Source organism: Loktanella agnita, assembly GCF_046640325.1.
In the GTDB taxonomy this organism is placed as follows: Bacteria; Pseudomonadota; Alphaproteobacteria; order Rhodobacterales; family Rhodobacteraceae; genus Yoonia; species Yoonia agnita.
On record NZ_JBJMBF010000006.1, the window covers coordinates 1 to 110,223 of the forward strand.

General features: G+C 58.2%; 121 protein-coding genes, 1 tRNA gene, 1 pseudogene and 1 riboswitch (1 of these 124 only partly in view). Of the genes and pseudogenes, 90 read left to right on the plus strand and 33 right to left on the minus strand.

Going from position 1 to position 110,223, the window contains the following annotated elements; translation table 11 throughout:
* The 5 genes from ACJ5NV_RS07960 to ACJ5NV_RS07980 all read left to right on the plus strand — a co-directional run.
* Positions 1-186, plus strand: a 186-nt coding sequence (locus tag ACJ5NV_RS07960; RefSeq protein ID WP_411643138.1) for a transposase, incomplete at its 5' end; no start/stop codon positions are given.
* 28 nt (positions 187-214) lie between these two features.
* Positions 215-448 (plus strand): hypothetical protein, encoded by a 234-nt coding sequence (locus tag ACJ5NV_RS07965; RefSeq protein ID WP_411643397.1) that lies wholly within the window; start codon positions 215-217, stop codon positions 446-448.
* A gap of 29 nt (positions 449-477) precedes the next feature.
* Positions 478-666 (plus strand): TRAP transporter large permease subunit, encoded by a 189-nt coding sequence (locus ACJ5NV_RS07970; RefSeq protein WP_411643386.1) that lies wholly within the window; start codon positions 478-480, stop codon positions 664-666.
* 25 nt (positions 667-691) lie between these two features.
* Positions 692-1,276, plus strand: a complete 585-nt coding sequence (locus ACJ5NV_RS07975) for a histidine phosphatase family protein (protein ID WP_411643139.1) — start codon at positions 692-694, stop codon at positions 1,274-1,276.
* Positions 1,277-1,318: 42 nt separating this feature from the next.
* Positions 1,319-1,394: transfer RNA gene (locus ACJ5NV_RS07980), tRNA-Val, on the plus strand.
* 71 nt (positions 1,395-1,465) lie between these two features.
* Here the strand turns inward: ACJ5NV_RS07980 and ACJ5NV_RS07985 are convergent.
* On the minus strand, positions 1,466-1,687 hold the full coding sequence (locus ACJ5NV_RS07985; protein ID WP_411643387.1) for a tyrosine-type recombinase/integrase: 222 nt from the start codon (positions 1,685-1,687) through the stop codon (positions 1,466-1,468).
* A 110-nt stretch (positions 1,688-1,797) separates the two neighbouring features.
* Here ACJ5NV_RS07985 and ACJ5NV_RS07990 point away from each other — a divergent pair.
* From ACJ5NV_RS07990 to ACJ5NV_RS08200, 43 genes and pseudogenes are all read left to right on the plus strand, one after another.
* Positions 1,798-1,941, plus strand: a pseudogene (locus ACJ5NV_RS07990) (integrase core domain-containing protein); the annotation flags it as partial.
* A gap of 193 nt (positions 1,942-2,134) precedes the next feature.
* Complete coding sequence (locus ACJ5NV_RS07995) at positions 2,135-3,298, plus strand: isovaleryl-CoA dehydrogenase (RefSeq protein WP_411643140.1); 1,164 nt, start codon at positions 2,135-2,137, stop codon at positions 3,296-3,298.
* A gap of 14 nt (positions 3,299-3,312) precedes the next feature.
* Positions 3,313-3,795, plus strand: a complete 483-nt coding sequence (locus tag ACJ5NV_RS08000; RefSeq protein ID WP_411643141.1) for a lysozyme inhibitor LprI family protein — start codon at positions 3,313-3,315, stop codon at positions 3,793-3,795.
* Positions 3,792-4,085 carry a hypothetical protein gene (locus ACJ5NV_RS08005; protein ID WP_411643142.1) on the plus strand — a complete coding sequence of 98 codons (294 nt, stop codon included), beginning with the start codon at positions 3,792-3,794 and terminating at the stop codon, positions 4,083-4,085. Before ACJ5NV_RS08000 ends, ACJ5NV_RS08005 begins: the two co-directional genes overlap by 4 nt.
* Before the next feature lie 2 nt (positions 4,086-4,087).
* Entirely contained in the window at positions 4,088-5,047 is a 960-nt protein-coding gene (locus tag ACJ5NV_RS08010) for a hypothetical protein (protein WP_411643143.1), read from the plus strand.
* Positions 5,044-6,606 carry a carboxyl transferase domain-containing protein gene (locus tag ACJ5NV_RS08015; RefSeq protein WP_411643145.1) on the plus strand — a complete coding sequence of 521 codons (1,563 nt, stop codon included), beginning with the start codon at positions 5,044-5,046 and terminating at the stop codon, positions 6,604-6,606. The genes ACJ5NV_RS08010 and ACJ5NV_RS08015 overlap by 4 nt, the downstream gene beginning before the upstream one ends.
* A 94-nt stretch (positions 6,607-6,700) precedes the next feature.
* Positions 6,701-7,549, plus strand: a complete 849-nt coding sequence (locus ACJ5NV_RS08020; protein ID WP_411643147.1) for an HNH endonuclease — start codon at positions 6,701-6,703, stop codon at positions 7,547-7,549.
* A complete protein-coding gene (locus tag ACJ5NV_RS08025) occupies positions 7,539-9,449 on the plus strand; it encodes an acetyl/propionyl/methylcrotonyl-CoA carboxylase subunit alpha (protein ID WP_411643148.1) in 1,911 nt (636 codons plus the stop codon). Before ACJ5NV_RS08020 ends, ACJ5NV_RS08025 begins: the two co-directional genes overlap by 11 nt.
* Complete coding sequence (locus ACJ5NV_RS08030; RefSeq protein WP_411643149.1) at positions 9,446-10,096, plus strand: glutathione S-transferase family protein; 651 nt, start codon at positions 9,446-9,448, stop codon at positions 10,094-10,096. The genes ACJ5NV_RS08025 and ACJ5NV_RS08030 overlap by 4 nt, the downstream gene beginning before the upstream one ends.
* On the plus strand, positions 10,093-10,962 hold the full coding sequence (locus tag ACJ5NV_RS08035; RefSeq protein ID WP_411643150.1) for a hydroxymethylglutaryl-CoA lyase: 870 nt from the start codon (positions 10,093-10,095) through the stop codon (positions 10,960-10,962). Before ACJ5NV_RS08030 ends, ACJ5NV_RS08035 begins: the two co-directional genes overlap by 4 nt.
* Positions 10,962-11,741 carry a crotonase/enoyl-CoA hydratase family protein gene (locus ACJ5NV_RS08040; protein WP_411643151.1) on the plus strand — a complete coding sequence of 260 codons (780 nt, stop codon included), beginning with the start codon at positions 10,962-10,964 and terminating at the stop codon, positions 11,739-11,741. The genes ACJ5NV_RS08035 and ACJ5NV_RS08040 overlap by 1 nt, the downstream gene beginning before the upstream one ends.
* A 128-nt stretch (positions 11,742-11,869) precedes the next feature.
* The gene (locus tag ACJ5NV_RS08045) at positions 11,870-12,811 is read left to right on the plus strand and encodes a hypothetical protein (protein WP_411643152.1); all 942 of its coding nucleotides are present in this window, start codon (positions 11,870-11,872) and stop codon (positions 12,809-12,811) included.
* 98 nt (positions 12,812-12,909) lie between these two features.
* The gene (locus ACJ5NV_RS08050) at positions 12,910-13,275 is read left to right on the plus strand and encodes an NADH-quinone oxidoreductase subunit A (protein WP_411643153.1); all 366 of its coding nucleotides are present in this window, start codon (positions 12,910-12,912) and stop codon (positions 13,273-13,275) included.
* 406 nt (positions 13,276-13,681) lie between these two features.
* Positions 13,682-13,960, plus strand: a complete 279-nt coding sequence (locus tag ACJ5NV_RS08055) for an HTH-like domain-containing protein (RefSeq protein ID WP_411643154.1) — start codon at positions 13,682-13,684, stop codon at positions 13,958-13,960.
* A gap of 317 nt (positions 13,961-14,277) precedes the next feature.
* Positions 14,278-14,811 (plus strand): NuoB/complex I 20 kDa subunit family protein, encoded by a 534-nt coding sequence (locus ACJ5NV_RS08060; RefSeq protein WP_411643155.1) that lies wholly within the window; start codon positions 14,278-14,280, stop codon positions 14,809-14,811.
* Complete coding sequence (locus ACJ5NV_RS08065) at positions 14,808-15,419, plus strand: NADH-quinone oxidoreductase subunit C (RefSeq protein WP_411643156.1); 612 nt, start codon at positions 14,808-14,810, stop codon at positions 15,417-15,419. Before ACJ5NV_RS08060 ends, ACJ5NV_RS08065 begins: the two co-directional genes overlap by 4 nt.
* Positions 15,419-15,844, plus strand: a complete 426-nt coding sequence (locus ACJ5NV_RS08070; protein WP_411643157.1) for a GFA family protein — start codon at positions 15,419-15,421, stop codon at positions 15,842-15,844. The genes ACJ5NV_RS08065 and ACJ5NV_RS08070 overlap by 1 nt, the downstream gene beginning before the upstream one ends.
* Positions 15,845-15,876: 32 nt before the next feature.
* Positions 15,877-16,779 (plus strand): sulfotransferase, encoded by a 903-nt coding sequence (locus tag ACJ5NV_RS08075; protein ID WP_411643158.1) that lies wholly within the window; start codon positions 15,877-15,879, stop codon positions 16,777-16,779.
* Positions 16,776-18,014 (plus strand): NADH-quinone oxidoreductase subunit D, encoded by a 1,239-nt coding sequence (locus ACJ5NV_RS08080; protein WP_411643159.1) that lies wholly within the window; start codon positions 16,776-16,778, stop codon positions 18,012-18,014. The genes ACJ5NV_RS08075 and ACJ5NV_RS08080 overlap by 4 nt, the downstream gene beginning before the upstream one ends.
* Positions 18,015-18,122: 108 nt before the next feature.
* Positions 18,123-18,320 carry a hypothetical protein gene (locus tag ACJ5NV_RS08085; protein WP_411643160.1) on the plus strand — a complete coding sequence of 66 codons (198 nt, stop codon included), beginning with the start codon at positions 18,123-18,125 and terminating at the stop codon, positions 18,318-18,320.
* An 18-nt stretch (positions 18,321-18,338) separates the two neighbouring features.
* A complete protein-coding gene (locus ACJ5NV_RS08090) occupies positions 18,339-18,494 on the plus strand; it encodes a hypothetical protein (protein ID WP_411643161.1) in 156 nt (51 codons plus the stop codon).
* A gap of 99 nt (positions 18,495-18,593) precedes the next feature.
* Positions 18,594-18,920 (plus strand): hypothetical protein, encoded by a 327-nt coding sequence (locus ACJ5NV_RS08095; RefSeq protein WP_411643162.1) that lies wholly within the window; start codon positions 18,594-18,596, stop codon positions 18,918-18,920.
* A 204-nt stretch (positions 18,921-19,124) separates the two neighbouring features.
* Positions 19,125-20,282 (plus strand): NADH-quinone oxidoreductase subunit E, encoded by a 1,158-nt coding sequence (locus tag ACJ5NV_RS08100; RefSeq protein WP_411643163.1) that lies wholly within the window; start codon positions 19,125-19,127, stop codon positions 20,280-20,282.
* A gap of 185 nt (positions 20,283-20,467) precedes the next feature.
* Positions 20,468-21,142 (plus strand): NADH:ubiquinone oxidoreductase, encoded by a 675-nt coding sequence (locus tag ACJ5NV_RS08105; RefSeq protein ID WP_411643164.1) that lies wholly within the window; start codon positions 20,468-20,470, stop codon positions 21,140-21,142.
* A 24-nt stretch (positions 21,143-21,166) separates the two neighbouring features.
* On the plus strand, positions 21,167-21,397 hold the full coding sequence (locus tag ACJ5NV_RS08110) for a DUF5337 domain-containing protein (protein WP_411643165.1): 231 nt from the start codon (positions 21,167-21,169) through the stop codon (positions 21,395-21,397).
* The gene (gene nuoF, locus ACJ5NV_RS08115) at positions 21,397-22,683 is read left to right on the plus strand and encodes an NADH-quinone oxidoreductase subunit NuoF (protein ID WP_411643166.1); all 1,287 of its coding nucleotides are present in this window, start codon (positions 21,397-21,399) and stop codon (positions 22,681-22,683) included. The genes ACJ5NV_RS08110 and nuoF overlap by 1 nt, the downstream gene beginning before the upstream one ends.
* Positions 22,680-23,093, plus strand: coding sequence for a hypothetical protein (locus ACJ5NV_RS08120; RefSeq protein WP_411643167.1), 414 nt, complete (start codon positions 22,680-22,682; stop codon positions 23,091-23,093). The genes nuoF and ACJ5NV_RS08120 overlap by 4 nt, the downstream gene beginning before the upstream one ends.
* A gap of 284 nt (positions 23,094-23,377) precedes the next feature.
* Complete coding sequence (locus tag ACJ5NV_RS08125) at positions 23,378-23,785, plus strand: DUF5333 domain-containing protein (protein WP_411643168.1); 408 nt, start codon at positions 23,378-23,380, stop codon at positions 23,783-23,785.
* Positions 23,786-23,924: 139 nt separating this feature from the next.
* Positions 23,925-25,940: an NADH-quinone oxidoreductase subunit NuoG gene (nuoG, locus tag ACJ5NV_RS08130; protein ID WP_411643169.1), complete on the plus strand. Its 2,016-nt coding sequence runs from the start codon at positions 23,925-23,927 to the stop codon at positions 25,938-25,940.
* 11 nt (positions 25,941-25,951) lie between these two features.
* Positions 25,952-26,989 (plus strand): NADH-quinone oxidoreductase subunit NuoH, encoded by a 1,038-nt coding sequence (gene nuoH, locus ACJ5NV_RS08135; protein ID WP_411643170.1) that lies wholly within the window; start codon positions 25,952-25,954, stop codon positions 26,987-26,989.
* Positions 26,989-27,663, plus strand: coding sequence for a hypothetical protein (locus tag ACJ5NV_RS08140; protein WP_411643171.1), 675 nt, complete (start codon positions 26,989-26,991; stop codon positions 27,661-27,663). Before nuoH ends, ACJ5NV_RS08140 begins: the two co-directional genes overlap by 1 nt.
* Positions 27,664-28,158, plus strand: coding sequence for an NADH-quinone oxidoreductase subunit NuoI (gene nuoI / locus ACJ5NV_RS08145; protein ID WP_411643172.1), 495 nt, complete (start codon positions 27,664-27,666; stop codon positions 28,156-28,158).
* A gap of 11 nt (positions 28,159-28,169) precedes the next feature.
* Positions 28,170-28,589: a DUF4259 domain-containing protein gene (locus tag ACJ5NV_RS08150; RefSeq protein WP_411643173.1), complete on the plus strand. Its 420-nt coding sequence runs from the start codon at positions 28,170-28,172 to the stop codon at positions 28,587-28,589.
* Positions 28,586-28,981, plus strand: a complete 396-nt coding sequence (locus ACJ5NV_RS08155; protein ID WP_411643174.1) for a carboxymuconolactone decarboxylase family protein — start codon at positions 28,586-28,588, stop codon at positions 28,979-28,981. The genes ACJ5NV_RS08150 and ACJ5NV_RS08155 overlap by 4 nt, the downstream gene beginning before the upstream one ends.
* Entirely contained in the window at positions 28,982-29,587 is a 606-nt protein-coding gene (locus tag ACJ5NV_RS08160; RefSeq protein WP_411643175.1) for an NADH-quinone oxidoreductase subunit J, read from the plus strand.
* A gap of 90 nt (positions 29,588-29,677) precedes the next feature.
* The gene (nuoK, locus tag ACJ5NV_RS08165) at positions 29,678-29,983 is read left to right on the plus strand and encodes an NADH-quinone oxidoreductase subunit NuoK (protein ID WP_008235370.1); all 306 of its coding nucleotides are present in this window, start codon (positions 29,678-29,680) and stop codon (positions 29,981-29,983) included.
* A 5-nt stretch (positions 29,984-29,988) separates the two neighbouring features.
* Positions 29,989-32,109, plus strand: a complete 2,121-nt coding sequence (gene nuoL, locus ACJ5NV_RS08170; RefSeq protein ID WP_411643177.1) for an NADH-quinone oxidoreductase subunit L — start codon at positions 29,989-29,991, stop codon at positions 32,107-32,109.
* Positions 32,109-33,656 carry an NADH-quinone oxidoreductase subunit M gene (locus ACJ5NV_RS08175; protein ID WP_411643178.1) on the plus strand — a complete coding sequence of 516 codons (1,548 nt, stop codon included), beginning with the start codon at positions 32,109-32,111 and terminating at the stop codon, positions 33,654-33,656. Before nuoL ends, ACJ5NV_RS08175 begins: the two co-directional genes overlap by 1 nt.
* Before the next feature lie 11 nt (positions 33,657-33,667).
* Positions 33,668-35,104, plus strand: coding sequence for an NADH-quinone oxidoreductase subunit NuoN (nuoN, locus tag ACJ5NV_RS08180; RefSeq protein WP_411643179.1), 1,437 nt, complete (start codon positions 33,668-33,670; stop codon positions 35,102-35,104).
* Positions 35,094-35,855, plus strand: coding sequence for a biotin--[acetyl-CoA-carboxylase] ligase (locus ACJ5NV_RS08185; protein ID WP_411643180.1), 762 nt, complete (start codon positions 35,094-35,096; stop codon positions 35,853-35,855). Before nuoN ends, ACJ5NV_RS08185 begins: the two co-directional genes overlap by 11 nt.
* 11 nt (positions 35,856-35,866) lie before the next feature.
* Positions 35,867-36,640: a type III pantothenate kinase gene (locus ACJ5NV_RS08190; protein WP_411643181.1), complete on the plus strand. Its 774-nt coding sequence runs from the start codon at positions 35,867-35,869 to the stop codon at positions 36,638-36,640.
* Complete coding sequence (locus ACJ5NV_RS08195; protein ID WP_411643182.1) at positions 36,637-38,301, plus strand: ribonuclease J; 1,665 nt, start codon at positions 36,637-36,639, stop codon at positions 38,299-38,301. The genes ACJ5NV_RS08190 and ACJ5NV_RS08195 overlap by 4 nt, the downstream gene beginning before the upstream one ends.
* A 138-nt stretch (positions 38,302-38,439) precedes the next feature.
* The gene (locus ACJ5NV_RS08200) at positions 38,440-38,712 is read left to right on the plus strand and encodes a hypothetical protein (RefSeq protein WP_411643183.1); all 273 of its coding nucleotides are present in this window, start codon (positions 38,440-38,442) and stop codon (positions 38,710-38,712) included.
* Between the two features lie 96 nt (positions 38,713-38,808).
* On the opposite strand, the gene ACJ5NV_RS08205 is transcribed toward ACJ5NV_RS08200, so the two are convergent.
* From ACJ5NV_RS08205 to ACJ5NV_RS08225, 5 genes are all read right to left on the minus strand, one after another.
* On the minus strand, positions 38,809-40,227 hold the full coding sequence (locus tag ACJ5NV_RS08205; RefSeq protein WP_411643184.1) for a DEAD/DEAH box helicase: 1,419 nt from the start codon (positions 40,225-40,227) through the stop codon (positions 38,809-38,811).
* A 146-nt stretch (positions 40,228-40,373) separates the two neighbouring features.
* Complete coding sequence (locus ACJ5NV_RS08210; protein WP_411643185.1) at positions 40,374-41,117, minus strand: hypothetical protein; 744 nt, start codon at positions 41,115-41,117, stop codon at positions 40,374-40,376.
* Positions 41,118-41,166: 49 nt separating this feature from the next.
* On the minus strand, positions 41,167-41,781 hold the full coding sequence (locus ACJ5NV_RS08215) for a hypothetical protein (protein ID WP_411643186.1): 615 nt from the start codon (positions 41,779-41,781) through the stop codon (positions 41,167-41,169).
* Positions 41,782-41,860: 79 nt separating this feature from the next.
* Positions 41,861-42,331 carry a hypothetical protein gene (locus ACJ5NV_RS08220; RefSeq protein ID WP_411643187.1) on the minus strand — a complete coding sequence of 157 codons (471 nt, stop codon included), beginning with the start codon at positions 42,329-42,331 and terminating at the stop codon, positions 41,861-41,863.
* Positions 42,332-42,391: 60 nt separating this feature from the next.
* The gene (locus ACJ5NV_RS08225; protein ID WP_411643388.1) at positions 42,392-43,987 is read right to left on the minus strand and encodes a peptide chain release factor 3; all 1,596 of its coding nucleotides are present in this window, start codon (positions 43,985-43,987) and stop codon (positions 42,392-42,394) included.
* 142 nt (positions 43,988-44,129) lie between these two features.
* Between ACJ5NV_RS08225 and ACJ5NV_RS08230 the strand changes: the two genes are divergently transcribed.
* From ACJ5NV_RS08230 to ACJ5NV_RS08240, 3 genes are all read left to right on the plus strand, one after another.
* Complete coding sequence (locus tag ACJ5NV_RS08230; protein ID WP_411643188.1) at positions 44,130-44,756, plus strand: HupA family protein; 627 nt, start codon at positions 44,130-44,132, stop codon at positions 44,754-44,756.
* A gap of 107 nt (positions 44,757-44,863) precedes the next feature.
* Entirely contained in the window at positions 44,864-45,181 is a 318-nt protein-coding gene (locus tag ACJ5NV_RS08235; RefSeq protein ID WP_411643189.1) for a hypothetical protein, read from the plus strand.
* A 36-nt stretch (positions 45,182-45,217) separates the two neighbouring features.
* Positions 45,218-45,355 (plus strand): hypothetical protein, encoded by a 138-nt coding sequence (locus tag ACJ5NV_RS08240; RefSeq protein WP_411643190.1) that lies wholly within the window; start codon positions 45,218-45,220, stop codon positions 45,353-45,355.
* Here ACJ5NV_RS08240 and ACJ5NV_RS08245 read toward each other — a convergent pair.
* On the minus strand, positions 45,352-46,314 hold the full coding sequence (locus ACJ5NV_RS08245; protein WP_411643191.1) for a Hint domain-containing protein: 963 nt from the start codon (positions 46,312-46,314) through the stop codon (positions 45,352-45,354). The two genes, ACJ5NV_RS08240 and ACJ5NV_RS08245, sit on opposite strands and share 4 nt — an antisense overlap.
* A 108-nt stretch (positions 46,315-46,422) precedes the next feature.
* Here ACJ5NV_RS08245 and ACJ5NV_RS08250 point away from each other — a divergent pair, with 108 nt between their 5' ends.
* From ACJ5NV_RS08250 to ACJ5NV_RS08260, 3 genes are all read left to right on the plus strand, one after another.
* A complete protein-coding gene (locus ACJ5NV_RS08250) occupies positions 46,423-47,202 on the plus strand; it encodes an SDR family oxidoreductase (RefSeq protein WP_411643192.1) in 780 nt (259 codons plus the stop codon).
* Positions 47,202-48,320, plus strand: coding sequence for a DNA alkylation repair protein (locus tag ACJ5NV_RS08255; protein WP_411643193.1), 1,119 nt, complete (start codon positions 47,202-47,204; stop codon positions 48,318-48,320). Before ACJ5NV_RS08250 ends, ACJ5NV_RS08255 begins: the two co-directional genes overlap by 1 nt.
* A 61-nt stretch (positions 48,321-48,381) precedes the next feature.
* Positions 48,382-49,452 (plus strand): ABC transporter ATP-binding protein, encoded by a 1,071-nt coding sequence (locus ACJ5NV_RS08260; RefSeq protein WP_411643194.1) that lies wholly within the window; start codon positions 48,382-48,384, stop codon positions 49,450-49,452.
* A 23-nt stretch (positions 49,453-49,475) separates the two neighbouring features.
* Here ACJ5NV_RS08260 and thiC read toward each other — a convergent pair whose 3' ends face one another.
* The 4 genes from thiC to ccmI all read right to left on the minus strand — a co-directional run bounded on the left by thiC (position 49,476) and on the right by ccmI (position 53,534).
* Complete coding sequence (gene thiC, locus ACJ5NV_RS08265) at positions 49,476-51,275, minus strand: phosphomethylpyrimidine synthase ThiC (RefSeq protein WP_411643195.1); 1,800 nt, start codon at positions 51,273-51,275, stop codon at positions 49,476-49,478.
* 118 nt (positions 51,276-51,393) lie between these two features.
* Positions 51,394-51,514: riboswitch (TPP riboswitch) on the minus strand.
* 114 nt (positions 51,515-51,628) lie between these two features.
* Entirely contained in the window at positions 51,629-51,871 is a 243-nt protein-coding gene (locus ACJ5NV_RS08270; protein WP_411643196.1) for a DUF1289 domain-containing protein, read from the minus strand.
* A complete protein-coding gene (ruvX, locus tag ACJ5NV_RS08275) occupies positions 51,868-52,344 on the minus strand; it encodes a Holliday junction resolvase RuvX (RefSeq protein WP_411643197.1) in 477 nt (158 codons plus the stop codon). The genes ACJ5NV_RS08270 and ruvX overlap by 4 nt, the downstream gene beginning before the upstream one ends.
* Complete coding sequence (gene ccmI, locus ACJ5NV_RS08280; RefSeq protein ID WP_411643198.1) at positions 52,341-53,534, minus strand: c-type cytochrome biogenesis protein CcmI; 1,194 nt, start codon at positions 53,532-53,534, stop codon at positions 52,341-52,343. Before ccmI ends, ruvX begins: the two co-directional genes overlap by 4 nt.
* A 193-nt stretch (positions 53,535-53,727) precedes the next feature.
* Between ccmI and ACJ5NV_RS08285 the strand changes: the two genes are divergently transcribed.
* The gene (locus tag ACJ5NV_RS08285) at positions 53,728-54,972 is read left to right on the plus strand and encodes a sarcosine oxidase subunit beta family protein (RefSeq protein ID WP_411643199.1); all 1,245 of its coding nucleotides are present in this window, start codon (positions 53,728-53,730) and stop codon (positions 54,970-54,972) included.
* 23 nt (positions 54,973-54,995) lie between these two features.
* On the opposite strand, the gene ACJ5NV_RS08290 is transcribed toward ACJ5NV_RS08285, so the two are convergent.
* Positions 54,996-55,178: a hypothetical protein gene (locus tag ACJ5NV_RS08290; protein WP_411643200.1), complete on the minus strand. Its 183-nt coding sequence runs from the start codon at positions 55,176-55,178 to the stop codon at positions 54,996-54,998.
* Between the two features lie 203 nt (positions 55,179-55,381).
* Between ACJ5NV_RS08290 and ACJ5NV_RS08295 the strand changes: the two genes are divergently transcribed.
* From ACJ5NV_RS08295 to ACJ5NV_RS08310, 4 genes are read left to right on the plus strand one after another with little or no spacing between them, the layout of a single operon-like run.
* On the plus strand, positions 55,382-55,711 hold the full coding sequence (locus tag ACJ5NV_RS08295) for a sarcosine oxidase subunit delta (RefSeq protein WP_411643201.1): 330 nt from the start codon (positions 55,382-55,384) through the stop codon (positions 55,709-55,711).
* On the plus strand, positions 55,708-58,719 hold the full coding sequence (locus tag ACJ5NV_RS08300) for a sarcosine oxidase subunit alpha family protein (protein ID WP_411643202.1): 3,012 nt from the start codon (positions 55,708-55,710) through the stop codon (positions 58,717-58,719). Before ACJ5NV_RS08295 ends, ACJ5NV_RS08300 begins: the two co-directional genes overlap by 4 nt.
* On the plus strand, positions 58,712-59,284 hold the full coding sequence (locus ACJ5NV_RS08305; RefSeq protein WP_411643203.1) for a sarcosine oxidase subunit gamma: 573 nt from the start codon (positions 58,712-58,714) through the stop codon (positions 59,282-59,284). Before ACJ5NV_RS08300 ends, ACJ5NV_RS08305 begins: the two co-directional genes overlap by 8 nt.
* 57 nt (positions 59,285-59,341) lie before the next feature.
* A complete protein-coding gene (locus ACJ5NV_RS08310) occupies positions 59,342-60,211 on the plus strand; it encodes an alpha/beta fold hydrolase (RefSeq protein ID WP_411643204.1) in 870 nt (289 codons plus the stop codon).
* On the opposite strand, the gene ACJ5NV_RS08315 is transcribed toward ACJ5NV_RS08310, so the two are convergent.
* Positions 60,133-60,513 carry a winged helix-turn-helix transcriptional regulator gene (locus ACJ5NV_RS08315; RefSeq protein ID WP_411643205.1) on the minus strand — a complete coding sequence of 127 codons (381 nt, stop codon included), beginning with the start codon at positions 60,511-60,513 and terminating at the stop codon, positions 60,133-60,135. The genes ACJ5NV_RS08310 and ACJ5NV_RS08315 overlap by 79 nt on opposite strands.
* A gap of 99 nt (positions 60,514-60,612) precedes the next feature.
* On the opposite strand from ACJ5NV_RS08315, the gene ACJ5NV_RS08320 reads away from it, so the two are divergent.
* The 6 genes from ACJ5NV_RS08320 (at position 60,613) to rarD (ending at position 65,202) form a co-directional block, all read left to right on the plus strand.
* The gene (locus tag ACJ5NV_RS08320) at positions 60,613-61,749 is read left to right on the plus strand and encodes an NADH:flavin oxidoreductase (RefSeq protein WP_411643206.1); all 1,137 of its coding nucleotides are present in this window, start codon (positions 60,613-60,615) and stop codon (positions 61,747-61,749) included.
* Positions 61,750-61,878: 129 nt separating this feature from the next.
* Complete coding sequence (locus tag ACJ5NV_RS08325; RefSeq protein ID WP_411643207.1) at positions 61,879-62,478, plus strand: superoxide dismutase; 600 nt, start codon at positions 61,879-61,881, stop codon at positions 62,476-62,478.
* Between the two features lie 114 nt (positions 62,479-62,592).
* Entirely contained in the window at positions 62,593-62,784 is a 192-nt protein-coding gene (locus tag ACJ5NV_RS08330) for a hypothetical protein (RefSeq protein WP_411643208.1), read from the plus strand.
* The gene (locus ACJ5NV_RS08335) at positions 62,777-63,229 is read left to right on the plus strand and encodes a host attachment family protein (protein WP_411643209.1); all 453 of its coding nucleotides are present in this window, start codon (positions 62,777-62,779) and stop codon (positions 63,227-63,229) included. Before ACJ5NV_RS08330 ends, ACJ5NV_RS08335 begins: the two co-directional genes overlap by 8 nt.
* Before the next feature lie 70 nt (positions 63,230-63,299).
* A complete protein-coding gene (locus tag ACJ5NV_RS08340) occupies positions 63,300-64,271 on the plus strand; it encodes a threonine ammonia-lyase (protein WP_411643210.1) in 972 nt (323 codons plus the stop codon).
* Positions 64,264-65,202: an EamA family transporter RarD gene (gene rarD / locus ACJ5NV_RS08345; RefSeq protein WP_411643211.1), complete on the plus strand. Its 939-nt coding sequence runs from the start codon at positions 64,264-64,266 to the stop codon at positions 65,200-65,202. The genes ACJ5NV_RS08340 and rarD overlap by 8 nt, the downstream gene beginning before the upstream one ends.
* Here rarD and ACJ5NV_RS08350 read toward each other — a convergent pair.
* Entirely contained in the window at positions 65,109-65,666 is a 558-nt protein-coding gene (locus ACJ5NV_RS08350; protein ID WP_411643212.1) for an LOG family protein, read from the minus strand. The genes rarD and ACJ5NV_RS08350 overlap by 94 nt on opposite strands.
* A 107-nt stretch (positions 65,667-65,773) precedes the next feature.
* On the opposite strand from ACJ5NV_RS08350, the gene ACJ5NV_RS08355 reads away from it, so the two are divergent.
* The 4 genes from ACJ5NV_RS08355 to ACJ5NV_RS08370 all read left to right on the plus strand — a co-directional run bounded on the left by ACJ5NV_RS08355 (position 65,774) and on the right by ACJ5NV_RS08370 (position 70,788).
* The gene (locus tag ACJ5NV_RS08355; RefSeq protein ID WP_411643213.1) at positions 65,774-66,976 is read left to right on the plus strand and encodes a LysM peptidoglycan-binding domain-containing protein; all 1,203 of its coding nucleotides are present in this window, start codon (positions 65,774-65,776) and stop codon (positions 66,974-66,976) included.
* Between the two features lie 64 nt (positions 66,977-67,040).
* On the plus strand, positions 67,041-68,861 hold the full coding sequence (locus ACJ5NV_RS08360; protein WP_411643214.1) for an ABCB family ABC transporter ATP-binding protein/permease: 1,821 nt from the start codon (positions 67,041-67,043) through the stop codon (positions 68,859-68,861).
* Between the two features lie 36 nt (positions 68,862-68,897).
* On the plus strand, positions 68,898-69,497 hold the full coding sequence (locus ACJ5NV_RS08365; protein WP_411643215.1) for an exopolysaccharide biosynthesis protein: 600 nt from the start codon (positions 68,898-68,900) through the stop codon (positions 69,495-69,497).
* A gap of 94 nt (positions 69,498-69,591) precedes the next feature.
* Positions 69,592-70,788 (plus strand): multidrug effflux MFS transporter, encoded by a 1,197-nt coding sequence (locus tag ACJ5NV_RS08370; RefSeq protein ID WP_411643389.1) that lies wholly within the window; start codon positions 69,592-69,594, stop codon positions 70,786-70,788.
* A gap of 48 nt (positions 70,789-70,836) precedes the next feature.
* Here ACJ5NV_RS08370 and ACJ5NV_RS08375 read toward each other — a convergent pair whose 3' ends face one another.
* Both ACJ5NV_RS08375 and ACJ5NV_RS08380 read right to left on the minus strand, forming a co-directional pair.
* Entirely contained in the window at positions 70,837-74,577 is a 3,741-nt protein-coding gene (locus ACJ5NV_RS08375) for an efflux RND transporter permease subunit (RefSeq protein ID WP_411643216.1), read from the minus strand.
* Positions 74,574-75,803 carry an efflux RND transporter periplasmic adaptor subunit gene (locus ACJ5NV_RS08380; protein WP_411643217.1) on the minus strand — a complete coding sequence of 410 codons (1,230 nt, stop codon included), beginning with the start codon at positions 75,801-75,803 and terminating at the stop codon, positions 74,574-74,576. Before ACJ5NV_RS08380 ends, ACJ5NV_RS08375 begins: the two co-directional genes overlap by 4 nt.
* A gap of 271 nt (positions 75,804-76,074) precedes the next feature.
* On the opposite strand from ACJ5NV_RS08380, the gene ACJ5NV_RS08385 reads away from it, so the two are divergent.
* The 3 genes from ACJ5NV_RS08385 to der are packed head-to-tail and all read left to right on the plus strand — an operon-like array spanning position 76,075 to position 79,553.
* Positions 76,075-76,731 (plus strand): hypothetical protein, encoded by a 657-nt coding sequence (locus ACJ5NV_RS08385; protein ID WP_411643218.1) that lies wholly within the window; start codon positions 76,075-76,077, stop codon positions 76,729-76,731.
* Positions 76,732-76,751: 20 nt separating this feature from the next.
* Positions 76,752-78,047, plus strand: coding sequence for a PQQ-like beta-propeller repeat protein (locus ACJ5NV_RS08390; RefSeq protein WP_411643219.1), 1,296 nt, complete (start codon positions 76,752-76,754; stop codon positions 78,045-78,047).
* A 48-nt stretch (positions 78,048-78,095) separates the two neighbouring features.
* Complete coding sequence (gene der / locus ACJ5NV_RS08395; protein WP_411643220.1) at positions 78,096-79,553, plus strand: ribosome biogenesis GTPase Der; 1,458 nt, start codon at positions 78,096-78,098, stop codon at positions 79,551-79,553.
* Here the strand turns inward: der and ACJ5NV_RS08400 are convergent.
* Positions 79,528-80,250, minus strand: a complete 723-nt coding sequence (locus ACJ5NV_RS08400; protein WP_411643221.1) for a hypothetical protein — start codon at positions 80,248-80,250, stop codon at positions 79,528-79,530. The two genes, der and ACJ5NV_RS08400, sit on opposite strands and share 26 nt — an antisense overlap.
* Before the next feature lie 121 nt (positions 80,251-80,371).
* On the opposite strand from ACJ5NV_RS08400, the gene ACJ5NV_RS08405 reads away from it, so the two are divergent.
* Positions 80,372-81,502 carry a DUF2235 domain-containing protein gene (locus ACJ5NV_RS08405; protein WP_411643222.1) on the plus strand — a complete coding sequence of 377 codons (1,131 nt, stop codon included), beginning with the start codon at positions 80,372-80,374 and terminating at the stop codon, positions 81,500-81,502.
* Here the strand turns inward: ACJ5NV_RS08405 and serS are convergent.
* The 3 genes from serS to ACJ5NV_RS08420 form a co-directional block, all read right to left on the minus strand.
* Positions 81,477-82,769: a serine--tRNA ligase gene (gene serS / locus ACJ5NV_RS08410; RefSeq protein ID WP_411643223.1), complete on the minus strand. Its 1,293-nt coding sequence runs from the start codon at positions 82,767-82,769 to the stop codon at positions 81,477-81,479. The two genes, ACJ5NV_RS08405 and serS, sit on opposite strands and share 26 nt — an antisense overlap.
* Positions 82,770-82,907: 138 nt before the next feature.
* Complete coding sequence (locus ACJ5NV_RS08415) at positions 82,908-84,161, minus strand: pentapeptide repeat-containing protein (RefSeq protein ID WP_411643224.1); 1,254 nt, start codon at positions 84,159-84,161, stop codon at positions 82,908-82,910.
* 57 nt (positions 84,162-84,218) lie between these two features.
* On the minus strand, positions 84,219-84,500 hold the full coding sequence (locus ACJ5NV_RS08420) for a hypothetical protein (RefSeq protein ID WP_411643225.1): 282 nt from the start codon (positions 84,498-84,500) through the stop codon (positions 84,219-84,221).
* 169 nt (positions 84,501-84,669) lie between these two features.
* Here ACJ5NV_RS08420 and yajC point away from each other — a divergent pair, with 169 nt between their 5' ends.
* The 9 genes from yajC to ACJ5NV_RS08465 all read left to right on the plus strand — a co-directional run bounded on the left by yajC (position 84,670) and on the right by ACJ5NV_RS08465 (position 90,909).
* Positions 84,670-84,951 carry a preprotein translocase subunit YajC gene (gene yajC / locus ACJ5NV_RS08425; protein ID WP_411643226.1) on the plus strand — a complete coding sequence of 94 codons (282 nt, stop codon included), beginning with the start codon at positions 84,670-84,672 and terminating at the stop codon, positions 84,949-84,951.
* A gap of 19 nt (positions 84,952-84,970) precedes the next feature.
* Positions 84,971-86,644, plus strand: coding sequence for a protein translocase subunit SecD (gene secD / locus ACJ5NV_RS08430; RefSeq protein WP_411643227.1), 1,674 nt, complete (start codon positions 84,971-84,973; stop codon positions 86,642-86,644).
* 85 nt (positions 86,645-86,729) lie between these two features.
* The gene (gene secF / locus ACJ5NV_RS08435; RefSeq protein ID WP_411643390.1) at positions 86,730-87,830 is read left to right on the plus strand and encodes a protein translocase subunit SecF; all 1,101 of its coding nucleotides are present in this window, start codon (positions 86,730-86,732) and stop codon (positions 87,828-87,830) included.
* A 10-nt stretch (positions 87,831-87,840) separates the two neighbouring features.
* Positions 87,841-88,194: an Mth938-like domain-containing protein gene (locus ACJ5NV_RS08440; protein WP_411643228.1), complete on the plus strand. Its 354-nt coding sequence runs from the start codon at positions 87,841-87,843 to the stop codon at positions 88,192-88,194.
* Positions 88,195-88,821 (plus strand): heme ABC exporter ATP-binding protein CcmA, encoded by a 627-nt coding sequence (ccmA, locus tag ACJ5NV_RS08445; protein WP_411643229.1) that lies wholly within the window; start codon positions 88,195-88,197, stop codon positions 88,819-88,821.
* Positions 88,818-89,474 (plus strand): heme exporter protein CcmB, encoded by a 657-nt coding sequence (ccmB, locus tag ACJ5NV_RS08450; protein WP_411643230.1) that lies wholly within the window; start codon positions 88,818-88,820, stop codon positions 89,472-89,474. Before ccmA ends, ccmB begins: the two co-directional genes overlap by 4 nt.
* Before the next feature lie 41 nt (positions 89,475-89,515).
* The gene (locus tag ACJ5NV_RS08455; RefSeq protein WP_411643391.1) at positions 89,516-90,244 is read left to right on the plus strand and encodes a heme ABC transporter permease; all 729 of its coding nucleotides are present in this window, start codon (positions 89,516-89,518) and stop codon (positions 90,242-90,244) included.
* Positions 90,237-90,380: a heme exporter protein CcmD gene (gene ccmD, locus ACJ5NV_RS08460; RefSeq protein ID WP_411643231.1), complete on the plus strand. Its 144-nt coding sequence runs from the start codon at positions 90,237-90,239 to the stop codon at positions 90,378-90,380. Before ACJ5NV_RS08455 ends, ccmD begins: the two co-directional genes overlap by 8 nt.
* Positions 90,373-90,909: a DsbE family thiol:disulfide interchange protein gene (locus ACJ5NV_RS08465; RefSeq protein ID WP_411643232.1), complete on the plus strand. Its 537-nt coding sequence runs from the start codon at positions 90,373-90,375 to the stop codon at positions 90,907-90,909. Before ccmD ends, ACJ5NV_RS08465 begins: the two co-directional genes overlap by 8 nt.
* Positions 90,910-90,927: 18 nt before the next feature.
* Here ACJ5NV_RS08465 and ACJ5NV_RS08470 read toward each other — a convergent pair whose 3' ends face one another.
* On the minus strand, positions 90,928-91,599 hold the full coding sequence (locus ACJ5NV_RS08470; protein ID WP_411643233.1) for a MarC family protein: 672 nt from the start codon (positions 91,597-91,599) through the stop codon (positions 90,928-90,930).
* Between the two features lie 243 nt (positions 91,600-91,842).
* Positions 91,843-94,620: an aconitate hydratase AcnA gene (gene acnA, locus ACJ5NV_RS08475; protein ID WP_411643234.1), complete on the minus strand. Its 2,778-nt coding sequence runs from the start codon at positions 94,618-94,620 to the stop codon at positions 91,843-91,845.
* A gap of 230 nt (positions 94,621-94,850) precedes the next feature.
* Between acnA and ACJ5NV_RS08480 the strand changes: the two genes are divergently transcribed.
* Positions 94,851-95,543 carry a DUF1223 domain-containing protein gene (locus tag ACJ5NV_RS08480; RefSeq protein WP_411643235.1) on the plus strand — a complete coding sequence of 231 codons (693 nt, stop codon included), beginning with the start codon at positions 94,851-94,853 and terminating at the stop codon, positions 95,541-95,543.
* A 4-nt stretch (positions 95,544-95,547) separates the two neighbouring features.
* Here ACJ5NV_RS08480 and ACJ5NV_RS08485 read toward each other — a convergent pair whose 3' ends face one another.
* From ACJ5NV_RS08485 to ACJ5NV_RS08510, 6 genes are all read right to left on the minus strand, one after another.
* The gene (locus ACJ5NV_RS08485) at positions 95,548-96,474 is read right to left on the minus strand and encodes a lysophospholipid acyltransferase family protein (protein ID WP_411643236.1); all 927 of its coding nucleotides are present in this window, start codon (positions 96,472-96,474) and stop codon (positions 95,548-95,550) included.
* Positions 96,475-97,116: a nitrile hydratase subunit alpha gene (gene nthA, locus ACJ5NV_RS08490; protein ID WP_411643237.1), complete on the minus strand. Its 642-nt coding sequence runs from the start codon at positions 97,114-97,116 to the stop codon at positions 96,475-96,477.
* Positions 97,106-97,366, minus strand: coding sequence for an SH3-like domain-containing protein (locus ACJ5NV_RS08495; protein WP_411643392.1), 261 nt, complete (start codon positions 97,364-97,366; stop codon positions 97,106-97,108). Before ACJ5NV_RS08495 ends, nthA begins: the two co-directional genes overlap by 11 nt.
* Before the next feature lie 10 nt (positions 97,367-97,376).
* On the minus strand, positions 97,377-97,682 hold the full coding sequence (locus tag ACJ5NV_RS08500) for a ScnB-like protein (protein WP_411643393.1): 306 nt from the start codon (positions 97,680-97,682) through the stop codon (positions 97,377-97,379).
* A gap of 85 nt (positions 97,683-97,767) precedes the next feature.
* Positions 97,768-98,814, minus strand: coding sequence for a FliG C-terminal domain-containing protein (locus tag ACJ5NV_RS08505; RefSeq protein WP_411643238.1), 1,047 nt, complete (start codon positions 98,812-98,814; stop codon positions 97,768-97,770).
* 36 nt (positions 98,815-98,850) lie between these two features.
* The gene (locus tag ACJ5NV_RS08510) at positions 98,851-99,336 is read right to left on the minus strand and encodes an autoinducer binding domain-containing protein (protein WP_411643239.1); all 486 of its coding nucleotides are present in this window, start codon (positions 99,334-99,336) and stop codon (positions 98,851-98,853) included.
* 138 nt (positions 99,337-99,474) lie between these two features.
* Here ACJ5NV_RS08510 and ACJ5NV_RS08515 point away from each other — a divergent pair, with 138 nt between their 5' ends.
* Together ACJ5NV_RS08515 and ACJ5NV_RS08520 are read left to right on the plus strand one after the other, a co-directional pair.
* Positions 99,475-100,083, plus strand: coding sequence for a helix-turn-helix transcriptional regulator (locus ACJ5NV_RS08515; RefSeq protein WP_411643240.1), 609 nt, complete (start codon positions 99,475-99,477; stop codon positions 100,081-100,083).
* A 126-nt stretch (positions 100,084-100,209) separates the two neighbouring features.
* Complete coding sequence (locus tag ACJ5NV_RS08520) at positions 100,210-100,884, plus strand: acyl-homoserine-lactone synthase (RefSeq protein ID WP_411643241.1); 675 nt, start codon at positions 100,210-100,212, stop codon at positions 100,882-100,884.
* Positions 100,885-100,938: 54 nt separating this feature from the next.
* Here ACJ5NV_RS08520 and purB read toward each other — a convergent pair whose 3' ends face one another.
* Positions 100,939-102,243, minus strand: coding sequence for an adenylosuccinate lyase (gene purB / locus ACJ5NV_RS08525; protein WP_411643242.1), 1,305 nt, complete (start codon positions 102,241-102,243; stop codon positions 100,939-100,941).
* An 83-nt stretch (positions 102,244-102,326) separates the two neighbouring features.
* On the opposite strand from purB, the gene ACJ5NV_RS08530 reads away from it, so the two are divergent.
* Positions 102,327-102,740, plus strand: coding sequence for a DUF6314 family protein (locus ACJ5NV_RS08530; protein WP_411643243.1), 414 nt, complete (start codon positions 102,327-102,329; stop codon positions 102,738-102,740).
* Between the two features lie 29 nt (positions 102,741-102,769).
* On the opposite strand, the gene ACJ5NV_RS08535 is transcribed toward ACJ5NV_RS08530, so the two are convergent.
* Positions 102,770-103,480 (minus strand): helix-turn-helix transcriptional regulator, encoded by a 711-nt coding sequence (locus ACJ5NV_RS08535; protein ID WP_411643244.1) that lies wholly within the window; start codon positions 103,478-103,480, stop codon positions 102,770-102,772.
* Between the two features lie 76 nt (positions 103,481-103,556).
* On the opposite strand from ACJ5NV_RS08535, the gene ACJ5NV_RS08540 reads away from it, so the two are divergent.
* Positions 103,557-104,177: a glutathione S-transferase family protein gene (locus ACJ5NV_RS08540; protein WP_411643245.1), complete on the plus strand. Its 621-nt coding sequence runs from the start codon at positions 103,557-103,559 to the stop codon at positions 104,175-104,177.
* A 53-nt stretch (positions 104,178-104,230) separates the two neighbouring features.
* Here ACJ5NV_RS08540 and ACJ5NV_RS08545 read toward each other — a convergent pair whose 3' ends face one another.
* Complete coding sequence (locus ACJ5NV_RS08545; protein WP_411643246.1) at positions 104,231-104,404, minus strand: DUF1328 domain-containing protein; 174 nt, start codon at positions 104,402-104,404, stop codon at positions 104,231-104,233.
* A 328-nt stretch (positions 104,405-104,732) separates the two neighbouring features.
* Between ACJ5NV_RS08545 and ACJ5NV_RS08550 the strand changes: the two genes are divergently transcribed.
* Both ACJ5NV_RS08550 and ACJ5NV_RS08555 read left to right on the plus strand, forming a co-directional pair.
* Positions 104,733-105,638, plus strand: a complete 906-nt coding sequence (locus ACJ5NV_RS08550; RefSeq protein ID WP_411643247.1) for an endonuclease/exonuclease/phosphatase family protein — start codon at positions 104,733-104,735, stop codon at positions 105,636-105,638.
* A 290-nt stretch (positions 105,639-105,928) separates the two neighbouring features.
* The gene (locus ACJ5NV_RS08555) at positions 105,929-106,774 is read left to right on the plus strand and encodes a hypothetical protein (protein ID WP_411643248.1); all 846 of its coding nucleotides are present in this window, start codon (positions 105,929-105,931) and stop codon (positions 106,772-106,774) included.
* A gap of 94 nt (positions 106,775-106,868) precedes the next feature.
* On the opposite strand, the gene glnA is transcribed toward ACJ5NV_RS08555, so the two are convergent.
* Positions 106,869-108,275: a type I glutamate--ammonia ligase gene (glnA, locus tag ACJ5NV_RS08560; protein ID WP_411643249.1), complete on the minus strand. Its 1,407-nt coding sequence runs from the start codon at positions 108,273-108,275 to the stop codon at positions 106,869-106,871.
* A 103-nt stretch (positions 108,276-108,378) separates the two neighbouring features.
* The gene (locus ACJ5NV_RS08565; RefSeq protein WP_411643250.1) at positions 108,379-108,717 is read right to left on the minus strand and encodes a P-II family nitrogen regulator; all 339 of its coding nucleotides are present in this window, start codon (positions 108,715-108,717) and stop codon (positions 108,379-108,381) included.
* Positions 108,718-108,891: 174 nt separating this feature from the next.
* Here ACJ5NV_RS08565 and ACJ5NV_RS08570 point away from each other — a divergent pair, with 174 nt between their 5' ends.
* Positions 108,892-110,223, plus strand: the 5' portion of a protein-coding gene (locus ACJ5NV_RS08570; RefSeq protein ID WP_411643251.1) for an NAD(P)H-hydrate dehydratase. It continues 318 nt past the right edge of the window; 1,332 of the gene's 1,650 nt are visible here — the first part of the coding sequence; the start codon lies at positions 108,892-108,894; its stop codon lies off the right edge, out of view.

The window sequence follows — 110,223 nt, forward strand, 5'->3', positions numbered from 1 at the left end:
CTTCCACCCTACAGCCCCGATCTCAACCCGATCGAAATGGCATTCTCAAAACTGAAAACCCTGATCAGGAAAGCTGCGGTACGAACGTACGATCAACTTTGGGCTGCCGTAGGGAAGGTCTGCGACCTTTTCTCAGATGAAGAGTGCTACAACTACTTCAAGGCCGCAGGATATGAGGGCCATTGAGTGCAACATGCTCTAGGACCATTTTCAAATGAAACTTATGATTATTCTCGGACTGGTGCTTCTGGCGCTGGGTATCCCGCTTTATCTGGTGCTGATACACGTATCCTCGGCGCTATTGGTGGCCGAAGGGCGCACCATTGCGGGGTTGGGCCATCATGTGCTGGGCCATCATGTGCTGGACCATCTGCAATCGCCGATCCTGATTTCGGTGCCGTTTTTCATTCCTTCGGCTGTGTTGATGCAGGGGGGCTGGGGATTTTAGGCATTGCGGCGACAGCCGTATTCGCAGCGATCACTGGATCATCTGCGGCGAGAACAACGGCGATGGGCCCATTGCTGGTCCCGGTGAATGAGGAAAAAGGATATAAAACATCCTTTGCTATGGGGCTGACGGCTGCTTCGAAAGTGATCAGGCGGAGGAACCGGCATTGCGCCGGAACCGTTGTATCTGACAATACACGTTGCACCACTTGCCTTTAACCCAGCTTTGGTATGTGTGGGCAGCATGAGCACGCGTATCAATGCCCCCGAACTTTACATTCTCCGCCATGGCGAGACAGAGTGGAACGCCCAAAACCGGATGCAGGGGGGACTGAACTCTCCGCTGACTGAAACGGGTCGTGCACAGGCTGCGCGGCAGGCAGAGTTGCTTTCGCATCTTAGTCTGGATGGTTTCGCCGGAATTTGCAGCCCGCAGGGCCGTGCGGTGGAAACGGCGGGGATCGCCGTGGCGCGCCATTTGCTGATGATCCGGACCGATGACCGGCTGCGCGAAATCGGTGTGGGCGAATGGCAGGGGCGGGTTCGGAGCGATCTGCGCGTTGATTTCCCTGCCGATGATGGACCTGACGGCCCAGTCGCATATTACGCGCACGCCCCCGGCGGCGAAGGTTTCGCTGCGCTTGAGGCCCGTTGCCGCGATTTTCTAGCCGATTTGACGGGACCCGCCGTGCTGGTGACCCATGGAATCACGTCGCGGATGTTGCGCATGTGCTTGCTGGGTCTGGGGCACAATGATCTGGGCGGTCTGCCGGGCGGGCAGGGGATTATCTTTCACCTCAAAGATGGTGTGCAGCGTCAGGTCGGATGACGCTTGCATCGGTCTGCCGACTCGCTTAAACGAACGCTGGTCGGGTGATTAGCTCAGTTGGTAGAGCGCTTCGTTTACACCGAAGATGTCGGGAGTTCGAGCCTCTCATCACCCACCATAAAATCGATTACTTAGCGACAGTTTTCGAAGTGTTCATCGGTTCGTTGAACCTACGATGCTTCTCGGGCACTAGAAAAATCCAAGAAATTGACAGCATCGGATATATGTTCGGGTTGAAAGCGGCCATAACCCGCTGCGTGTTTGCGTGTTGTTATGCCCAAGAACCTGAGCAACTTTGTCCATTGAGATACCACCAGCGAGCATCATGACCGCGGCAGAATGTCGGCAATCGTGGATCCGCAGATGGCCAATCTTCGCACGCTCTGTAGCGGCGACGAAGCTGTTCCGAATGCTTTTGACCGGGTCACCGTTGTTTCAATGACGAAGTCGGTGAGCGCAGCTTCTTGTGCTGATGATAGGACGGCTTTGGTGGTCCCGTCCAAGGGAAATGGTGAAGCGGGATCAAGCGTTATCTGACAAAGCCGAACCATCCGTGGACCAATGGCCAAGTCGAGCGGATAAACCGGACGATCAAAGAGGCGACAGTGAAGCGATACCACTACGTAAGCCATGATCAGCTTCGCACCCACCTTGCCGATTTTATGGCCTACACGCGAAGGTGCAGACTGCTATAACGTCCGCGAGATACGTGCGCCTTTCATCAATTATCAGGCGCGGTTTCGTTGATGATCACTTTCTTAAAGCTGGTTTTCCTTCCGTCATGCAGTGCAAAATCATTGACATGGCGCGCTGTTCGTATTTAATGAACGAGCGTTCAATTAATGGGAGGGGAGCGCGATGTTTCATGCGTCGATGACATTTGATCTGGGCGAGGATGTGAACGCCCTGCGCGACATGGTACATGACTGGGCGCAGACACGGGTGAAGCCGATGGCCGCCGAGATCGACCGCACCAACAGCTTTCCATCTGAGCTCTGGCGGGAAATGGGTGCGCTGGGCCTGCTGGGCGTGACCGTGGATGAGGCATATGGCGGCGCGGGCATGTCATATCTGGCCCATACCGTTGCGGTTGAGGAAATCGCGCGGGCCAGCGCCTCTGTCTCGTTGTCCTATGGCGCGCATTCGAACCTGTGTGTGAACCAGATCAAGCTGAACGGGACTGACGCGCAAAAGGCGAAATATCTGCCCCGTTTGATTTCCGGTGAACATGTGGGCGCGCTGGCGATGTCAGAGGCCGGGGCAGGCTCCGACGTGGTGTCGATGAGCCTGCGCGCGGAAAAGCGTAATGATCATTACCGCTTAAACGGCAACAAATATTGGATCACCAATGGCCCTGACGCCGATACACTGGTGGTTTACGCCAAAACGGACCCTGATGCGGGTGCCAAGGGGATCACCGCCTTTTTGGTTGAAAAGGAAATGACGGGTTTCAGTACCTCCCCTCATTTTGACAAGCTGGGGATGCGCGGGTCGAACACGGCAGAGTTGATCTTTGACGATGTGCAGATCCCGTTTGAAAACGTGCTGGGTGAAGAAGATAAGGGCGTGCGCGTGCTGATGTCGGGCCTTGATTACGAACGGGTCGTGCTGGCAGGGATCGGGCTGGGCATCATGGCGGCCTGTCTGGATGAGGTGATGCCCTATCTGGCCTCTCGCCGTCAGTTCGGCCAGCCCATCGGGAATTTCCAGCTGATGCAGGGTAAGATCGCCGACATGTATACCGCGATGAATTCGGCCCGGGCCTATGTCTACGAGGTGGCCCGCGCCTGCGACCGGGGCACGGTCACGCGGCAGGACGCGGCGGCGTGTTGTCTTTATGCCAGCGAGGAGGCGATGAAACAGGCGCATCAGGCGGTACAAGCCATGGGCGGGGCCGGGTTCCTGAACGATGCACCGGTCGCGCGGCTGTTCCGCGATGCCAAGCTGATGGAGATCGGCGCGGGCACGTCGGAAATCCGTCGGATGCTGGTCGGACGCGAGTTGATGGGGGCGATGGGGTGAGGGTCATTGCTGCTATGCTGATCATCGTTGGCAGTGCAGCGGTGGCGGAAGAAAGCTGGCCCTATGCACCCTTGGCCGAATCCTGCTTCAGTCGTACGACCGCTGGTTTTGATACTGAGAGTTGCATCGGCGATGCTGCGCGAGCCTGCAAGCTTGTGGAAGAGAACGATGTCACGATCGCTGGAATGACAATTTGCCTATCTCAAGAGGCGGCCATCTGGGACCGACTCCTTAACAATGAATATGAACTTGCGCAAGAATTTGCGCGTGAACAGGACCAGCAGGATTTGGAGGTTTCTCCTGAATTTGCGGTGCGTTCGGAACAACTGTTACTAGCACAAAGAGCCTGGATTACGTTCCGAGATAAGAATTGCGATATGCTGTCCGGAGTTTGGGGTCGTGGAACACTTGGAAGGACAGAGGGAATCCGCTGTTTCCTTGAAATGACGGCGCAGCGTGCATTAGCCTTGCGCGCCTACAGGGCAATGCACGGGTGACCCGCCGCATCCTTTTCCTGCCCCTCGCGGCCCTTGTCGTTTTTGCGGCCTACCTCGGCTTGCAATACGGTCAGGTGCCGTCTGAGACAGAAATCATCAACCGATATGCTGCAGCCTATCTCGCCTCCGCCCCCGATGGTGCGCAGCCAACCGATTGCGCGGCAACGCCACACCCGCAGGAAAGCATCCGCATGGTCATTACATGCAACCATCCCTCGGGCCTGATCACGACCTATTTCGTGGGGCCACGGGGTGAAGCACTGCCTGAACCGCAGGGGCCAAGCGCTTAGACATGCAGCAGGCTGGGTCCCATATCTTGTCTGAGGAGCAACGCGAGCGCTTGCGCGCTTTGCTTCCCAAGTATTCTACTCAAATGCTTGAAGCCGATTGGCTGTTCTTGAGTAGCTTCGATCCTTACTATTTCCTTCGGCTCGTTGCTCAGTTCAAACTTCCTGCATTCGAATTGCAGGAGGAGCTTTCCGACGGAGAGAAGAACCTGCTGGCAGACAATATTGAAGTCTTCGAGTCGGTGAAGGCCTCGTTCTATCGCTTGATGAGGTATCTATCATCGGAGAGCCTCGTTCTACTGATGTTGTCAGGTTATCCCTTTGGCCCGATGCCTAAGCTTGCAAAGCTTCCACCTCGAAAAATCAAGAAGATCCTAGAGGAACTTTCGAGCGGTGCCGTGCCGAGTGGTTTTGAGCTCAAAAACAAATCTACTGAGTTGGTTGGTGGGGAATGGTTGAATGCGCTCGCATTTGATGGGCTGATAGAGGCTGAATATGCCAATGAGGTATTTGGTTTCTTGAGCCAAGAAGCAAAACTCCTTCAGTCAAGGGATGCTATCAACGCCTTCAAACATGGCCGAATGCAGAAACCCGTTTTGGGGCAGGCCTTTCAGGTAACTTTGAATCTAAAATCCGGACAAGAAAGCCCCCTCATTTCTCCGATGGAAGGAGCACTGCAGTGGGTTGGATGGGATGAAGTCGACACTCCTCAAAAACTTGAACACGCGGCGGTAGTTGGATTTGAAGAGACTACTCCTGATGCCGACTATGAGGCGATCACAGCTGCTTGCGGGCTAAAGAAGCTTGTTTCTGATGTCCGCATCCTGCGCTATCAGCCGAGCGATCATGCTGACGTCTGGCTTCCTGACTTATCTTCTCGGCATAGGCCTCCCCAACGAGCCATTTTTTCAATCAAAGAGTCATGGACCAAGCAGCAAAAACATCCAGAGGAACCGCCTCAATGACTGACCGCGCCGCACATGAGGCCGCCTTGGCCGAGGTCGCCAATGCGGCCGCCCATGCCGCCGCAGGTGGGGGCGATGCCGCCCGTGACCGCCATGTCAAACGTGGCAAGATGCTGCCGCGCGACCGCGTGGCGAACCTGCTGGACCCCGGTTCGCCTTTCCTTGAGATTGGCACAACGGCCGCCCATGGCATGTATGACGGGGCCGCCCCTTGTGCGGGGGTGATCGCCGGTGTGGGCCGGGTGAACGGGGCCGAGGTGATGGTCGTCTGCAACGATGCCACCGTGAAGGGCGGCACCTATTATCCGATGACGGTCAAGAAACACCTGCGCGCGCAGGAAATCGCACAGGCCTGCCGCCTGCCTTGCATCTATCTGGTCGATAGCGGCGGTGCGAACCTGCCCAATCAGGATGAGGTCTTTCCGGATCGCGACCACTTCGGGCGCATCTTTTACAATCAGGCGCAGATGTCCGCCAAAGGCATTCCACAGATCGCTGTGGTGATGGGGTCTTGTACGGCGGGTGGCGCTTATGTCCCAGCGATGGCAGATGTGTCGATCATTGTGAAGGAACAGGGGACGATCTTCCTCGCCGGGCCGCCGCTTGTGAAGGCTGCGACGGGCGAGGTGGTCAGCGCCGAAGACCTCGGCGGCGGGGACGTGCATACCCGCCTGTCTGGTGTGGCCGATTACCTGGCCGAGGATGACGCCCATGCGCTGGCCCTGGCGCGGCAGGCGGTGGCCTCCTGTGCGCTGGACAAGGCGGTATCGGTCAAACGCTTACCGTCTGAGCCCTCGGTGCTTGATCCGGATACGTTGTTCGACGTGGTCCCCGCCGATCTGCGCACGCCTTATGACATCCGCGAGGTGATCCGGCGCGTTGTTGACGGATCGCGCTTTGATGAGTTCAAGGCCCGCTTTGGTGAGACGCTGGTCTGCGGTTTCGCCCATATTGATGGCTGGCCCTGCGGGATCGTGGCGAATAATGGCGTGTTGTTTTCGGAGAGCGCGCAGAAGGGTGCGCATTTCGTAGAGCTGTGCAGTCAGCGTCGTATCCCGTTGGTTTTCCTGCAAAATATCACCGGGTTTATGGTGGGGCAGAAGTATGAAAACGAAGGGATCGCGCGGCATGGGGCCAAGATGGTGACCGCCGTGGCGACGACGAAAGTGCCCAAGATCACGATGGTTGTGGGTGGCTCTTTCGGGGCTGGCAATTACGGCATGGCGGGCCGCGCCTATAGCCCGCATTTCATGTGGTCCTGGCCGACCAGCCGGATTTCGGTGATGGGCGGTGAACAGGCGGCGGGCGTGCTGGCGACGGTGAAACGCGACGCGATTGAACGGGCGGGCGGCGACTGGTCGGCGGATGAGGAAGCCGCGTTCAAGCAGCCGACGATTGATATGTTCGCGGAGCAATCGCACCCGCTTTATGCCTCTGCCCGGCTTTGGGATGACGGGGTGATTGACCCGCGCAAAAGTCGCGAAGTGCTGGCGCTGTCGCTCTCTGCCGCGCTGAATGCGCCTATTGAGGAGACATGTTTCGGCGTGTTTCGGATGTGATGGAAATGAGCCAAAATCCACGAGCGGAATCGCGTCGGATTTCTATCGGACAATCGTCGGACACCAAAGTGCGGTCCGTCAGAGGGTTTATCAGATGACAGTGTTCGACGATTTATGGCCTGCCGAAAACTATCGGATGATGGACCTTGTATCTCAGGCCGGCTTTGACGTTTCTGATTGGGAGAATTTCAAAGGGGGCGCGCGGAAAGCGGCGACTAACCCGAAATACTGCTATGAGTGGGTATTCGTTGAGGACGAAAAAATCATTGTGAACCTATGGTACGAAGAGTTGAGCAAAGACAAGAGCTCTGTTCGTAGTACGTTGGCTCCTTTGAGCCATCCATCGAATAAGAGAGGCATAAGAAAGCTACGTGCGCGACGCATGTATCACGCACTGACGTATTGCTACGAGTTTGGCATCTTACCCAGAGTTATCATCCTCAGGCGGTCGGAAAGAAATGCAGGGTCTGTTGGAGCAAAGCAACTAGATAACTCTGTTTGGACTGTGACCCTTTTTAACCGCGAGAAGGGTGAATTCACCTTGGAGCGTGGACGCCACAACACTCCAATAGGCGTTACCGACCCAGATTTAGCGCAGTTTAGGGAAGGCGAGGTGAGATACGCATTTGTCAAACACCGTAGCCGGGAGCGTGAACTTCGTCGCCGCAAGATTGAGAACTTCATAAGGGAACACGGACACGTTTTTTGTGAAGTCCCTAGCTGTGGTTTTGATTTCCACGCGACATATGGTGAGATTGGCAAAGACTACGCGCATGTTCATCACCTGACGCCGCTCAGTCAAGTGCCTGATGTAGGCGTTTCAAATAACATAAAGGATCTGCAAGTTGTCTGTCCAAACTGCCACGCCATGATTCATATAGGAGGAGAGTGTCGCCCCATAGAAAGCTTGATCTCAAGAAAAGGAAATGGCGATGTTTTCTAAAATCCTGATTGCTAACCGGGGTGAGATTGCTTGTCGTGTGATCCGGACCGCCCGCGCGATGGGTGTGCGCACCGTTGCGGTTTATTCTGATGCGGATGCGCAGGCCTTGCATGTGCGCTTGGCGGACGAGGCGGTGCGGTTGGGGCCTGCCCCTGTCGCCGAAAGCTATTTGCGTGGAGATTTGATTGTGCAGGCGGCGTTGGATACCGGCGCACAGGCGATCCATCCGGGTTATGGCTTTCTGTCTGAAAACCCGGACTTCGTGGAGGCGGTGGAGGCCGCCGGGTTGGTCTTTATCGGTCCCTCTGCCAAGGCGATCCGTGCGATGGGCCTGAAGGATGCCGCGAAAGCCCTGATGCACGATGCGGGTGTGCCTGTGGTGCCGGGCTATCATGGTGCCAATCAGGACCCGGATTTTTTGGCCGCTGAGGCGGGAAAGATCGGCTATCCGGTATTGATCAAGGCGGTGGCTGGTGGCGGTGGAAAGGGGATGCGGCTGGTGGAGCAGGCAAAGGGCTTTGCCGAGGCGCTGGGCTCGGCCCGGGCCGAGGCGCAGACCGCTTTTGGCAATGCCGATGTGCTGATCGAGAAATATGTGACCTCCCCGCGTCATATCGAGGTACAGGTCTTTGGCGATGGTACCGATGCGGTGCATCTGTTTGAGCGGGATTGCTCTTTGCAGCGGCGGCATCAGAAGGTGATCGAAGAAGCACCCGCGCCGGGCATGACGGATGAGGTCCGGCAGGCGATGGGCGATGCTGCCGTTCGTGCGGCCCGCGCCATCGGCTATGCGGGCGCAGGCACGGTGGAGTTCATTGTCGATGGGTCGGACGGGCTGCGCCCTGATGGGTTCTGGTTCATGGAGATGAACACGCGTTTGCAGGTGGAACATCCGGTGACGGAAGCGATTACCGGTGTCGATCTGGTGGAATGGCAACTGCGTGTTGCTGCGGGGGAGGTTTTGCCTGCGCGGCAGAATGATTTGACCATCACTGGCCACGCGTTTGAGGCCCGGCTTTATGCAGAGGATGTGCCCGCTGGTTTCTTGCCTGCGACGGGCGTGATTGATCATCTGCTGTTTCCGGTGGACGCGCGGATCGATAGCGGCGTGGAGGCGGGATCGGAGATCTCGCCCTGGTATGATCCGATGATTGCCAAGGTGACGGTGCATGGTCCGGACCGCCCGACAGCTTTGCGCCGCCTGTCCGCCGCGTTGGAGGCAACGCAGGTGGCGGGCACGGTGACCAATCTGGGGTTCCTGCGGAAACTGGCGCGGGATGCGGGTTTTGCCGCTGGCGCGGTTGATACCGGGTTGATTGCGCGGGGGGAGGCGACGCTCTGCGCGGCGGATCAGCCCGCACCGCGCGATATTGCGGTGGCGGCGGTTGCGGCGGCGGGGATCGGGCAGGGCCCGTTTGTGGGGTTCAGCCTGTGGGCACCGCTGCGCCGTGAGATTACGCTGGGTTTTGACGGGGAAGAGATCATCGCGCGGCTGACCGTACATGATGAAACACGTGTTGATGTCGCGTTGAGAGATGAGAGTGTGACGCTAAACCAGCGGGGACCTGATTGGGGCGTTCCCGCGATCCGCCACGGGGATCGGGTGACGGTGTTTGGTCCTATGACCCTGACCTATGATATCGTAGACCCGCTGGCGCGCGGTGGCGATGTGGCGGGCGGCGATACGGTGCTTGCCCCGATGCCGGGGCTGGTGCGCGCTGTGGCCGTGACCGAAGGGCAGGCGGTGGCGGAGGGCGACCGGATTGCCGTGTTGGAGGCGATGAAGATGGAACATGTTCTGCGTGCGCCGCGAGACGGGATCGTGGCCTCTGTTTCTGTCGCGGCGGGCGATCAGGTTACAGCGGGTGCGCTTGTGGTTTCGCTGGAGGAAGTATCATGATCCGCTTGCATCATTGTCATCAGACCAGATCAATGCGCAGCCTGTGGTTGCTTTATGAGATCGGCGTGGATTTTGATTTGCAGGTCTACCCGTTTGACAAGACCTTGCGGCAAGAGCCTTACCGGTCGCTGAACCCCACGGGCCGTGTGCCGACACTGGAAATCGACGGAGTCGTGATCACCGAAAGCGGGGCGATTGCGGAATACCTGTGTGAGCGATTTCCGCAGGCGGGCCTGGGTCGAGACCCAGGTCACGCAGACCGCGCCCTCTGGCTGAATTGGCTCCATTTTGCCGAGACGGTCAGTCAGCATTGTGCCGCACTGACTCAGCAGCATGTGGCGCTGCGCGAAGATCACATGCGTTCACCCATCATTATGCAGTTGGAGGCAAAGCGACTGGCGAAAACGCTCGCCACGGTAGAGGCGGGGTTGCAGGGTGATTATCTGCTGTCGTCCTTTTCTGCAGCCGATATCGGGATCGGGCAGGCCGCCTATATGGCAGGGCATTTTGTGGAACTGGCGCAGTTTCCGCGCCTGTCGGATTGGTTCGCCCGATTGCAGCGGCGAGAGGCATTCCAAAAGGCGCTACCGGATGCGCCGGGGCTTTATGATCAGCCGTTTTATGCCCCGTGGGAGATCCCATCGTGACCGATTTTGTCACCCTGCATGAGGTCGGCCCGCGTGATGGGCTGCAGAATGAAAATGCGGTGATCCCGCTTGCCGATAAGATCGCCTTGATTGATCTGCTGGGCCGCTCTGGTCTGCGCGATATTGAAGTGGGCAGTTTTGTCAGCCCCAAATGGGTGCCGCAGATGGCGGATACGGGCAGGGTTCTGGCAGGGATGACCCCGGTGCCGGGGGTGCGCTATGGTGTGTTGGTCCCCAATATGCGTGGCTGGGACAGTTTTATCGCCGCCCGTGTGCTGGGTGTGACCTATGGGGTGGCGGTGTTTATCGCAGCCTCGGAAGGGTTTTCGCAGAGCAATCTGAATTGTTCCATCGCCACATCCGTGCAGCGGCTGGTGCCGGTGGTGCAGGCGGCAGAGGCGGCGGGCGTGGGGTTGCGCGGTTATGTGTCTTGCGTGACGGATTGCCCCTTTGATGGCCTGGTGCCGCCAGAGGCGGTCGCCCGCGCTTGTCAAATGCTGCGCGATCTGGCCCCGATGCCGCTGTCATTGGGCGATACCATCGGCAAGGGTACGCCAGAGCGGGTTGCGGCGATGCTGGACGCAGTATTGCAGATCGCCCCTGCAAGCGCGCTGGCGGGGCATTTTCACGATACGGGCGGGCAGGCGCTGGCGAATATTAATGTCGCTCTCGACATGGGGTTGCGCGCCTTTGATAGTGCGGTGGGTGGTCTGGGTGGCTGCCCCTATGCGCCGGGCGCGCCGGGAAATGTGGCGACGGAGGCGGTGCTGGATTTGCTGGCGGCGCGCGGGTTTGAAACGGGTGTGGACAAGGATGTGATAACGCAGGCCGCAGAGATGGCGGCAGCGATGCGGAGGGCAGGTTGATGGCTGAGACGATTGAACTAACGGTGGATGATCGCGGCGTGGCGACGCTGATGCTGGTCCGGCCTGAGAAGCATAATGCGTTGTCGCAACTGATGATCGACGAATTGCGCGCGGCGGCGGGCCGGATTGCGGCGGATCGCGATATTCGGGTGGTGGTGTTGACCGGGCAGGGGCCGTCTTTCTGTGCGGGGGGCGATCTGGGCTGGATGCGGGATCAAATGGCCGGGGATGCGACGCTGAAACGTGCGGCGGCGACGTCGATTGCGGGGATGTTGGGCGCGCTGAACAGCTTGCCCCAACCGGTGATTGGCCGGGTGCAGGGGAATGCCTTTGGTGGCGGCGTGGGCATGGCCTGCGTTTGTGATGTGGCGATTGCTGCTGATCACGTGAAATGCGGCCTGACTGAAACGAAACTAGGTGTGATCCCGGCGACGATTGGGCCTTATGTGCTGGCCCGCATGGGCGAGGCGAATGCGCGGCGCGTGTTTATGTCGAGCCGGGTGTTTGATGCGGCAGAGGCGGTGACGCTGGGTGTTGTCGCCAAAGCGGTGCCTGCCGATGATCTGGACGCGGCGGTGGCGGCCGAGGTTGCGCCTTATCTGAAATGCGCGCCGGGTGCGGTGGCTGCGGCCAAGGCGCTGGCCCGTTCGCTGGGTCCGACGATTGACGAGGCGGTTGTGCAGCGGTCCATTGATGCGCTGATTGCCTGCTGGGATGGGCAAGAGGCCCGGCAGGGTATTGCTGCATTCTTTGATAAGACCCCGCCACCCTGGGCTTGATCCGTCGCCGTTAAAGTTTCCTTGAGCAGTTTTGTCTAATGCTGATGCACTGCAACCGCGCATTGTCAGAATTCCGTCTCACTTCTGACTGATTTAACCGGTTGTTTGCACATGCGAGAGGGACAGAAATGCCGTTCGATTGGCCGACAGCTGAACAGATGATCTATCGTGTTGTGCGCTTGCGCCGTTTGGTACTGTGCGCCCTTACGATACCTTTCTGCCTTATGCTGCTTGGGACATTGCTGGATCCGGTTTTTCTGTCGCCTCCGCGTGCGGTTTTGGCGGCTGTCGCGGTTGCGGCGCTGGTCACAGGCCATGCGGTTCTGTTTCCCAATGCGCCGGTCGAGACGATCAGCCTTTCTGTCGCGGTGAGTGGGCTGGCGCTGGTGGCGCCGTTGGTGCGGGCGTTGACGGCGATGGCCCCCCCCGGCCATGCGGCGTCTGTGTTGATTATCCTTGTCGTCGTCGCCTTGCTGATCGCCGTCGTGCTGACAGCGCTGGTGCAAAGCGCGCTGGCAGCTTTGGTCTATGCGGGCCCGACGGTTCATCGCGAGGTTAAGGCCCGCATTGATCTGCCTTGTTCAGTTGCGGTGGCGCGGGCGCAATATGCGCTGTGCCCCAGCATGCGCCGGGGCCGTATCATCACAGGCCCTGCAGATGAGAGCGGGTTTTTCGGGGTCGCCATCCTATCGCCGCAGGTTGCCGATCCGGAGGATCCGACCCGCCCGTTGATCGTGCAGGTGGCGGCAAAGGTGCTGGACGAGAGCGAGAACAGCCATCAGGTGATGCTGGCCCTGTCCGATAGTACGGTGACCGTCACCTCTGAAACATTTGTGCCGACGCCGACCGGGTGCCGTGTGGAAATCTCTGAATTGCCGGGGGATTTCACGCTGGGTATGCATGTGCTGTTCTGGCTGACGGATCAGCAGGTGGATAACCTGATCGAGACGGCTGATGTGATCACGGGCGAGCCTGTCCGCGTCAATGGTTTGGCGCATGGGCTGTCCTTTCTGGCTGTGGCCGCCGCCGTGCTGTCGCCCCGCCATCCGATAACCGATCGTCCCGAATGATGCGTGTCGCGCTTGGTTGACCCGCAGCCGCCGCAGCGATATGCAGCATTCAGTCGAATTCCGGCACTTTGTATGTGCCAAGCCGAAAGGAATGCCCCTTGGAAGAGATGCTTTCAGAATATCTGCCGATCCTGATCTTTCTGGGCCTTGCCATTGCACTTGGCGCGATCCTGATTTTGGCGGCGGCGATTGTGGCTGTGCGGAACCCAGACCCTGAAAAGGTGTCGGCCTATGAATGTGGGTTCAATGCGTTTGATGATGCGCGGATGAAGTTCGACGTGCGGTTCTATCTCGTATCGATCCTGTTTATCATTTTCGATCTTGAGGTCGCGTTTCTGTTCCCTTGGGCTGTCGCCTTCAAGGATGTGAGCATGGTTGGCTTTTGGTCGATGATGGTCTTTCTGGGCGTGCTGACCATTGGCTTTGCCTATGAGTGGAAAAAGGGTGCGCTTGAGTGGGAGTGACCTGCCGGCCCGCATGGGGCGCGCCGATGTGATGGGGCCGCATGGATAGCGCGGCCTTTCTTGTGTGCGGCGCGTGGCTTTTGATGCGATGCGGGCATAGGTTTCTACGCCAAACCATCCAGCTATGTTGCCCCAGAAATACTGCGGCGTGGGGCTAAAGTAATGTTACCCATGCGATGATTTCGGGCGTTTATCTTTCAACCTAAGAGATCGTGCATCATAGAGTGCCTCTGCGCTGATGGCGAAAGGCAGCGGTGGTGGATTACATATAAATCAAAAGGTTGCTCGTGCAGGTTTCCGGTAATCCAGGAATGTAACGTTGTGGCTGATTCGACCTTAAATTCTTGTCAAGGGTATTTTAAGTTAAGGTGAACTATTCGCTTGGTTGTGTTAGCCTCATCACAAATTGGTTGATCCAGGTTTTAAAGATGATGAGCGAAATTTCATGACAATGACGGCTGTATTTGAAAGCATTCAGAGCGCAATGCAATCAGTGCCCCGTAAGGGCTATATCGCTGAGCTTCGCTTGCAGGTCATTAAGCATTCTGAGTCGCTTCAGAATGTGACCGGGAAAGAATTCTGCGAGATATTGGGGGTTGGCCCCTCTTTTGGGGCCGAGTTCAACAAGATGAAAGATCTTGCGCCGCGCCTGCGAGCAGCGGGGCTGGATGTGAACAAGATTTAACGCAGGTGGGTTGGGTGCGGTAGCACAGATCGCTGACGTTCGCCCGGCGCTGTGCGCACCGTATTGTAATTCACAGTTTGTTCAGCGGCTAACGGCGTATTCTAACGAGTCGTTAGATCTTTCCCAATGTATTGCGCTTAGTGAAGCATTACGATCGTGGCAGCGGCCGCGTGTTTGCACGGTAGGTCGTTTTTGAGGCGTTGATTTGCACCTGAGGCCCGTGGCTCGTCTTGACCTATGCGCCTGCCCGGCGTAGGTCCATATCCCAAAGAACAGGCCCTTGGTCTGTCCTAAAACTGGTAAGGAAAGATGCATTTATGGGTATCGCAACCGGTCTGAACGACGCAGGCGCTGACCGCGAGGTCGCAACCCAAGCGTTGAACCGTGAATTGCAGGACAAGGGATTCCTTGTCACGTCAACCGCTGACATCATCAACTGGGCGCGTACTGGCTCTTTGCACTGGATGACGTTTGGTCTGGCCTGCTGTGCGGTCGAGATGATGCACACCTCTATGCCGCGTTACGATCTGGAACGGTTCGGCACTGCGCCGCGTGCATCCCCGCGTCAGTCTGATCTGATGATTGTGGCTGGCACGCTGACCAACAAGATGGCCCCAGCGCTGCGCAAGGTATATGACCAGATGCCGGAACCGCGCTATGTGATCTCGATGGGTTCATGTGCCAATGGTGGCGGTTATTACCATTATAGCTATTCCGTGGTGCGCGGCTGTGACCGCATCGTGCCGGTGGATGTCTATGTGCCCGGCTGTCCCCCAACGGCAGAGGCGCTGCTATATGGCATCCTGCAACTGCAACGCAAAATCCGCCGCACAGGGACGATCACCCGATGACAGACGCTCTGCAAGAACTCGGCACCCATGTGGAAGCAAAACGCACCGATTGCGTGCTGTCCTGGGAGGTTGCCTATGATGAGCTGACGGTGAATGTCGCGCCGTCTTCGCTGGTCAGCTTTGTTGAATTCCTCAAGACCGATCAGAACTGCCGGTTTTCGACGCTGGTCGATATTACGGCAGTGGATTATCCCAGCCGGGCCAAGCGGTTTGATGTCGTTTATCATTTTCTGAGCATGTATCAGAACCAGCGCATCCGCGTCCGCGTTCAGATCCGCGAAGAGGATATGATGCCGTCGATCATGCCGGTGCATCCGTCGGCCAATTGGTTTGAACGTGAAGTCTTTGATATGTTCGGTATCCTGTTTTCCGGCCATCCGGACCTGCGCCGTATTTTGACCGACTATGGCTTTCGCGGCTATCCGCTGCGCAAGGATTTCCCGACCACCGGTTATACCGAAGTGCGCTATGACGAAGTGCAAAAGCGCGTTGTCTATGAGCCGGTGAATCTGGTGCAGGAATACCGTCAGTTTGATTTCATGTCTCCATGGGAGGGCGCGCGATACATCCTTCCCGGTGACGAGAAGAAAGACGAGAAGGCCGGTTGATGGGCCCGCTACGCGGCACATGTATGTGCGGCGCGTGCGGCTTTACCGCGACCCCTGTGTCTGACGAGGCGGGCGTCTGCCATTGTGGTCAGTGCAATAAATGGACCGGCGGCATGTTCGTGAATGTCTATTGCGGTAGTTCGATTATCTTTGAACCGGACGCTCCAGTCGGGTCTTACAAAGGCAGTGAGTGGGGCGAGCGCCTGTTTTGCAAGATCTGCGGATCGTCGATGGTCTGGCAGATGCAAGATCGCAGTCATCAAAGTGCCTCGATCCAATGTTTCGAAGACCCTTCGCAGTTTACCCTGACCACGCAGATATTCGTTGATCGCAAGCCCCGGTGCTATGCGCTGGCCAATGAGACCGAAAACATGACCGAGGCAGAGGTTATGGCGAAATATGCGCCTGATACTGGTACCCCCTGATTCTATGGGTTGGCCTACAAAGATTGCCTTAGATGCCTGATCCGACTGTTTTATTCTGCGTAGGTGCGACCAAGGCGGGGACGTCTTGGCTCTATCGTTATCTACATGATCATCCGGACTGTGCCCTGCCTGCGGTGAAAGAGGCCCATTATTGGGATACGTTTGATCCGGAGGTGCGGGAGCGTCAGGTCTCTGCGTTTCGCATCCGATTGCGTGAATTACGTATTCTGCGCGAGGATGCCACAGCGGCGGGGCGTGGCTGGCAGGTGCAGAATGTCAAACGCCGGATGCGTGACATGAAGCGCCTGATCGCTGCAGTGGACGGCCATAGGACAGGTGATGCGGCTTATCATGACTGGCTGACGGCGCGGGGGGAGGATGTCCGTCTTTTTGCAGATATCACCCCGAATTATGCGACCGTGCCGGACGAGATGCTGACTCGTATGCTAGCCCTGTCGCCCCGCGTGAAGGTGTTGTTCCTGATCCGCGATCCGCTGGACCGGCTTTGGTCACATATTCGCATGCAGGCCCGTCGCCAGCGCCAAAGCCACGAAGTATATGAAAAGAAGGCGAATAATATTCTTTACCGGATGCTGAACCGGGGGCAGGAGACCCATATATTAGAGCGCGGCGATTATCCAAAGATCATTCGCAGGCTACGCCGCGTGGTCCCGGACGATCGGCTGCGCATTCAGTTTACGGAAGACATGATGAGGCAAGATGGCCTCTCGCCTCTTTGTGAATTCCTTGATATTGAGCCTGTAACATCGGCAGTGCAGGACCCGGTCCATGAAGGACCGGCTGTTGTGATGCTGGACAAACTGCGCCCACGGGCGTTGGGATTGTTGAACGAACAGTATGATTGGGTGGCCCGCAATGTGGGCCCGCTGCCAGAGCGCTGGCAGAAGAACCGGAACGAGGGGCTAAGGCCATGATGGACGGCGATATCCGCGTGAACACCTATGATGACGGGTCGAGTGATGCCGCGACGAGCGAGCAGCAGATCCGCAACTTTAACATCAATTTCGGTCCCCAGCACCCGGCCGCCCACGGCGTGTTGCGTCTGGTGCTGGAACTGGATGGCGAGATCGTGGAACGCTGCGACCCCCATATTGGCCTGCTGCATCGTGGCACTGAAAAGCTAATGGAATCCCGCACCTATCTGCAAAACCTGCCTTATTTCGACCGGCTGGATTATGTGGCCCCGATGAATCAGGAACATGCTTGGTGTCTGGCTATCGAAAAGCTGACCGGCGTCGAAGTGCCCCGCCGCGCCAGCCTGATCCGCGTGCTGTATTCCGAGATTGGCCGCGTTTTGAATCACCTGCTGAATGTGACCACGCAGGCGATGGATGTGGGCGCGCTGACCCCGCCACTTTGGGGTTTTGAAGAGCGCGAAAAGCTGATGATCTTCTATGAACGCGCTTGCGGTGCCCGTTTGCACGCCGCCTATTTCCGTCCCGGTGGTGTCCATCAGGATCTGCCGGATCAACTGGTCGAGGATATTGACGCCTGGGCGGTGGAATTCCCTAAAGTGCTGGAAGATATCGACGGCCTGCTGACCGAGAATCGTATTTTTAAGCAGCGTAATGCGAATATCGGCATCGTCACTGAAGAAGACATTCAGGAGTGGGGATTCTCTGGTGTGATGGTCCGCGGTTCCGGCCTTGCTTGGGATTTGCGCCGTGCGCAGCCTTATGAATGCTATGATGAGTTCGAATTCCAGATCCCGGTTGGCAAAAACGGCGATTGCTATGATCGCTATCTTGTGCGGATGGAAGAGATGCGTCAGTCGCTGCATATCATCCGCCAAGCTTGCGAAAAGCTGCGTCATGAACGCGGCGACGTAATGGCGCGCGGCAAAATGACCCCGCCGACACGCGGTGAAATGAAAACCTCGATGGAGGCGCTTATTCACCATTTCAAACTTTATACCGAAGGCTTCCACGTTCCCAAGGGTGAGGTTTATGCCGCTGTCGAGGCCCCCAAGGGCGAATTTGGCGTCTACCTTGTGGCTGATGGCAGCAACAAGCCCTACCGCGCTAAGCTGCGCGCGCCGGGCTATCTGCACCTGCAGGCGATGGATCATATCGCCGGTGGTCACCAACTGGCCGATGTGGCTGCGATCATCGGGACGATGGATATCGTGTTTGGTGAGGTCGACCGCTAAAAATACCGATTCTGATCATGTCATCGCCGACCGCCTGCGCAGGGGGTTGCCAGAATGGATGTGATCGCTGATCGTGATCCTTGAGTGACAAGCGGGGACCCGGTCAATATGAGCATTGCAGATATCCTGATCGGGTTTCTGGTCGCGGGCGGTTTTTTCGTTGCGGCTGCCGTGTCCCGTTTGTTTCGCCGATCATCGACGGGCATCATTATCGGTGGCGTTGTGGGCATCGCGTTTTCGGTGGTGATTCTGCGCTACGGGCTGGCGGAATTCTTTGACGCCGTGGTAGTCACTGCCGAGGAATAAAAAACGAAAGAGGCAGGGATGACCATTACCTTTGATATCTGGCTTTTGCTAATCGGGGCCGGGGCTGGCGTGGCCGCGACCGCATTATCGCGCGGGCGTAACCGGCTGCTGAAAGCCGCTGTAATCGGGGCTGTTGCCGCCTTTCTGATCGACCTTGCCTTCACTTTGTTCTGAGTGCCGCTAAGTTTATCGCAGGCATATCTGCGCCCATGGCGTCTCGGGTATGGCCCGTTTATGCTGCCGCTAGTCCCTGACCTAAAAGGATAATGAGCAATGCTCCGTAATCTGTCTCTTGTTGCCATACTTGGCCTGTCGGCCTGCGCGGTGCCGGTATATGCTCCGCTGCCCCCCACTGAGTTACCGCCTGAGCCGGAGCCTGAAGTGAGCGTGAACCCGGGATCGGCGAAAGAGCGTTTTGTCAGCGCCGCAGAGGCGAATGGCTGTGTGGTCAACGCCCGGACCGCCCCGCTGATTCTGACGGATGCGACATTGTCACAAGAAGATCTGGCCCGGATTATGACAGAGCTGAAGACCGAAGGTCGCGGTGATGTGGCCGCTGATGGCCAATCCTTCCGTTTGACAACGGGCACCTGCGCCTAAATCGAACGGCGTCCGGCGGCATATGATCCGCCGGACGCCCCTGCTTCCCCAAGCCCAAACGCTGAAATCGGCGGCAGAAAAAGCCATCCTGTAAAAACTGCGCAGCCTTGGCGTTGTCAAACGCGCGCTTCCTGTGTAGTCCGTTCTCTCATACGGGCGGGCGGTGTTCCCGCCACGTGCCCATGTTTGCTAGCCGAGGTTTCTATGCTGCGTCGTCTTCATCCTGATCAGCCTGACAGTTTCGCATTTACGCCAGAGAACCAGAAATGGGCCGAGGCGCAGATGAAGAAGTTTCCAGAGGGCCGGCAGGCCTCGGCGATTATCCCGCTTTTGTGGCGTGCGCAGGAACAAGAAGGCTGGCTGACCCGCCCCGCGATCGAAGGCGTGGCCCAAATGCTGGACCTTGCCTTTATCCGCGCGTTGGAAGTGGCGTCGTTCTATTTCATGTTCCAACTGCAGCCTGTCGGCTCTGTCGCGCATATTCAGGTCTGTGGCACGCTGTCCTGCATGATCTGCGGGGCTGAGGATTTGATCGGCGTTTGTAAGGGAAAGATCGCGGATGAGCCGCATACGCTATCGGCGGATGGCAAGTTTTCCTGGGAAGAGGTCGAATGTCTGGGCTCCTGCGCGAATGCGCCGATGGCCCAGATCGGCAAGGATTACTACGAAGATCTGACCGCAGAGCGTCTGAGTGAAATCATTGATGAGCTTGCCGCCGGTAAAGTACCTGTGCCGGGCCCCCAGAATGGTCGCTATGCCTCTGAACCGATGGGCGGTCTGACCTCTTTGGAAAATTACGAGGCGGACAAACACCAGTATAATGCCAGCGTACAACTCGCGACGGATATTGGTGATACCATCAAGCGGATTGATGGCACCGAAGTGCCGCTGTTGACCCCGTGGATTGCGGATGCGCAACCGGCCAAACCCAAAGGGAAGCCGAAGCCAGAGCCGAAACCTGCTGCGGGCGTGCCTGCCGATGCGACCGGCGTCACCGAGCAAGAGGCGCAGGCGACATCCAAAGCCAAACCAAAAAGCAAGGATGAACCAGCGGCGGCAAAGCAAGCTGCGGCCTCTTCCAAGCCAGCCGCGAAAGCCGCCCCTGCGGTGGATGCGCCTGAGAAAGAGCCAGAGACTCTATCCGGCCCCCGTGCGGGTGGTGCCGATGATCTGAAAAAGATCAGCGGTGTTGGCCCCAAGCTGGAGCAGACCCTGAATTCACTTGGTTTCTGGCATTTTGACCAGATTGCCAAGTGGACCGAGAATGAGATCAGCTGGGTTGATAGCCGTCTGAAATTCAAAGGCCGGATCCGCCGCGATGATTGGATTGGTCAGGCGACTGCGCTGGCGAAAAAGGACTGATCTGCCCGCTAACCGCTCAGTTGCGGCGCGATTTCTGGCCTAAGTGACCCGGAATGAACAAATTCTTTTTGGTTAGCCCTTCTTTCAGGTAGGGGTGGTAGCACGGCGTTGTGCTCGGTCGTTCTGACCGGCGGTGCCGTGGTCTGCATGCCCCATTCGTGGGCACCTGAGGGAGAAAAGACACGATGAAAGATATAGCACCAGCATCAAAATTTGCCGGAATGATAGCGGTTTCCACCATTTTTGGCGTCATTGCCGCAGGCGTTGCATGGGTTATGTTCGGTTTGGGTTTTTTTGGCGGTCTGCTTGTCGGCATTCTTGTTGCCGGGGTGACGGTGATTGCACTGACGCTGGGCTGGCGTGATCCTGTGCCTGGTGCTGATGAACATATGCAGCCTGCGCCTGCCGCTTCTGCGAGCTCTGCCGCGCCCAGTTCGGCTGCGCCTGTGGCAAGCCCCGCCCCAACTGAACCTGCCCCGGCTGCTGTTGCCACGCCAACCCCTGCGGCCACACCCGCGCCAGTCGCGGAACCTGCGCCCGTTCCGGCCCCAGAGCCGGTGGCCGAAACCTCCGCGGCTGCGACCCAGGCGACCGGTGGTGATGCTGACAAGCCTGCCGTGCTAAGCGCTGCCCGCGCAGAGGGCGCCGATGATCTGAAGCAGATCAAGGGGGTTGGCCCGAAGCTTGAAACAACCCTGAACGAAATGGGTATCTACCATTTTGATCAGATCGCGGCTTGGGGTCCGAAAGAGCAGGCCTGGATGGATGGCAATCTGGCTGGGTTCAAGGGGCGGGCGACCCGTGATAATTGGGTGGCGCAGGCCAAGACGCTTGCCGATGCCAGCAGCACTGTGAGCTAGCAACAAGGCGATATGGACAAAGATATGACCCAGAATCCGCAGACCCGTCAGGCAAAGGCAGGCCAACGTGTTGCGCTGACGACAGCCGGGGTTGGTGTGTTCTGGGTGCTGGTCATTTTGCTCGGAGACGAATATGGCTGGTCCAACCGGGTCCGGGCGTTTTTTGATCTTGCAGCGCTCGCCGGTTTCGGGTTTGCGCTGTGGCAGACATATAGGCTTTGGCGTGCGCGTCAGGATGAAAAGGGCGATGAGTGATGCTCAAGGATGAGAACCGGATTTTCACGAACCTTTACGGGATGCATGACCGCACGCTGAAAGGCGCGCAGCACCGTGGCCATTGGGATGGCACGGGCGATATCATCAAGAAGGGCCGCGACTGGATCATTGATGAGATGAAAGCCTCTGGCCTGCGCGGCCGTGGCGGTGCGGGCTTTCCGACCGGGTTGAAGTGGTCCTTTATGCCCAAGGAAAGCGATGGCCGTCCGGCTTATCTGGTGGTGAATGCCGACGAATCCGAGCCGGGCACATGCAAGGACCGCGAGATCATGCGCCATGATCCGCACACGCTGATCGAAGGCTGCCTGATCGCGTCTTTCGCGATGAATGCTCATGCGTGTTATATCTACATCCGTGGCGAATATATCCGCGAGCGCGAAGCGTTGCAGGCCGCGATTGATGAAGCCTATGAGGCTGGTCTTGTTGGCGCGAACGCATCTAAATCCGGTTGGGATTTCGATATTTACCTGACCCATGGCGCCGGGGCTTATATTTGTGGTGAAGAAACTGCGCTGCTTGAAAGCCTTGAGGGCAAGAAGGGCATGCCGCGGATGAAGCCGCCATTTCCGGCGGGCGCGGGTCTTTATGGCTGCCCGACCACAGTGAACAATGTCGAATCAATCGCTGTAGTCCCGACGATCCTGCGGCGCGGTGGCGCGTGGTTTTCTGGCATGGGCCGTCCGAATAATGCGGGCACGAAACTATTTGCCGTGTCAGGCCACGTGAACAACCCTTGCGTGGTCGAAGAAGAGATGTCGATCAGTTTTGAAGAGTTGATTGAAAAGCACTGCGGCGGGATTCGCGGTGGTTGGGATAACCTTAAGGCGGTGATTCCCGGCGGATCGTCGGTGCCATGTGTACGCGGCGAGAACATGCGCGATGCGATCATGGATTTCGATGCCCTGAAAGAAAAGGGATCCAGCCTTGGTACGGCGGCGGTGATCGTGATGGATCAGTCCACCGATATGATTAAGGCAATCTGGCGTTTGGCCAAGTTCTACAAGCACGAAAGCTGCGGCCAGTGCACCCCTTGCCGCGAGGGGACCGGCTGGATGATGCGCGTTATGGCGCGTTTGGTAAAAGGTGATGCAAGCCCCGAAGAGATCGATATGCTCTTTGATGTGACCAAACAGGTAGAAGGTCACACGATCTGTGCTCTGGGTGATGCGGCTGCTTGGCCGATTCAGGGCCTGATCCGTAACTTCCGGGACGAGATCGAGGACCGGATCAAAGATAAACGCTTTGCAGGGATGGCAGCTGAATGATGATGCGAGGATTGATGATCGGGGTGGCGCTGACGGCGCTGGCCGCGTGTGAAACAGGTTCGGGCGCGGCGCGGTCTTTTGACGATCCGGCGGTGCAGAAACTTTATAATTTGCGCACACCGGAATATTTCGCGACGATGCAGGTCGCCAGTGTAGTGGCACGGAACTGTGCCCGCTATAGCTTTGATACTGCGCTGGAATTCGAAGTGAATGAAAAGCGCAATGAGGTCGGCCGTGGCACGCTGTCGGCCAATGGGCTGCGCGACGCGATTGATATGGAAACCGATGTGACGCAGCGCAGTTTTGCCGCGAAACATGGGGTGGATCTGACGGGCGGCGACCTCTGCGCTGCTGCTGACGCGGAAACGGCCGAAGGTTCTGCGCTGAGCGCGCTGCTGGCGCCGGCCTAATAAGCCGCCTGCGGTAATCGTTTTATTGCCTTTACAATATGTAATCGCGCCCCTAGCGGGCGCGATTATGCGTTTCAGATGTCTTGTTCTCGGGGCGTGTAAGGGTCGCGGCCGCAGCGCTAAGCGTGCCGTATGTAAGGTGGATCCGGATCCACCTTACGGTTTGGAAACCCTGCTAAACCACAGATATCAGCGCGCTGATATTGAATAGCGCCGCTTCAACCGCACATATTATGCCAACAAGACGCGGACAGTCTGTTCGCATCCCGTGCAGGAGAGTAAAAATGACGAGCACTCGAGCCTTTCTGGCCGCCCTTTCGGTCGCAGCGGCAACTGTCGCCGGCACTGGCACTGCCCAAGCCGCATTGAAGGACGAGGCCAGTATTCGCAACGGCATCATCTATGTCGGCATGGCGTATGAAATTTCGCGAAAATGCGACTCGATTGATGCCCGGACATGGCGGGGAATTGGCTATCTGCAATCCCTGAAGAATGAAGCGTCTGCGCTTGGATATTCGAACGCTGAGATTGACGCCTATGTTGATGATCGTGCAGAAAAGCGCAGGCTGGAAGGCATTGCGCGCAGCCAGTTGAACGCGCTTGGCGTGGTCGAAGGTGACGAAGCCACCTATTGCGCGGTGGGCCGCGCCCAGATGGCTGCAAATACCCGCGTTGGCTGGCTGTTACGGTAATGATCTGATCAGCGGCTGAATTTTGAACGCTTTTTTAGCGATCAGACTGGCATCGTCCCCAATGTCGCGTTAGAACGCGGCCAACGCGCAGCCGCCGCCCCGCGCCCGGCTGTGCGATTGGGAACAAATAAGGCACGCCATGTCTGATCTGCGCAAAGTCATCATTGATGGAAATGAGGTCGAGGTTGACGGGGCGATGACCCTGATCCAGGCCTGTGAAGAAGCAGGGATCGAAATCCCTCGTTTCTGCTATCATGAGCGTCTGTCGATTGCGGGGAATTGCCGCATGTGTCTGGTTGAGGTCGTTGGTGGCCCGCCAAAGCCTGCCGCTTCTTGCGCGATGCAGGTGCGTGATTTGCGCCCGGGGCCGGAAGGCCAGCCGCCGGTGGTCAAGACGAACAGCCCCATGGTCAAGAAGGCCCGCGAGGGCGTTATGGAATTCCTGCTGATCAACCACCCGCTGGATTGTCCGATCTGTGATCAGGGTGGCGAATGCGACCTGCAAGATCAGGCCGTGGCTTATGGTGTTGATTTCAGCCGTTACCGTGAACCCAAGCGCGCGACTGAGGATCTGAACCTCGGACCGCTGGTTGAAACCCATATGACCCGCTGCATTTCCTGCACCCGTTGTGTCCGTTTCACGACAGAGGTCGCGGGCATTCATCAGATGGGCCAGACTGGCCGGGGCGAGGATGCAGAGATCACCAGTTATCTAGGTGAAACGCTCGATTCGAACTTGCAGGGCAATATCATTGATCTGTGCCCGGTAGGTGCATTGGTGTCGAAGCCCTATTCCTTTACCGCCCGCCCATGGGAGCTGACTAAAACCGAATCTATCGACGTGATGGATGCGTTGGGGTCAAATATCCGCGTCGATACGAAGGGACGCGAAGTCATGCGCTTTCTGCCGCGTAACCATGACGGCGTGAACGAAGAGTGGATTTCGGATAAAACCCGATTTGTCTGGGATGGGCTGCGCCGCCAGCGTTTGGACACACCATATATCCGCGAGAATGGCAAACTGCGCAAAGCCGATTGGCCCGAAGCGCTGGCCGCTGCTGCTACCGCGATGACAGGTAAGAAATTGGCCGGGTTGGTCGGCGATCTGGCTCCGGTCGAGGCGACTTATGCGTTGAAAGCATTGATTGAAGGGCAGGGTGGTACGGTTGAATGCCGCACCGATGGCGCCAAGCTGCCGGCTGATAACCGCTCTGCCTATGTTGGTAGTGCCACGATTGACGATATCGACGATGCAGAGACGATCCTGCTGGTCGGCACCAACCCCCGTATCGAGGCCCCCGTGCTGAATGCCCGGATCCGCAAGGCTTGGTTGCGTGGTGCGAAGGTTGCCCGGATCGGCAAGGTGGCTGATCTGACCTATGACGTCACTGACATGGGAACGGACCGCCGTGCGCTGGAAAAACTGGCGGCGCTGGATCATTCCGACAAGCACGGCACACGCGGTGTGGTCATCGTGGGGCAGGGTGCCCTGCGCGAGGCTGATGGCGAAGGCGTGTTGGCGCTTGCGATGAAGGCCGCAGGCAAAGCGCAATCGAAATTCATGGTACTGCACACGGCCGCCGGCCGCGTTGGTGCGCTGGACGTTGGTGCTGTTACTGAAGGCGGCATGGATGCGATCAAGGATGCAGAGGTGATCTATAACCTTGGTGCGGATGAGGTCGACATCGCCCCCGGCGCATTTGTGATCTATCAGGGCAGCCATGGTGACCGGGGTGCGCATCGCGCTGATATCATCCTGCCCGGCGCTGCCTATACTGAGGAAAACGGGTTGTTCGTGAACACCGAAGGCCGTCCGCAACTGGCCCTGCGCGCCAGCTTCCCCCCCGGCGAGGCCAAGGAAAACTGGGCGATCCTGCGGGCGCTTTCTGCGGAACTGGGGGCGACGCTGCCTTATGACAGCATGGCGCAGCTGCGTCAGTCGCTTGTTGCCGCGCATCCCCATCTGGGCGATATCGACGTGGTAGCGGAAAACGAATGGACCCCGATCCCGACGCGCAGTGTGGGCAAGGCCGATTTCGTGACGGCGATCAGTGATTTCTATCTGACGAACCCGATCGCGCGCGCCTCTAGCCTGATGGCGGAACTGAGCGCGGGTGCGAAAGCGCGGACAAACGCCCCGATGGCGGCAGAGTGAGGGCCAGATAGATGGTTGAATTCTTTACCAATACCAATCTGGGGATCGCCCTTGTCATTCTGGGGCAATGTTTGCTGATCCTGATCCCGCTGCTGCTTGCGTTGGCGTTTCTGATGTATGCCGACCGCAAGGTCTGGGCGGCGGTGCAGATGCGCAAGGGCCCGAATGTTGTTGGTGCCTTTGGTCTGCTGCAAAGTTTTGCGGATTTTCTGAAATATATCGTCAAGGAAATCGTGGTCCCCGCCGGGGCTGATAAGGCGGTGTTCTTCCTTGCGCCGATGATCGCTTTTGTTCTTGCCGTGATTTCATGGGCGGTGATCCCGTTCAACGAAGGCTGGGTTCTGTCCGATATCAACGTCGCGATTCTTTATGTCTTCGCCGTGTCCTCGCTGGAAGTGTACGGCGTGATCATGGGTGGCTGGGCGTCGAACTCTAAATACCCGTTCCTTGGCTCGCTGCGCTCTGCCGCGCAGATGATTTCTTACGAGGTGTCCATTGGTTTGATCATCATCGGGGTGATCATTTCAACCGGGTCAATGAATTTCGGCGATATCGTCGAGGCCCAACGCGGCGCGGGTCTGTTCAGCTGGTACTGGGTTGCGCATTTCCCGATGTTGTTCTTGTTCTTCATCAGCGCGCTGGCAGAGACCAACCGGCCACCGTTCGACCTGCCAGAGGCGGAATCAGAGCTGGTGGCGGGCTATCAGGTTGAATATTCCTCTACCCCCTTCCTGCTTTTCATGATTGGCGAGCTGATGGCGGTGGTGTTGATGTGCGCCTTGGTGTCGCTGCTGTTCCTTGGTGGCTGGTTGTCGCCGATCCCGGGGCTGCCCGATGGCATCCTGTGGATGGTCCTGAAAATGGGCTTCTGCTTCTTCATCTTCGCGATGGTCAAGGCCATCACCCCCCGCTACCGCTATGACCAGCTGATGCGGATCGGCTGGAAGGTCTTCCTGCCCATGTCGCTGGCCTGGGTGGTGATCGTGTCCTTCCTTGCAAAATTCGAAGTCCTCGGCGGCTTCTGGGCCCGCTGGGCGGTGGGGGCGTGATGATCTGTAATACGATCAAATTAGCCGCAATGGCTTGCCTCCCGAGCATTGTTGCTGCCCAGGAAGACACAACCGATTCTTTCTCGACCGCGTTTGCAGATGCGCATTGGGGCGTTGTGGTTGAAAGATGTCCGCTTGAAGCTGACAGGTATGCGGAACTGTCTGACAATCAAATTTACGATGCTTTTAATCAAGGACTCGACGAGGGCACGAAACTGGAGCGAATTCTTCAGAATTCGAGTGTGGGAAGAACGAGCGATCTAGACAAATACTGGGTGTCCTTTGTTGTCGTTAACGCGTCGGTAACTTTGGACTTGCTTACGTTTGGCGGTTTATTTGCTGAGAAGGCGACACTTGAAGGTGAGGCATTTCTGACTGAGGAAGCGCATCTTAGAGATCGCGCCATGGCCGCTATGGCTTTAACTGAATGTTTTTGGCCAAATGAAATCCAACGCGCTGAATTGGCGGATTCAAGATGGTCCGAATCTTTGAAAGACGTTGCTGACAGCGTATGTGAGATACACTTCTTTCGCCTCATACAGCGCTATATAGACGCCCAAATCACTGAACTATCTTTGGGCGAACGTAGGGCGGTGGGCGCGAAGATTTTATTAGACCATGAGCAGTATCTGGAAGTGTCTCATGACCCTTCTCAATGCGGAGAATTTCTCTAAATGACCCAAATGGACTACACCCGCGCCGCCAAGTATTTCCTGCTTCAGGATATCTGGGCTGGTTTTCGGCTGGGGCTGAAGTACTTCTTTGCGCCCAAGGCCACGTTGAACTATCCGCATGAAAAGGGACCTCTGTCGCCTCGTTTCCGGGGGGAACATGCGCTGCGCCGCTATCCCAATGGCGAAGAACGCTGCATTGCGTGTAAACTCTGCGAGGCTGTTTGCCCGGCGCAGGCGATCACCATTGACGCAGAGCCCCGCGACGATGGCAGCCGCCGCACGACCCGCTATGACATCGACATGACAAAGTGCATCTATTGCGGTTTCTGCCAAGAGGCGTGCCCGGTTGATGCGATTGTCGAGGGGCCGAATTTTGAGTTCAGCACGGAAACCCGTGAAGAGCTGTATTACGATAAGGCGAAGCTGCTGGAAAACGGGGATCGTTGGGAAGCCGAGATTGCACGCAATCTCGAACTCGACGCGCCGTATCGGTAAGGATTGGCAGGATGGGTGCATGGGGCGTCGGATCACTTGAAAATGACAGCAGCCAGGATTGGCTGATCGAATTCTGTGAAAACGGCGTGCCGGTTGCGGTTGAAACGCTGGATGCTGCGGATGAAAGCCGTGACGACGGATATATCGACGCCGATGTCGGCAGCGGTATCGTCGCCTTGGCCGAGCTGCTGGCGGCGTCGCTGGGCAAGCCTGATCCCGCGCTGTCCGACCAGATCGCCGCACCTGTGGGGCAGTACAAGGCGGATTTACTGGCGTTGCAAGGGCTCAAACCCCGTCTGATCACGGCCCTTGGGGCAGTGATGTCCAATTCCGAAATGTCAGAGCTTTATGATCTGTGGGATGAGGCGGGTGAGTTTGAAGCGTGGGCGGCGCAGATGGATGCGCTGCGTGCCCGATTGGAGGCCGCATGACAGATCAGAACCCTTTTGATGCCATGATGAAGATGGGTCAGGATTGGGCCAAAGCGATGAACCCGGCGCTGGAATCTTTTACCCCCAAGGGGTTTGAGGCGCTGTTTCCGACCATGCCTAAAGACCTGATGGAAAGCTTCATGGGCAAGGGGTTGAACCCGAACGGGCTTGATGCCAAGACGCGCCTGCTGCTGACGCTTGCTGCGCTCACCGTTTTGGGTGCGCAGGCTGAGGCGCAGATCAGGCTGACTGTTCGCCATTTGGTGGAAGCCGGGGCGACGCAACAGGAAATCGCGGAAACTATTGCCCAAATGGGCGTTTTCGGCGGTGTGCCTGCGATGAACAAGGCCATGGAACTGGCCCATGAAGTGCTGGAAAAGGACGAAACGTAGATGACAGTATTCGCGTTCACCTTCTATCTTTTTGCCGTCACCACCGTGACGGGCGGGCTGTTCACCGTGATCAGCCGCAATCCGGTGCATTCGGTGCTCTGGCTGATTTTGGCATTTCTGTCCTCTGCCGGGTTGTTTGTCACATTGGGTGCAGAGTTTGTCGCGATGCTGCTGATCATCGTCTATGTTGGCGCGGTCGCGGTGCTGTTCTTGTTTGTCGTTATGATGCTGGATGTGGATTTTGCCCAGCTTAAGGCTGAGATGGCGAAATATATGCCTCTGGCCCTGCTGATCGGTGTGGTGATCATGATGCAACTGGCGCTGGCGCTGGGTGTTTGGGGTTATTCTGACGGGGTAGAAGGCCGGATCGCCGCCCCGGCCGGTGATCTGGAAAATACCGCCGCACTTGGCCTGTTGATCTACGACAAATACATCATCCTGTTCCAACTGGCGGGTCTGATCCTGTTGGTTGCTATGATCGGGGCCATCGTGCTGACCCTACGCCACCGGGTCGATATCAAGCGCCAGAACGTGCTGGAACAGATGTACCGTGATCCGGCAAAGGCTATGGAGCTGCGGGATGTGAAGCCGGGGCAGGGGCTCTGACGTCGCAGGCAAAAATGGACGAGGTCCCGGGTCAGGCCCTGGACTGCGAAAAAGAGAAATCGAGGCGCAGCGCTTCGGAGGGACGAATGAATGATCGGACTTGAACATTATCTCACAGTGGCGGCTGCCCTGTTTGTCATTGGCATCTTCGGCCTGTTTCTGAACCGCAAGAACGTGATCATCCTGCTGATGAGCATCGAATTGATGCTGCTCGCGGTGAATATCAATCTGGTCGCTTTCTCCAGCTATCTGGGTGATCTGGTGGGGCAGGTCTTTACCCTGTTCGTGCTGACCGTTGCTGCCGCTGAGGCTGCGATTGGTCTGGCCATTCTGGTTTGTTTCTTCCGCAACCGCGGGACGATCGACGTCGAAGACGTCAACGTGATGAAGGGCTGAATTCCATGGAAACCATCATCCTTTTTGCCCCGCTGGTCGGTGCCATCCTTTGCGGGTTTGGCTGGAAGCTGATGGGTGAGAAAGCCGCCCAATGGACGGCAACGAGCCTTCTTTTTGTGTCAGCGATCCTGTCGTGGATCGTGTTCCTGACCTTTGATGGTGTGACCGAGTATATTCCGATCCTGCGTTGGATCGAAAGTGGCACGCTGAGCACAGATTGGGCAATCCGGATGGACCGTCTGACGGCAATCATGCTGATTGTGATCACGACTGTTTCGGCGCTCGTGCATCTGTATTCTTTTGGCTACATGGCCCATGATGAGAATTTCAAAGAAGGCGAAAGCTATCGGCCGAGGTTCTTTGCCTATCTGTCTTTCTTTACCTTCGCGATGTTGATGCTGGTAACAGCGGATAACCTTGTGCAGATGTTCTTTGGCTGGGAAGGCGTGGGTGTCGCATCCTACCTGCTGATCGGTTTTTATTACCGCAAGCCAAGCGCCAATGCTGCCGCGATTAAGGCGTTTGTCGTGAACCGTGTGGGGGACTTTGGTTTCGCGCTTGGGATTTTCGCCCTTTATATGGTCACTGACAGTATCCGCTTTACTGATATCTTTGCGGCGATCCCGGATTTGCAGGGCCAGACGATCACCTTTATGTGGCGCGACTGGGATGTGCTGAACTTGATCGCATTCCTGCTGTTCATCGGCGCGATGGGGAAATCGGCGCAATTGTTTCTGCACACATGGTTACCCGACGCGATGGAAGGTCCGACGCCTGTGTCTGCCTTGATCCACGCCGCGACCATGGTGACCGCCGGTGTGTTCCTGGTTTGCCGTATGTCACCGCTGATGGAATATGCGCCTGCCGCGACTGATTTCATTGTCTTCCTTGGTGCGACGACTGCGTTCTTCGCGGCGACGGTGGGCCTTGTGCAGAATGACATCAAACGTGTTATCGCTTATTCCACCTGTTCGCAGCTGGGCTATATGTTCGTGGCCGCTGGGCTGGGTGTTTACTCGGTTGCGATGTTCCACCTGCTGACACATGCGTTCTTTAAGGCGATGCTGTTCCTTGGGGCTGGGTCGGTCATTCATGCGATGCATCACGAGCAGGACATGCGGAACTATGGCGGGCTGCGCCATAAGATCCCCAAGACGTTCTGGATGATGATGATTGGTACGCTGGCGATCACCGGGGTTGGCATTCCGCTGCTCTATATTGGCTTTCCAATTGGTTTTGCCGGGTTCGTATCCAAGGATGCGATTATTGAAAGCGCCTATGCGGGCACCCATGGCGGCTATGCCTTCTGGATGCTCGTGGTTGCGGCGCTGATGACCAGTTTCTATAGCTGGCGCCTGATGTTTATGACTTTTTACGGCACGCCCCGTGGTGATGCGCATACCCACGATCATGCCCATGAAAGCCCCAACACTATGTTGGTGCCGCTTTACGTGCTGGCGATTGGTGCGGTGTTCAGCGGGATGGTCTGGTACGGGTCGTTCTTTGGATCGAATGATAAGGTCGGTAAGTTCTTTGGCGTGCCTTATGCGGAAGCATCCGAACATGGCGATGAAGCGCATGCTGATGATCACAGCGCAGAGGCCGAACATGCTGATGAGCACGCGGATGAAGCTGGCCACGGCAAGGCGCATTACAATCTGGTCGGCGCGCCGGGTGAGGGCGCCATTCACAACAGCCCTGACAACCACGTGCTGAACGAAGCGCATGAGGTCCCTGTTTGGGTCAAGCTGGCACCGTTCATTGCAATGCTGTCCGGTCTGGCGCTGGCGTATCAGATGTATATCCGCCGTCCCGATCTGCCTGGCAAACTGGCGACGCAACAAGCACCGCTTTATAACTTCCTTCTCAACAAATGGTACTTTGACGAGATTTACAATTTTGTCTTTGTGCGACCTGCATTTGCGCTGGGGCGTATTCTGTGGAAGCAGGGCGATACCAATACGATTGACGGAGGCATCAACGGTTTAGCCATGGGCGTTATTCCATTCTTTACACGGCTCGCGGGCCGGGCGCAGTCGGGCTATGTGTTTACCTATGCCTTTGCCATGGTGCTGGGGATTGCGGTCTTGCTGACCTGGATTACGCTGTTCGGGGGGGCAAACTGATGGGCAATATTCTTTCGCTCACGACCTTTATCCCGCTGATCGGGGCCGTCATTCTGGCGCTGTTCCTGCGTGGCGACGATGAGGCGGCGCAGAAAAACGCCAAGTCGGTGGCGCTGGTCACGACGCTGGTCACCTTCCTGACATCTTGCTTCATCTATGCCCAGTTTGACCCGGAAAACACGGGCTTTCAGATGGTCGAAAGCCGCGACTGGCTGCTGGGTTTGCAATATAAGATGGGTGTGGACGGGATCAGTATCCTGTTCGTCATGCTGACCACCTTCCTGATGCCGCTGGTGATCGCGTCCTGCTGGAGCGTGAAAATCCGGGTCAAGGAATATATGATTGCCTTCCTGCTGCTGGAAACCCTGATGCTGGGTGTTTTCATGGCGTTGGATCTGGTGTTGTTCTACCTGTTCTTTGAGGCTGGCCTGATTCCGATGTTCCTGATCATCGGCATCTGGGGCGGCAAGAACCGGATTTATGCGAGCTTTAAATTCTTCCTGTATACCTTCCTTGGCTCTGTGCTGATGCTGGTCGCCATGGTCGCCATGTTTTACGAATCCGGCACCACTGACATTGCCGTGCTGTTGTCGCCAGAGGTGACTTTTGCCTCCGAGCCGATGACGGTGTTTGGCCTGCAAGTCATGGGCGGGATGCAGACGTTGCTTTGGCTCGCCTTCTTTGCGAGCTTTGCGGTGAAGATGCCGATGTGGCCGGTCCATACTTGGTTGCCTGACGCACACGTGCAGGCCCCGACCGCCGGGTCGGTTGTTCTGGCTGCGATCCTGCTGAAAATGGGCGGCTATGGCTTCCTGCGCTTCAGCCTGCCGATGTTTCCTGTCGGGTCCGAGGTGATGGGCCCGCTGGTCCTATGGCTGTCCGTCATCGCGATAGTCTACACCTCGCTGGTGGCGCTTGTGCAGGAAGATATGAAAAAGCTGATCGCCTATTCGTCTGTGGCGCATATGGGCTATGTGACCATGGGGATTTTTGCGGTGAACCAGCAGGGGATTGATGGCGCGATTTTCCAGATGATCAGCCACGGTTTCATCTCTGGCGCGTTGTTCCTGTGTGTCGGCGTGATCTATGACCGAATGCATACCCGCGAGATCAGCGCCTATGGCGGTCTTGTGAACCGTATGCCGGCCTATGCGCTGATCTTTCTGTTCTTCACAATGGCCAATGTGGGCCTGCCGGGCACATCGGGGTTTGTCGGGGAATTCCTGACACTGATGGGTGTTTTCCAAGCGAATACCTGGGTGGCTGTTGTGGCCACGACGGGTGTGATACTATCAGCGGCCTATGCGCTCTGGCTGTATCGCCGGGTCGTTATGGGTGACCTGATCAAGGAAAGCCTGAAAACAATCACCGACATGACCCGCCGCGAGCGTCTGATCTTTGCCCCGCTGGTCGTTATGACATTGCTGCTGGGCGTCTATCCGGCACTGGTGCTTGATATCATCGGTCCAAGCGTTGCAGCGCTGGTCGGTAACTATGAAACGGCTCTGGCGACCGCTGAGGCCGCCACCCAGTTTGCAGCGAATTAAGGAACAGGCACATGATTTCTGCCGATATCCAAATCCTGATGCCCGAGATCGTCCTGGCGGTTTATGCAATGATCGCCCTGATCGGGGCCGTATATACCAGCAAGGACGCGCTGGCCCCGCTGCTGACATGGGCCACGTCGGGTCTGTTCCTGCTGCTGGCCGTCTGGATTGGCATCAACGGGCAGGGGACCAATATCGCCTTTGATGGGATGTTCACTGATGACGGCTTCGCCCGCTTTGCCAAGGTGACAATCCTGCTGTCGGCGGCGGCTGTGCTGCTGATGTCAGAGGCTTACATGCAACGCCGTGGGCTGTTGCGGTTCGAATATCCGCTGCTGGTCGCGTTAGCTGTTGTCGGCATGATGGTCATGGTCAGCGCAGGCGACCTGATGGTGCTGTATATGGGGCTGGAACTGCAGTCCTTGTCGCTTTACGTGGTTGCGGCCCTGCGTCGTGACAGCGTGAAATCGACAGAGGCTGGTCTGAAATATTTCGTGCTGGGTGCGCTGTCCTCTGGTTTGCTGCTCTATGGCGCATCGCTGACCTATGGTTTCGCAGGCACCACCTTGTTCAGCGGCATCATCGAGGCGACGGCCCACCACCCATCGCTGGGCTTGCTGTTTGGGCTGGTCTTTTTGATCGCTGGTTTCGCGTTCAAGGTTTCCGCCGCGCCGTTCCATATGTGGACACCTGATGTCTATGAAGGTTCACCCACGCCGGTGACCGCCTTCTTTGCCACCGCCCCGAAAGTGGCGGCGATGGCCTTGTTTGCCCGTGTCGTACATGACGCATTCGGCGGGATCGTTGGCGAGTGGCAGCAGATCGTGGCCTTCCTATCGGTCGTGTCCATGTTTTTGGGCGGGATCGCGGCGATTGGTCAAACTGATATCAAACGCCTGATGGCCTATTCTTCGATTGCACATATGGGGTTTGCCCTGATGGGGCTGGCCGCCGGGACCGCCTTTGGCGTGCAGGCGATGCTGATCTATATGGCAATCTATGTGACGATGAATGTGGGCACCTTCGCCTTTATCCTTGGGATGGAGCGGGACGGGCGTCCGGTGACCCATATCGAAAGCCTGCGCATGTATTCCAAACGTCAGCCACTGCGGGCGTTGGCGATGCTGGTGCTGCTGTTCAGCCTTGCCGGTGTGCCCCCCATGGTTGGCTTTTTCGGCAAGTTCTACGTGTTGCGCGCCGCCTATGAGGGCGGGCTGGTCTGGCTAGCCATCGCTGGTGTAGTCGCCTCTGTCATCGGTGCGTTCTATTATCTGCGGATCGTCTACTACATGTATTTCGGCGAAGAGACCGAAGCGCTTGATGGGAAGCTGAACCCGGTGCTCTGGGCGTTCTTGATGGGATCGGCCGCTGTTATGGTACTGGGCGTCGTGAACCTGTTCGGTATTGAGCCGATGGCCGCAGTCGCGGCCGCGACGCTTGTTAACTAGCGGCGATGAGCAGGGCCATTGGCCGGAAGGCTATGGCCGTGTCGTGCTTGACAGCGTCGATAGCACAATGGCAGAGGCCGCGCGCCGCGCGGCGCTGCTGGAACGCCCGACATGGATCATGGCCCGTACCCAGACCGCCGCACGCGGGCGGCGCGGGCGCGCTTGGGTCACGCCTAATGGTAATCTGAACGCCACGCTGATCTTCAAGCCCGAAGCCTCCCCGGCAGAGGCCGCGCGCCGGTCGTTCATGGCTGCCAATGCGCTTTATGCCGCACTGTCGCTGTACGTTGATCCTGACAAGCTCTCGCAGAAATGGCCCAATGATGTGCTGCTGCGCGAACGCAAGGTCGCGGGAATTTTGCTGGAAAGCACCGGAAGCGGCCCCTTTGTCGATTGGCTGTCCATCGGGTTCGGGGTGAACCTGATCACAACGCCCAAAGGCGTGGACACGCCGCAGGTTGCTCCAACTTGTCTGACCGACGCAGGCGGTGCGCCTGTCGCACCAGAGGATTTCCTGACCAACCTTGCCGATGCCTATGCGACGCAGGAAGACAAGCTTGCCTATTTCGGGTTTGACCGCATCCGCAAGGATTGGCTTGGCAACGCCGCCCGGCTGGGCGAGGTGATTACAGCACGCACCGGGCGCGAGGACATTACCGGCGTCTTCGATACGGTGGATCAGGACGGGAACCTTGTGCTGATCACCGGCACTGGTCCACGCGCCATCGCCGCAGCCGACGTGTTTTTCTAAGGAGAGAACAGATGCTTCTGGCCATTGATTGTGGCAACACAAATACTGTGTTTTCCATCTGGGACGGCAAACAGTTCATCGCGACGTGGCGGGCCAGCACTGAATGGCAACGCACGGCGGATCAGTACTACGTTTGGCTGTCCACCCTGATGCGGTTTCAAAACCTTGATGTGACAATTGACCAGATCATCATCAGCTCTACCGTGCCGCGTGTCGTGTTCAATCTGCGGGTTCTGGCGGACCGCTATTACAATTGCCGACCTTGGGTGGTGGGCAAGTCTGATTGCCTGCTCCCGACCCCGCCGCGCGTGGATGAGGGCACACAGGTGGGCCCTGACCGGCTGGTGAATACGGCTGGTGCGTTTGATCGGCATGGGGGCAACTTGATCGTGGTGGATTTCGGCACGGCGACCACCTTTGATGTGGTGGATACAGACGGTGCCTATATCGGCGGCGTAATCGCCCCCGGTGTGAACCTGTCGCTTGAGGCACTGCACAATGCCGCCGCTGCTCTGCCCCATGTAGATATCACCAAACCGCAGCAGGTTGTGGGCACCAATACCGTCGCCTGCATGCAGTCCGGTGTATTTTGGGGTTACATCGGCCTGGTCCGTGAGATATGCGCGCGCATCAAGGGAGAGCGCGGTGTGCCAATGAAGGTGATCGCGACGGGCGGTCTAGCGCCGCTGTTTCAGCAGGCCGAGGCGCTGTTCGACGCTTTCGAAGATGATTTGACGATGCACGGCCTGACCGTCATCCACCAGTACAACAAGGAAAATACATGACTGATCGCCTGATCTATTTGCCCCTCGGAGGCGCCGGTGAGATCGGTATGAACGCCTATGTCTACGGCTATGGCGCAGCGGGCAAGGAACGGTTGATCGTGGTCGATCTGGGCGTGACCTTTCCTGATATGGATGGCACCCCCGGTGTGGACCTGATCCTGCCCGATATCGCCTGGCTGGAAGCGCGCAAAGCCCAGATTGAGGGCATCTTTATCACCCATGCGCATGAAGACCACGTCGGTGCCATCGGTCATTACTGGGAGCGTCTGGGGGCACCTGTCTATGCGCGCCCTTTCACGGCCAATATCGCCCGGCGCAAGCTGGAAGAGCAGGGGCATCCGGAAAATGTGGTCAAGGTCGTTGACCCTTATCCACATATGATCAGCTGCGGACCCTTTACAGTGTCCTACCTGCCGATCAGCCATTCCATTCCCGAAAGTGCGGGCCTGTTGATCGACAGCCCAGATGGCCGGGTCTTGCATTCGGGCGATTTCAAGATCGATGAGACGCCTGTGGTGGGTGACCCTTGGGATCAGGATCTGTGGGAAGAGGTTTCCAGAGACGGCGTGAAGGCGCTGGTCTGCGACAGCACAAACGTGTTTTCAGATGCGCCCGGTCGGTCCGAAGCTTCAATCGGGCCCGCGATCACCGAGATGATGAAGGATGCATCGGGGCTTGTCGTTGCAACGACCTTTGCATCAAATATCGCGCGGTTGAAAACGCTTGCGCTGGCGGCCAAGGATGCCGGACGCTCGGTCTGTTTGCTGGGCCGCGCTATGCGGCGTATGACCGAAGCCGCAACAGATGAAGGTATCCTGCAAGGTTTTCCCAGCACCATCTCGCCTGAGGATGCGCTGAACGTCCCGCGCGAAAACCTGATGCTTCTGGTGACCGGATCGCAGGGGGAACGCCGCGCGGCCTCTGCCCAGTTGGCGCAAGGATCGTATCTGGGGTTGAAGCTGAAGGATGGGGATACGTTCCTGTTCTCGTCCAAGGTCATTCCGGGGAATGAGCGGGGTGTGATCCGCATCATGAACCAGCTGTCAGAAATGGGTGTGGATGTGATCGACGATGCGGGTGGGAAATACCACGTGTCCGGCCACGCAAACCGTCCTGATCTGGCGCGCCTGCATGAGGTCGTGAAACCGCAGATGCTGATCCCGATGCACGGCGAACACCGACACCTGCGTGAGCATGTAAAGCTGGGTAACGCTGGCGGGCTGACGGGCATCGTTGCGGTGAACGGGATGATGATCAACCTGTCAGGAAACCAGCCGACCGTGGCCGAATATATCGATACGGGCCGCACCTATCTGGATGGCTCTGTCAAAATCGGCGCAATGGACGGGATCGTGCGTGACCGCATTCGCATGGCGTTGAACGGTCAGTTGATCGTCACCCTGATCATTGATGAAAACGACGAACCGCTGGGTGATCCCTGGGTCGAGATTAACGGTCTGCCAGAGATCGGCAATTCCAACGCCCCGCTGGTTGACGTGATCGAAGAGGACCTGAGCCAATTCCTGAACCGGGCCAATGACAAGACGCTCGCAGATGATGACAAGCTGGAAAAAGAGCTGAAAACTATCGCGCGTCGGACAGCGCAACGCGAGATCGGCAAAAAACCAGAGGTGACAGTGATTGTTAGTAGGCTGGGGTGAACGCAGCCTGATACAACGCAGGACATGGTGTTTGAGCGGGGTCTTCACCTAAATGCTTCCGGTGCGGAACCATTTGCCCTGACGGGTGTTATCTTCACAACTGCACTGATGCAGACAAACTGAGTATTGGAGATAACGATGAAAAATGTTCTGAAAACCGCCGTGCTGAGCCTGACACTTGTTGGTGGCGCATCGACTGCTTTTGCTGCTGGACATGCTGACGTTACCGCCATGACCTGCGCTGAATTCAGTGCGATGGACCTGAGCGCGCAAGACGAATCGCTCGCCGCATTGGCCGCGACCGTTGAAGGCGTTGAGCGCGAAGAATTTGAAGCCGGTGACATCGAAGTGCTGTGTAATGGCCGCGACGATGACACTATTGCCATGATTATCGAAGACGATGAAGAATAATTAATAATGTGATCTGCTACGCAAAGATCAAAAGCAAAAGGCATGTCCCTTAGGGCATGCCTTTTTTGTTATTATAGCAGAGGGGCGGTCGCGGGGTTAAAGCTTTGCCCGTTCTGAAAAGCTCATCGCGATAAAGGCAGGGGTGTCGTCGCCCATGCCCACCACATCAGGTTCGTTACGGCCACGGCCGCGTGGGCTGCGCGAGCGATCCTGACGGGGCTTTTCGTCCCGCTTTGGTCGATCTTCCTGTGCCGGCTTTTCGTCTGCCTGAGCCTCTTGCGCCTTTGGTTCCGGTTTGCGACGGGTCCGGGTGCGCTTTGGCTTTTCTTCAGCTTCGGGCGTATCGGCGGCTGGGGCCTGTGCATTATCCAGCGGGCTTTCAAGCCGAGGGATTTCCGCCGCGACCAGACGTTCCACGTCTTCCAGATTCTTGGTGTCGCGCGGATTGCAGATCATGATCGCGGTGCCGCTGCGGCCCGCGCGCCCTGTGCGCCCGATCCGGTGCACATAATCCTCGGCGTGGCTGGGCACATCGAAATTGAACACATGGGTCACAGCAGGAATGTCGAGCCCCCGCGCAGCCACGTCAGACGCTACGAGGAACCGCAGATCATTGTCGCGGAACTTATCCAATGTTTTTGTCCGATGCGACTGGTCAAGGTCGCCGTGGATCGGCGCGGCGTTGTAGCCATATTTGGTCAATGATTTCGAGACGATATCCACATCCGACTTGCGGTTGCAAAAGATGATCGCATTGGAACAGGCGTCGCCTTCGGCGTCGATCAAGGCTCGCAAAAGGGCACGTTTTTCAGTGGCTTCCTTGCGCTTGTCGGCAGATTTGAAAACGACAACGCCCTGTTTGATGTTCACATTCGTCGTCGCCGCACGGGCCACTTCGATCTTGGCCGGGGCCGAGAGGAAGGTGTTGGTGATCCGCTCAATCTCTGGTGCCATAGTGGCGCTGAAGAACAGGGTCTGGCGGGTAAACGGCGTGCGTTTAAAGATTTCTTCGATATCGGGAATGAACCCCATGTCGAGCATCCGGTCTGCTTCGTCCACCACCATAATCTTGACATCGGTCAGGATCAGTTTGCCGCGTTCCAGGTGGTCCAGCAGGCGACCGGGGGTCGCGATCAACACGTCCACGCCCTTGTCGATCAGCTGGTCCTGATCCTTGAAGCTGGTGCCACCGATCAGCAATGCCTTGGTCAGCTTGGTGTATTTGGCGTAAGCGTCGAAATTTTCGCCAACCTGTGCAGCCAATTCCCGTGTGGGCGCCAGCACGAGGGAGCGCGGCATGCGCGCCCGCGCCCGCCCCCGGCCCAGAAGTGTAATCATCGGCAGGGTAAAGCTGGCCGTCTTGCCAGTGCCGGTCTGTGCAATACCCAAAACATCCTTCCCTTCCAGCGCGGGGGGAATCGCACCTGCCTGAATGGGTGTCGGGGTTTCGTAACCGGTTTCAGCGATGGCCTTGAGAACCTTGGGATCAAGGTTCAAATCATTAAACTTCGTCATGTACGTCCTGTATCTGCGGATCGGTCCGCAAAGGTGAAAAGGACGCAAATTGCCGCGCGTCCCGAGCATCAATGGCCGATTGGCCGTGGCAGCGGATAGCGGAAATGCTGCGCTGCGTCAACCAGCGGCCCTCTCCGGCCTTGGCATCACCTTGCTTTGAGCGCCGCCTCGCGCATCAGCGCAAAGCGTCGGAATACGGTTCCATCATCGCGGTTGAGTACCTCTAACAAATGCCGCGTCAGCCGCCCTGTCGCGGGCGCGTGTTCGGCATCTCGCCAGAGCGGTGCCAGCAGATTTGCCTCCAGATCGCCTTGCAGGACAGAGAAATCCTTCATTCCTAAAGGAAGCGGTGCTTTGTTCCGATCCCTCACCCGGAACCGGTCCTGCGGCGGCAGGCCGGAAAAACTGCGTTCAGATTCGTAGATCTTCATCAGTGAGAATAGAATGTTAAGTGATTGTGCTAACTTTCTGTCGGCTTCCGTCTCCCCATGATCAGCAAAGGTGATCACTGCCGAAATCAGCCAGCGGGTTGGAAGGTGATCAAGCAGCCAGTTTTCTTCTTCGGCCCAAAGCCTGCGGAACAGCGCCGGGGCGTGATCGGGATAGGTGTGTTTGCGCAGATGTGACACCAGAAGCCCGTGTAGCAGCGCAAGCTCACTCTGCCCGTTCAGTTCGCCCAGCAACATATGCCGCTTTTTCGCCACGCGGCTTAGCCCGTCGGGCCGGGGATTGATCTGCGGCGGCAAAAGCTGCGCGGCGAGCACTTTGAAATCAACATCAGCCGGGGCAAGCTCTTCCCCCGCTTTATGGGTCAGCAATGACCGCCGTTTTTGATATTGCGGCAGCAGGGCACGCACCCCGCCGGGGAAGGTTTCATCTGGGTCAGGCATGGCACACCTTTGCTGGGCTTTGGCAGAGTATTGCGTCGGTGGTCCGGGCTTACAAGGCGCTGGGATTGATCTGCGGGTGGTAACCCGCGCGCAGCACGGCGACGATCGGGGCAGGGGTCAGCACACAGGCTTCACCCGATGCAGGTCTCGTTAACGGAGCGTGATAGCCTTCGGGACTGAAGGCAAACAGGTGGCGACCCCGGACTAGATGCGGTTGATCGCGATGTTCGATCAATGTGCCATCAGGTAATGTTGCAATGGGCGCAGCGTGTCGGTGCTGCTTACGGCTGCCGGGCACGATGCGGGCCTGATGTAGTTGCCGGTCCATCTTGGGCGCTTTGGCAGGCGTGCCTGTTGCTTTCGCCCACAATTGCTGAAACCGCTGATAGGCCTTGCGCCTGCAATAGCCGCAAGGCCTGTGACCAGCGGCCAGGGCGACAGCCTCGTCCAGAAAGAACAGCTCGGTCCACTTGCGTCCGGTCATGACCTGCCGCTTGCGCCCTTGCCAATCCAACGTACAGCAGATCCAAGCCTGGTGTGACCAGCGCGATGCGCCAAGGGTCTGATCGTCGCGATGAATAATCCCGCGATTGCCGGTCAGCGTCCCACGGGCGGGGATGGCGACAATCTCTCCGGTTGGCAGGACGCGGTTTTGCAAGGGCATAGGGCAAGCCTACAACGGTTAAGCAAAAACTTGGAATACCTCATATCACCTGTCCCGCCTGCGCCAGATGCGAATTGCGTCAACCCACGTCCAGTACCCGCTGAAATAACGCGCCGGGGACCGTGCCATGATAGCGACCGCGCCGCCCTTGCACGCGGATTGGCAACCCTGTTACCGCAGCCGCGTGAAAAGCAGCCTCGCTCAAATGGATTACGCCCACTTCGGCCCGCTGGCACCCGTCGATACAATGCGACCATAGCGTGTCATGTTTTTGATAGTGCAGCCGGATATCGCCGGAATACATGGTCTCGACCATCGGCCCATTCGGCACCCGGCGGCGGATATTGGTGAGCACCCCATAGGCCCGCTGTCCGCCGCGCGTGATAATCACCGGGCGCACCGTCATGATCGCTTTCCTATCGCGAAAAACCTCGTGCTCTGGCGTGACGAATTCGTTGAAATCCGTCCAGTCATCATAGTGCGTGATGACATCATTGCCCGGCGTACAGGCGGCCAGTGCAAGGCTTAGGAAGAGACTGCGGTATAACATGGCGCAGCCTTGCGCGGCGAAGGTTAATAAAACCTTACGCGAGCAAAGCAGAGCGCGCCGTCACACCATCATTTCCTTTGTCGCGCTCAACGTCACATCCGGATAATCCCGGCCGACCCGGTCAATATCCCATTGCAGCCGCGTCAGATACACCACGTCACCGTCATTATCTTCGGCGATATGCTGTTTATTGGCGGCAGCAAATTTTTCGACCGCGTCTTTGGCCCCGTGCACCCAGCGGGCAGAGGTGAATTGCGACGCCTCAAACCGGACAGGCAGGCCGTATTCCATCTCGATCCGGCTGGCGAGCACCTCAAACTGCAATGCACCTACTACGCCCACGATGAACCCGGACCCAAAGGTCGGTTTGAACACTTTGGCGGCGCCTTCTTCGGCGAATTGCATCAGGGCTTTTTCCAGATGCTTGGCCTTCATCGGGTCGCCCGCGCGGCAGGCCTGCAACAGTTCCGGCGCAAAGGATGGTATGCCGCTGACCCGGATCGCTTCGCCTTCGGTCAGGGTGTCGCCGATGCGGAGCTGGCCGTGATTGGGGATGCCGATAATATCGCCTGCCCAGGCCTCTTCAGCCAATTCACGGTCGGCGGCCAGAAACAGCACCGGGTTGGTGATCGCCATCTGCTTTTTCGACCGCACATGGGTCAGCTTCATGCCACGTTCAAAATGACCCGACGCAAGGCGCACAAACGCCACCCGGTCGCGGTGTTTCGGATCCATATTGGCCTGCACCTTGAACACAAATCCCGCAACCTTGGATTCTTCCGGCGCAATATTGCGCGGCTGCGCTGTTTGGACCTGCGGTTCGGGGCCATAGGTCGCCAGCCCGTCCATCAGCTCCTTCACCCCAAACGAATTGATGGCAGAGCCGAACCAAATCGGCGTCATCGATCCGTTCAGCACGCTTTCATGATCAAGCTTTGGCAGCAGCTCCTTGGCCATCTCGATCTCTTCAAGGAACTTTTCCAGTAGATGGGCAGGCACATTTTCGGCCAGTTTGGGGTCGTCCAGACCGCTGATCGCGATGCTTTCGGCGACCTTGTTCCGGTCGGCGCGATCCATCAGCTCCAGCCGGTCGCGTAGAATGTCATAGGTGCCCATGAATTCGCGGCCCACCCCGATGGGCCAGGCGGCGGGCGTCACGTCAATCGCCAGATTTTCTTGAATTTCGTCAATGATTTCGAACGTATCGCGGCTTTCGCGGTCCATCTTGTTGCAAAACGTCAAGATCGGCAGGTCGCGCAGGCGGCAGACCTCAAAGAGTTTCTGTGTTTGGCTTTCCACACCCTTTGCCCCGTCAATCACCATCACCGCCGCATCCACGGCTGTCAGCGTGCGATAGGTGTCCTCGGAAAAATCCGAGTGGCCGGGCGTGTCGACCAGATTGAACCGGTATTTTTCGAAATCAAACGACATAGCCGACGCGCTGACCGAAATCCCCCGGTCCTTTTCCATCTGCATAAAGTCCGACCGGGTACGCCGTGCCTCGCCCTTGGCGCGCACCTGACCCGCCATCTGGATCGCGCCACCATACAGCAGGAATTTTTCGGTCAGTGTCGTCTTGCCCGCATCCGGGTGCGAGATGATCGCAAAGGTGCGGCGACGGGCGATTTCAGCAGGGAGTGCGGGGCGATTTGTCATGCGCGCTGATGTATGCGCTTGCCCGGCAAAGAGCAATGGACGCCGCAACTGTGCATTCAATTGGCTCATCAGGACCGGATTAACCAATAATTGGGTTTCCGGGGTTAGCAAGGCTTCGAGAACCCTAGTGTTCGGAGGTCAGATGCGCAGAGTATTCTATATCGCCGTGTTTCTGCTGGCCGCTTGCGGCGGTGGCGGTGGCAGTGGCGGGACCGGTGGCAGCGGGATGGACCCGCGCTTGGGTCGTCTGGATGTTTACGAATCGCAGCGGATGCGCGTGCTGGGTGATCCCGACGCAGGCGCGACGGGCATGGCGCCAACACCTGACGCTGCCATGCCAGACGTGGGCAGCGCGACCTTTGATGGTTTTGTCATTATGCAGGTCGAACCCACCGGCAGCATATTGGGGCTGGTGGGCGATGCAACGGTAACGGTCGGTTTTGGCGCTGCGGCGATCAGCGGCCGCATGGATAATTTCTTTGGCAGGGAAACCGGCGGCGATATTGCAAATTACTCCGGCACGATCAGCATCGATGGCGGCACAATCGGCGTGGCACAGGCGAATGCGGTGACTTTGGATTATGGCGGTGTGCTTAGCGGGCCGGGTGATACGCTGGTTGTCGGGGGGACGATGGACGGGGCGTTTCTGGGAAATCCAATTGGAGCGCTATCTGCGGTCGATCCGGAGGTGGGGGCGACACGCAACGGCGCGCCCACAGACGGGACGCTTGTGTTGATTGGGGAAACACCGGGCGTCGTGCCCCCTTAAGTTGCCGTTAACCGTGTATGACCCATCCTGTGCATATGTTGCGTGCGCTGATAGCCCTGATGTGTCTGACTGCCTGTGGCGGAGGTGGCACTGATAACCCGTCAAACTTGAGCGACTTCAAGGACCTGCACGACGAGGTTTCCGCGCTGCCAGACATGCCTTTTGTGCAACTTCCGACAGGCGGCACGGTCAGCTACGTGGGGCTGGTCCGGCTTGATCTGCCATTGGGTGCGACACCGGCGACCCCTTATATCGGTGATCTGGCGCTGACTGTTGCATTTGATGCTGGCGCATTACCGGTGCTGGGCGATATCCGAAATCTGCAAAGCAACAGCGGCAATGCGCTTGGCGGGGTATTGCAGGTTAGTGATGGTGTGCTGCATCCCACCGCCATGCCGGACATTGATTACCAGTTTGACGCCTAGCTTAGTGGGGCACTGACGGATGACGGCACAGGCTACATGTTGGATGGGACGCTTGCAGGGGATTTTCGGGGGCAGGAGGGCGCGGGCATGACCGGGGTCATCTTTGGCGATATCAGCACCGGGGTCACCGTGGATGTGTTCGATGGGGCTTTTGCCGCGACAACCGCGCCTTAACCCTGCGACGCGCGGCGCAGCAGTGCGGCGGCTTTGGCTGAGGCGATCAACTGGTCCTGTACTTCGTAATCCAAATGCGGCTGATGGCCATGATCGGTTTGTGTGGCACCTTCCGGCAGGGCGGGTCGGGTACGGGGATCAATGAGATGCGATTCCGCAGAAATACCTTCTGCATAGATAATGTGATGATGGTCAAAGATCAGCTGGAAATAGTCAATGAACCCGCCGCTGCGCCGGGTCACCGTTGTGCCGTTGATCAAATGCCGGGCCTTGATCAGTACTTCGGCGCGACCAATCCCGATACGGTCCTCGCGCTGGTAAACAAAGATTCGGTGATCGGGGCGGATGACCAGATCATCCTCATTATGCAGCGCGCCCTTGGCGATCACGACCGGGGCAAAGATCCCATTTGCGCGCATTGTGGTCTGCCCAATCCAACGGATCGGCTGCGTGCCTGCGTCGCGCGTCAGGATCAGGTCACCGACCTTGAGCGTCTCAATCGGCACCATGCGCCCGTCTGACAGGGTAATATGCGTGCCGCGCGCGAAAGAGCCGCAGGCGGCCTCGGCAAAGCGGCGGGTGGCGGCGTGCCGTTCGACCCCGATCAGACGGTAATCGGCGTCAGGGGAAAGCTCTCCCAATGGCAGGAAAAAAATTGCGGCAGCCAGACCATCGGCAACTTCGACCAAGATCAACACCTCATGGGTGCTGCCGTCGGGACCCATCAGGGTCAGGCAGCTATCCAGATGAACGATATTGCCCACATCGTCCGCCCGGTGCAGGCTATTGTTTTCACGTAACAAACCAAGCTCTTGCGTCATGGCACCGGCGCGCAGGTGATAGACATCATCCAGCATCAGATCATCGGCGAAAGAGATCGGGTCACCCGGTCCGGCCCCCTCTGTCACGACAAGGGTCTCGGCTGGAAAGACATCAATGGTCATGGCGTTCGTGCGCATAGTTCGCACTTACACGTTGGCCGCCCGCCCGCCAAGTCCTGCGCGGCAATTGCCGAAGTTATGGCGCGGTGCTAGGTCCTTTGATGAAACAAATCGGGAGAACGGGTCATGGATCTTGGCATCACAGGAAAACGCGCGCTGGTCTGCGCATCGTCAAAAGGGCTGGGGCGCGGCTGTGCCGAGGCTTTGGCAGGGGCAGGCGTCAATCTGGTCCTGAACGGACGCGGTGCAGATGCGCTGGAAGCCACGGCAGAAGAAATTCGCAGCACCTACGGGGTAGAGGTCACCACCGTCGCCGCCGATGTTGCCCTGAACGATGGCCGCGCCGCATTGCTGGACGCTGCGGGCAATGTCGATATTCTTGTGAATAACGCAGGCGGCCCGCCTCCGGGTCTGTGGTCGGACTGGGAACGTGATGATTTTATCAAGGCGCTGGATGCCAACATGCTGGCCCCCATTGCACTAATGAAGGCGCTGATGCCTGCGATGATTGATCAGGGCTGGGGCCGGGTGGTCAACATCACCTCTGGCTCGGTCAAGGCACCGATCCCGCAACTGGGTCTGTCGAATTCAGCCCGTGCGGGTCTGACAGGATATGTCGCCGGTACCTCGCGTCAGGTCGCCCAATATGGCGTGAACGTGAACAACCTGCTGCCGGGTATCCATGCGACTGACCGTGCGATTAGCCTTGATACCGGGGTAGCCAAGGCGCAGGGTATCGATATGGATGCCGCGAAAAAACAACGTGAGGCAACAATTCCCGCCCGCCGCTATGGTACGCGGCAGGAGTTTGGCGCGATGTGCGCCTTCCTGTGCTCGCAGCATGCCGGGTTCATTGTCGGCCAGAATATCGTACTGGATGGCGGCGCGATCAACGCGACAATCTGATGGCGGACCGGTTCAGCCTGAAGGATCACTTGTTTAACGCCGAAACGGTCGCCCAGCTGGGCGGTCATTTTGAAATGGCAGGGGTGTTTCGGGCGGATCCATTCGTACAGGACGTCATGGCACAGATGCCCGCGCTGGAACTGATGGCGCGGGTGCAAATGATTGCAGAGGTGCTGACAGCACATCTGCCGCCGGAATTTCCAGCAGCGGCAGATGCGATCACGGCAGCCCTGCCGCCGCCGCTTGATCCCACCCTGTCGGACGATGATTTCGGCCATTTCATTTACGCACCGCTGGGCGTCTATGTGGAAAAGCATGGGGTCGCGGATCACCGCGACCGCAGCCTTGATTTGCTGGAACAGATCACGCAGCGCTTTTCGATGGAATTTGCTATCCGTGCTTTTCTGAACCACTGGCCCGATGCCACGCTGGAACGGATGCAAAATTGGGTGGGGCACGACCACTATCATGTGCGACGATTGGTGAGCGAGGGCACGCGGCCCAAACTGCCTTGGGGCAAGGCAGTGCGGCTTGAGGCCGCACAAACATTGCCCTTGCTGGATCAACTGCATGGCGACCCGACGCGCTTTGTCACCCGGTCTGTGGCCAATCACTTGAACGACATCGCTCGCACCGACCCGGATGCCGTGATCACCCGGTTGCAGGGATGGCAGAAGGCCGACGCGCAATCGTCAAAGGAACTGACATGGATGCGCAAGCACGCGCTGCGCAACCTGATCAAAGCAGGCCATGCAGGAGCGATGTTGCATCTGGGCTATCGGCCCGATCTGCCGGTTGAACTGATAGATTTCACAATCACACCTGCGACCATCCCGCGCGGGGGAACGGCCGTGATCGCAGTGACGCTGACCACCGTCACGGATGCGCCGCTGATCGTCGATTATGTGATCGACTTCGTCAAAGCGAATGGCAAGACAGCCCCGAAAGTCTTTAAATTAAAGGTGCTGGATGCCAAAGCGGGCAAGCCGCTGGTGCTGAAAAAGAAACAAGTCTTCAAGGATAATGCGACGACCTTCACCCTGCACCCCGGCGCACACATGCTGCATGTGCAGATGAACGGGCGCATTATCGGATCGCAAGGGTTCATCCTGACCTGACTTGCCCTTGCCGCCATCCATTGCTAGTTGCGCAATAGCCAATGGTTTTAGTCAGGTGCTCATGCAGCCGCCACGTCTTCAGATTAGCAATATCGTCAAAGAGTTTGGTGGTCGGCGCGTTGTGGATGATGTCAGTTTGACTGTCAGTCCCGGTCAGGTCACCTGTCTGCTTGGTCCCTCGGGCTGCGGCAAGTCGACGACATTGCGGATCGTTGCTGGCGTCGAAATGCAAGGCAGCGGCACGATCCATGTGGATGGCGCGCTGGTCTGCGACACGGTTTATCGGGTGCCACCCGAAGGGCGCGGTATCGGGCTGATGTTTCAGGATTTTGCGCTGTTTCCGCATCTGACGGTTGGCAAGAACGTCGCCTTTGGCCTGAAAGGCCGTGACAGCAAAACCCGCGTTCATGATCTGCTGGACAAGGTGGGCATGTCGCGGTTCGTTGATGAATATCCGCAGCAATTGTCGGGCGGCGAACAGCAACGCGTGGCACTGGCCCGCGCATTGGCACCCCGGCCGCGTATCATGCTGATGGATGAACCCTTTTCTGGCCTTGATGACCGGCTGCGTGATGACATCCGGGACGAGACACTGGATGTGCTGAAAAGCGAAGGGACGGCGGTGCTTTTGGTGACGCATGAACCGGGCGAGGCGATGCGCATGGCCGATGAAATTGCGCTGATGCGCGATGGCCGGATCGTCCAGCAGGGTGCCCCCTACAATATCTACAATGCCCCGAAAGACCGCGCCGCCGCTGCGTTTTTCAGTGATATCAACGTGATCAGCGGTCGGGTGCAGGGTGCGCTGACTGACACACCCTTTGGTCAGTTTCTGGCCCCCGGTGTACCCGACGGGACAGAGGTCGATATTGTGATCCGTCCGCAACATATCAAGATCGACTTTGATCGCGACGGGCGCGGGCCCAATCCGACGCCAGAAGATGGCAGCGCAGCACGTGGCACCGTGCAGCGCGCGCGGTTCATGGGGGCGTCAAGCTTGGTAGAACTTCGGATGGATTTTGACGGCTCAATCCTGCGCGCAACAGTGCCATCTGTTTTTCTGCCGCAGCCGGGCACACCGCTTTGGCTGATGCTGCGGCGCGACCGGTGTTTTGTTTTCCCCCAGTCTTAAGACCGGGGGAAGGGGTGCAAGTTTCAGGTTTCTTCATCTTGCGTTGAAAGATAAATCTCGCCTGCTTCGCGGAATTTTTGGGCCATCGCATCCATGCCCTCTTTCTGCGCCTCGGCGCGGATATCGTGGCTGATCCGCATGGAACAGAATTTCGGCCCGCACATGGAACAGAAATGGGCGACCTTATGCGCCTCTTTCGGTAGGGTCTGATCGTGGAAATCGCGGGCCGTGTCGGGGTCAAGTGACAGGTTGAACTGATCCTCCCAGCGGAATTCGAACCGTGCCCGGCTGAGCGCGTCATCGCGCCGCTGCGCGCCTGGCAATCCTTTGGCCAAATCGGCGGCATGGGCGGCAATTTTATAGGTGATGACACCGGTTTTCACATCATCCCGGTCAGGAAGCCCCAGATGTTCCTTCGGTGTGACATAGCAAAGCATGGCGCAGCCAAACCAGCCGATCATCGCTGCCCCGATCCCACTGGTGATATGGTCGTAGCCCGGCGCGATATCGGTGGTGAGTGGCCCGAGCGTATAAAACGGTGCCTCTTGGCAGCATTCCAACTGCTTATCCATGTTCTCTTTGATCTTGTGCATGGCCACATGGCCGGGCCCTTCGATCATGACCTGACAATCTTTCGCCCATGCGATCTGTGTCAGCTCGCCCAGCGTTTCCAATTCGGCAAATTGTGCGGCGTCATTGGCATCGGCGATAGAGCCGGGGCGCAGCCCGTCGCCAAGCGAGAAACTGACATCATAGGCGCGGCAGATGTCGCAGATTTCCGCGAAGTGTTCATAGAGAAAGCTTTCTCGGTGATGATGCAGGCACCATTTGGCCATGATAGATCCACCGCGCGAGACGATCCCGGTAACGCGGTCCACCGTCATCGGCACCATATGCAGGCGCACACCGGCATGAATGGTGAAGTAGTCGACCCCTTGTTCGGCCTGTTCGATCAGTGTGTCGCGAAAGACCTCCCATGTCAGGTCCTCGGCGATGCCATTTACCTTTTCGAGGGCCTGATAAATCGGAACCGTGCCGATGGGGACCGGGCTGTTGCGTATGATCCATTCGCGGGTGTTATGAATGTTGCGCCCGGTGGACAGGTCCATCACCGTATCGGCGCCCCAGCGGATCGACCAGACGAGCTTGTCTACTTCTTCTTCCATTGAAGAGCTCACAGCAGAGGTGCCCATATTGGCATTGATCTTCACCAGAAAATTGCGCCCGATGATCATCGGTTCTAGTTCGGGGTGGTTGATATTTGCCGGAATGATCGCCCGGCCTGCCGCGATTTCAGACCGCACGAATTCCGGTGTCACGTAATCGGGGATATTGGCCCCCCAATCATTCCCATCGCGCGGGGCGGGGGTGTTCTCGCGCAGTTGGTTTTCGCGGATTGCGACAAATTCCATTTCGGGTGTGATGATCCCTGCGCGGGCATAGGCCAGTTGGGTCACAGGTGCATCGCCGGTGGCGCGCAGCGGTTGCGCTTTGATCGGGAACGCGGGGGTTAGCTGGCTTTCGGCGGCAAAGCCGTTATCAGCTGCTGTGACCCTGCGCCCGGCATAGGCGGCCACATCGCCACGCGCGCTGATCCATGTGCTGCGCAAATGTGGCAGACCTTTTGCGATATCGGTCACGATGTCCGGGTCGGTATAGGGGCCAGAGCTGTCATAGACGACCAGCGGTGGTTCCCCGGCTGTGGGGTGCAGGGCAATTTCGCGCATGGGCACTTGCAGATCTGGGTGCAGCGCGCCGCTGACATGGATCTTGCGCGCAGCAGGCAGCCCGCCTGTGGTGATCTTTGGGGTGGGGATGTTCATTTTGGTGCTCCTCAAGCTGGCAATGATGAAGGACACCAGATGACGCGGAGAGGAGGCAAAGGTGCCAAGAAACGGGCAACCTTTATGTCAGGAGACGCGATAAGCCAGACCAAGCCCCGGCAGTGCGATCCAAGCTTCCTACGCCAGTATCAACTGGGTCAGGTTCAAAGGGTCGCGTCACCGGGATTTCTCCCTATCTGCCTCTCAGTCCCTTGGGCGGGACTCCCCTGCGTAAGCCAAGATGTAGCGGGTGATTTGTGGCGTGGCAAGCTGTGTCCGGGCGTGCCGGGGGCGCTAATGCCGCCGTGCGGTAGCTGCGATGTTCCGGCCCGTAAGGTGGATCCGGATCCACCTTACTTTATGCGTCCGTTCCGCCCGCCACGTCGCCGGGTAATCTGTTTCTTGCGTGCGGGTAATTCTGCCATCACTTCCTGCCGCGCGTCAGGTGTCATACGCGACCACGCGCTGATTTCGTCGATGCTGCGCAGGCAGCCGGTGCAGAGCCGGCTCTTGGGTTCAATGACGCAAATCTTGATGCAAGGGCTTTCGATCTCGGCCCGCGACCAGATATGATCTGTGTTTTCAGATTTGCTCACAATGTGCCCTTCATATGGACTAACCGGTCCAGCAACCCTTGCAGAATATACCCAGCCGCCACATGATCAATGACCTCCCCGCGACGCTTTCGCGAGGTATCCGCCTCTAGCAGCGCGCGCTCCGCCGCCACGGTGGACAGCCGTTCATCCCAAAAGGTGATCGGCAGCGGCGTCAGCTTTTCAAGGTTCCGCGCAAAGGCGCGCGTCGCTTGGCTGCGCGGCCCTTCAGAGCCATCCATATTGCGCGGCAGACCCAGCACCAGCCCGTGCACCAGCCGCGCGGTTGTCAGTTCCAGCAGCTTGGCAGCGTCCAGCGTGAACTTCTTGCGCTTGATTGTCGTGACCGGGGTCGCGATGCCGCGCATATTGTCCGAGATGGCAACGCCAATGGTCACGGTGCCCAGATCAAGCCCGGCAATGGCACCAAGTGGGGGCAACTGTGCGGCAAATTCTTCTGGCGTTTGTAGGATCATTGTCGCACCCCTGCTGCATCGGCGGCCGCCGTCAACACATCCATCGCCTCTGTGCTTGCGCCAAAAACGCCGCGTGCTTCGGCCCAGACCGCGCCTGCGGCCTCTTGATCGCCCAGTACGCCATAGGCCCGGATCAGCCGTGCCCAATCGGCGGCTGTGCCGCCTTCTGTCGCCAACCGGTCGGCCAGCCCGGCGACCATCATGCCGATCATTTGCTGGCGTTCTTCTGCGGTCATATTTTCCGCATTGGCGATATCCGCAGCAGAAGGCCCGCGGATGTCGGGCAGCGTATAGTCGATCCCGGCCCGATAGGCCGCGTCTTCGATCTGTGCGCGGGCAGATGCGACGTGAAAGCTTTGCGGATCACCGCTCTCTGCCATGCCCCGCCACATGCGATAGGCAATGTCGGGCCGGTCGGTTTGGTTGTAAAGCATACCCAGATAATAGCGGGCGGCAGTGTTGTTTTCATCTGTGTTCAGCATCTGATTGATCAGCGCTTCGGCCTCAGGTGACACGAAACCACCTGCGGCGACCACTAGTAGATCAAGCAGGCGCTGCCTGTCCGCCGTGCCAGCGTCATCCCCCTTGATTTCTATAACTCGCTTTTGTGCGCGAGCGGCACCGGCATAGTTGCGCAACTCGACCTCGTGAAAGGCAAGGCGCGACCACGCTTCTATATCATCGGGCCGGGTTGGTGCGATGGTGCGAAGCTGTGCTACGGCGGCGCTGTATTCCTCAGGCACATCTGTGGGGGGCGGGGTAGGGGCGGCGGCCTCTAGCGCGGCTTGTGACGGGCGGTTTTTGCGCATCGCGTCGGACGCGTCCAGACGCGCCTGCAATGGCAGATCACCATAGCCGGGCGCGCCGAGCGCGTAATAGGTGCCAAAACTTATGCCCAGCACCAGCAGCGTGATTAAGATTGAAGATCGCATCGCAGGGCCGTTTTGGGCAGTGGGGGCGGTGGCTTTGCTTGCAGCCAATAAACGGCGCGCGACCTCGGTCCTTGCTTGCTCGGCCTCTTCTGCTGCTAAAACCTCGCGCGCGACATCGCGGTCGATTTCGGCCAGCTGGGCTTTGTATAGCGCGACATCGGGGTTTTCGGGCACTGCTTGGACCGGGCGCAGTAGCGGGCGGATGACAAGGGCTGCCACCATGAAGGTCAGAACAAGGCAGACAAGCCAGAAAATCATGGGTTTTCCCGTTTAGATCCTGGTCAGACATAGCGGTGCCTGTGGGTTGTGAAAACCCCCTGCGACGCAATGCCATTTCCAACCGTGGGACCATGTCGTAAAAGATCAGCCAGACGCCGCTGGCAGTCTCCTGCACAGACTGCGAAACAGACAGAAACGGGATAAGTTCACCCACCCACACGGGGATTCGCGCATGAAACGTTATTCCGCCTTTGCTGTAGCACGCGAAGCATTGCGCTATCACACCGGGTGGGGGCGCGCCTGGGCCAAGCGTGCGCCAAAGAAAAAATACGATGTGATCATCGTTGGCGCCGGCGGGCACGGGCTAGCCACGGCCTATTATCTGGGCAAGAATTTCGGCATAACCAATGTCGCGATCTTGGAAAAAGGCTGGCTGGGCGGCGGCAATACCGGCCGCAACACCACGATTATTCGGTCGAACTATCTGCAGGACCCCTCTGCCGCGCTTTATGAAAAGGCCCGCAGCCTGTACGAAACGATGAGCCAGGACCTGAACTATAACGTCATGTTCAGCCCGCGCGGTGTCATCATGCTCGCCCAGACCCAGCATGAGGTGCGGGGATATAAACGCACCGCCCATGCGAATGCTTTGCAGGGTGTGCAAACCGAATGGATCGGCCCGGATCGGGTCAAAGAGCTTTGCCCGATCATGAATATCAGTGGCCCACGCTATCCTGTGCTGGGTGGGCTGTGGCAAGCGCGCGGCGGCACGGCCCGCCATGATGCGGTGGCCTGGGGCTATGCCCGCGCTTGTTCCGATATGGGCATGGATGTGATCCAGCAATGCGAGGTCACAGGTATTCGGCAACAGGGCGGCAAGATCCACGGCGTGGACACTTCGCAAGGCCCGATTGATTGCGACAAGCTGGGGATCGTCGTGGCCGGGCATTCCGGCGTGCTGTCCCAGATGGCGGGTTTTCGTTTGCCACTGGAAAGCGTGGCGTTGCAGGCATTGGTGTCAGAGCCGATCAAGCCTTGCATGGATGTGGTTGTCATGGCCAACACCGTCCACGGCTACATGTCACAATCCGACAAGGGCGAGATGGTGATCGGCGGCGGCACTGATGGGTATAACAACTATACCCAGCGCGGCTCTTTCCATCATATCGAGGAAACCGTGCGCGCATTGGTCGAGACCTTCCCGATGATTTCGCGGCTGAAAATGCTGCGGCAATGGGGCGGGATTGTGGATGTGACCGGTGATCGCTCACCGATCCTATCAAAAACGCCTGTCGATGGTGTTTTCGTCAATTGTGGTTGGGGCACCGGTGGTTTCAAGGCGATCCCCGGCTCTGGCTGGGCCATGGCCGAGCTGATGGCCAAGGGACATTCGCCGCTGACCGACGCATTCAGCATGAACCGTTTCCGCGAGGGCAGATTCATCGACGAAAGCGTCGCCGCCGGGGTGGCACATTGATGCATTTGGACAAGACAGGCAGGTCATTCGCGATACCCGCCGGACATGAACGCCTGCAATTCGCGTACGATCATCTGTTCATCGTAACCAGGATAGTCAGATGTATCGCTTCCATCATCAAAGGGATGACCGAACAAACGTTGTGCGATCATATAGATGATCGCAGTTGTCAGTATCCCGCCAATTATAAGCAAAATAAGTTCCATAGGTGCAACTTACAGGCGCTATCGCGGCATGTGGAATCCTCGACCAACGGGGGGCTGAAATCGGCGGAATTTGCCTCAATTTCTGGAAATGTGGCGGGGAATTCCGCTTATTCCCGTTTCACAATAAAGCTTGTAGGCGTCGTATCACGCTTGTTTGTATCGCTGTCTTGCGCAGTACAATACCCTGAAACTAAAGGTCCATCATGCTGATTTTAAACTGCCCCTATTGCGGCATGGATGTCGATGAAACCGATCTGCACGCCGGTGGTCAGGCGCATTTGAAGCGCGAAGGTCCGGGATCCGACGATACGGCGTTTGAGGATTACCTGTTTATGCGCGAGAACCCCAAGGGAGTTCATTTTGAACGCTGGCGACATGTCTATGGCTGTGGCAAGTGGTTCCATGCTGCCCGCTGCACCAACACGCTAGAGGTGTTTGGCACCTATTCAGCCCAAACGCTGGAGCCGCCGCAGGCGATACGCGATGCGATCTCTGAAAAACGTCCCGGCTGGTCATGGGGGACACTGAAATGAGCACCCGTCTGTCCGGTCAAGGCCGTCTGATCAATGAAAACAATGCCTTGTCATTCAGTTTTAACGGTAAGCAATTTCGCGGGTTCGAAGGCGACACGCTCGCCTCGGCGCTACTGGCTAATGGTCAGAAGCTGGTGGGCCGTTCGTTCAAGTATCATCGCCCCCGTGGTGTTGTCGCCTCTGGCGCGGAAGAGCCGAACGGGCTGGTCAATCTGGGCAAAGACAGCCAGTTTGAGCCGAACCAGCGCATCACGACCACGGAATTATTCGACGGTCTGACCGCTACTTCGCAGAATCACTGGCCTAGTCTGGAATTCGATGTGGGCGCGATCAACGCTGCCTTGTCCCGCTTTCTGCCTGCCGGGTTCTACTACAAGATGTTCATGTATCCGCGTGCGTTCTGGAAGCATGTCTACGAACCCATCATCCGCCAGTCTGCCGGTCTGGGCAAAGCCCCCAAAAACCGTGACTCCGATACTTATGAGCATTTCAATGCGCAGGTTGATGTGCTGGTCGTGGGTGGCGGGGTTGCAGGGCTTGCCGCAGCGCAGGCTGCGGCCGAGCGTGGTGCACGTGTTCTGCTGATCGAACAGAGCGCCCATTGGGGTGGCCGCGCGATGGTGGATCAGCCCGAAATCGAAGGGATGAAGGCCGAAGAATGGGTCGCTGAGACCGTGCAAGCGCTTGAGAATATGCCAAATGTTGATCTGCGTCTGCGCTGCATGGGGGCAGGTGTTTATGATCACGGCTACGCGTTGGCCTATGAACGGCTGCGCGATCACGCCCCCGATGCCGAAGGCCCGCGTCACCGGCTGTGGCGCATCCGCGCGCGCCAGATTGTGACTGCGACAGGTGCGATTGAACGGCCCTTGTCCTTTGCAGGCAATGATATTCCGGGTGTTCTGTTGGCGGCTGCGGTGCGGGATTACGTGGTGAATTACGGTGTGTCGATTGGTGACCGCACGGTGGTTGTGACCAATAATGATGATGCCTATCGCACTGCGATTACCTTGAAAGAGGCCGGGCTGGATGTGCCTGCCATTATCGATGCCCGCAATGCGCCCGAAGGGGCTTTGATTGATCAGGCCCGCGCGCTGGGCATCCGGGTGGAGACAGGCAAGGGCATCGCCAAAGTCAAAGGCGGCAAGCAGGTCACCGGCGTGGCGATCTGCGCGCAGGCGGGCGAGGGCGCACCGCTGGAAGAAATCGCCTGTGATTGTGTGGCTATGTCCGGCGGCTGGTCCCCTGTAGTGCACCTGTGGTCACATTGTGGTGGCAAGCTGATCTGGGACGACACACAGGCGATGTTCCGGCCTGATCATGACCGTCCCCCGACCGGGGCGGCGGGCGCTGGTTTTGTGACGGCGGCAGGAACCGCGAATGGGCATTTGTTCACCGCCGAGGCAATCGGCGATGGCTGGGCCGCAGGTCGTGCGGCTGCCAAGGCGTCAGGCCATATGAAACGCGGCGGGCAGGCCCCGTTGGGACATGACGTCGAAGAAGGGCCGATTGCGCCAGTCTGGTTGATGCCGCAGGGCGCCAGCCGCGCGCTGCGGTCCAAGGCTTGGCTGGATTTCCAGAATGACGTGAAAGTCTCTGACGTACAGTTGGCCGCGCAGGAAGGGTTCGAAAGCGTCGAACATGCCAAACGTTACACCACGCTGGGCATGGCGACGGATCAGGGGAAGTTGAGCAATATCAATGGTCTTGCCGTGCTGTCCAATGCGCTGAACGATGCGATCCCGAATGTGGGCACCACCACCTTCCGCCCGCCCTATACGCCGATTTCCATGGCCTCGATTGCGGGCGTGGCGCGGGACGATCTATTTCAGCCGGTCCGTAAAACCCCGATGTCCGACTGGGCGAATGAAAATGGGGCGGACAACGAACCCGTGGGGCAGTGGCGCAGGCCCTATGCCTATGTTCGTACAGGTGAAACTGTAGAGGATGCAGTGAACCGCGAGGTGAAGAATGCCCGCGAGAACCTTGGGCTGCTGGATGCCTCTACCCTTGGTAAGCTGATCGTCAAAGGGCCGGATGCGGGCAAGTTTCTGGACATGATGTATACCAACATGATGTCGACCCTCCCGGTTGGAAAATGCCGCTATGGGTTGATGTGCTCTGAAAACGGTTTTCTGATGGATGATGGTGTTGTGGTCCGCATGGCCGAAGATACCTGGCTTTGCCACACCACCACTGGCGGGGCGGAACGCATTCACGCCCATATGGAAGACTGGCTGCAATGCGAATGGTGGGACTGGAAGGTCTATGTCGCCAATGTGACCGAACAATTCGCCCAGATTGCTGTGGTCGGTCCCAATGCCCGCAAGGTTTTGCAAAAGCTGGGTGGTATGGACCTATCGGCTGAGGCATTGCCATTCATGCAATGGGCTGAAGGCAAAATAGGCGGGTTTGATGCGCGGGTTTTCCGGATTTCGTTCTCGGGCGAGCTTAGCTACGAGGTCGCCGTACCTGCCGGGCAAGGCCGAGCCTTTTGGGATGGGCTGTTACAGACTGGCGAAGAATTCGGTGTGATGCCTTACGGGACAGAGGCGTTGCATATCATGCGGGCCGAAAAGGGGTTCATCATGATCGGGGACGAAACCGATGGCACGGTGATCCCGCAGGATCTGAACCTGCAATGGGCATTGTCCAAAAAGAAAGAGGATTATCTGGGCAAACGGGCGCATCTGCGCAGCCATATGGCCGACCCGGACCGCTGGAAACTGGTGGGTCTGGAAACGCTGGATGGCTCTGTTTTGCCGGATGGGTCTTATGCGATTGCTGAAGGCGCGAATGCGAATGGCCAGCAAAATACGCAGGGCCGCGTAACCTCAACCTACTACTCGCCGACGCTGGACAAGGGCATCGCCATGGGGCTGGTCCACAAAGGACCGGATCGGATGGGCGAGGTGATCAGCTTTAACAAGACTGACGGCACCACGGTCGAGGCCCGGATCGTTGATCCGGTATTTTATGATAAAGAGGGGGCAAAGCAAAATGTCTGAACCGATCAGCGCATTGCAGGGCAAATTCGCCCCCGGAGAGGTCACAATCCGCGAGGATGGCCTGCAAGGTATGATCACCCTGCGCGGTGATCTGTCTGGCAAAAGTCTCCGCTCTGTCTGTAAGGCCGTGACCGGGCAGCCCATGCCGAAACAAGGCACGGTCAGCATAGATGGGGGCAAGGGCATCTGCTGGATGTCGCCGGATGAACTGCTGCTGCTTGTGCCTTACGCGGATGTTGGCAGCGCAATAAAGGCAATCGACAAGGCGTTGAAGGGCAAGCATTATCTGGCCGAAAATGTATCAGATGCCCGCGCGCTGATCCGGGTAGAGGGCACATTTGCGCACGAAGTCATCGCCAAGCTCGCCCCCGTTGATCTGCACCCGGTTACGTTCCAGCCCGACGACTTTCGCCGCACCCGGCTGGGTCAGGTCGCCGCCGCCTTCTGGATGCGGGACGAGGACACGTTTCAGGTGATCTGTTTCCGCTCTGTCGCGGCGTATGCTTTCGACCTGTTGGCGGTCTCTGCCAAGGCCGGACGGGTGGGGCATTTCCCCGGGGCCTAAGCGGCGACGGAACCAAACCCAACCCTGGCTGGTTAACTGCTTGCGAAAGGAATTTCTATGCAGCAAGATCAGCCGCTTGTCTTTATCCCCGGTCTTTTTGAAACGCCGCACATCTGGCAGTCCACCATCGACCGGCTGGAACTGCCTGCGGCGAGCGTGGCGCATCTGCATCTTGTCGGCCACCGCCCCGAAGATACATTGCCCTTCGATCTTGATCGTTGGGTCGATGAAGCTGTCGCAGTCATTGACCGGCACGGTGCAGGTCGACCTGTCACGCTGGTTTGCCATTCCACTGGCGGGTTGCTCGGCCTGATCCTGGCCCGCCGGATGCCTGAGAAGATTGAGAGCCTTGTTTTGGTCGGCAGCCTTAGCTGCGGACACAGGGACCGTGCATCAAAACTGGATGAACGGCTTTTGGCGCGCCCGTTGTTGGGCAAGGTGCTGTTTGCAATGGCGGGCCGGCGTTGGCTGCGGACCCAAGCTTCCTTCCAGCGGGGGCTGCGTAGCGTCACGACGGCAGAGGTGGCAGGCGCTATTCCCGAAGATATGCGCCTGATGCTGAAACGTTGCAATGCTGCTTCCGCGCTCAGCATGACGCGCTGGGTATTGAACACCAGCATCATCGCGCAGCTTCCTGAAATCACGGTGCCAATCCTTGCGATGATCGGCCAGCGGGACAGTGTCGTGCCGCCCAGCCACCAGTTGCGCATGATGCAGGCCGCCCCGATGGCGCAGGCGTGTCTGATGGATGCCGCACATATGCCGTTTCTGGAAAACCCTACTGCCTTTGATCAGGCGCTGACCGGCTGGTTACAGCTTGGGCCGCGCGCCGTGCGGGAAGCGCAGGATCAAGAGGCGGATTTGCGGGCGTCAAATGCGTTTCGTGCAGCGTCCACCGCACCGAGGTTGACGCAAGTCCAGCGATAGATCGCCTTGTAAGGGGCAAGCAATGAATGCCCCAGCGTGGTCATCGCGTATTCCACCGCAATGGGTGAGGTGTCGATGACCGTGCGGGACACGATCCCGTTGCGTTCCAGTTTACGCAATGTCTGCGTCAGTGATTTTTGCGAAACCCCTTCCAACCGCCGCTTGATGTCGTTGAACCGGCGCGGCTCGTCCTCAACCACTGTCAGGATCATCATTGACCATTTATCCGCGATCTCGGCAAAGAGTTCGCGATTGGGGCAATTGACGTCGAATGTCTTATTGGCAAGCTCATCCTTTGGCATGGCGGTTTCCTTCAGTTCACCTGGTGCAGAAGTAGTGCCTGATTGAAACCAGGTATGCAAATGATACTTAGTGTCCGAACATGATCAGGAGAAGACCCTATGCCACTCGACCGACCCGCCACCAATGCGGATACTGCGCCGCTGTTCAAACCGTTCAAGCTGGGCGCGCTGGAGCTGAAAAACCGTATCGTCATGGCTCCGATGACACGCGCTATGGCACCGGAGGGTGTGCCGGCACAGGCGCACGCTGACTATTATCAGCGTCGTGCCGCAGGCAATGTCGGGCTGATCCTGTCCGAAGGCACCGTGGTTGACCGCCCGGTTTCGCGTAATGAGCCGGGCATCCCCTTTTTCCATGGTGATGCCGCGCTTGCAGGATGGAAAACCGTGATTGATGCGGTGCATGGGGCAGGGGGCCGCATGGGCCCGCAAATTTGGCACACAGGGTCCACCAGCAGCATGTCCGGATGGGAACAGCCGGGCCCTGTTGAAAGCCCCTCTGGCCTGCTCGCCCCCGACACAGCACGCGGGAACGCGATGACCGAGGATGACATCGCCGCCACGATCGCGGCTTTTGCCAGTGCCGCCGCTGACGCCAAACGGTTAGGCTTTGACGTGGCTGAACTACACGGCGCGCATGGCTACCTGATCGACCAATTCTTCTGGGATGGCACGAATACACGCACAGATCACTGGGGTGGCAAGACGCTGGCGGAACGGTCGCGTTTTGCTGTTGAGATTGTGAAAGCCGTGCGCGCGGCTGTCGGCCCCGATTTCCCGATTCTGCTGCGGTTAAGTCAGTGGAAGCAACAAGATTACAGCGTCCGCCTTGCCCCGACACCCGCCGAGATGGAGGCATGGTTAACGCCGCTGGCCGATGCCGGTGTTGATATCTTTCACTGCTCGCAGCGCCGGTTCTGGGAACCTGAGTTCCCCGAAATCGACGGCGAAGACGGGCTGAACTTTGCTGGCTGGGCCAAAAAGCTGACGGGTAAACCCACGATCAGCGTCGGCTCTGTCGGGTTGGACGGTGATTTCTTTGGTGCCTTCGCCGGGCAAGGGTCCGGGAATGCGGGTATCGAAAGACTACTGACCCGGATGGACCGCGACGAATTTGACCTGATCGCTGTGGGCCGGGTGTTACTGTCTGATCCCAACTGGGCAGAGAAAATCCGCACGGGTGCCACAGATGAACTGATCGCGTTTGAACCGGCCCATCTGCAGCGGCTGACCTAAGGTCAGCCCCCTGCGCGACCCGGCCGAATTCCCGGGTCGTTGCAGGCGCAGTTGTACTTGCACACTTGACAGTGAAAGCGCATGTAACAGGTATCGTGTTAACCTTCCCTAACTTAAAAGAGAGATGAAATGGCTTTTACACTTCCTGACCTTCCATATGCGCATGACGCTCTGGCAGCCAAAGGCATGTCAAAGGAAACGCTCGAATATCACCATGACATCCACCACAACGCCTATGTGATCAATGGGAACAAGGCGATTGAGGGGACCGAATGGGAAGGCAAATCGCTCGAAGACATCATCAAGGGGACTTATGATGCCAACGCAGTGGCGCAATCGGGCATTTTCAACAATATCAGCCAGTTGTGGAACCACAATCAATTCTGGGAAATGATGTCGCCTTCGGACAGCGCTATGCCGTCCGAACTGGAAAGTGCGATCAAGGACAGCTTTGGCTCTGTCGATAAGTTCAAAGATGATTTCAGCGCCGCTGGTGCGGGGCAATTCGGGTCCGGTTGGGCTTGGTTGGTCAAAGACACCGATGGTGGTCTGAAGGTGACCAAGACCGAAAACGGCGTGAACCCTGTCTGCTTTGGTCAAACGGCGCTTTTGGGATGCGATGTGTGGGAACATTCCTATTACATCGACTTTCGCAACAAACGGCCAGCCTATTTGACCAACTTCCTTGATAATCTGGTGAACTGGGAAAACGTCGCAAGCCGCATGTAATCGCGCAGAAATTGCTGTTTATCGGGGCCTGTCACCAGCGGTGGCGGGCCCTTTTCTTTGGAACGAAACAGGGCTGCAAAGGTTGATCTGTCAGAGAAAAATGGAGGCTATAAAATGGCAGATCGTCAACGTTCCCAAGATGGTAAAAAAGAAACTGAAGAAGCGATTGAAAACACAGATCGCAACACTGGTGTGCCCGGTGCTCATGGAAATGGCGAAGATCGTGACCAAGGCCAGACTGGCGTCAGCCATGTCCGCCAAAAGCACGAGGAGATCCCCAAGACCAAGGAGCTTGATAATGACTAAGCTAAAAAACGGCACATGGGTTGTTGTGGCGGATGGTGAAAAAGCCTTGCTGCTGGAAAATGTGACCGACGGCGAAGATCCCAATCTGGAGGTCGTGCGCAAAAAAGAGCAGGACAATCCGTCCGATCTGGAACAATCCGCCAACCGCCCTGGTCGCGTGCATGACAATGGCGTCGGTCAACGATCGGCGCTTGATGATACGGACTGGCATGAGCTGGCCAAAGAACGTTTCGCCATCGAATTGGCTGAACTGCTGTATGGGCACGCACACCGCGCGAACTTCAAAGAGATCGTGCTGGTCGCCGCCCCAAACATTCTAGGCGAGCTGCGAAACCATATTCATCAGGAAGTTTCGTCCAAGGTTGTGGGTGAAATCCCCAAAACACTGACCAATCATCCGCTGGACAAGATCGAAGATATCGTAAAGGCCGATTTGGCTGCCTGAGCCGGTCTGGACATCACCTGACGCCCGTGGGACATCGTTCTGCGGGCGTTTTTTATGGGGGTATGCCGCTGTGACCGGACCAAATTTATCACAGATCAAAGCAGCAGATGCCACGCTGGATCAGGTCACCTTGCGGACCCCGGTCCTGCCTTTGTCGGCGACCCGCTGGGATGATGTGCTGCCTGATTGCGCCGGGGTAACGCTCAAGCTAGAATTGTTTCAGCAAGCCGGATCGTTCAAGGCGCGCGGCGCTTATCTGGGGATCAGCCAACTGACCGACGCGCAGCGTGCGGCAGGCGTTGTGGCCGCAAGCGGTGGCAACCATGCGCTGGCCGTGTCATGGGCCGCGCGCGCAGCAGGCGTGGACGCGTTGATTACCATGCCCCGCGCAACAGACCCTGTGCGGATCACAGGCTGCGAAGCACTGGGCGCGACGGTGCAGCTCTATGACGATATGGTCGCTGCCTTTGCCGCGATGGAACAGGCTGCAGCGGCGGGCAGGGTGCTCATGCACCCCTTTGACGCCCCCCATATGGTGCTTGGGGCGGCCACTTGCGGACTGGAATATTGTGAACAGGCCGCTGATATTGACACTTTCGTGATCCCCATCGGCGGTGGTGGGTTGGTCAGTGGTATGGCCGCTGCGATCAAGCAAATCCGGCCTGATGCTCAGGTGATCGGGGTCGAACCACATGGCGCAGACAGTATGGCGCGCAGTTTTGAGGCGGGCAGCCCTGTGCGGCTTGACCGGGTCGACACCATTGCCGACAGCCTTGGCGCGCCACTGGCCTTGCCTTACAGCTTTGCGGTCGCCCATGCCCATGTGGATCGGATCGTGCGTATCACAGATCAGGATATGCTGACCGCGATGGAAATCTATCAGAAAAACCTGTCAATCATTGCCGAACCAGCCTGCGCCGCATCGCTTGCCGCCATCCGCGGCCCGTTGCAGGACGTGCTGGCCGGACGGCAGGTGGGGATCATCGCCTGCGGGTCGAATATCGGGTTACCGCGATATCAGGAGCTGATGCAGCATGTCTGACAGCACACGAGGCGTTGCAGCCCTGCTTCTGGCCTGCACGGTCTGGGGGTTGTCGCCGCTTTACTATGCGCTGCTGAAACACGTGCCCGCAGCCGAGGTGCTGGCCTATCGCAGCCTGTGGTCGCTGGTTTTCTTTGTGCTGATCCTGCTGGCGCAAGGGCGGCTGGGGCTTGTCAGGCAAGCGATCGCGGGGCGTCAGGTCTGGCTGATCGGGCTGGCGGCGGTGATGATCGCGTCCAACTGGTTTGGCTTTATCTTTGCGATCCAAGCGGGGCACGGCATGGAGGCCTCGCTTGGGTATTATATCTTTCCGCTTGTGGCAGTAATCCTAGGCTGGGCGATTTTCGACGAACGGCTTGGGCGCGCGCAATGGGTAGCCGTTGCGTTGGCCATGCTGGCGGTGGTTGGGTTGACCTGGGGGCTAGGCGTGCCGCCGTGGATCGCGCTGGCGCTGGCGGTGACATTCGGGGCCTATGGGGTGGCCAAAAAGCAGCTGGACCTAGGCCCGGTCGTTTCAGTCACGGCAGAGGTGGTTCTGCTGGCCCCCATCGCCATAGGCTGGTTGGTATTCGCAGGCACGCAGATCGGGGCGGGTACGTGGCAGACGCATGCGCTTTTGGCGCTGTCTGGGCCGCTGACTGCCTCGCCCTTGATCCTGTTCAGCTATGCCGCGCGGCGGGTCCGCATGGCGACGGTGGGCGTGGTGCAATATATCAATCCAACGCTACAATTCGGCTGCGCGGTACTGGTCTTTGGCGAGGTCTTCACTCGGTGGCACGGTATCGCCTTTCCGCTGATCTGGCTGGCACTGGCGATCTATTCTGTCGCGGCAATCCGTCAGGACAGGGCGTCGCGCAGGGTGCTTTCCAGCGCGGTGATATCGGGCACAGTGGTTACAAAGGATAGCACATTGTCACCGGCAAAGCCCTGATCAACCACATGTTGCAATAGCCCTTGTAGCGGATCCCAGAAACCATCCACATTTAACAGGATGATCGGCTTTTCATGCAGTCCAAGCTGCCGCCATGTGAGCACTTCAAAGAATTCATCCAGTGATCCGGCCCCACCGGGCAGAACCACAACAGCATCCGCATTCATGAACATGACCTTTTTGCGCTCATGCATCGTCTCGGTAATCACAAAATGATCCAGATCGCGTTTGCCGACTTCCCAGTCCATCAGATGGGTCGGAATGACGCCGAAAGTCTGCCCGCCCGCTGTCTGCGTCGCGCGGGCCACACGGCCCATCAGACCGACATCTCCGGCACCGTAAACCAAGCGCCACCCGTTGCGGGCGAGCATGTCACCAGTGAATGTCGCTGCCGTGGCATAGGCGGGCTTTCCACCGTCACGTGATCCACAATAGACACAGACGGATTTCAATAGTGTGGTCATTGGGTAACTCTCATGAAGCTTGCTTTGACCGGTCATAGCGGCGTTGCTAAGGTGGCTCAACCGTGTGGCGGGGGAATGGCCGATTTGGTGCGGTAAAGGGGAATTTTGTGTCTGACGAAACGCAAACAAAGACGGGGCTGGCCGTTCTTGGCGGGGCTGCGGCGCTTGCGCTGGCTGTCGGGATAGCGCTGTTCCTGACTGCACCCGATACCGCAAACCTGCCCGCTGACGACGAACAGCCCGCGAGTCTGGCCGTAGATATTCAAGCGCCGGAGCTACCGACCCCGTCGACCGACATCCTGCCCGCGCCAAGCTTTGACACCTTCCGGGTTGAACCCGACGGGCGCATGGTGGTCGCAGGGCGTGCGTCACCCAACCAGGTCATCGCGATCATGCTGGCAGGGGACGTGCTGGAACGCGTCACCGCCGAAAGCAACGGCAGCTTTGTCGCCTTTCCCTCGGCTGGCCCATCGGACCTGCCTCGGCGTCTTTATTTGCTGGCCGACCCAGAGGGGAACGCCGTGCAATCAGAGACAAGCTATATCGTGGCCCCGATTGCCCCGCCACAGGTTGCATCGGCTGATTTGCCCGATACCGGCCCTGTCACGCCAGAACTGCCTGACGCTGGATTGACGACAACTTTGCCGGATGATCCGCGCGTAATTGCCGATGGCGCGCTTGACGCAGCCACCGCGCGCGCCGTGCCCGAAAGCGATACCGCCGCAGCGACCCTCCCGACAGAGCCAGCAGCACCCACTGTCCTGCAAGCCGATGCCGAAGGCATCCGCGTGGTGCAGAGCGCGCCGCAGCTCAACGCCCCGGCTGTGCCTGAAAATGTCGCACTCGATGCGATCACCTATGATCCCGAAGGCGAAGTGCAGTTATCTGGCCGCGCCACAAGCGATGGCGACGTGCAGGTCTATCTAGACAATCAGCCGCTTGTAACCTCGGGGATCAGCGATCAGGGCGAATTCCGTATCGACTTGCCGGAGATTGATACCGGCGTCTATACGCTGCGCATTGATGAGCTTGATGCAGAAGGCGATGTCGTCTCGCGGATAGAAACCCCATTCAAGCGCGAAGAACCCGCCGAGGTCGCGGCTGTCATGGCCAATGAAACCGCGCAGCCGGGCTTCGAGGTTGGCGTGCGCACGGTGCAGCCCGGCGCGACCCTTTGGGCGATAGCCGAGGAGAACCTCGGCGATGGAATATTCTATGTCGAAGTTTACGCGGCCAATGCCGATCTGATCCGCGATCCGGATCTGATCTACCCCGGCCAGATTTTCCGCATCCCGGAAATCAATCAATAGCGGCATGCGACTGGTTCTTGGGGCTGCAACACCATAGGTAGGACTCTGTTAGCCGGAGTTCCTGATGCGTCGCCTGTCCAAAACCGCTGCCAATTTTGATAATACCAAGATCCAGGGATGGGCGGTGATCCGTCGGGTGATCCCTTATCTCTGGCCAGCGGGGCAGGCTTGGGTCAAGCGGCGCGTGGTCTTGGCATTACTGGTGTTGCTGCTGGCCAAGCTGATCGCGGTCAGCACGCCGCTGTTTTACAAACAAGCGGTCGATGCGCTTGCCCCGGAAACGGCGAGCGCAGCCACGTTCCTTGGGTTTGGCGCGGTCGGGCTGACGCTGGCCTATGGGGTCGCACGGTTGATGAATGTGGGCTTTCAGCAGTTGCGCGACGTGATCTTCACGCGGGTCGGGCAGCGCGCCCTGCGCCAGCTGGCGCTTGAAACCTTCACTCATATTCACCGCCTGTCGATGCGCTATCACATCACGCGCAAGACTGGCGGGCTGAGCCGGATTATAGAGCGCGGGGTCAAAGGCGTCGATTTCCTGCTACGTTTTTTGCTGTTCAGCATGGGGCCGCTTTTGCTGGAACTGCTGCTAATCTCCGCCATTCTCTTTTTCCTGTTCGATGTCTGGTATCTGGCCGTGGTGGTGCTGACCATCGCGCTGTACGTCCTTTTCACCTTCAAGGTAACCGAATGGCGGGTGCGCATTCGCAAGGTGATGAATGATCAGGACACGGATGCAAACCAAAAGGCGATTGATAGCCTGCTGAACTTCGAGACGGTCAAATATTTCGGTGCTGAGAAATGGGAGGCGGACCGCTACGACGCGGCCATGGCCCAATATGAAACCGCCGCCGTTAGAACCAACTATTCACTGGCATTCTTGAATTTCGGCCAGTCCTGCCTGATCACCGGGGGGCTGGTGATTGTCATGGTCATGGCCGCCATTGGGGTGCAAAACGGTGACCTGACCGTCGGCGATTTCGTCATGGTCAACGCCTATATGATCCAGATCACCATGCCGCTGAATTTTCTGGGCACCGTCTACCGTGAAATCCGGCAGGCGCTGATCGACATGGCGGATATGTTCCACCTGCTTGAACAACCGGCCGAGGTGAAGGACAAGCCGGATGCGCCTGATTTGCAGGTCAGCGGTGGGCGGGTCAGCCTGCAAAATGTGGCGTTCGGCTACGAGGCGGAGCGCGCCATTTTGAAAGGCATAGACCTAGAGGTGGCACCGGGGCAGACCGTCGCGATTGTCGGCTCTTCTGGTTCGGGCAAATCGACCATCGGGCGGCTGTTGTTCCGGTTCTATGATGTCAGTTCCGGTGCACTGTTGATCGACGGGCAGGATGTGCGTGATGTCACCCAAGACAGCCTGCACGCGCAGATCGGTGTCGTCCCGCAGGATACGGTGCTGTTCAACGACACCGTGCATTACAACATCGCCTATGGGCGCCCCACTGCATCCGAGGCAGAGATTATCGCCGCCGCCAAAGCTGCCAAAATCCATGATTTCATCGCCAGCCTGCCACTGGGCTATCAGACAACGGTGGGTGAACGCGGGCTGAAGCTGTCAGGCGGGGAAAAGCAACGGGTCGGTATTGCCCGCACCTTGCTAAAGAACCCGCCGATCCTGTTGCTGGATGAAGCCACCAGCGCGCTGGATACCGACACAGAGCGCGATATTCAGGCAGAGCTGAAAGCGATGGGCGAAGGGCGTACCGTAATCACCATCGCCCATCGCCTTTCCACCATTGCCGATGCGGACCGGATCATCGTGCTGGAAAACGGTGCGATCGTAGAGCAGGGACAGCACGCAGAGCTGTTGGCACAGGGCGGGCGCTATGCCCAGCTATGGAACCGTCAGTCCGATGATGCGTTGGAATGAGGTAAGCACAGCAAACAGCGCGCAGGCGGAAAATTTATGACAGCTTCAGCACCGGTCACACAGATTGTGGATACATTGGGCGACGCCACTGAAAGCGGCCCTATGAAAGCCGGTGACCTTGTCGAAACGTTCGGCCGGTCGGCAGTGCCCCCGGTGCTAATCGTACCTGGCTTGCTTGTCGCATCACCGCTCAGCGGTATCCCCCTGTTTTCGTCTTTCTGTGGTTTCCTGATATTCCTGATTGCCATTCAAGGTGCGGTGGGCCGCGACTATCTGTGGTTGCCGGGCATTCTGACCCGGCGCACAGTCCCGGTCGAGCGCACGCATAACGCAGCGCAAAAGATGCGCAAGGTCGCCGGATTTCTGGACAAGATCACCCGCGAACGGCTGCAATGGCTGGTGCGCCGCCCGATGACACGGGTGCTCTACCTGATTTGCGGTCTCGCAGCGCTAAGCATCCCATTCCTTGAATTGGTGCCTTTCATGTCCAGCATCATCGGATTTGGTGTGGCTCTGATCGCGGTGGCGATCCTTGCAGGCGATGGGTTGGTCGCGATCTTTGGTCTGACCGTCTTTGCGGTGGCGTCGGTGATCCCGTTTTTCATTATTTCGACGGTGTCTGCCGGTCTCGGCTAAGCAAGGCAGCACGCGCCAACAGACTGCATTGCCATTGTCACATTGCGGGCATAGGACGCAGGGAGCATTCGTGTTGAAAGGCTCCCAAATGTCCATGTTCCGCGCGGCCCTTATTCTGGGTCTCCTTTCTGCTGTCGGTCCGTTTGCGATCGACATGTATCTGCCTGCTATGCCCGCCATTGCCGCAGGGCTGCAAGCGGATGTCGCAGCGGTGCAAGCCACGCTGACCGCCTATTTTGTGGCCTTCGGCATCGCGCAATTGTTCTATGGGCCTTGGGCGGATCAGGTGGGGCGCAAGATGCCGCTTTATGCCGGGATCGCGATATTCACCTTAGCGACTATCGGTTGTGCGATTGCCTCCAGCATCACAATGCTGATTGTTTTCCGCGCCATACAAGGGTTGGGCGGTGCCGTACTGATGGTCGTGCCGCGTGCGGTCATCCGCGATATGCACACCGGCCCGGCGGCGACACGGCTGATGGCGATGGTGATGCTTGTGATCTCGGTTTCGCCCATGCTGGCGCCGCTCGCTGGTGCCGGGCTGATCACCATCGGTGACTGGCGTCTGATCTTTTGGGTGCTGACCGTGGCGGCGTTGCTGAGCCTTGGGCTGACGGCGACTGCGCTGCCCGAGACATTGCCGCAGGACAAGCGCGTACCGGTCAATGTCCGAAACCTGCTGCGTGGGGCAAAGGTGCTGCTGCGGGATCCGGTTTTCATGGGGCTGACGCTGGTCGGCGGCTTCGGCTTCTCCAGCTTCATGGTGTTCATTGCCAGCGCGTCATTCGTCTATACTGGCCAGTTCGGGCTCAGCCCGGCGGGCTTTAGCCTTGCTTTTGCAGTTAACGCGATTGGGTTCTTCGCGGCCTCCCAAGCTGCCGGACCAATGGGAGAGCGTTACGGCGTTCTGCCCGTGATCCGGTTGGCGGTGATCGGCTTTGCCGCCTTCGCTATCGCGCTTTTTGCACTGGTCTGGGCTGGGATCGGTGGGTTGCCGGTGATCATCGGCGGGTTGTTCCTCGCCAATGCTTGCCTGGGGCTGATCATCCCGACCACGATGGTTATGGCGCTCGACCCCCATGGCGATATCGCGGGACTTGCCTCGTCATTGGGTGGCACGCTTCAGATGGTGACAGGCGGCGCGATGGTTGTGGTGACGGGGCTGTTCTTTGATGGCACTGCCTTGCCGATGGTGGGGGCGATTGCGCTCTGTGCGGTGCTGACGCTGATGCTCGCGCTGCGCACCGTCGCGGTCATGCAGCACAACGATGCCAAACTGGCAGAGGGATAATTTCGAATGAAACCGCGCCACCTGATGATGGCGCGGTTGATGCGCTGATTACTCTGCGGCTTGGACCGATGGTTCCAACCGCAGCGGGGCGGTTGTCTCGCCTTCGGTCCAGATAATCTCTGACGATTTGATGCGGCGCGCCTGCCGGGCCAGCGCCCAGTCACGCGCCGCGCGACTGCCCCGGCCCAGTGACAGTTTGGCCAGTAATTGCGCAAGCCATTGCACATAGGTGACAAACCAAACCCGCACGGCCAGCATCGACGGGGTAAAGATTAGCGTCAGGACCGTTGCGATCCCCAGACCAAACACAACAGCGGTGGCCAGTTGTTTCCACCAAAGCGCGGTAGGGCTGTCGATCGAATAGCCGCCATTCATGAAATCAAGGCTAAGCCCGAACATCATTGGTGCAAGACCGGCCATCGTGGTGATCGTGGTCAGCAGCACCGGACGGATACGCGATTCCGCGGTGCGGGTGATCGCCTCGATCCGGGGCATGTAGCGGCTGTATTCCTGATAGGTATCAATCAAGATGATATTGTTGTTCACCACAATACCCGCCAGCGCGACGATCCCCGTGCCGGTCATGATGATGGAAAACGCCTGATCCATCACGAGCATCCCGACCAGCGATCCGGCGGTCGACATCACCACGGCGACAAGCACCAGCAACGCATTATAGACGCTGTTGAACTGGGCCAGCAGGATGATGAACATCAACCCAAGCGCACCGGCAAAGGCTTTGCCAAGGAAGGCGCTCGATTCTGCCTGATCTTCCTGATCGCCGGTCCATTCCCAAGCGATCCCGCTCGCAAACGGATCGGTCTCCAGCCATTCGGTCAGTTGCGTAATGCGTTCATTGGGATTGATGAGCACCTCGCTCAGGGTGTCATCCGCAATCAACGCAGTCAGCTCTGCCTCGGTCATGTCGCTTTGCAGGTTGATGATATCGTAGCGTGCGGCGCCTGTGGCGTCTTCATCGGCGATCCGGGCCACGGCCACTGTGTCGCCGTCGGATTGCAGGCTGACCAGACCGGTCGCGACACCCGCCTTTACATCGAAATACCGCTTCTGATCGACACGGCTGATTTCGGCCAGCTTTTCCACCGGCGTGCGCGTGATGAAATTCGCCAGCGGAACAAGCCCCTGATTGGTGCGGACCCGCAAGGTATCAAGCGTCGACAGCACCCGGTCCTGTTCGGGCAGACGTACACGAATCTCGATCTCTTCGTCCGAGCTATCCACCCGCATTGTATCGAGCAAGATACCGCGCGTGACCATCTGCACCATCGCCCCAACGGTGGCTACATCAGCCCCATAACGGCCGGCCTTTTCGACATCTACGTCAATTTGCCAGTCGATACCGGGCAGGGGCAGCGTGTCTTCGATGGTGATCAGCCCGGGGGTCTGTTCGAACCGGGCACGCGCGGCAGCAGTGGCGGCTAGCAGCGCATCCCAGTCATCGCTTTTCAGGCGCAGATGCACTGGCTTGGCAGAGGCCGGACCTTGGGCAAGGTTCAACGTCTCAAACTGAATACCGGGGATACTTTGCAGCGCCTCTCCCAGATTGGCCATCACGGTATCGCCATCGAAATCGGGATCAACGTTGGTTGATGTCCAGGGAATGAAGCCCAACAAGCGGGTCTTCTGCGCCACGGTTGGGCGATCCTCCCACGGGATCAGTTCCAGTTGCAATTGGCCGATTGCGTCACCAGGTCCTTCGGCCCCGCCCGTATTGGAGTTCAGCCCGCCGCTGCCCGCAAAGGCAAAGACACTTTGCACACCCGGTGTCGCCAATGCGATCTCTTCGGCTTGTTGCAGAAGGGCGTCCTTTTCCGTCAGGCTCAGGTTGCCGCGTGCCTGCACATAGACAATCGCCTGTTCCGGCTCGGATTCAACAAAGAATTCCACGCCATTATTGTTCGCGCCGTAGTACCCAAAGACCGAAACGACGAAAAACACGACACCGCCCACCGCGACCAGCGGCATGATCGGGTTACCGACGATCAAATGCATCAGGCTGCCGAATGGCGTGCGCCGATACCCCCCGGTGACCTTGGCCGCACTGCGTTCGATCCGGGCCGCGCCCATGGTGATCGACATTAGCGTGGCCCCGACCAGAAACAGAACCATCCCGGGGAGGGAGGCCATAAATCCGTCAGTCTGTACCGCCTCGCCAGAGAAATATGCAGGATTCAGCGTCAGCATCGCGCCTACGAAAACAAGCAGGATCGCGGGCAACACCAGCAGCGCGCAGACGACAACAGGCAACCGCGCCCGCAACGCATCAGACATCCGTGCGAAGAATCGTGTCATGCGCCCCGTCACACCACCCATCACCGGCAGGTAGATCAGCGCCACCACAAGCGAGGCACAAAGCACAAAGATCAGCGTAACGGGCAGCATGCCCATGAATTCCCCCGGAACACCCGGCCAGAACAGCATCGGCAGAAAGGCGCAAAGCGTTGTCGCCGTGGATGATATGATCGGCCAGAACATGCGCTTAGCAGCATCCACATAGGCGTGCATCGGGCCGACACCTTCGCTGATCCGTTTGTCAGCGTATTCCACTACCACAATGGCCCCGTCGACGAGCATCCCAACAGCCAGAATCAAGCCGAACATCACGATATTGGAAATACTGATCCCCATGATCGCCAGCAGGGCAAAGCACAGCAGGAACGACGTCGGAATCGCGAACCCGACCAGCAGGGCAGGGCGGGGACCAAGGGCTGCAAGGATCACAATCATAACCAGCGCGACGGCGGTCAACACCGACCCTTCCAACTGGCTGACCATAGAGGCCACGTTGCGCGACTGATCGTTTGAGGTGCCAACCTGAATGGCGGCCTGCAGTTCGGGCGACCAATTGGCGCGTTCCTGTTCCACGACCTCTCTGATCAAAGCGGCGGTGTCGATCAGGTTAAACCCCTTGCGCTTGACCACCTGCAAGGCGACCGTGTTCACCCCGTTAAAGCGGGCGATGCCGGACCGATCCTCAAACGTCAGGCGAATCGTGGCCAGATCTCCCAGCGTGATCACACTGTCACCATTTGTCTTGACCGGCAGGTTGTAGATGTCCTGCGGATCATCAAAGGATGAAGGGATCTTGACCGCAAAGGTCCCCTGACGGGTCTCGACCTCGCCCGCCGCAATCAGCAGGTTGTTGTTGGTCACCACGCCAATCAGTTCCCCGGCGGTGACATTATATGCTTCCAGCTTCAGCGGGTCGATTTCGACCTCAAGCATTTCGTCGCGGGTGCCCGCCAGCCCGGCCTCCAGCACCGCATCAAGGCTTTCGATCTCATCCTGCAGGTCCTTGGCCACGCGGATCAGGGTGCGTTCGGGTACGTCACCAGTCAGGTTGACAATGATGATCGGGAATTCTGAAAAGTTGATTTCATTGATCGAATATTGATCCGCGCCAGCGGGAAACTGTCCCTCTGCATTATTCATGGCAGACCGGATATCGGCCAGAATTTTCGTCTTATCCCAGCCGAATTCGAATTCCAGCGCCACCCCGGCATAACCTTCGGCAGCGGTGGCGGACATGGTTTTCAACCCATCCAGATCGGACAGTTCTGTTTCCATCGGGCGAACAAGGAGCGTCTCGCTATCGGCGGCAGAGATGCCCGGGAAAGGGACAGATACGAAAATTGCAGGAATTTCGATATCAGGCTCGCCCTCTTTGGGTAGACCCACATAGGCCATCGCGCCTGCTGCAAGGGACAGCAGGATAAAGGCAATCACCATCCGGGCGCGTGATGCGGCCCAGTCAACCAGCCCGCTCATCCTTTTGTCTCCGTGAATGCCGGTGCGACATGCACGCCTTCGGTAACATACTCCTGCCCCACGGTGATGATATCGACGGTGTCTGGCAGGCCGGTGACCCAGACGCCGTCCACTGTATCGCGCAACAGTGTGACGGGCATGAATGCAGCAACGTTGTTTTCATCAATGATGCGCACGCCCAAGACGCCGTTATCATCCAACGTCAGCGTAGACTGGTTGATCAGATGCGCCGTGCGCCCGGCAGAGGCGACCATGATTTCGGCGGTTTGCCCATCGCTGATATCTGCGTCGTCGTTGCGAACCGTGACCTCAACCCGGAAGGTCCGGGTTTGCTCGTCGGCGCTGCGCGATAGAAACGTGACCTGTCCTCGCACTTCTTGTCCGGTCGCAAGCCGCGCACCCGCCATGGCGCCGATGGTAATCTTGCCGATATCCGTTTCAGGCACAAAACCAACCAATTTGATCGGGCTCAGCTGGATAATCGTGGCACAAGGGCTGCCCGGTTGCATAAGCGCGCCCAGTTCGGCGGTGTCGGTTTCCAGCAGACCGGAAAACGGTGCGGTGATTGTTAGTCGCTCAATTTCACGGTCTGCCGAGGCCACTGCGGCTTGGGCTGCTTCAATCCCCGCTTCCGCAGAGGCAATCGCCGAATGCGCCCGCTCAACACCCGCTGTTGCGGCGTCCATCGCTGCCTGCGCGCTGACAAGGCGGGTTTCAGAGGCAAAGCCGCCTTGTGACAATTGGCTTGCAGCGTTCAGGTTGATTTCAGCCTCACGAACACGGGCATTCGCCTCGGTCAGGCCGGCCTCTGCTTCGGGGACACGACCCTGTGCTTCGGTCAGCCGCGCGCGCGCCTCGGCTAGTGATGCCTGCCGGGTTCCGGGGTCAAGCTGGCAAAGCGCGTCTCCGACCGCGACAGATGACCCCTTGCGCAGTGGCTCTGAAATCACCAGCCCCGATGTTTCCGCAGCCACGGTCACCTGACGCGCGGCTTCGGTCCGGCCGCGCAGAATGACAGCGCTGTCAACGGTTTGTGCGGTGGAATGCACAGCTACAACCCCAACGCCCGCAGGGGCGTCCCGTGCTGTACCCTGACTATTTTCCGCGCTCACGGGGTCTTCTATCGGCTCGGCACCTGCAAAACCCATCAGGCTGTCGCGCTCAAAAACAAAGAAATACAGTATGGCGGATACCAGTACGGCGGTTATCACGGGAACAATTTTCATGTCGTAACCTTTCGAAACGCCATAGTCTGGAACCACGACGCGCGATGCTTATATTGCATTCAGTACGCATGGATTGACCATGAGGATCAGAATTCGCACTAAACTATTCGGTTCAGTTTACCCTTTACGTAAGGTTCAGGCAAGATCACTTTTCTGCGTTGCCGCATAAGCTTGCGCAGCTGCAGCGTCCTCAGCCCTTGTTCATCCTGCATGCTTCAAGATAAGAAAGCGCAAACAGGATTTCGCATCCAGCGTTCAATCGGGGGCATAGGTGAGCAACTCGGACAGTTTTATCGACGAAGTGGCGGACGAAGTCCGGCGTGACAAGCTTTATGGTTATCTGCGCCGCTATGGCTGGATTGCCGTACTATGTGCGCTGGCATTGGTTGGCGCAGCGGCGTGGAATGAATACAGCAGCGCGCAAGACCGTGCGACCGCCGAAGCAACCGGCGACGCCATCCTTGCCGCGCTGCAAGAGGACGCGCCAGAGGCGCGGGCAGAGGCGATTGCCACGGTTTCCGCAGACGGCGATGCTGCTGCGGTCATCGCGCTTTTGCAAGCTGCCACGCAGGAAGAGGCAGGCGATGCCGCCGCTGCGGCCGCTACGCTGGAAAACCTCGCTGCCGATCCGGCGGCCCCGGCAATTTACCGCGATCTTGCGGCGTTCAAGGCGGCTATGCTGCCCACCGATGATGTCGACGCACGCCTCGCCGCGCTGGAATCACTTGCGATGCCCGGCCAGCCTTTCCGCCTGCTGGCAATGGAACAGATGGCCTATGTCTCGCTCGACGCGGGCGATACGGAGGCTGCCATCGCGATGCTGCGCAGTCTGGTCGAAGATGCCGCCGTGTCGCGAAGCTTGCAGGATCGGGTGCAAACCCTGATGGTGGCGCTGGGCGAACCGCTTCCTGAAGCGGCGACACAATAGTCTTGGGATTGGACCGGGTTTTGACAGTGAGAACATTCATCGGTGTGAGCCTGGCGCTGGGTCTGCTGAGCGCTTGCGGCGAAGACGACGTGATCCTACCCGGTGAGCGTTTCAACCTGCGTGAAACCCCTGTGCTGGCCAATATCGTGCGGCCCATCGCGTTGCCTGCGGCGCAGGCCAATGCGAATTGGACCCACCCCAACGGCGGCCCGGATCACCAGATTTCGCACCCTGCGCTGGGGGCTGCTCTGACGCCCGTGTTTACGGCTGATATCGGGCAAGGCGACAGCCGCCGTGCCCGGATCACATCGGCCCCAGTTGTGGCCGATGGGGTGATTTACACCGTTGATGCACGCGCGACCGTCACCGCGACCAGCACGTCTGGTGAAACACTTTGGTCCCGCGATCTGACACCCAGCCGCGATAACGCGACCGACGCCTCTGGCGGCGCGGTCAGCGTGGGTGGTGGCAATGTTTATGTCGCAACCGGCTTTGGCGAAATCACAGCGCTTGATGCGGCCAGCGGGCAAGTGCGCTGGGTGCAGGATCTGGATGCACCGGCTAATGCCGCGCCCACTGTTGTCGGCGATCTGGTTTATGTGGTCGCACGCGACAGCACCGCTTGGGTACTGGACACGACAAACGGGCGGGTGCGCTGGCAGGTGAATGGCACGCCTTCGGATGCAAATTTCGGCGGTGGCGCGTCGCCTGCTGTCAATAATGACATCGCTGTGCTGCCTTTCCCATCGGGTGAAGTCGTCGCGACCTTCCCCCAAGGGGGCACCCGTCGCTGGTCAAGCGTCGTCTCTGGCGACCGGCTGGGGCGCGCGGCGTCGCTGATCAACGATATCGCGGGTGATCCGGTTATCGTCGGAAACCGGGTCTATGTGGGGAATTTCGGCGGGCGCGTTGTCTCGCTTGATACCTTCGATGGCAGCCGTGTCTGGACCGCAGCCGAAGGGGCGATCAGCCCGGTTTGGCCGGTGGGCGATGCGGTATTCCTGATCAATGACGTGAACGAATTGGTGCGGCTGGATGCCGCCAGTGGCCTGTCAATCTGGCGCATATCATTGCCCGACTTGATCGAGGCACGGACAGCACGCCAAAAGCGCGTGGTCGCCAACTACGGGCCGGTACTGGCGGGCGGGCGGCTGATTGTGGCCTCCTCTGACGGGTTGATCCGACAGTTCGATCCCACATCTGGTGCTCTGATCGGCACTATTGATCTTCCCGGCGGCGCGGCATCTGCCCCGGTCGTGGCGGGTCAGACCCTTTATGTTGTCAGCAAAACAGGGCAATTGCACGCTTTCCGTTAAGCACCAATTGGTGTAGGGCCGCGTTTCAGTTGCGTCAGGAGCGTTCCGATGTCCTTTACCCTCGCCATTGTGGGGCGGCCCAATGTGGGCAAATCCACCCTGTTCAACCGGCTGGTTGGGAAAAAGCTCGCGCTGGTCGATGATCAGCCCGGTGTTACGCGCGATCTGCGCGAAGGCGAAGGGCGGCTGGCCGACCTGCGCTTTACGGTGATCGACAGCGCCGGTCTGGAAGAGGCGACCGATGACAGTCTGCAAGGGCGGATGCGGCGCCTGACCGAACGCGCGGTGGAAATGGCCGATGTCTGTCTTTTCATGATCGACGCGCGCGCCGGTGTACTGCCCGCGGACGAGGTCTTTGCCGATATCCTGCGCAAGAAAAACGCCAACGTAATCCTCGCCGCCAACAAGGGCGAAGGACGGGCGGCGGATGCCACGATTCTCGAAGCTTTCTCACTGGGCTTGGGCGAACCGATCCGGATGTCTGCCGAACATGGCGAAGGTCTGGGAGAGCTGATGGACGTGCTGCGCCCAATCTCTGACGCGCACGAAGAACGTGCGGCGGCCGATGCGCCGGAAACCGATGTGGATGTGGGCGAAGACGACGAAGACGCCCCGCGTATTCCAACCCGCGCCAAACCGTTGCAAATTGCGGTTGTAGGCCGCCCGAACGCAGGAAAATCGACTCTGATCAACAAGATCATTGGAGAAGAGCGGCTGCTGACCGGGCCAGAGGCGGGCATCACCCGGGATGCGATTTCCGTCCAGCAAGACTGGGGCGGCGTGCCGATGCGGATTTTCGACACCGCAGGCATGCGCAAAAAGGCCAAGGTGCAGGAAAAGCTGGAAAAACTATCCGTCTCGGACGGGCTGCGCGCGGTCAAATTCGCCGAGGTCGTGGTTGTTCTGCTCGACGTTGAAATACCCTTTGAACAGCAGGATCTGCGGATCGCCGATCTGGCCGAGCGTGAAGGGCGCGCTGTCGTTGTCGCCGTGAACAAATGGGACACAGAGGACGATAAGCAGGACAAGCTGAAAGAGCTGAAGCAATCGTTTGAGCGGCTCTTGCCACAGCTGCGCGGTGCGCCACTGGTGACGGTGTCCGCCAAGACAGGCAAGGGCCTAGATCGTTTGCAGCAGGCGATCATGCGGGCGCATGATGTCTGGAACCGGCGTGTGACCACCGCCCACCTGAACCGCTGGATGATCGGCATGCTGGAACAGCACCCGCCGCCCGCACCGGGGGGCAAGCGGATCAAGATGCGCTATATGACCCAGGTCAAAACGCGTCCGCCTGCATTTGTGGTGATGACATCGCACCCCGACGCGGTGCCCGAAAGCTATAAACGCTATCTGGTCAACGGGTTGCGCGAGGATTTCGACATGCCCGGCACGCCAATCCGGCTCTACCTCCGCGATCAAGGGGAAAAGAACCCCTATAAGGATAAAAAATCGTCCCAGCCATCGCGCCTGTCAAAGCACCTTAAGAAGGGACCGTCTGACCGGTAGAGCGGGCCATGATCGCCAAGCCGGTCAGCACGAATATACCTGCCGCCGCCAGTAGCGATACAGTCCATGTGGTCAAGCCGTTGGCGGCAATGATGCCCGCCAGCGCCCATACCACGGCAAGCGCGTAGGGCAGGGATGCGGTCCGGATCAGCACCGCCATTGCGACAATCAGCGCGCCGATAATCCCGATATAGGCCCATCCGATTGCGTCTGTCACAATGCCAAACCCGGCAGCGGTACTGCCAAGCGACACGAATGATGCGGCGGTCAGCCAGCCCGCATAAAGCCCGACCGGCGCCTGCAACCACCAGAAGTCTGATGTCGGTGTCCGCCAAAGCGCAGCAATCGCGCTGGCCGCCATCACAAAGATCAGGATCGTTGCGAGGATTGCATTGGCATTTGCAATTGCAAGCCACGGTGTGCCGACCAGAAGACTGATAATCAACGCTGGGCGCACCCTATCCCATTGCGGATCATCGCCCCGCTGCAACAGCCCATAAACGGCTGAGACCATAAGCCAAGTATAAATCACCCCCCAGATCGAAAATGCATAGCCCGCAGGCTGCACGGGGGGATCGATTTGTGGGACGGGCAATTGATCAGCGCGAAACCCGCTAAAAGGGTCGGTCAGTAAGGGGGCTATAACGAATGTCAGCGTGACGATCAGGGTGAGGACGGCGAGGATATGCTTTTTCATAGCGTAGCAACTTTCTGCAGGGCAGGTCGGTTCCACGATACTTGTATCCGGGTCAGGAAAAACAGACTTGCTGCGACTCTGCCGTAACGTCAGCATAACCCCATTAAACAGGGGTATTGATATGAAAAGAATTGCCATTTTTTGCGACGGCACCTGGAATTCACCAACGATGAAGGTGCCGACAAATGTCGTATCATTGTCAAAAGCTTGCCTGAACAAAGAAGGCGAGCAAAAAATCATCTATCAACCCGGCGTGGGGGTGAACGATTTCACCAATAAGCTCATCAGCGTAGCTCATAAAATCGGATGCGGGGCCTTTGGCTGGGGGTTGGGCAAAAACGTCAAAGCGGCCTACCGCGAATTGTGCCTGTGCTACGAACCGGGTGACGAAATATATGTCTTTGGTTTCTCGCGTGGGGCATACACCGCCCGTTCGTTGGGGGGGATGATCCGCAAATGCGGGATCGCGCCCAAGGACAAAATCAGAAAACGCAGCGTGCTGGATCGGGCTTGGAAACTGTATAAAACAAAGTTCGATCAGATGGATAAAGGGCCTGCGTGGGACCAGCGCAAAGCGCTATCGCCGGATGTGGCGACCTCAGAGGCTGACTGGATTGCACGGGGCAAGAGCGGCACAATCGTGGAAATCCGCTATATGGGGGTCTGGGATACGGTCGGGGCCAAGGGCTTGCCTATGTCTTTGTTGGGGCCGGTCGCCAAATGGTGGAACCGGCGGTACGAGTTTTACGATATGAAACTGTCATCCATGGTGCGCAACGCCCGCCATGCCATCGCGCTGGATGAGCATCGGGTGCTGTATCAGCCAACACCCTGGGACAATCTGACCAAGCTCAACAGTGGTGCGGATGGCGATGATGCGCCCTACCAGCAACTGTGGTTTGTCGGGGATCACGGCACGGTTGGGGGAAGCAAGGACACCCGCCAACTAGTTGCTTTTCCTTTGGAATGGGTCGCGAAGGGGGCAATGCAGCTTGGGCTGAAAATGAATGATACCGCGCTTATTCCCGATGTCGAAGGTGTTGCAGATGCACCATCGCCATATGTAAAAGAACCTGCCGGGGCGCTGCAGGCGTGGCGTCGGGGGCCGAGTGACCCCCGCGCTTATCATTGGTCTGTGGCTGAGCGTATGCGCCGTATCAACTATCGCCCGCGGTCAGTCGCCGTGTTGCCCAATGACTTTCCGCTGCGACCGATGGCCGAAGATATTACGCCAGAGACCCGTCTGGCGTAATCATCGTCTTGCCCCGCAGATAGGGGTGCAGAACGGCGGGCAGGGTGACGGAGCCGTCGTCTTGCTGGCCGTTTTCAACCACCGCGATCAGCGTGCGCCCCACCGCAAGGCCAGAGCCGTTAAGTGTATGCACGAACTGCGGTTTTCCGCCTTCTTCTGGCTTGTAGCGCGCGTTCATCCGGCGGGCCTGAAAATCCCCGCAGACCGAGATAGAGCTGATTTCGCGATAGGCGTTTTGGCCGGGCAACCACACCTCGATGTCATGGGTTTTGCGTGCGCCGAAACCCATGTCGCCGGTGCAAAGGGCCACCGTGCGATAGGGCAGTTCCAGCTTTTCAAGGATCGCTTCGGCGCATTTGGTCATGCGCGCATGCTCTGCGTTGCTTTCTTCAGGCTTGGTGACGCTGACCATTTCGACCTTTTCGAACTGGTGCTGGCGCAACATGCCAGAGGTGTCGCGGCCTGCCGATCCGGCCTCTGACCGGAAACACTGGGTGTGGGCAACGTAACGGCGTGGCAGGTAAGTTTCTGAAATCGTGACGTTATTCACGATATTCGTCAGCGTCACCTCTGCCGTGGGGATCAGCCACCAGCCGTTGGTGGTTTGATAGCTGTCCTCGCCGAATTTGGGCAATTGCCCGGTGCCGTACATCATTTCTTCACGCACCAGTACGGGGGTGATGGTTTCTGTTAACCCATGCTCTTCGGTGTGGGTGTCGAGCATGAATTGCGCCAGCGCGCGGTGTAGCCGTGCCACGGCGCCGGACAGTAGCACAAATCGGCTACCAGAAAGTTTCGCCGCCGTTTCAAAATCCATGCCCGGTTTGATCGCGGGAATGTCGTAATGTTCGACCGGGTCAAAGTTGAAATTGCGCGGCGCGCCGTTGCGGCGGATTTCGACGTTGTCCGCCTCATCCGCGCCATCGGGAATGTCGTCATAAGGCAGGTTCGGAATGCCCATGAGCAGATCATTCAGGCGGGTATCTTCGGCCTTGGCCTGATCGTTCAGCGCCGCGATTTCTGCTTTCTTTTCAGCAACAAGCGCACGGAGTCGTTCAAATTCAGCCTCATCACCGCGGCCCTTGGCGGCCCCCACTTCCTTGGCGGCTTTATTCGCCTCTGCCTGTGCGGTTTCGGCGGCAAGAATGGCCGCGCGGCGCGCCTCGTCAATGGCCAGAATGTCAGAGGACACAGGCGCGACTCCACGGCGAGACAAGGCTGCATCAAAAGCAGCGGGATTGTCGCGGATGGTGCGGATGTCATGCATGGGTCCGGTCCTTATTGGTGTTTGGTGCCGGTCATATGCCCGATTGCGCGCCTCAAGTGAACCGGAAAACGGTGTCGGACTTCTATCGGACAAGCGTCGGACCGCACCGGTCGGGTCGGGTGGGGTGGGGTGGGGATTTTAAGATGGGGAGCTGCTATCTCGTTTGAGTTTGTAACGCCAGTCCTCCAGGCACTGGTCAAAGCCAAGGGGGTCTAGCGAGATTGTCGGCCAATGACTTGGTCTATAGACATCATCGGGTAACAACGTACTTGCGTCACCGAATGCCTTCTCAATCTCAGATGGTGTTATTTGCACCTTGCGCAGGTCCACCCCTTTCAGGCTACTCCCCTCCAACAATACCATGAAAAGGCGCGTGTCATCATCGAACAAAGCACCATTCATATTAGTGTATGAAAAATCGGATGAATTTATGCGAACGCCTGCGAGGTTTGATTGCACTAGCGTGGCGCTTTTTGCTTCATTTAGACGAATATCTGATTTCCATAGATTGGCGAGATCGAGAGCGATGCATTCTAGATTTGCGCAGATGAAGCTAGTTTCTGACAGGTCGGTGCTGAGCGCCTCCGCCCCTATCAGACTTGCATGTCCGAAGTTCACTGCGCGCATTTTCGTATCGTGCATCCTGGTGCCGTCCAGACTGCAATTAGCTAGAACCGCACCTTCAAAATTCAATCCTGACAAGTCAAAGCCCTGGAGGTTGCTTCCCATAAGATTAATCTGCTTCAGCGACGATCCTATGGTGACAGTGTTTGTCATACGGCCAAGCGTTTGTACCGCCTTTTCCATATCGGACCGAACTGGCTTGAGCGATCGCGCCCAGCCGCGAATGCTGGATGGATCGGTCACGTCAGGGTGCAAACCAAACTCGCGATGGATCGTGTGTGCGTCGAGGCCGGGGCAGTCTTCCGTGTCTGTGTTTAAGTTTCGCCAAGTCGTTGCGGGGCATTCCTTGGGTGGGTATTCCCGCGATAATTCGCGCACATATAGCGACAGTACGCTTGCGATCCGGTCCGCCTGTTCAGGGTGTTCTTGTGCCAGCCCTTCCAGCCGATCAATTGCGGTAGCGCGGGTGATTATATCGTCCACCTCTTCGCTCAGAATTTGCCATGGCCCGCGTGCGATTTCGATCGCGCCTTTGGGCAGGCTGAACGGGCTGTCAAGGGTTTCAGATGTCGTAATCTCTTGGCCATCGCTTTGATAGACTACCGGTCGCGTTCGGCTGGTTGCAGTTTTGCGCGCGAATAGCCCGGCGAAAGCTGCATCAAGTTTGTTGTTGAGCAATGCTGCCTCGGTTGCTTCGGTTTGTTGTCGGTTATATTTGGTTCGCAACAGGGTGAGGGGCAAAGCGATCATTGCGCCCGCGACGGTCACCAGACCTGCGATCCGAAAAAGCCCCCAGCGCAAATCGTTGCCGTCAAGATTGTCCAGCTACATTGCGCCGAATGCGGTAGAGATGACGATCCATAGCAAGCCGATTAATAAGATAGTCAGGAACAGCGACCAGATGGTCAGTGCTAGAGCAAAGAGCGGATCTGGGAGGCGACTGAGGCCGAACGCATCCTTGATACCGCCCCACGTCATGGTCTGGCGGTTCGTATCGGGGAGCAAATATGCCAGTCCCAAACACACACCCAGAAATGCGATGATTGTGCTCAGTCCTCGGATGTAATCTGCGCGGAGTGTAAGCTGAATAACCTCTGCCTGTTCCATTTTCCTGCCTGCTAATTGCGTTCTTCAAATTACTACCCCATATGGCCATAAAGCGTGCGCCAAGAGAACGGGCAAATTCACTGGGCGTGCGGTTGCCATTCTGGCAGGCCGGACATAATGTGCGCCGACTTTCGTGGCCCCGGCTGCGCCACATGAATAGAGGTATGAAATGAGACCTGCCGACCTGATTATGCTGCTTTTGATCTTTGGGATCATGTATCTCTTCCTGATCCGGCCACAGCAGCGAAAGCTGAAAGAGCATCAGGCGATGCTTGAAGCCCTGCGGCGCGGTGATCAGGTCATCACCCAAGGCGGCATTGTCGGCAAGATCGTCAAGGTCAAGGAAGACAGCAACGAGATCGAGGTGCAGATCGCTGAAGGCGTGAATGTCCGTGTGGTGAAATCCACAATCACCACGGTCATGAACAAGACCGAACCGGCGAAATCCTAAGCCGTCAAAGGGCTGATACATGCTTCAAATCTCTTTCGCCAAGCAAGTGATGATCTGGTTGACGGTCATCGTGGGCCTGACACTCGCCATGCCGAACGCCTTTTACGGGCGGGTCGAGGCGCATAATGATGCGACCTATAATGCGGGCACACTGATATCCGGCGGTGCCACGCAGGAAGAGATTGATGCGATGGCCGCTGGCTGGCCGTCTTTGCTGCCCTCTGGTCTGGTCAATCTAGGCCTTGATCTGCGCGGCGGGGCGCATTTGCTGGTCGAAGTGCAGGTCACAGACGTACACGAATCTTTCCTTGAAAACTTTTGGCCCGGTGTTCGCGATGCGCTGGCCGCAGAGCGTGACACGGTTGGTTTTGTCACCCGCGAGGATAGCCCGGCCGGTGAACTGCGCGTCCGTGTTTCTGAAACTGATGGGATCGCCCGCGCCCTGGAGCTGGTCCGGGGGCTGGGCCGACCGGTCCAGTCCTTTACCGGTGCCGTGGCGAGCAATATCGAAGTCACAAATACCGGCCCGGTGCTGACCATTACGCTGAGCGAGGCAGAGCAAGTCGCACTGAATGATCGGACCATGGCGCAGACGCTGGAAATCATCCGCCGCCGGATTGATGAGGTTGGCACGCGCGAGCCGACGATCCAGCGCCAAGGGGCCGAACGTGTGCTGGTGCAGGTGCCCGGGGTCGGTTCTGCCGATGAGATTATCAAGCTCTTGGGCACCACCGCGCAGCTGACTTTTAACCCTGTGCTGGGCCGCACCACTGATCCAGATCAGACGCCGGGCAGCGGTAATGTGCTGTACCCTGCCGCAGATGAAGAGGGTGTTTTCTATATTCTGGAGCGTCGCCCCGTTGTAACGGGTGAGGACCTTGAAAATGCCCAGCTGGATTTTGACCAGAATGGCGCGCCTGCGGTGTCTTTCCGCTTCAACACCTCTGCCGCCCGTGAATTCGGTGACTATACGCTGGAAAATATCGGATCGCCCTTTGCGATTGTGCTGGACCAAGAGGTGATTTCCGCCCCGACGATCCAAAGCCACATTCCCGGCGGGTCCGGGATCATCACGGGCCGTTTCACCGTGGAAGAGGCGACAAATCTGGCGGTGTTGCTGCGCTCTGGCGCGCTGCCCGCAGAGCTGACGTTTCTGGAAGAACGCACCATCGGCCCCGAATTGGGCCAGGACAGTATCGAGGCCGGGCGGATCGCCTGTATCGTCGCTGGGTTAGCCGTGTTGATTTACATGATTATGGGCTACGGTCTGTTTGGCGTCTTTGCGAACATCGCACTGATCATCAATGTGGGGCTGATGTTCGGGCTTCTCAGCACTGTGGGGGCGACCCTGACATTGCCGGGGATCGCCGGGATCGTGCTGACCATCGGGATGGCGGTGGACGCCAATGTGATTGTCTTTGAGCGGATCCGCGAAGAGTTGAAGACCGCCAAAGGCCCGGCCCGCGCGATTGAGCTGGGGTATGAAAAGGCCCTGTCATCCATTGTGGACGCCAATATCACCACTTTCATCACTGCCGTGATCCTGTTCACCATGGGGTCCGGTCCGGTCAGCGGTTTTGCCGTGACACTGGGCTTTGGCATCATCACATCTGTCTTTACGGCGATTTTCGTGACCCGCGCCCTTATCGTGCTGTGGTTCCAGCGGACCCGCCCCAAGACAATCGAGGTTTAAGATGCGCCTGAGACTGGTTCGCGAACAGACAAATATTGATTTCTTCAAACGGGCCAAGCTGTGGCTGGGTATCTCGCTTGTTGCAATGGTGATCGCCTTTGGATCGTTTCTGATTCAGGGGCTGGCCTTTGGGATCGACTTTCAAGGCGGTACGAGCATCCGGACCCAATCCGTGCAGCCGGTCGATGTGGCCGCCTATCGCGCCGCGCTGGAGCCGCTGGAGCTGGGTGATGTGTCGATCACCGAGGTGTTCGATCCCAATTTCGACGCAAATCAGAATGTGGCCATGGTCCGCATTCAGGCGCAGGAAGGGGATGAGCGGATCGCGACGGAGACGATTGACGCGATTCAGTTTACCCTTGCCGCGATGCTGGAAAGTCAGACTTTGCTGTCGGTAGACATTGTCGATCCGTCGGCTGCCTCCGCGCTACTTTCGGCGGCGCAGGCAGTGGTGCCAAATGTTACGCAGACCACGGGTACTTCGGATTTGACGATTGTGGTCCCCGCCGGGGCGAGCCTTGAGCAACTCAATGAACTGGAGGCCGCTATCACGGATGCGGGCAGCGTGAATTCCATTCAGCGCACATTCGATAAAATCAGCTTTCCATCCGTCGAATCCGTCGGCCCCAAAGTGTCGGGCGAGTTGATCAATACGGCGATCATGGCTGTGGCGCTCGCCGTGCTGGCGATCCTGTTCTATATCTGGCTGCGCTTTGAATGGCAGTTTGCCGTCGGCGCAGTGCTGGCCCTGACGCATGACGTGATCCTGACCATCGGGATTTTCTCGGAACTGCAGATCAAGTTCGACCTCGCGATCATTGCAGCCCTGCTGACCATCGTCGGTTATTCGATCAATGACACGGTGATCGTGTTTGACCGGGTCCGTGAGAATCTGCGTAAATACAAAAAGAAAGACCTGAAAGAGGTACTGAACCTGTCGATCAACGAAACGCTGAGCCGTACCTTGATGACCTCTTTCACCACGTTGCTGGCGCTTGTGTCGCTGTTCGTGCTGGGTGGTGATGTGATCCGGGGCTTTGTCTTTGCGATGATCTGGGGTGTGATTATCGGGACATATTCGTCTATCTTTGTCGCCTCTGCCTTGCTTTTGGTGCTGGGCGTCAAGCGCGACTGGTCGAAGAAAGATCCATCTGCCGGGACACGCTACGGCCATATTGATACCTGAAGGGAGCATCATGCGCCTGAACGAGATCAGCTATAATGACGCGGTGCCAATTGATGGCTACGGCCCCGGGTTTTTCCGCATTGGCGGGAAAAAGATCGACGGTCCTGTGGCGGTCTTTGCCACAGGTGTGAAATCCTGGGGTGGTTATGAGGACACGGATGTGTTGCTGGCTCAGGCCGCTGATCTGGACGTGCTATTTGTGGGCACTGGGGCCGAGATCGCCCATCCGCCCAAAGCGTTCCGCACCCTGCTGGAAGACGCAGGGATCGGGGTGGAGGCGATGGCCTCTCCTGCGGCGTGCCGTACCTATAATGTTCTTTTGTCCGAGGGTCGCCGCGTTGGCGTGGCCCTGATCCCGATCTGAATGTTGCAAGTGACCAACCTGACCTGCGGGCGCGGCGGTGTGCCGGTGCTGAGCGGGGTCGGTTTCACGGTTGCGGCGGGCGAGGCGCTGATCTTGCGCGGCCCGAATGGCATCGGCAAGACCACCTTACTGCGCACATTGGCTGGATTGCAGCCTGTCTTGGCCGGGACGGTCGCGTTTCCGGAAGAGCAGGGCGCCTATGCCAGCCATGCGGATGGCATCAAATCCGCGCTGACCATCCGTGAAAACCTGCAATTCTGGGCGGATATTTACGGGGGCGGTGGATCGGGATCCACCTTACGGGAGACCGCGCTAGCTGCTTTTGATCTGCTGGATTTGCAGCACCGCATGGGGGGCACCTTGTCGGCGGGGCAGAAGCGCCGCCTTGGCCTTGCCCGATTGGCCGTGATCGAACGCAAGGTGCTGTTTCTGGATGAGCCCACCGTGTCGCTGGATGGATTTTCGGTAAAGCTTTTTGCGGAATGGCTGCGTGGTCATTTAGCGGATGGCGGGCTGGCGGTGATTACCACGCATATTGATTTGGGGATCGATGCGCCGGAGCTGGATCTGACCCCCTATCAAGCTGCGCCCGACCAGCGCGGCGGGTCGGATGAGGCGTTCTTGTGATCGCGCTTTTGCTGCGGGACCTGCGGCTGGCAGTGCGCGCCGGGGGCGGCTTTGGGCTGGGGCTGGCGTTTTTCCTGATCGTCGTGGTGCTGGTCCCCTTTGGCGTGGGGCCAGAGACCGCACTGCTAAGCGGGATCGCGCCGGGCATCCTATGGGTGGCGGCATTGCTGGCGGCACTATTGTCGCTCGACCGGATATTTGCGCTGGACTATGAAGATGGATCACTGGCGCTGCTGTCCACAGCCCCCTTGCCACTGGAAGGCGTCGGGCTGATCAAAGCATTGGCCCATTGGATCACCACCGGGCTGCCCTTGACCATCGCAGCCCCGGCGCTGGGGTTTCTGCTGAGCCTTGCGCAGGAGGCTTATACCTATCTGCTGCTGTCGCTGTTAATTGGCACCCCGGCGCTGTCGATGATTGGCACTTTCGGGGCTGCGTTGACGGTGGGGTTACGGCGGGGTGGGTTGCTGTTGTCCCTGCTGGTACTGCCGCTGTATATCCCCACGCTGATTTTCGGGGCCGAGGCGGTGCGGCGCGGTGCCGACGGGTTGGACCCGACCGGGGCATTATTGCTGCTGACGGCGCTGACAGCGGGGAGCTTTGCGATCCTGCCTTTCGCCACTGCGGCGGTGTTACGCATCAATCTGCGGTGATGGGGATTGAGCGGGTGCAAAGGGCGGGATAGAAAATGGAAATGTCGATCTGGGAATATGCCAATCCGAAACGCTTCATGGGCTGGACGCGACCTGTCATGGTCTGGTGTCTGGGGCTGGCCGCGCTGTGTCTGGCCGTGGGGTTAATTTGGGGGTTCTTTTTGACCCCTGATGATTTCCGGCAGGGATCGACCGTCAAGATCATCTATCTGCATGTGCCTGCTGCCTTGATGGCGATCAATGCCTGGATCATGATGCTGGTTGCCTCGGTGATCTGGGTGGTGCGGCGGCATCATGTCTCGGCTCTTGCTGCCCGCGCAGCCGCGCCGGTCGGTCTGACCATGACGCTGATCGCGCTGTTTACCGGGGCGATTTGGGGCCAGCCTATGTGGGGCACCTATTGGGCGTGGGACCCGCGCCTGACATCGTTTTTGATCCTGTTTCTTTTCTATTTGGGCTACATCGCCCTGTGGGAGGCGATTGAAGATCCCGATACCGCCGCCGATCTGACCAGTGTCTTATGCATGGTGGGGTCGATCTTTGCGGTTCTGTCCCGCTATGCAGTGCTGTTTTGGAACCAGGGCCTGCATCAGGGCGCGTCGCTTTCGCTGGATAAAGAGGAAAACGTGGCCGATGTATTCTGGGTGCCCTTGCTGGTCTGTATCGCAGGGTTTGTACTGCTGTTTGTGGGGCTCGTGCTGATGCGCACCCGCACTGAAATTCGCGCCCGCCGGATGCGTGCGCTGGAAGCGAGGATGGCCCGTGCCTGATCTGGGGAATTACGCGGTCGAGGTCCTGTCGGCCTATGCCGTGAGCATTGCCTTGCTGGCGGTGCTGATCGGGCTGAGCTGGCGGCGGTATATGCGCGTGCGGGCGGCGCTGGCGCGGGTGGAAAACCATGGCTAAGATATCTCCGCTTGTGGTTATCCCGCCGGTGATGTTTGCCGCGCTTGCAGGGCTGTTCGCCGCAGGGATGATGCGGGACAATCCAGATGAGCTGCGTTCGACCTTCATCGGCCGTACAGCACCGGCACTGCCAGAGGCAGCGGTCCAGGGGACCGCGCAGCTGCGCGATGCTGATTTGCGTGATGGTGCGGTCACCATCGTGAATTTCTGGGCCAGCTGGTGCCCCCCCTGCCGGGCAGAGCATCCGACGTTGCTGGATTTGCAGGCACAGGGCTACCGCGTTGCCGGGATCAATTTTCGCGATCAGCCAGAACAGGCCGCGGCCTATCTGGCGGACTATGAAGATCCGTTTTTTGCGACAGGCTTTGATCCCCGTGGCCGGGTGGCCATCGACTGGGGCGTGACCGCCCCGCCAGAGACATTTATCGTGGACGGCGAGGGGACCGTGTTGTTTCGCTATGTCGGCCCGCTGGTCGGCTCGGATTATGAGCAGCGGTTCTTGCCGGAACTGGCGAAGGCGGTCGAGTAGGGTGGATTGAAATCCACCTTACGGGCTGGTGTCACCTGAGAGCGGGCCATCGGCTGATTGCGCCGGGGGCAGCTCTATCAGCGACAGTGCCTCCATCCCGCCGATAATCGAATCCGTGGCAATCGTGGCAAGGATGATCCCCATCACCCGGCTGATCACGCTGGCCCCGGTCGTGCCGATCAACCGGTTTACATAAGTGGCGAGCAGCAGGAGCGCGAGGGTGATACCCATGACCATTACCAAAAGCGCGGCGGTGATCATTTGGTCGGTCAGCGGTTCGCTGTGATTGTCGGTCAGCACCACGACAGCCAGCATCGCGCCGGGTGAGGCGATGGAGGGCATGGCGAGGGGGAAGACCGCCCCGGCGAGGTGATCCTTGCCTGCCTCTTCGATCTCTGTTTCGGCCTTGGAGTGGCCGAAGATCATGGTCATCGCAAAGGCAAAGAGGATCACGCCGCCTGCAATCTGGAAAGAGCCGAAGCGCAGGCCCAGTGTCTCCAAGAGGAACTGACCGCCGATGAGGAAGGCGAGCAGGACCAGCGTCGCGATGAAGACCGCGCGCACTGCGTAGCGACGGTGCAGGGCTCTGGGAACGGAGGCGACGGCAAAGAGGAACACCGGAATTGAGCCGACCGGGTCGATCACCACGAAGAGCGTGACGAATTCGCGAAGAAGGTCGGTGATGTTCACGGGTGCATGGGCCTTTGTCTACAGGGTTGTCGTGGTCCTAGCGGGAGCCGTGCGGCGGATCAATGGGGCAGCGTGCCGCTGGCGATCAGAACCTTGTCATAACGTGGCCAAATTCTTTCAAGAATTTTGAAAAATCTTTGGAAGCATTTTGGGCAGGGGACGTTGGCAAAGGGCAGAAGTGGCTCGCCGTAAAACGAAAAGCCCGGCGCGTTGGCCGGGCTTTCTTGCGTTCACTTTGGCAGTTTATGCCGCTTTGGCGAGGTTGCGCAGCACGTAGTGTAGCACGCCGCCGTTTTTGATGTAGTCAATCTCAACCGCAGTATCGATCCGGCATTTCAGCGTGATGTCCTTGGTCGTGCCATCTGCAAAGGTGATGTTTGCGGACACCTCTTGCAGGGGTTTGACGTCGGACAGGCCTGCGATCGTCACTGTTTCTTCGCCCGTCAGGCCCAGCGATTTGCGCGTGTCGCCGCCTGTGAATTCGAACGGCACCACGCCCATGCCTACAAGGTTGGAGCGGTGGATGCGTTCGAAGTTCTCGGCGATCACGGCCTTTACACCCAACAGCGCGGTGCCTTTGGCGGCCCAGTCACGGGACGAACCCGCGCCATATTGCTCACCCGCGAAGATCACCAGCGGAGTGTCGTTGCCCTGATAATCCATCGCGGCGTCAAAGATCGAGGTCTGCGCGCCATCGGGGCCTTTGGTATAGCCGCCTTCGACACCGTCGAGCATTTCGTTCTTGATGCGGATGTTGGCGAAAGTGCCGCGCATCATCACCTCGTGGTTGCCGCGCCGCGAACCGTAGCTGTTGAATTCGCGCACGGGCACCTGCCGTTCGATCAGATACTGACCGGCGGGGGTGCTGTCTTTGAACGAACCTGCGGGGGAAATGTGGTCGGTGGTGACCATATCGCCCAGCACAGCGAGGACTTTGGCGTTGACCACGTCGTTGATGCTGCCCGCGTCCTTGGACATGCCTTGGAAATAAGGCGGGTTCTGCACGTAGGTCGACGCGGCAGGCCAGTCGTAGGTTTCGCCATCGCTGGTTTCCACCGCCTGCCATTTTTCGTCGCCTTTAAAGACGTCGGCATATTTGCTGATGAACGCTTCACGGGTGACGGTCTTTTCGACCAGCGCGTTGATTTCAGCGGAGGAGGGCCAGATGTCTTTCAGGTAGACATCATTGCCGTTCTTATCCTGACCGATCACATCTTTGGCCAGATCTACATTCATATCGCCGACCAGCGCATAGGCCACGACAAGCGGCGGCGATGCGAGATAGTTGGCACGCACATCGGGGGAAATCCGGCCTTCGAAGTTCCGGTTGCCCGACAGCACAGAGGTGGCGATCAGGTCGTAGTCGTTGATCGCTTTGGAGATTTCAGGCTCCAACGGGCCAGAGTTCCCGATGCAGGTGGTGCAGCCATAGCCAACAAGGTTGAAGCCGATTGCATCGAGGTCTTCTTGCAGGCCAGCCGCTTCGAGATATTCGGACACGACCTGCGATCCGGGGGCGAGCGATGTTTTCACCCAAGGTTTGCGGTTCAGCCCCAGTTCACGGGCCTTGCGGGCCACCAGACCTGCACCGATCATCACATAAGGGTTGGATGTGTTGGTGCAGGAGGTGATCGAGGCGATCACGATAGACCCGTCGTGCAGCTGATAATGGCCGTCATCGGTCATCACATAGCCGCGCTGGTGGTGGCCTTCGTCACCGGGGATGTCGCGTGGTTCGGGCTGGCCGCCTTCGCCTTCCCAGCGGATTTCAGCATTGGCGCTGGCGTCTTTGCCTTCGCGGATGCCTTTGACGTATTTGCCAAATTCAGTCCCGGCAACATCAAGCGCGATGTAATCCTGCGGGCGTTTCGGACCCGAAATCGCAGGCACGATGGTGCCCATGTCGAGCGAAAGCGTTTCGGTATAGACAGGTTTATAGCTCTCGTCGCGCCAGAAGCCGTTTTCCTTGGCATAGGCTTCGACAAGGGCGATCCGGTCTTCGTCGCGGCCAGTGTTGCGCAGGTAACGCAGGGTTTCGCCGTCAATCGGGAAGAAGCCACAGGTCGCGCCATATTCGGGCGCCATGTTGGCGATGGTCGCCCGGTCAGCCAGCGGCAGCCGGTCCAACCCGTCACCGAAGAATTCGACGAATTTGCCAACAACGCCCAGTTCGCGCAGCATTTCCACGACTTTCAGTACCAGATCGGTACCTGTGGTCCCTTCGAGCATCGCGCCTGTCAGTTCAAAGCCCACGACCTCGGGGATCAGCATGGAAATCGGCTGGCCGAGCATTGCTGCCTCTGCCTCGATCCCGCCGACGCCCCAGCCCAGAACGGCAAGCCCGTTGACCATGGTGGTGTGGCTGTCGGTGCCGACCAGCGTATCAGGATAGGCGACCTCTTCCCCATTCTGGTCCGTATCGGTCCAGACGGTCTGGGCGAGGTATTCCAGGTTCACCTGGTGGCAGATGCCGGTGCCCGGTGGCACAACGCGGAAGTTGTTGAACGCGCCCTGGCCCCATTTCAGGAACTGGTAGCGTTCCATGTTGCGCTCGTATTCGCGGTCCACATTCATCTGGAACGCGCGGGGGTTGCCGAATTCGTCGATCATGACCGAGTGGTCAATGACCAGATCAACCGGGTTCAACGGGTTAATCTGCTGGGCGTCGCCGCCAAGGGCCACGATGCCATCGCGCATTGCAGCAAGGTCAACAACGGCAGGCACGCCGGTGAAATCCTGCATCAGCACGCGGGCCGGGCGATATGCGATTTCGCGCGGGTTCTTACCGCCTTTGGTGGCCCACTCGGAAAACGCCTTGATGTCATCAACAGAGACCGAGAACCCGTCGTCTTCAAACCGCAGCAGGTTTTCCAGCACGACCTTGAGCGCGGCAGGGAGTTTTGAGAAGTCACCCAAACCTGCCGCTTCGGCGGCAGCGATGGAGTAATAGGCGACGCTTTGGTTGCCCACGGTGAGTGTTTTACGGGTTTTGGCTGTATCCGTGCCGACGGTGATAGGCATGTGAATCCCTTTCCTGGCGGAGGCTGTGAAGGTTCTTAGGTGGCTTGTGCCCCAAGGACGAAGCGCGATCAAGGGGGCTGCCGCAGTTTTTGTATACCATTGTGCACAAAGTGCCTGATTCGTGAACGCGGCTTAAACGCCACAGTGACATTTCACTCGCAATTCATTGATTGGTCATTACATCCAAAGCCCAATACACCAAAGCGGTACTAATACCGTCAGGACTTCTCATGCGCCCGTTTTTTGCTGTTCTCGCTTTCGCCGGTCTGTTGTCATCTCATCCGGCCACCGCACAAAACGGGCCTGTTGTGGTCGAGCTTTATACCTCGCAAGGCTGCTCTTCCTGTCCGCCGGCGGATGCGCTGCTGCATGATCTGGGCAATCGTGACGACGTGATCGCATTGGCGCTGCATGTGGATTACTGGGATTATATCGGCTGGGCCGATAGTTTCGCACAACCCGCCTTTACGGCCCGGCAGCACGCCTATGCGCGGGCGCGCAACGCCGAAATGGTCTTTACCCCACAGATGATCATCAACGGGCAGGACAGTGTTGTGGCCTCACGCGCGATGCAGGTGGTGGACGCGATCCAGGCGCACCGTGCAAAAGGCAACGCGGTGCAGGTGAGCATGCAGCGTAACGGTGAGAGCGTGACAATTAACGCGACACCGACAGCGCGGGGTGACTATCTTGTGCAGCTGGTGCGCTATACTCCCTCTGAAACGGTGCAGATTCGCCGGGGCGAAAACGCCGGGCACGCCTATAATTACGCCCATATCGTGAATGCCTGGAATGTGATCCATCGTTGGGACGGCGCAGATGCGCTGGCGATTGAGGTAAGTGCCGCAGGCACGGATCCTGCCGTTGCAATCATCCAACATGCGAACAATGGGGCAATCGTTGGTGCGGCTGAGCTGCGCTAGGCGTCTAAGCCCCTTGCGATGTAGGTTGTTCGGCCGTTTTTCGATCATCGCCGCGCCGTTTTTTCCAGCGCCGGTGCACCCAGAACCATTGTGCCGGATTGCGGGCGATCTGCGCTTCTAGCCGCTGGGTCACCTCGATCATCATGTCTTCGACACTGCCTTGTGCGACCGGCGCTTCCACCTCAACCGCAAAGGACAACCCGTCGGCCTGCCGAATGCCAAAATAAGGGATCACAAGCGCATCCATCTTGCGCGCGATATCGGCGACGGATGTGGCGGTGTGGGCGGGGTGGCCCAGAAACGGGATGCGTACGCCTTTTGCGTTCACATCAAACAGCAATGTGCCCATGCCGCCGCGCTTCAGATGTCGCGCAAAACCCATGGTGCCGCGTGGGCCCTGTTCAAAAACCGGCCCGCCCCAGGACGTCATCGTCTTGGCATAATGCGCATTGAAATAAGCGTTTTGCATCGGGCGATAAAGCCCGCCGATTGTGTGGCCCATGCGTGTGAGAACTTGGCGCGGGGCCTCATGATTGCCAAAATGAGCGGTGACAAAAAGCACCGGGCGCTTGTCTTGCGCTGCCTGTGCCAGCGGTTCCAGCCCGGCACCGGTCGGGGTGGTCGTTGACAGGTATTCGCCGAATTCTCGCCACGCATAGTTTTCGATCAAGGTCCGCCCGAAATTGTCGCAGCAGCCATTGGCAATACTGCGGCGTTCGTCGGCGGCCATGTCGGGGTAAATCAGGGCGAGGTTTTCTTCCGCCCGGCGGCGATAGCCCGCCAGCGGGCCGATCCCGCGCCGCAGCGCCGCCCCCATCAGCGGCACGCGCCGTTCATAAGGCAGCGCCAGAAGCGTGCGGATCAGACCGCGCAGCACGCGGTCGGCGAACCAATCTTTGCGGTCGCCTTCGGGGTCGGTTTCTTGGGTCACTTATGCGTCCGGTGTTTTGGCCAGCCCTGTGCCGATCATGCTGTCGCGGGTGACCAGCGCGGCCAGTGCCTCCGCCGTCCAACCTGCGGTCCCGGCAGGGCGGGCAGGGATCACAATATAGCGCATGTCGGCGGTGCTGTCATGCACGCGAACGGTGGTCTCATCGGGCAAGGTTACACCGAATTCAGCCAGCACTTTGCGTGGTTCCTTGACCGTTCGTGACCTGTAGGCGCGGGATTTGTACCAATCGGGCGGCAGGCCCAGCAGGTTGCGCGGGTAGCAAGAACAGAGCGTACAGACGATAATGTTATGCGTGTCGGCGGTGTTTTCCACTGCGATCAGCTTCATCGGGCCGATATCAAACCCCATTTCGCGTGTGGCGATACTGGCGTCTGCCATTAGCGCCTTGCGGAAATCCGGATCGGTCCAGGCGCGCGCCACAACCGCTGCGCCGTTGGCTGGACTGCGCGCATCCATCGCGTCAATCTGGGCGCTGATTTCGGCCGCCGTCACCACGCCCTTTTCAATAAGCAACTCGCGAATCGCGATTTCCATCTGCTGCCAATAGGTAAGCGGGTGGTCATCATCCGGCCGGTACGGATGGCCCGAGGGCGACAGGTGATCGTGATGGTCATGGGGCATGAACAGGTTCCAGCCAATGGGCGTAGATTTCAGCGTCGAGCGTGTCTGCCGGGTTTTCGGCGGCATCGCCCCAGATATCAGCCATGGTAAAACGAACACGGTAGAGCGGCAGTTTTTCCGCTGGGCGATCATAGGCCAATGCTTCGGGATTGGGGAAGGGGCCAAGCTGGCGTTCGACCCAGCCGATCTTGCCGCGCAGATAGGCCGGGGTGCGCACATGGCCGGGCGGCATATCGGCGCGCACACGCATATAAGCGCGCTCAGTCACCGGTTGCCTCACCATAGGTCTGACCGCGCGCGGCGACCTCGCTCATCCGGCGACCGAGTTCGGCTGTGGTGTAAACACCCGCTTCGATCAGGTTCTGGTTCACAGCGGCAATCCAGCGCTCGTAATAAGTCATTGTTTCAAAGGCGTCCGCGCCCATGTCTTCCAGCACGCGGCGTAGCCCGTCGACGGTGAAATGACCCTTGGTTGAGCAAAGCACCATCAGCGCATCAACGCGTTTTTCCCACAGGTGGAAATCATGCTGTTCGGACGGGACAGGGCCGGCTGCGGTACCGCCCATGTCGTGCCAGCGACGACCGGCTGTGTGATCGGGTGCATTTTCCATGCAGTGAATTTAGATCAGAACGGCGCGGACTGTCCACGCGCTATTCGTCCTCTTCGCCCTCATCCGGGTCGATCAGGGTGATGACCCCGCTTTCAGCGATTTCGCGGATTGCAGTGGTGACGGCGGCCATCGCCTCTTCGCCTTCGGATTTCTTGACCCGGCCGCGCTCGTCCACCTCTTCGCGGATTTGCTCGGCCATACGTTGCGAAATGCTGCTGAGAATGAATTCCGCAGATTTGCGCAGGTCTTCCTCTCCGGCGAGTGCGGCGGCGATGGCGGTGGTCAGAACCTCATTATCGACCGAGCGGATGCAGTTCGGCACATCGGTGGGCTTCACGCGTGGGCCGATATCCTTGAAGGTAAAGATCGCCTTGCGCACATCATTGGCAAAGTCCGGATCCTTGCTGTCTAGCCCTTCCAGCACATCCTCGCGCTTATCCGTGATAGTCGAGTTGAGGATCGCGCCAAGACGCTGCACCGGTGCTTTGTCAAAGGCGGGGTTGTCGGGATAGGCGTAATCTTCTGCCAGCGCCTTGCCGATGCGGCGGACCGCATCGGGCGAGACATCGGCGGTCTGCGACATGGCAAATGTGATTCGGCGCGCCCGGTCGCCTGGGGTCTTCCCCAGAACCTCTGCGGCCATACCAACAGGCAGTTTGGACAATGCGACTGCGCAGACTTCGACGCTTTCGGCGGTCATAATGGCGACAAGCCGCTCAACCGGCAGATCGACCAGACGCGGCCAGTGGTCCCCATTACGCACGCTTGCAGTCTGTTTGCGCAACCGTTCGGCCAGTTCAGGGCTGAGATGATCCGCCAGCGCCATAATCGCCCCATCACGTGTGCCAGGGGCAGCAAGGCCAACCGCCTCAAGCTCACTCACAAATTCCTCGGCCACAGCAGAGACCGTACTGCGATCCACAAGGCGAATAGCACCGAGTTCACGGGTCAGCGCCTCTTGCAGCGATTCGGGAAGATCAGCGAGCGACAGGCTGCCCCCTTCGCTGATCAGCATGTGAACAATCATCGCAGCCTTGCGGCGGCGGGTCAGGGTGGATGTGTCAGGGGATGAAAGCGCGAAATCCATATCCATTCCAATACGACAATTGACGTAAAAGAATGGTTAGCCGGGATGGGTTACCATAATAGACATGGTTTTCAGTCGTTGTACTGTCTCTGGTGGAATTTCGGACTGCTTCATGGTCAATTTGTGCATCTCTTCAACCAGTTCACACATGTCCGCGATTTCCTGATCAGTGAACTCACGATCATTTCTGGCAAAGCCCGCCATGCTGCGGCTGCCACCAGAATCAGTGGAATAGACAGCACCATAACGCATGTTATGTTCAGCTGCTGCATCAAGTACATTGTCCGGATCGTTGAGCTCTGACCAACGGCAACTGCCAAGGTTTTCAAAGCACCATGCTACTGTAGGGTCTGACATTACAAACCCATGCTGGGAGTAATATTCCAACCACTTTTTGCTATAGGTGTGAAACATAAATCGAGGGGTCGTATAATTGACTTGCAGACCGGTTACATAACCGGCTGGTGTCAATTCTTTCAGCTTCCCCAAGATCTTACTGATCTCTACCTGTCTATCGGACATAATCGGACTCGCTTTCCGGTTGCCAACCCTCGCCATTCAAAATACTCTTCAACGGGGCATTGCGTATCATCATTGTAGGTATAACAGTGCGAAAGCAACAGGGCTTTTGTCGAAATAAAATGGCCTCGAGGTACTTGAATGTCGGCTTTACTAGGTCCTGATGAGATTGGGCAGCTTGCGCCATCGGGACATTACATAGCACTTAGGATTGGCTTTGCCTTTCCGATGGAAGAGGTGAATGCTTTTCCAAGGCAGTGGATAGAACATTATACAAATCAACGGTTTATGCTCTTTGATCCGGTTGTGCGCTGGGCATATGGTAATGTCGGTACCTGCCGGTGGAGCGATATCCCACTGGACGATCCGAAGCGCGTCATTGCCCAGGCCCAGACCTTTGGCATGCGCTATGGCGTGACGATTTCCATCTTCGATGGCGGGTCGGACGGGCAACGATCTTTTGCATCCTTTACGCGATCAGATAGAGAGTATACCGACTTAGAGGTGAAACTTCTTAAGGCTTTCTTAACGCGTCGGCATAATGAGACCGCCCCGCCGACCAATTTGACTCGGGCTGAGTTGGAAGCGCTAGGTATGGTTAAAGATGGAAAGCGACTCAAGGAGATCGCCCATGAGCTGAGTGTGAGTGAAGGCGCGGTTAAGCAACGGTTGAAAAACGCCAAGCTGAAATTAGGAGCGAAAACAGGGACTCAGGCGGCGACGCTCGCAAGCCAATACGGACTGATCTGATATCTCGGCACTTTTTTTCACTCAAATTGGAACATTTCGAGTAAATTTGTCATCGTCGTTGTTACCACGATGCAATACGAACGTTCCGCGAACAATTGTTCGCGCTTGGGTAGAAAGAAAGTGAACATGGAAAATATAACATTCAACCTCGCGCAACTTCACCAGTATGGCAGCGCATTTTACGAATTTCTTGCATTGCGGAAGACATTTTTTGTCGACCAGTTGGGATGGGATATTCCGCATGATGACCATGTTGAAATGGATCAGTATGATAACCCTACGGCACATTATTCGCTGGTTCTGAAAGATGGTAAAGTTGTGGGTGGCGGACGTGCGATGGCGACGACTGCTGAATGGGGATCACACACCTACATGTTGCGCGACGCCGTTGCTGGAAAGCTCGTCGGTATTCCGGCTGATATCATTCCTGATGCAGCCGTCCATCGGGGCGTCTGGGAATGTACACGCGTTGTGATTTCAGATGAAATCACGTCCGCTGACGAGCGTGCACAGTGTTTGTCCCTGATTGTCGACGGGTTGGTCGGTGAAGCCCGCAAGAAAGACGCGACTGAGATGATCACTCTGAGCAGGCCTTCGCTTTTGCGGGCGCTGCGCAAGTTGGGATATGACGTCAAATATATTGGTGCGCCCTATGTGAACGCGGAAGACGGTCGCCGCTATGTCGCAATGAGCATGCCTGCGGTGATGGCCGGACGTCACGCTGCGACGGCGGTTCATACGCTGCCGAAATCAACGCATCTGCCGCAACACTATCCCGTGCACGCGCCTTCGGTTGTCTGATGCAGAATAGGTGACCGGCCAGCAGTTTCGCCCCGGCCGGTCACGCAAATTCGTTCAGGTGCCAAAGACACGGGCAAAGATCGTCTCCACATGTTTGGTGTGATAGCCAAGATCGAATTTCTCTTCGATCTCAGCAGGTGACAGCGCGGCTGTGACCTCTTCATCGCCGAGCAGTTCGGTTTTGAAATCCGCACCCTGCTCCCAGACTTTCATCGCGTTGCGCTGCACGAGGCGGTAAGCATCTTCGCGGCTGACGCCCGCTTGGGTCAACGCCAACAGAACCCGTTGTGACATGACCAGCCCACGGAATTTATTCATGTTAGCCAGCATGTTGTCGGGATAAATAACCAGTTTCTCGATCACGCCCGCAAGCCGGTGCAACGCGAAATCGAGTGTGATTGTCGTGTCCGGCCCGATTGCACGCTCGACCGAAGAATGGCTGATATCGCGTTCGTGCCACAGGGCGACATTTTCCATCGCGGGTACCACGGACATGCGCACCAGACGCGCCAGCCCGGTCAGGTTTTCGGTCAGGACTGGATTGCGTTTATGCGGCATCGCGGACGAGCCTTTCTGGCCGGCTGAAAAGAACTCTTCAGCCTCCAACACCTCGGTCCGCTGCATGTGACGGATTTCGATCGCAATGTTTTCGATGCTGCTGGCGATCACGCCGAGCGTGGCAAAGAACATCGCGTGGCGATCGCGGGGGATCACCTGGGTGCTGATCGGTTCGGGGATCAGGCCCAGTTTCGCGCAGACATGTTCCTCCACCGCGGGGTCAATATTGGCGAATGTGCCAACAGCGCCGGAAATCGCGCCGGTGGCGATTTCTTCGCGGGCCGCCAGCAGACGGCTGCGACTCCGGTCCATTTCGGCATAGAAGCGGGCAAATGTCAGCCCCATGGTGGTGGGCTCCGCGTGGATGCCGTGGCTGCGCCCGATGCGGATTGTGTCTTTATGTTCATGCGCGCGGGTTTTCAGCGCGGCGAGCACCCGGTCCATACCGGCGATCAGGATATCCGTGGCGCGCACCAATTGCACATTCAACGTGGTGTCGAGCACATCCGAAGATGTCATGCCCTGATGCACAAAGCGGGCCTCTGTCGATCCAATATGTTCGGCCAGATGGGTGAGAAAGGCGATCACGTCATGTTTGGTGACGGCCTCAATCTCGTCGATCCGGGCGACGTCGAATTCCACATCTTTCGCTTTCCAGACGGCCTCGGCGCTTTCTTTGGGAATCACGCCCAGATCGGCTTGCGCGTCACAGGCGTGGGCCTCGATCTCGTACCAGATGCGGAACTTGGTAGCGGGGTCCCAGATAGCGGTCATTTCGGGGCGAGAGTAACGCGGGATCATATGGGACACCTTTGATATGGGCTGGGCAGCGGTTTCGCCTTGCCTCATAAAGCGCTGGTGCGAAAGGCTCAAGGGAGACAGATATGTTGGGACCGCGCGATTTCGAAGGCCGCTGGCAGATCACACGGGAGATCACCGACCGGCAGGCGGGGCAGAGCGGGCGGCTTGCGGGGGTGGCGACGCTGACGCAGCAGGGGGTAGATCGGCTGCTTTATGCAGAGACTGGCACGCTGACCTTGGGGGATGGCGCACCGATGGTGGCTACGCGGCGCTATCAATGGCACTTCAGGTCGGACAGTGTCGAGGTAACATTCGAAGACGGTGCGCCATTTCACAGCTTTGCACCTGCGGGATATGTGACCGGCACGGAACATCTGTGCGGTGAGGATACCTACCGCGTGCGCTATGATTTCATTCCCTGGCCGCGCTGGCGCAGCGTCTGGATCGTGACTGGCCCGCGCAAGGATTACACGTCAATTACCGAATTCATACGTTAGCTGAGTCGTAAGGTGGGTCTTGACCCACCTTACGTTGTGGCGTCTGTTGGCGCTGGATAGCGGGTCTCGCGTTGCTTGGCGTAGTCGCGCAGCAGGGCGGCGCGGCCGGGGCGGAAGGATGCGCCAGAGCGGCGTAGCCCATTGATCCGAGGCAGTAGGAAATGCCGATAATCCTGCCGCAGACAGCACCAGCCCAACAGACCGATCTTGCTTTCTACATAGGCAATCACCAGCGGGTAGACCCGGCGCGTTGTCGCCCGGCCTGCAGCATCCACGTAATCAACCTCAAGCTCTTCTTCACCCCAGAGCGCGGCCCGGATCACGGACATGTCGGGCAGGGTGGCCGGGTCGGCATGGGTGCGGATGGCCATATGGGTGGCATGCAGCACCTGCCGCTGCACCCGTTCGGGTAGGCTGGCCGATATCTTGGCCAGCGCCGCGCTGGCTGCATTGGCCAGATCGCGGTCGCCGCGTTGCTGCACGTCGCTCAGGCCAAGCACCAGCGCCTCAACCTCCAGCCGGTCAAACATCTGCGGTGGCAGGGCGGGGTCCTCGGTCAGGGTGTAGCCATAGCCCGGCGCCCCGTCGATCAGCGCACCGCCCGCGCGCAAGCTGTCGATGTCGCGATAAAGCGTGCGCTCGGACACTTCGGTTTCTGTGGCCAGCCGTGCGGCGGTGACCGGCTGCGGCAGTTGCCGTAGGGCCTGCAAAAGGCGGAATAGGCGTTCAGAGCGGCTCATTTCATCCTGACGAAAACTGACAGTGGTAAGGGCGTAAGACCAGCAGCATGGAAACCACGCAAAAGGACATCACATCATGCTGACATTGTATCACGCCCCATATTCACGTGCGACACGGATCATCGCGCTGATCGCGGAACTGGATATTTGGGATCAGATCGACATTCACACTGTGAGCGTTGCGCGCGCGGATGGGACAGGCGGGGCTGACCCGGCCAACCCGCATCCCGACGGCAAGGTGCCTGTTCTTGTTCATGACGGGGTGGAGATCCGCGAAACCATTGCGATTATGCTCTACCTGACCGATCTGTTCCCGCAGGCAGGCTTTGCGCCGATTACGGGGGACAAGGATCGCGGCAGCTATCTGAGCTGGCTGGCCTGGTATGCCGGGGTGATGGAACCGGTCTATGTGGCTGTGGCGGCGCAGGTGGAACACCCAATCTTTCATGCGACCTTTCGGGGCGTGGCAGAGGTTGTGGCGGTGCTGAAATCCCAATTGTCAGAAACGCCCTATCTGCTGGGCGACAGTTATTCTGCGGCGGATCTGTTGGTCGTCTCACCCTATCAGTGGTTTCAGGACGGGGTGCCGGATGATCCGGTGATCAAGGACTGGGTGGCGCGTTGCACGGCGCAAAATTCGCATGCGGTGGCTGGGCGCTATGATGCAGGCCTGACCGCCAAAGCCATCGTAGGCTGAGGCATAAAAAAAGGCGCTGCAAATGCAGCGCCTTTTTCAAATCGTCCGGTCATTCAAACCGGTGGTTTGCCCCGCACGGCACGCGAAATCATCGCGATGACGAACAGGATCAGGAACACAAAGAACAGAATTTGTGCGATACCTGCGGAGGCACCGGCGATCCCACCGAAGCCCAGAACGGCGGCGATCAATGCGATCACCAGGAATGTAATGGCCCAACCCAACATAGCGTCTTCCTCTCTTCTATTTACAAAATGGCATCATATATGCCTTGCAGAAAGAACGTGCTGCGGGCCATTTGGTTCCCGGTTTTGTGTTGCGTTAAGTTTTGTCGGCGCAGACGGGGCGGATGATCGGCGTAGCTCTCAGGAAAAACTCTGCAAGAATTCACGCATATCTGTCGTGCTTTGCTGCATGATCTGTGCAAGCGGGCGCGATAAAATCAGGCATGCGGGCGGTTTGAGGAGCAGGGTGAACAATGTGTGATATATGGACGGGACGGGCGCGCAGCATGCACCCACGCGGTGGACGTCGCAGCGTTCTCAGAACCGCCGCATGATACCTGTTCCCTCAACGTTGGAACGCCGGGGCAGGGCGACAACACTGCTGCGCTGGGTAGCCCGTATGCTGGCATGCCTGCTTGTGTTGGGCGTGGTGGCAGGTTTCGCTGGGCGGCTGCACCCGGTGGGTGACACCCTTGCGCTGCTTCGTATACCGCTGGGCGGGATGTGTTTGCTGATTGCAGCCTGCCCGGCGCCGCGCCGGGACCGGGCTGCGCTGATCATTGCGGCCTTGCTAGCGCTTGGCACCACGCTGCCGTTGTTTGGGTCGGGGCAGGCAGGCGGTGAGGTGACCGTTTATAGCAAGAACCTATGGTATCGGAATTCTGCGCTGCCGGAACTGGCCGCTGATATCCGTGCCAGCGGGGCAGAGGTGGTGATGCTGCAAGAGGTATCGCAGCGCAATGAGGTGATCCTGACCGCGCTGCGCGATACCTACCCCTACCAGCATCTTTGCCGGTTTTCATCGTGGAGCGGGCTGGCAGTGCTATCAGCCTATCCGATCATGGAGACGCGCTGTTCTGACAGGCGGGCCGCCGCAGTGGCGCGGCTGGCGGGGAACGGGCAAAGCTTTTGGGCGGCCTCTGTCCATCTGCAGTGGCCCTATCCGTATGGCAACGCGGCGTCTGCAGAGAGGGCGGTTGATCTGCTGGCTGATCTGGATGGGCCGGTTGTGATGGCGGGGGATTTCAACATCTTTCCATGGGCGGCCAGCGTGCGTGGCCTGAACCGGGTAACGGGTACAAGCACGGTCGGGCCTATCCGCCCTACATATTGGTTGCGTGGCGTGCCGATTTTTCTTGATCATGTCCACGCGCCGGGCGGCGGCAGCGCGTCCTATCGCCCGCTGCTGGGATCGGACCATGCGGGTGTGTTGGCGCGGGTGAATCTGCACAAATAAGGTGGCTTAAGAGCCACCTTACGCGCCCGAACGGGCCGTAGCCATCAATGAGCCCTGCGATATACGCAGATGAAGAACGTGCTATTTGGCCCTCCAAAGCCGAATTTCTGCATTGAATTGGCGGGATTACGCCAAATGAACCGGCTGAAAGGCGACTTTTGGCCGGATTGCAGGGCCGACGCTTTCACAAACTGCGAAGCTTGGCCAATGTGCACATAACATCAAGCATCCATTGCAGTGCAGGATAGATTTAGCGCGCATGATGCGCGCCCGAAAAAAAAGGGACAGATATGGGGACGTTTATCAAGACGCTGTTTGGCGCGCCGTTTGTGGGCCTTGTGGCGCTGATCGGTGCTTTACCATATTTGTTGCCTGCCGCCGGGCTTGTGGTCTTGCACCCGTGGTTCACCCTTTCGCTTGATCAGACCGCGGCCATCACCACTTTTGTCAATGAAATCCCGGTGCGGTTCGGCTGGGCGCCGTTGAGCTTAGAGATTGACGCCGTTCTGGCGGTTGAGATCGTCGTGATCGGTTTCTTTGTGCTGCTCTTTCTATTCCGGATACAAAGCACCGCACTACACATGCTGGGCATCGCGCCGCTGCGCCCGCTGCGAGCACTGTTTTTACCTGCGTGGCGCTGGCTTTTGCTGCCCGGGCTGTTGTTCGCGGCACTAGGCATAGCGGCATTAGTGATCGGCGCGGAGCGTTTTGCGGCACATGAATTGCGGCTGGAACGATTGGGCTGGCCGGTGAACACCATGTCGGTCGCAGATCATTACGCCCAGCACAGCAGCTATTTACGGGCGCTGTTTGCGGTGATGCTGGGGGTCTTCGCGGTGTTCGGCCTTGCCATGGTGCAGAATTCGACGGCGATCAGGGTGCGCATGTTTTTGGTACTGCGTGACATGCCCAGCATCCTGATGCTTGGGGCAGCCTATGCGGTGCTGAGCACGGTCGCGATTGTCTATCTGTTCCAAGGCGCGCGTCTGGTTTTACCCGTAACCTACATCAATCAGTATGCAACGCTCGGTTCTGCACTGCTTTTGAACGCGGTGCTGTACTTTACGCTGATGTCGGCGGCCTGCGCGTTTTTGCTCAAGCGGCAGCTGATGAAGGTGGTCGCTTATAGCGACTAATCACATCGTCACGGGGCATTGGCCCCCGCAGACTGGACAGTAAAAAACCCGCCAGATTGCGCTGGCGGGTTTTGTTTTTGGGATATCGCTGAAATCAGCAGCTGTAATACATCTTGTATTCCATCGGGTGGGGTGTGTGCTCGTAAGCGTAGACCTCTTCCCACTTCAGTTCCATGTAGCCTTCGATCTGGTCCTTGGTGAAAACATCACCGGCGGTCAGGAATTCATGATCGGCTTCCAGCTCTTCCAGCGCTTCACGCAGGGATGCGCAAACGGTTGGAATTTCGGCCAGCTCTTCTGGGGGCAGATCGTAAAGATCCTTGTCCGAAGAGGGGCCGGGGTCGATCTTGTTCTTGATGCCGTCAAGGCCAGCCATCAGCAGTGCGGCAAAGCACAGATATGGGTTGGCGGCAGGATCTGGGAAGCGGGCTTCGACGCGCTTGGCCTTGGGGCTTTCGGCCCATGGGATCCGCACGCAGCCAGAGCGGTTACGGGCAGAATAGGCACGCAGCACAGGGGCTTCGAAACCGGGGATCAGGCGCTTGTAGCTGTTGGTCGACGGGTTGGTGAAGGCGTTCAGCGCTTTGGCGTGCTTCAGGATGCCGCCGATGAACCACAGAGCTTCCTGGCTCAGGTCAGCATATTTGTCGCCCGCAAAGAGCGGCTTGCCATCTTTCCAGATCGACATGTTCACGTGCATGCCGGTGCCGTTGTCGCCTGCGATCGGCTTTGGCATGAAGGTGGCGGATTTGCCGTAAGCCTGTGCCACATTGTGGATCACATATTTGTACTTTTGCAGATCATCGGCTTGCTTGGTCAGCGTGCCAAAGATCAGGCCCAGCTCGTGCTGGCAAGACGCCACTTCGTGGTGGTGCTTGTCGACCTTCATGCCCATGCGCTTCATGGTAGACAGCATTTCAGAGCGCATTTCCTGTGCGTCATCGATGGGGTTCACTGGGAAATAGCCGCCCTTGACGCCGGGACGGTGGCCGGTGTTGCCCATTTCGTATTCGGTGTCGGTGTTCCAGGCGCCGTCGATGGCATCAACCTGATAGGACACTTTGTTCATCGACACGCTAAAGCGCACATCGTCAAAGACAAAGAATTCAGCTTCGGGGCCAAAATAAGCGGTGTCACCGATGCCAGAGGCTTTCAGATATTCTTCGGCCTTTACAGCGGTGCCGCGCGGGTCGCGGTCATAGGCTTCCATCGTGTCGGGTTCGACCACGTTGCAGTGAATGCAAACGGTTTTTTCGGCATAGAACGGATCGACATAGGCGCTGTCGGCCTGTGGCATCAGTTTCATGTCGGATTGGTCGATGGATTTCCACCCGGCGATGGACGACCCGTCAAACATGAAGCCCTCTTCGAGGAAATCTTCATCAACCAGGTCAGCGACAACAGTCACGTGCTGCAGCTTGCCGCGCGGGTCGGTGAAGCGGATATCGACGTAGTCGACCTCTTCATCCTTGATCAGTTTCAGAACAGCTTTGTTGTCCATCTAAGTTACCTTTCCTTCCCTATCGTATTTGGAATTGCGACGCCCCGAAGGTGTGCAGGGCGTTGAATAAGAGACCCCGGAGCAGGTCCGGGGTGGTGTTGTATTAAAGCGCGTCGTCGCCGGCTTCACCGGTACGGATGCGAATGGCCTGCTCGACCGGTGAGACAAAGATTTTGCCGTCGCCGATTTTATCTGTCTTGGCTGCGGCAATGATCGCTTCGATTGCGCCCTCGACCTGATCATCGGCCAAAACGACCTCGATCTTCACTTTGGGCAGGAAATCGACCACATATTCGGCCCCGCGATATAGCTCTGTATGGCCCTTTTGACGGCCGAAGCCTTTGACCTCAATAACAGAAAGACCCTGCACGCCCACCTCTTGGAGTGCCTCTTTCACCTCATCAAGCTTGAATGGTTTGATGATCGCTTCGATTTTCTTCATCCGCCCGCGACTCCCCTTTGGTGTTTCAGTGGTGGTCAGACCATTTCTCTTGCACCGGTACAATTCGTGGCAGAACCTGACCACAGGCTTGTCTGGGGAAAGCATATGTGTTGCACAAATATTGTGCAACTCGCCTTCTGATCGGGCGATTTGAAAACTAAAGGTGCTGAACACATGACCGAACTGCTGACCGCTGCCCAAATGCGCGCCATCGAACAGGCAGCGATTGAGAGCGGTAACGTCGCCGGGCTGGAATTGATGGAGCGCGCGGGGCAGGGGGCGGTAGGTGCGATTCTCGCCGAATGGCCGGAGTTGGGTGTAGGGGAGCACCGTGTCGTGGTTCTGTGCGGCCCGGGGAATAACGGCGGCGACGGGTTTGTGATCGCCCGGTTGCTGAAAGAGGCGGGGTGGGAAGTGGATGTGTCCCTATATGGCGATGCCGGGAATTTACCGCCGGACGCGAAAGTAAATTATGAACGATGGGCTGCGATGGGGGCTATCCGGGCCTACAGGATCGATCCGCCCCCTTTGGTAGATGACTATCTGAAACTGCCGGATCGGTTCGATCTGCTGATTGACGCGGTATTCGGTAGTGGTTTGACCCGCCCTTTCACCGGATTATTCACCATAATCGCGTTGGGGCGCGAAAGATTGACAGAGGCCGGGGTCAAATGTGTCGCGGTAGATGTGCCAAGCGGCCTATGCGCCGATAGTGGGCGAGTCTTGGGTTGTGTGATACCCGCCGATTTAACAGTCACATTTCACAGACAAAAGGTCGGGCATTTTCTGAACCAGGGACCAGAAGTATCAACAAAAATTTCAGTTGCTGATATCGGGATAGAGGGCAGCCCCCGATCCCGGGTGGGGGCGGTCGGGGGCTGCCCGGCTGCGCCGGGTGACGCGATTCAACTGGTAGAAACGCCTCGTCAGCTCGATAAATTTAATGGCCACAAATACAGCCACGGCCACGCCCTGATCCTTTCCGGGGGTGTCGGTAAAGGCGGGGCAGCCCGCCTTTCTGCGCGGGGCGCATTACGCATCGGGGCAGGGGCCGTCACCATAGGATGCCCACCCGCCGCGCTGATTGAAAATGCGGCACAGCTCACGGCGATCATGCTGACGGCGGTCAAGGATGTCTATGCATTGAATGACATTCTAAAGGACGACCGGATCAATGCGCTGTGCCTTGGGCCGGGGTTTGGTGTGGGAGACCGGGAAAAGGCACTATTGGCCGCTGTGCTAGAGCATCGCAGTCCCGGACGTGATCCGGGACCTCAACCGGCAGGCCAAAGTCAAGGACCCGGATCACGTCCGGGACTGCGGCGCATTGTTTTGGACGCGGATGTGCTCAGCTTGCTGGCACAGGACGAAAGCCTTTTTGCCAAACTGCATAAAGACTGCGTGCTTACCCCACATGGCGGCGAGTTTGCGCGGCTGTTCCCTGACATCGCCGAAAGATTGAACCAGCCTGCCAGCACAGGCCCGGCCTATTCCAAGGTCGATGCC

What these genes read in the sequence shown, in the direction of transcription:
- nuoI (WP_411643172.1), top strand. Translation starts at nt 27,664, where the DNA reads ATGACCCAAATGGACTACACCCGCGCCGCCAAGTATTTCCTGCTTCAG.
- ACJ5NV_RS08045 (WP_411643152.1), top strand. Translation starts at nt 11,870, where the DNA reads ATGCCGTTCGATTGGCCGACAGCTGAACAGATGATCTATCGTGTTGTG.
- nuoN (WP_411643179.1), top strand. Translation starts at nt 33,668, where the DNA reads ATGATTTCTGCCGATATCCAAATCCTGATGCCCGAGATCGTCCTGGCG.
- nuoH (WP_411643170.1), top strand. Translation starts at nt 25,952, where the DNA reads ATGGTTGAATTCTTTACCAATACCAATCTGGGGATCGCCCTTGTCATT.
- ACJ5NV_RS08405 (WP_411643222.1), top strand. Translation starts at nt 80,372, where the DNA reads ATGAAAAGAATTGCCATTTTTTGCGACGGCACCTGGAATTCACCAACG.
- ruvX (WP_411643197.1), bottom strand. Translation starts at nt 52,344, where the DNA reads ATGATCCTACAAACGCCAGAAGAATTTGCCGCACAGTTGCCCCCACTT.
- ACJ5NV_RS08205 (WP_411643184.1), bottom strand. Translation starts at nt 40,227, where the DNA reads ATGACGAAGTTTAATGATTTGAACCTTGATCCCAAGGTTCTCAAGGCC.
- ACJ5NV_RS08160 (WP_411643175.1), top strand. Translation starts at nt 28,982, where the DNA reads ATGACAGTATTCGCGTTCACCTTCTATCTTTTTGCCGTCACCACCGTG.
- ACJ5NV_RS08420 (WP_411643225.1), bottom strand. Translation starts at nt 84,500, where the DNA reads ATGGAACAGGCAGAGGTTATTCAGCTTACACTCCGCGCAGATTACATC.
- ACJ5NV_RS08090 (WP_411643161.1), top strand. Translation starts at nt 18,339, where the DNA reads ATGACCATTACCTTTGATATCTGGCTTTTGCTAATCGGGGCCGGGGCT.
- ACJ5NV_RS08210 (WP_411643185.1), bottom strand. Translation starts at nt 41,117, where the DNA reads ATGCCTGACCCAGATGAAACCTTCCCCGGCGGGGTGCGTGCCCTGCTG.
- ACJ5NV_RS08255 (WP_411643193.1), top strand. Translation starts at nt 47,202, where the DNA reads ATGGCGGACCGGTTCAGCCTGAAGGATCACTTGTTTAACGCCGAAACG.
- secD (WP_411643227.1), top strand. Translation starts at nt 84,971, where the DNA reads ATGCTTCAAATCTCTTTCGCCAAGCAAGTGATGATCTGGTTGACGGTC.
- ACJ5NV_RS08060 (WP_411643155.1), top strand. Translation starts at nt 14,278, where the DNA reads ATGGGTATCGCAACCGGTCTGAACGACGCAGGCGCTGACCGCGAGGTC.
- ACJ5NV_RS08315 (WP_411643205.1), bottom strand. Translation starts at nt 60,513, where the DNA reads ATGCCAAAGGATGAGCTTGCCAATAAGACATTCGACGTCAATTGCCCC.
- ACJ5NV_RS08175 (WP_411643178.1), top strand. Translation starts at nt 32,109, where the DNA reads ATGGGCAATATTCTTTCGCTCACGACCTTTATCCCGCTGATCGGGGCC.
- ACJ5NV_RS08240 (WP_411643190.1), top strand. Translation starts at nt 45,218, where the DNA reads ATGTTGGATGGGACGCTTGCAGGGGATTTTCGGGGGCAGGAGGGCGCG.
- ACJ5NV_RS08530 (WP_411643243.1), top strand. Translation starts at nt 102,327, where the DNA reads ATGTTGGGACCGCGCGATTTCGAAGGCCGCTGGCAGATCACACGGGAG.
- ACJ5NV_RS08260 (WP_411643194.1), top strand. Translation starts at nt 48,382, where the DNA reads ATGCAGCCGCCACGTCTTCAGATTAGCAATATCGTCAAAGAGTTTGGT.
- ACJ5NV_RS08015 (WP_411643145.1), top strand. Translation starts at nt 5,044, where the DNA reads ATGACTGACCGCGCCGCACATGAGGCCGCCTTGGCCGAGGTCGCCAAT.
- ACJ5NV_RS08515 (WP_411643240.1), top strand. Translation starts at nt 99,475, where the DNA reads ATGTCGGCTTTACTAGGTCCTGATGAGATTGGGCAGCTTGCGCCATCG.
- ACJ5NV_RS08455 (WP_411643391.1), top strand. Translation starts at nt 89,516, where the DNA reads ATGTCGATCTGGGAATATGCCAATCCGAAACGCTTCATGGGCTGGACG.
- ACJ5NV_RS08215 (WP_411643186.1), bottom strand. Translation starts at nt 41,781, where the DNA reads ATGCCCTTGCAAAACCGCGTCCTGCCAACCGGAGAGATTGTCGCCATC.
- ACJ5NV_RS08505 (WP_411643238.1), bottom strand. Translation starts at nt 98,814, where the DNA reads ATGGATTTCGCGCTTTCATCCCCTGACACATCCACCCTGACCCGCCGC.
- ACJ5NV_RS08000 (WP_411643141.1), top strand. Translation starts at nt 3,313, where the DNA reads ATGCTGATCATCGTTGGCAGTGCAGCGGTGGCGGAAGAAAGCTGGCCC.
- ACJ5NV_RS08100 (WP_411643163.1), top strand. Translation starts at nt 19,125, where the DNA reads ATGCTGCGTCGTCTTCATCCTGATCAGCCTGACAGTTTCGCATTTACG.
- ACJ5NV_RS08070 (WP_411643157.1), top strand. Translation starts at nt 15,419, where the DNA reads ATGGGCCCGCTACGCGGCACATGTATGTGCGGCGCGTGCGGCTTTACC.
- ACJ5NV_RS08110 (WP_411643165.1), top strand. Translation starts at nt 21,167, where the DNA reads ATGACCCAGAATCCGCAGACCCGTCAGGCAAAGGCAGGCCAACGTGTT.
- ACJ5NV_RS08140 (WP_411643171.1), top strand. Translation starts at nt 26,989, where the DNA reads ATGATCTGTAATACGATCAAATTAGCCGCAATGGCTTGCCTCCCGAGC.
- ACJ5NV_RS07965 (WP_411643397.1), top strand. Translation starts at nt 215, where the DNA reads ATGAAACTTATGATTATTCTCGGACTGGTGCTTCTGGCGCTGGGTATC.
- ACJ5NV_RS08285 (WP_411643199.1), top strand. Translation starts at nt 53,728, where the DNA reads ATGAAACGTTATTCCGCCTTTGCTGTAGCACGCGAAGCATTGCGCTAT.
- ACJ5NV_RS08300 (WP_411643202.1), top strand. Translation starts at nt 55,708, where the DNA reads ATGAGCACCCGTCTGTCCGGTCAAGGCCGTCTGATCAATGAAAACAAT.
- ACJ5NV_RS08040 (WP_411643151.1), top strand. Translation starts at nt 10,962, where the DNA reads ATGGCTGAGACGATTGAACTAACGGTGGATGATCGCGGCGTGGCGACG.
- yajC (WP_411643226.1), top strand. Translation starts at nt 84,670, where the DNA reads ATGAGACCTGCCGACCTGATTATGCTGCTTTTGATCTTTGGGATCATG.
- ccmI (WP_411643198.1), bottom strand. Translation starts at nt 53,534, where the DNA reads ATGATTTTCTGGCTTGTCTGCCTTGTTCTGACCTTCATGGTGGCAGCC.
- ACJ5NV_RS08290 (WP_411643200.1), bottom strand. Translation starts at nt 55,178, where the DNA reads ATGGAACTTATTTTGCTTATAATTGGCGGGATACTGACAACTGCGATC.
- ACJ5NV_RS08550 (WP_411643247.1), top strand. Translation starts at nt 104,733, where the DNA reads ATGATACCTGTTCCCTCAACGTTGGAACGCCGGGGCAGGGCGACAACA.
- ACJ5NV_RS07995 (WP_411643140.1), top strand. Translation starts at nt 2,135, where the DNA reads ATGTTTCATGCGTCGATGACATTTGATCTGGGCGAGGATGTGAACGCC.
- ACJ5NV_RS08195 (WP_411643182.1), top strand. Translation starts at nt 36,637, where the DNA reads ATGACTGATCGCCTGATCTATTTGCCCCTCGGAGGCGCCGGTGAGATC.
- ACJ5NV_RS08080 (WP_411643159.1), top strand. Translation starts at nt 16,776, where the DNA reads ATGATGGACGGCGATATCCGCGTGAACACCTATGATGACGGGTCGAGT.
- nthA (WP_411643237.1), bottom strand. Translation starts at nt 97,116, where the DNA reads ATGCCCCATGACCATCACGATCACCTGTCGCCCTCGGGCCATCCGTAC.
- ACJ5NV_RS08495 (WP_411643392.1), bottom strand. Translation starts at nt 97,366, where the DNA reads ATGCGTGTGCGCGCCGATATGCCGCCCGGCCATGTGCGCACCCCGGCC.
- ACJ5NV_RS08360 (WP_411643214.1), top strand. Translation starts at nt 67,041, where the DNA reads ATGCGTCGCCTGTCCAAAACCGCTGCCAATTTTGATAATACCAAGATC.
- ACJ5NV_RS08250 (WP_411643192.1), top strand. Translation starts at nt 46,423, where the DNA reads ATGGATCTTGGCATCACAGGAAAACGCGCGCTGGTCTGCGCATCGTCA.
- ACJ5NV_RS08030 (WP_411643149.1), top strand. Translation starts at nt 9,446, where the DNA reads ATGATCCGCTTGCATCATTGTCATCAGACCAGATCAATGCGCAGCCTG.
- ACJ5NV_RS08375 (WP_411643216.1), bottom strand. Translation starts at nt 74,577, where the DNA reads ATGAGCGGGCTGGTTGACTGGGCCGCATCACGCGCCCGGATGGTGATT.
- ACJ5NV_RS08085 (WP_411643160.1), top strand. Translation starts at nt 18,123, where the DNA reads ATGAGCATTGCAGATATCCTGATCGGGTTTCTGGTCGCGGGCGGTTTT.
- thiC (WP_411643195.1), bottom strand. Translation starts at nt 51,275, where the DNA reads ATGAACATCCCCACCCCAAAGATCACCACAGGCGGGCTGCCTGCTGCG.
- ACJ5NV_RS08230 (WP_411643188.1), top strand. Translation starts at nt 44,130, where the DNA reads ATGCGCAGAGTATTCTATATCGCCGTGTTTCTGCTGGCCGCTTGCGGC.
- ACJ5NV_RS08200 (WP_411643183.1), top strand. Translation starts at nt 38,440, where the DNA reads ATGAAAAATGTTCTGAAAACCGCCGTGCTGAGCCTGACACTTGTTGGT.
- ACJ5NV_RS08245 (WP_411643191.1), bottom strand. Translation starts at nt 46,314, where the DNA reads ATGCGCACGAACGCCATGACCATTGATGTCTTTCCAGCCGAGACCCTT.
- rarD (WP_411643211.1), top strand. Translation starts at nt 64,264, where the DNA reads ATGTCTGACAGCACACGAGGCGTTGCAGCCCTGCTTCTGGCCTGCACG.
- ACJ5NV_RS08400 (WP_411643221.1), bottom strand. Translation starts at nt 80,250, where the DNA reads ATGAAAAAGCATATCCTCGCCGTCCTCACCCTGATCGTCACGCTGACA.
- ACJ5NV_RS08065 (WP_411643156.1), top strand. Translation starts at nt 14,808, where the DNA reads ATGACAGACGCTCTGCAAGAACTCGGCACCCATGTGGAAGCAAAACGC.
- ACJ5NV_RS08500 (WP_411643393.1), bottom strand. Translation starts at nt 97,682, where the DNA reads ATGGGCGGTACCGCAGCCGGCCCTGTCCCGTCCGAACAGCATGATTTC.
- ACJ5NV_RS08465 (WP_411643232.1), top strand. Translation starts at nt 90,373, where the DNA reads ATGGCTAAGATATCTCCGCTTGTGGTTATCCCGCCGGTGATGTTTGCC.
- ACJ5NV_RS08155 (WP_411643174.1), top strand. Translation starts at nt 28,586, where the DNA reads ATGACAGATCAGAACCCTTTTGATGCCATGATGAAGATGGGTCAGGAT.
- ACJ5NV_RS08095 (WP_411643162.1), top strand. Translation starts at nt 18,594, where the DNA reads ATGCTCCGTAATCTGTCTCTTGTTGCCATACTTGGCCTGTCGGCCTGC.
- ACJ5NV_RS08150 (WP_411643173.1), top strand. Translation starts at nt 28,170, where the DNA reads ATGGGTGCATGGGGCGTCGGATCACTTGAAAATGACAGCAGCCAGGAT.
- ACJ5NV_RS08325 (WP_411643207.1), top strand. Translation starts at nt 61,879, where the DNA reads ATGGCTTTTACACTTCCTGACCTTCCATATGCGCATGACGCTCTGGCA.
- ACJ5NV_RS08510 (WP_411643239.1), bottom strand. Translation starts at nt 99,336, where the DNA reads ATGTCCGATAGACAGGTAGAGATCAGTAAGATCTTGGGGAAGCTGAAA.
- nuoG (WP_411643169.1), top strand. Translation starts at nt 23,925, where the DNA reads ATGTCTGATCTGCGCAAAGTCATCATTGATGGAAATGAGGTCGAGGTT.
- ACJ5NV_RS08380 (WP_411643217.1), bottom strand. Translation starts at nt 75,803, where the DNA reads ATGAAAATTGTTCCCGTGATAACCGCCGTACTGGTATCCGCCATACTG.
- ACJ5NV_RS08020 (WP_411643147.1), top strand. Translation starts at nt 6,701, where the DNA reads ATGACAGTGTTCGACGATTTATGGCCTGCCGAAAACTATCGGATGATG.
- nuoF (WP_411643166.1), top strand. Translation starts at nt 21,397, where the DNA reads ATGCTCAAGGATGAGAACCGGATTTTCACGAACCTTTACGGGATGCAT.
- nuoK (WP_008235370.1), top strand. Translation starts at nt 29,678, where the DNA reads ATGATCGGACTTGAACATTATCTCACAGTGGCGGCTGCCCTGTTTGTC.
- ACJ5NV_RS08125 (WP_411643168.1), top strand. Translation starts at nt 23,378, where the DNA reads ATGACGAGCACTCGAGCCTTTCTGGCCGCCCTTTCGGTCGCAGCGGCA.
- ACJ5NV_RS08225 (WP_411643388.1), bottom strand. Translation starts at nt 43,987, where the DNA reads ATGACAAATCGCCCCGCACTCCCTGCTGAAATCGCCCGTCGCCGCACC.
- ACJ5NV_RS08220 (WP_411643187.1), bottom strand. Translation starts at nt 42,331, where the DNA reads ATGTTATACCGCAGTCTCTTCCTAAGCCTTGCACTGGCCGCCTGTACG.
- ACJ5NV_RS08310 (WP_411643204.1), top strand. Translation starts at nt 59,342, where the DNA reads ATGCAGCAAGATCAGCCGCTTGTCTTTATCCCCGGTCTTTTTGAAACG.
- ACJ5NV_RS08480 (WP_411643235.1), top strand. Translation starts at nt 94,851, where the DNA reads ATGCGCCCGTTTTTTGCTGTTCTCGCTTTCGCCGGTCTGTTGTCATCT.
- ACJ5NV_RS08540 (WP_411643245.1), top strand. Translation starts at nt 103,557, where the DNA reads ATGCTGACATTGTATCACGCCCCATATTCACGTGCGACACGGATCATC.
- ACJ5NV_RS08370 (WP_411643389.1), top strand. Translation starts at nt 69,592, where the DNA reads ATGTTCCGCGCGGCCCTTATTCTGGGTCTCCTTTCTGCTGTCGGTCCG.
- ACJ5NV_RS08295 (WP_411643201.1), top strand. Translation starts at nt 55,382, where the DNA reads ATGCTGATTTTAAACTGCCCCTATTGCGGCATGGATGTCGATGAAACC.
- ACJ5NV_RS08320 (WP_411643206.1), top strand. Translation starts at nt 60,613, where the DNA reads ATGCCACTCGACCGACCCGCCACCAATGCGGATACTGCGCCGCTGTTC.
- ACJ5NV_RS08365 (WP_411643215.1), top strand. Translation starts at nt 68,898, where the DNA reads ATGACAGCTTCAGCACCGGTCACACAGATTGTGGATACATTGGGCGAC.
- ACJ5NV_RS07975 (WP_411643139.1), top strand. Translation starts at nt 692, where the DNA reads ATGAGCACGCGTATCAATGCCCCCGAACTTTACATTCTCCGCCATGGC.
- ACJ5NV_RS08565 (WP_411643250.1), bottom strand. Translation starts at nt 108,717, where the DNA reads ATGAAGAAAATCGAAGCGATCATCAAACCATTCAAGCTTGATGAGGTG.
- ACJ5NV_RS08305 (WP_411643203.1), top strand. Translation starts at nt 58,712, where the DNA reads ATGTCTGAACCGATCAGCGCATTGCAGGGCAAATTCGCCCCCGGAGAG.
- glnA (WP_411643249.1), bottom strand. Translation starts at nt 108,275, where the DNA reads ATGGACAACAAAGCTGTTCTGAAACTGATCAAGGATGAAGAGGTCGAC.
- purB (WP_411643242.1), bottom strand. Translation starts at nt 102,243, where the DNA reads ATGATCCCGCGTTACTCTCGCCCCGAAATGACCGCTATCTGGGACCCC.
- ccmA (WP_411643229.1), top strand. Translation starts at nt 88,195, where the DNA reads ATGTTGCAAGTGACCAACCTGACCTGCGGGCGCGGCGGTGTGCCGGTG.
- ACJ5NV_RS08555 (WP_411643248.1), top strand. Translation starts at nt 105,929, where the DNA reads ATGGGGACGTTTATCAAGACGCTGTTTGGCGCGCCGTTTGTGGGCCTT.
- ACJ5NV_RS08440 (WP_411643228.1), top strand. Translation starts at nt 87,841, where the DNA reads ATGCGCCTGAACGAGATCAGCTATAATGACGCGGTGCCAATTGATGGC.
- secF (WP_411643390.1), top strand. Translation starts at nt 86,730, where the DNA reads ATGGTGATCGCCTTTGGATCGTTTCTGATTCAGGGGCTGGCCTTTGGG.
- ACJ5NV_RS08105 (WP_411643164.1), top strand. Translation starts at nt 20,468, where the DNA reads ATGAAAGATATAGCACCAGCATCAAAATTTGCCGGAATGATAGCGGTT.
- ACJ5NV_RS08545 (WP_411643246.1), bottom strand. Translation starts at nt 104,404, where the DNA reads ATGTTGGGTTGGGCCATTACATTCCTGGTGATCGCATTGATCGCCGCC.
- ACJ5NV_RS08335 (WP_411643209.1), top strand. Translation starts at nt 62,777, where the DNA reads ATGACTAAGCTAAAAAACGGCACATGGGTTGTTGTGGCGGATGGTGAA.
- ACJ5NV_RS08010 (WP_411643143.1), top strand. Translation starts at nt 4,088, where the DNA reads ATGCAGCAGGCTGGGTCCCATATCTTGTCTGAGGAGCAACGCGAGCGC.
- serS (WP_411643223.1), bottom strand. Translation starts at nt 82,769, where the DNA reads ATGCATGACATCCGCACCATCCGCGACAATCCCGCTGCTTTTGATGCA.
- nuoL (WP_411643177.1), top strand. Translation starts at nt 29,989, where the DNA reads ATGGAAACCATCATCCTTTTTGCCCCGCTGGTCGGTGCCATCCTTTGC.
- ACJ5NV_RS08330 (WP_411643208.1), top strand. Translation starts at nt 62,593, where the DNA reads ATGGCAGATCGTCAACGTTCCCAAGATGGTAAAAAAGAAACTGAAGAA.
- der (WP_411643220.1), top strand. Translation starts at nt 78,096, where the DNA reads ATGTCCTTTACCCTCGCCATTGTGGGGCGGCCCAATGTGGGCAAATCC.
- ACJ5NV_RS08120 (WP_411643167.1), top strand. Translation starts at nt 22,680, where the DNA reads ATGATGATGCGAGGATTGATGATCGGGGTGGCGCTGACGGCGCTGGCC.
- ACJ5NV_RS08075 (WP_411643158.1), top strand. Translation starts at nt 15,877, where the DNA reads ATGCCTGATCCGACTGTTTTATTCTGCGTAGGTGCGACCAAGGCGGGG.
- ACJ5NV_RS08025 (WP_411643148.1), top strand. Translation starts at nt 7,539, where the DNA reads ATGTTTTCTAAAATCCTGATTGCTAACCGGGGTGAGATTGCTTGTCGT.
- ACJ5NV_RS08535 (WP_411643244.1), bottom strand. Translation starts at nt 103,480, where the DNA reads ATGAGCCGCTCTGAACGCCTATTCCGCCTTTTGCAGGCCCTACGGCAA.
- ACJ5NV_RS08520 (WP_411643241.1), top strand. Translation starts at nt 100,210, where the DNA reads ATGGAAAATATAACATTCAACCTCGCGCAACTTCACCAGTATGGCAGC.
- acnA (WP_411643234.1), bottom strand. Translation starts at nt 94,620, where the DNA reads ATGCCTATCACCGTCGGCACGGATACAGCCAAAACCCGTAAAACACTC.
- ACJ5NV_RS08190 (WP_411643181.1), top strand. Translation starts at nt 35,867, where the DNA reads ATGCTTCTGGCCATTGATTGTGGCAACACAAATACTGTGTTTTCCATC.
- ACJ5NV_RS08350 (WP_411643212.1), bottom strand. Translation starts at nt 65,666, where the DNA reads ATGACCACACTATTGAAATCCGTCTGTGTCTATTGTGGATCACGTGAC.